The sequence below is a fragment of the Azomonas macrocytogenes genome (assembly GCF_014191985.1).
Classification (GTDB): Bacteria; Pseudomonadota; Gammaproteobacteria; order Pseudomonadales; family Pseudomonadaceae; genus Azomonas; species Azomonas macrocytogenes.
Window position 1 is genome coordinate 1 of record NZ_JACHXI010000015.1, and the last position, 103,606, is coordinate 103,606.

Annotated in this window: 92 protein-coding genes, 4 tRNA genes and 9 pseudogenes; 39 read left to right on the top strand and 66 right to left on the bottom strand. The window is 55.8% G+C overall.

Features of this window, described 5'->3' with window-relative positions:
* Window positions 1–227: 227 nt before the first annotated feature.
* A pseudogene (locus tag FHR87_RS19275) lies at window positions 228–470 on the bottom strand (hypothetical protein); the annotation flags it as partial.
* 626 nt (window positions 471–1,096) lie between these two features.
* On the opposite strand from FHR87_RS19275, the pseudogene FHR87_RS19660 reads away from it, so the two are divergent.
* Window positions 1,097–1,216, top strand: a pseudogene (locus FHR87_RS19660) (DUF2934 domain-containing protein); the annotation flags it as partial.
* A gap of 601 nt (window positions 1,217–1,817) precedes the next feature.
* Here the strand turns inward: FHR87_RS19660 and FHR87_RS13450 are convergent.
* From FHR87_RS13450 to FHR87_RS13485, 8 genes are all read right to left on the bottom strand, one after another.
* Entirely contained in the window at window positions 1,818–1,976 is a 159-nt protein-coding gene (locus FHR87_RS13450; protein WP_183167245.1) for a DUF2474 domain-containing protein, read from the bottom strand.
* Between the two features lie 9 nt (window positions 1,977–1,985).
* Window positions 1,986–2,996, bottom strand: a complete 1,011-nt coding sequence (gene cydB, locus FHR87_RS13455) for a cytochrome d ubiquinol oxidase subunit II (RefSeq protein WP_183167246.1) — start codon at window positions 2,994–2,996, stop codon at window positions 1,986–1,988.
* Window positions 2,997–2,999: 3 nt separating this feature from the next.
* A complete protein-coding gene (locus FHR87_RS13460; protein ID WP_183167247.1) occupies window positions 3,000–4,439 on the bottom strand; it encodes a cytochrome ubiquinol oxidase subunit I in 1,440 nt (479 codons plus the stop codon).
* A 486-nt stretch (window positions 4,440–4,925) separates the two neighbouring features.
* Window positions 4,926–5,351, bottom strand: coding sequence for a hypothetical protein (locus FHR87_RS13465; protein ID WP_183167248.1), 426 nt, complete (start codon window positions 5,349–5,351; stop codon window positions 4,926–4,928).
* Window positions 5,335–5,949, bottom strand: a complete 615-nt coding sequence (locus tag FHR87_RS13470; RefSeq protein WP_183167249.1) for a hypothetical protein — start codon at window positions 5,947–5,949, stop codon at window positions 5,335–5,337. Before FHR87_RS13470 ends, FHR87_RS13465 begins: the two co-directional genes overlap by 17 nt.
* Window positions 5,950–6,450: 501 nt before the next feature.
* Window positions 6,451–7,173, bottom strand: a complete 723-nt coding sequence (locus FHR87_RS13475; RefSeq protein ID WP_183167250.1) for an aspartate/glutamate racemase family protein — start codon at window positions 7,171–7,173, stop codon at window positions 6,451–6,453.
* Window positions 7,170–8,390 (bottom strand): DUF917 domain-containing protein, encoded by a 1,221-nt coding sequence (locus FHR87_RS13480; protein ID WP_183167251.1) that lies wholly within the window; start codon window positions 8,388–8,390, stop codon window positions 7,170–7,172. The genes FHR87_RS13475 and FHR87_RS13480 overlap by 4 nt, the downstream gene beginning before the upstream one ends.
* A 39-nt stretch (window positions 8,391–8,429) precedes the next feature.
* A complete protein-coding gene (locus tag FHR87_RS13485) occupies window positions 8,430–10,685 on the bottom strand; it encodes a sigma-54-dependent transcriptional regulator (protein ID WP_183167252.1) in 2,256 nt (751 codons plus the stop codon).
* Between the two features lie 406 nt (window positions 10,686–11,091).
* Between FHR87_RS13485 and FHR87_RS13490 the strand changes: the two genes are divergently transcribed.
* Window positions 11,092–11,319, top strand: coding sequence for a hypothetical protein (locus FHR87_RS13490; protein ID WP_183167253.1), 228 nt, complete (start codon window positions 11,092–11,094; stop codon window positions 11,317–11,319).
* 147 nt (window positions 11,320–11,466) lie between these two features.
* Here FHR87_RS13490 and acnB read toward each other — a convergent pair whose 3' ends face one another.
* Window positions 11,467–14,076, bottom strand: coding sequence for a bifunctional aconitate hydratase 2/2-methylisocitrate dehydratase (acnB, locus tag FHR87_RS13495; RefSeq protein ID WP_183167254.1), 2,610 nt, complete (start codon window positions 14,074–14,076; stop codon window positions 11,467–11,469).
* Between the two features lie 388 nt (window positions 14,077–14,464).
* On the bottom strand, window positions 14,465–15,676 hold the full coding sequence (locus FHR87_RS13500; RefSeq protein WP_183167255.1) for a pyridoxal phosphate-dependent aminotransferase: 1,212 nt from the start codon (window positions 15,674–15,676) through the stop codon (window positions 14,465–14,467).
* A gap of 177 nt (window positions 15,677–15,853) precedes the next feature.
* On the opposite strand from FHR87_RS13500, the gene msrB reads away from it, so the two are divergent.
* Window positions 15,854–16,246, top strand: coding sequence for a peptide-methionine (R)-S-oxide reductase MsrB (gene msrB, locus FHR87_RS13505; protein WP_183167321.1), 393 nt, complete (start codon window positions 15,854–15,856; stop codon window positions 16,244–16,246).
* Between the two features lie 371 nt (window positions 16,247–16,617).
* Here msrB and FHR87_RS13510 read toward each other — a convergent pair whose 3' ends face one another.
* The 11 genes and pseudogenes from FHR87_RS13510 to FHR87_RS13560 form a co-directional block, all read right to left on the bottom strand.
* Window positions 16,618–17,022 (bottom strand): PA2817 family protein, encoded by a 405-nt coding sequence (locus FHR87_RS13510; RefSeq protein WP_183167256.1) that lies wholly within the window; start codon window positions 17,020–17,022, stop codon window positions 16,618–16,620.
* Window positions 17,023–17,185: 163 nt separating this feature from the next.
* Window positions 17,186–18,001 carry a M23 family metallopeptidase gene (locus FHR87_RS13515; protein WP_246336040.1) on the bottom strand — a complete coding sequence of 272 codons (816 nt, stop codon included), beginning with the start codon at window positions 17,999–18,001 and terminating at the stop codon, window positions 17,186–17,188.
* A gap of 17 nt (window positions 18,002–18,018) precedes the next feature.
* On the bottom strand, window positions 18,019–20,178 hold the full coding sequence (gene glgX, locus FHR87_RS13520; RefSeq protein WP_246336041.1) for a glycogen debranching protein GlgX: 2,160 nt from the start codon (window positions 20,176–20,178) through the stop codon (window positions 18,019–18,021).
* A gap of 71 nt (window positions 20,179–20,249) precedes the next feature.
* Entirely contained in the window at window positions 20,250–20,570 is a 321-nt protein-coding gene (locus FHR87_RS13525) for a DUF2934 domain-containing protein (protein WP_183167258.1), read from the bottom strand.
* Between the two features lie 21 nt (window positions 20,571–20,591).
* A complete protein-coding gene (locus FHR87_RS13530) occupies window positions 20,592–23,381 on the bottom strand; it encodes a malto-oligosyltrehalose synthase (RefSeq protein ID WP_183167259.1) in 2,790 nt (929 codons plus the stop codon).
* A complete protein-coding gene (malQ, locus tag FHR87_RS13535; RefSeq protein WP_183167260.1) occupies window positions 23,378–25,456 on the bottom strand; it encodes a 4-alpha-glucanotransferase in 2,079 nt (692 codons plus the stop codon). The genes FHR87_RS13530 and malQ overlap by 4 nt, the downstream gene beginning before the upstream one ends.
* Window positions 25,446–27,221 carry a malto-oligosyltrehalose trehalohydrolase gene (gene treZ / locus FHR87_RS13540; RefSeq protein WP_183167323.1) on the bottom strand — a complete coding sequence of 592 codons (1,776 nt, stop codon included), beginning with the start codon at window positions 27,219–27,221 and terminating at the stop codon, window positions 25,446–25,448. The genes malQ and treZ overlap by 11 nt, the downstream gene beginning before the upstream one ends.
* An 18-nt stretch (window positions 27,222–27,239) precedes the next feature.
* A complete protein-coding gene (gene glgA / locus FHR87_RS13545) occupies window positions 27,240–28,787 on the bottom strand; it encodes a glycogen synthase GlgA (RefSeq protein ID WP_183167261.1) in 1,548 nt (515 codons plus the stop codon).
* Between the two features lie 529 nt (window positions 28,788–29,316).
* On the bottom strand, window positions 29,317–29,610 hold the full coding sequence (locus tag FHR87_RS13550) for a DUF1652 domain-containing protein (protein WP_183167262.1): 294 nt from the start codon (window positions 29,608–29,610) through the stop codon (window positions 29,317–29,319).
* A gap of 335 nt (window positions 29,611–29,945) precedes the next feature.
* Window positions 29,946–30,086 (bottom strand): annotated as a pseudogene (locus tag FHR87_RS13555) (con-10 family general stress protein); the annotation flags it as partial.
* Window positions 30,087–30,916: 830 nt separating this feature from the next.
* Complete coding sequence (locus tag FHR87_RS13560; protein ID WP_183167264.1) at window positions 30,917–31,819, bottom strand: LysR family transcriptional regulator; 903 nt, start codon at window positions 31,817–31,819, stop codon at window positions 30,917–30,919.
* 174 nt (window positions 31,820–31,993) lie between these two features.
* On the opposite strand from FHR87_RS13560, the gene FHR87_RS13565 reads away from it, so the two are divergent.
* The 4 genes from FHR87_RS13565 (at window position 31,994) to FHR87_RS13575 (ending at window position 35,965) form a co-directional block, all read left to right on the top strand.
* Window positions 31,994–32,701, top strand: a complete 708-nt coding sequence (locus FHR87_RS13565; protein WP_221189848.1) for an SDR family NAD(P)-dependent oxidoreductase — start codon at window positions 31,994–31,996, stop codon at window positions 32,699–32,701.
* Window positions 32,587–32,919 carry an SDR family NAD(P)-dependent oxidoreductase gene (locus tag FHR87_RS19495; protein ID WP_221189851.1) on the top strand — a complete coding sequence of 111 codons (333 nt, stop codon included), beginning with the start codon at window positions 32,587–32,589 and terminating at the stop codon, window positions 32,917–32,919. The genes FHR87_RS13565 and FHR87_RS19495 overlap by 115 nt, the downstream gene beginning before the upstream one ends.
* 3 nt (window positions 32,920–32,922) lie before the next feature.
* Window positions 32,923–34,533, top strand: a complete 1,611-nt coding sequence (locus FHR87_RS13570) for a carboxymuconolactone decarboxylase family protein (protein ID WP_183167265.1) — start codon at window positions 32,923–32,925, stop codon at window positions 34,531–34,533.
* 136 nt (window positions 34,534–34,669) lie between these two features.
* Window positions 34,670–35,965, top strand: a complete 1,296-nt coding sequence (locus tag FHR87_RS13575; protein ID WP_183167266.1) for a lactonase family protein — start codon at window positions 34,670–34,672, stop codon at window positions 35,963–35,965.
* 153 nt (window positions 35,966–36,118) lie between these two features.
* Here FHR87_RS13575 and FHR87_RS13580 read toward each other — a convergent pair.
* From FHR87_RS13580 to FHR87_RS19500, 9 genes are all read right to left on the bottom strand, one after another.
* A tRNA-Gly gene (locus FHR87_RS13580) sits at window positions 36,119–36,192 on the bottom strand.
* A 229-nt stretch (window positions 36,193–36,421) separates the two neighbouring features.
* Window positions 36,422–36,988 carry a recombinase family protein gene (locus tag FHR87_RS13585; RefSeq protein WP_183167267.1) on the bottom strand — a complete coding sequence of 189 codons (567 nt, stop codon included), beginning with the start codon at window positions 36,986–36,988 and terminating at the stop codon, window positions 36,422–36,424.
* A gap of 543 nt (window positions 36,989–37,531) precedes the next feature.
* Entirely contained in the window at window positions 37,532–37,960 is a 429-nt protein-coding gene (locus FHR87_RS13590) for a hypothetical protein (RefSeq protein WP_183167268.1), read from the bottom strand.
* Window positions 37,944–38,483, bottom strand: a complete 540-nt coding sequence (locus tag FHR87_RS13595; protein ID WP_183167269.1) for a hypothetical protein — start codon at window positions 38,481–38,483, stop codon at window positions 37,944–37,946. Before FHR87_RS13595 ends, FHR87_RS13590 begins: the two co-directional genes overlap by 17 nt.
* Before the next feature lie 386 nt (window positions 38,484–38,869).
* A complete protein-coding gene (locus tag FHR87_RS13600) occupies window positions 38,870–40,147 on the bottom strand; it encodes a primase-helicase family protein (protein ID WP_183167270.1) in 1,278 nt (425 codons plus the stop codon).
* A 219-nt stretch (window positions 40,148–40,366) separates the two neighbouring features.
* Window positions 40,367–40,714: a hypothetical protein gene (locus FHR87_RS13605; protein ID WP_183167271.1), complete on the bottom strand. Its 348-nt coding sequence runs from the start codon at window positions 40,712–40,714 to the stop codon at window positions 40,367–40,369.
* Entirely contained in the window at window positions 40,707–40,901 is a 195-nt protein-coding gene (locus FHR87_RS13610) for a hypothetical protein (RefSeq protein ID WP_183167272.1), read from the bottom strand. The genes FHR87_RS13605 and FHR87_RS13610 overlap by 8 nt, the downstream gene beginning before the upstream one ends.
* Before the next feature lie 1,189 nt (window positions 40,902–42,090).
* Window positions 42,091–43,521: a site-specific integrase gene (locus FHR87_RS13615; protein WP_183167273.1), complete on the bottom strand. Its 1,431-nt coding sequence runs from the start codon at window positions 43,519–43,521 to the stop codon at window positions 42,091–42,093.
* Between the two features lie 179 nt (window positions 43,522–43,700).
* Entirely contained in the window at window positions 43,701–43,910 is a 210-nt protein-coding gene (locus tag FHR87_RS19500; protein ID WP_183167274.1) for a cysteine-rich CWC family protein, read from the bottom strand.
* A gap of 127 nt (window positions 43,911–44,037) precedes the next feature.
* On the opposite strand from FHR87_RS19500, the gene FHR87_RS13625 reads away from it, so the two are divergent.
* Window positions 44,038–44,397, top strand: a complete 360-nt coding sequence (locus FHR87_RS13625) for a hypothetical protein (RefSeq protein ID WP_183167275.1) — start codon at window positions 44,038–44,040, stop codon at window positions 44,395–44,397.
* On the opposite strand, the gene FHR87_RS13630 is transcribed toward FHR87_RS13625, so the two are convergent.
* Window positions 44,398–45,513, bottom strand: a complete 1,116-nt coding sequence (locus tag FHR87_RS13630; RefSeq protein ID WP_183167276.1) for an enoyl-CoA hydratase/isomerase family protein — start codon at window positions 45,511–45,513, stop codon at window positions 44,398–44,400.
* A gap of 38 nt (window positions 45,514–45,551) precedes the next feature.
* On the bottom strand, window positions 45,552–46,361 hold the full coding sequence (locus FHR87_RS13635; protein WP_183167277.1) for an enoyl-CoA hydratase: 810 nt from the start codon (window positions 46,359–46,361) through the stop codon (window positions 45,552–45,554).
* A 475-nt stretch (window positions 46,362–46,836) separates the two neighbouring features.
* On the opposite strand from FHR87_RS13635, the gene FHR87_RS13640 reads away from it, so the two are divergent.
* From FHR87_RS13640 to ung, 6 genes and pseudogenes are all read left to right on the top strand, one after another.
* On the top strand, window positions 46,837–47,442 hold the full coding sequence (locus FHR87_RS13640; RefSeq protein WP_183167278.1) for a TetR/AcrR family transcriptional regulator: 606 nt from the start codon (window positions 46,837–46,839) through the stop codon (window positions 47,440–47,442).
* A 97-nt stretch (window positions 47,443–47,539) separates the two neighbouring features.
* On the top strand, window positions 47,540–48,226 hold the full coding sequence (locus FHR87_RS13645) for a type 1 glutamine amidotransferase domain-containing protein (RefSeq protein ID WP_183167279.1): 687 nt from the start codon (window positions 47,540–47,542) through the stop codon (window positions 48,224–48,226).
* Window positions 48,223–48,357, top strand: coding sequence for a hypothetical protein (locus tag FHR87_RS19505; RefSeq protein WP_275944082.1), 135 nt, complete (start codon window positions 48,223–48,225; stop codon window positions 48,355–48,357). Before FHR87_RS13645 ends, FHR87_RS19505 begins: the two co-directional genes overlap by 4 nt.
* Window positions 48,358–48,501: 144 nt before the next feature.
* Window positions 48,502–49,965 carry an aldehyde dehydrogenase family protein gene (locus tag FHR87_RS13650; protein ID WP_183167280.1) on the top strand — a complete coding sequence of 488 codons (1,464 nt, stop codon included), beginning with the start codon at window positions 48,502–48,504 and terminating at the stop codon, window positions 49,963–49,965.
* Between the two features lie 148 nt (window positions 49,966–50,113).
* A pseudogene (locus FHR87_RS13655) lies at window positions 50,114–50,338 on the top strand (oxidoreductase); the annotation flags it as partial.
* A gap of 576 nt (window positions 50,339–50,914) precedes the next feature.
* Window positions 50,915–51,610 carry a uracil-DNA glycosylase gene (gene ung, locus FHR87_RS13660; protein ID WP_183167324.1) on the top strand — a complete coding sequence of 232 codons (696 nt, stop codon included), beginning with the start codon at window positions 50,915–50,917 and terminating at the stop codon, window positions 51,608–51,610.
* A 101-nt stretch (window positions 51,611–51,711) separates the two neighbouring features.
* On the opposite strand, the gene FHR87_RS13665 is transcribed toward ung, so the two are convergent.
* Together FHR87_RS13665 and ygfZ are read right to left on the bottom strand one after the other, a co-directional pair.
* Window positions 51,712–52,554 (bottom strand): HDOD domain-containing protein, encoded by an 843-nt coding sequence (locus FHR87_RS13665; protein ID WP_183167281.1) that lies wholly within the window; start codon window positions 52,552–52,554, stop codon window positions 51,712–51,714.
* Window positions 52,555–52,595: 41 nt separating this feature from the next.
* Window positions 52,596–53,543 (bottom strand): CAF17-like 4Fe-4S cluster assembly/insertion protein YgfZ, encoded by a 948-nt coding sequence (ygfZ, locus tag FHR87_RS13670; RefSeq protein WP_183167282.1) that lies wholly within the window; start codon window positions 53,541–53,543, stop codon window positions 52,596–52,598.
* A 123-nt stretch (window positions 53,544–53,666) separates the two neighbouring features.
* Here ygfZ and FHR87_RS13675 point away from each other — a divergent pair, with 123 nt between their 5' ends.
* Window positions 53,667–53,921 carry an FAD assembly factor SdhE gene (locus FHR87_RS13675; protein ID WP_183167283.1) on the top strand — a complete coding sequence of 85 codons (255 nt, stop codon included), beginning with the start codon at window positions 53,667–53,669 and terminating at the stop codon, window positions 53,919–53,921.
* Window positions 53,905–54,357: a protein YgfX gene (locus FHR87_RS13680; RefSeq protein ID WP_183167284.1), complete on the top strand. Its 453-nt coding sequence runs from the start codon at window positions 53,905–53,907 to the stop codon at window positions 54,355–54,357. Before FHR87_RS13675 ends, FHR87_RS13680 begins: the two co-directional genes overlap by 17 nt.
* Here FHR87_RS13680 and nadB read toward each other — a convergent pair.
* Complete coding sequence (nadB, locus tag FHR87_RS13685) at window positions 54,326–55,939, bottom strand: L-aspartate oxidase (protein WP_183167285.1); 1,614 nt, start codon at window positions 55,937–55,939, stop codon at window positions 54,326–54,328. The genes FHR87_RS13680 and nadB overlap by 32 nt on opposite strands.
* Before the next feature lie 724 nt (window positions 55,940–56,663).
* Here nadB and rpoE point away from each other — a divergent pair.
* From rpoE to FHR87_RS13715, 6 genes are all read left to right on the top strand, one after another.
* A complete protein-coding gene (gene rpoE / locus FHR87_RS13690; protein WP_120993000.1) occupies window positions 56,664–57,245 on the top strand; it encodes an RNA polymerase sigma factor RpoE/AlgU in 582 nt (193 codons plus the stop codon).
* Window positions 57,246–57,283: 38 nt separating this feature from the next.
* A complete protein-coding gene (locus FHR87_RS13695; RefSeq protein WP_183167286.1) occupies window positions 57,284–57,847 on the top strand; it encodes a sigma-E factor negative regulatory protein in 564 nt (187 codons plus the stop codon).
* A gap of 15 nt (window positions 57,848–57,862) precedes the next feature.
* Window positions 57,863–58,825 (top strand): MucB/RseB C-terminal domain-containing protein, encoded by a 963-nt coding sequence (locus tag FHR87_RS13700; protein ID WP_183167287.1) that lies wholly within the window; start codon window positions 57,863–57,865, stop codon window positions 58,823–58,825.
* Between the two features lie 172 nt (window positions 58,826–58,997).
* The gene (locus FHR87_RS13705) at window positions 58,998–59,915 is read left to right on the top strand and encodes an AAA family ATPase (RefSeq protein ID WP_183167288.1); all 918 of its coding nucleotides are present in this window, start codon (window positions 58,998–59,000) and stop codon (window positions 59,913–59,915) included.
* Window positions 59,885–60,907 (top strand): DUF58 domain-containing protein, encoded by a 1,023-nt coding sequence (locus FHR87_RS13710; protein WP_420826741.1) that lies wholly within the window; start codon window positions 59,885–59,887, stop codon window positions 60,905–60,907. The genes FHR87_RS13705 and FHR87_RS13710 overlap by 31 nt, the downstream gene beginning before the upstream one ends.
* The gene (locus tag FHR87_RS13715) at window positions 60,904–62,907 is read left to right on the top strand and encodes a transglutaminase TgpA family protein (protein WP_183167290.1); all 2,004 of its coding nucleotides are present in this window, start codon (window positions 60,904–60,906) and stop codon (window positions 62,905–62,907) included. Before FHR87_RS13710 ends, FHR87_RS13715 begins: the two co-directional genes overlap by 4 nt.
* A gap of 44 nt (window positions 62,908–62,951) precedes the next feature.
* Here FHR87_RS13715 and FHR87_RS13720 read toward each other — a convergent pair whose 3' ends face one another.
* Window positions 62,952–63,758, bottom strand: a complete 807-nt coding sequence (locus FHR87_RS13720) for a TatD family hydrolase (RefSeq protein ID WP_183167325.1) — start codon at window positions 63,756–63,758, stop codon at window positions 62,952–62,954.
* Window positions 63,759–63,941: 183 nt separating this feature from the next.
* Here FHR87_RS13720 and FHR87_RS13725 point away from each other — a divergent pair, with 183 nt between their 5' ends.
* Window positions 63,942–65,357: an MltF family protein gene (locus FHR87_RS13725; RefSeq protein WP_183167291.1), complete on the top strand. Its 1,416-nt coding sequence runs from the start codon at window positions 63,942–63,944 to the stop codon at window positions 65,355–65,357.
* Window positions 65,358–65,417: 60 nt separating this feature from the next.
* Here the strand turns inward: FHR87_RS13725 and greB are convergent, their stop codons facing one another.
* The 3 genes from greB to FHR87_RS13740 are packed head-to-tail and all read right to left on the bottom strand — an operon-like array spanning window position 65,418 to window position 69,121.
* The gene (greB, locus tag FHR87_RS13730; protein WP_183167292.1) at window positions 65,418–65,915 is read right to left on the bottom strand and encodes a transcription elongation factor GreB; all 498 of its coding nucleotides are present in this window, start codon (window positions 65,913–65,915) and stop codon (window positions 65,418–65,420) included.
* An 18-nt stretch (window positions 65,916–65,933) separates the two neighbouring features.
* Window positions 65,934–68,429 carry an ABC transporter permease gene (locus FHR87_RS13735; protein WP_183167293.1) on the bottom strand — a complete coding sequence of 832 codons (2,496 nt, stop codon included), beginning with the start codon at window positions 68,427–68,429 and terminating at the stop codon, window positions 65,934–65,936.
* A 5-nt stretch (window positions 68,430–68,434) separates the two neighbouring features.
* On the bottom strand, window positions 68,435–69,121 hold the full coding sequence (locus FHR87_RS13740) for an ABC transporter ATP-binding protein (RefSeq protein ID WP_183167294.1): 687 nt from the start codon (window positions 69,119–69,121) through the stop codon (window positions 68,435–68,437).
* Window positions 69,122–69,131: 10 nt separating this feature from the next.
* Here FHR87_RS13740 and FHR87_RS13745 point away from each other — a divergent pair, with 10 nt between their 5' ends.
* The gene (locus FHR87_RS13745; RefSeq protein WP_183167295.1) at window positions 69,132–69,737 is read left to right on the top strand and encodes an arylesterase; all 606 of its coding nucleotides are present in this window, start codon (window positions 69,132–69,134) and stop codon (window positions 69,735–69,737) included.
* Between the two features lie 316 nt (window positions 69,738–70,053).
* On the top strand, window positions 70,054–70,818 hold the full coding sequence (locus tag FHR87_RS13750; RefSeq protein WP_183167296.1) for an aspartyl/asparaginyl beta-hydroxylase domain-containing protein: 765 nt from the start codon (window positions 70,054–70,056) through the stop codon (window positions 70,816–70,818).
* Between the two features lie 62 nt (window positions 70,819–70,880).
* On the opposite strand, the gene FHR87_RS13755 is transcribed toward FHR87_RS13750, so the two are convergent.
* The 6 genes from FHR87_RS13755 to lptF form a co-directional block, all read right to left on the bottom strand.
* Complete coding sequence (locus FHR87_RS13755) at window positions 70,881–71,651, bottom strand: aspartyl/asparaginyl beta-hydroxylase domain-containing protein (protein WP_338021255.1); 771 nt, start codon at window positions 71,649–71,651, stop codon at window positions 70,881–70,883.
* 55 nt (window positions 71,652–71,706) lie between these two features.
* Window positions 71,707–72,675, bottom strand: coding sequence for a hypothetical protein (locus tag FHR87_RS13760; RefSeq protein ID WP_183167297.1), 969 nt, complete (start codon window positions 72,673–72,675; stop codon window positions 71,707–71,709).
* Window positions 72,676–72,683: 8 nt separating this feature from the next.
* Window positions 72,684–73,646: a diacylglycerol/lipid kinase family protein gene (locus tag FHR87_RS13765; RefSeq protein ID WP_183167298.1), complete on the bottom strand. Its 963-nt coding sequence runs from the start codon at window positions 73,644–73,646 to the stop codon at window positions 72,684–72,686.
* Window positions 73,639–74,823 carry a CDP-alcohol phosphatidyltransferase family protein gene (locus FHR87_RS13770; protein WP_183167299.1) on the bottom strand — a complete coding sequence of 395 codons (1,185 nt, stop codon included), beginning with the start codon at window positions 74,821–74,823 and terminating at the stop codon, window positions 73,639–73,641. The genes FHR87_RS13765 and FHR87_RS13770 overlap by 8 nt, the downstream gene beginning before the upstream one ends.
* 218 nt (window positions 74,824–75,041) lie before the next feature.
* Window positions 75,042–76,124 (bottom strand): LPS export ABC transporter permease LptG, encoded by a 1,083-nt coding sequence (lptG, locus tag FHR87_RS13775; RefSeq protein WP_183167300.1) that lies wholly within the window; start codon window positions 76,122–76,124, stop codon window positions 75,042–75,044.
* Window positions 76,121–77,194, bottom strand: a complete 1,074-nt coding sequence (lptF, locus tag FHR87_RS13780; protein WP_183167301.1) for an LPS export ABC transporter permease LptF — start codon at window positions 77,192–77,194, stop codon at window positions 76,121–76,123. The genes lptG and lptF overlap by 4 nt, the downstream gene beginning before the upstream one ends.
* 287 nt (window positions 77,195–77,481) lie before the next feature.
* Here lptF and FHR87_RS13785 point away from each other — a divergent pair.
* Window positions 77,482–77,558: transfer RNA gene (locus FHR87_RS13785), tRNA-Met, on the top strand.
* On the opposite strand, the gene FHR87_RS13790 is transcribed toward FHR87_RS13785, so the two are convergent.
* From FHR87_RS13790 to FHR87_RS19665, 3 genes are all read right to left on the bottom strand, one after another.
* The gene (locus FHR87_RS13790) at window positions 77,537–77,740 is read right to left on the bottom strand and encodes a hypothetical protein (RefSeq protein ID WP_183167302.1); all 204 of its coding nucleotides are present in this window, start codon (window positions 77,738–77,740) and stop codon (window positions 77,537–77,539) included. The genes FHR87_RS13785 and FHR87_RS13790 overlap by 22 nt on opposite strands.
* Before the next feature lie 35 nt (window positions 77,741–77,775).
* Window positions 77,776–78,000, bottom strand: coding sequence for a hypothetical protein (locus FHR87_RS13795; protein ID WP_183167303.1), 225 nt, complete (start codon window positions 77,998–78,000; stop codon window positions 77,776–77,778).
* A 109-nt stretch (window positions 78,001–78,109) separates the two neighbouring features.
* Window positions 78,110–78,379 (bottom strand): hypothetical protein, encoded by a 270-nt coding sequence (locus tag FHR87_RS19665; protein ID WP_183167304.1) that lies wholly within the window; start codon window positions 78,377–78,379, stop codon window positions 78,110–78,112.
* Window positions 78,380–78,528: 149 nt separating this feature from the next.
* Between FHR87_RS19665 and FHR87_RS13805 the strand changes: the two genes are divergently transcribed.
* Both FHR87_RS13805 and FHR87_RS13810 read left to right on the top strand, forming a co-directional pair.
* Window positions 78,529–78,604: transfer RNA gene (locus tag FHR87_RS13805), tRNA-Glu, on the top strand.
* Window positions 78,605–78,606: 2 nt separating this feature from the next.
* Window positions 78,607–78,682 (top strand) — tRNA-Gly (locus FHR87_RS13810).
* A gap of 627 nt (window positions 78,683–79,309) precedes the next feature.
* Here the strand turns inward: FHR87_RS13810 and FHR87_RS13815 are convergent.
* Window positions 79,310–79,480 carry a hypothetical protein gene (locus FHR87_RS13815; RefSeq protein WP_183167305.1) on the bottom strand — a complete coding sequence of 57 codons (171 nt, stop codon included), beginning with the start codon at window positions 79,478–79,480 and terminating at the stop codon, window positions 79,310–79,312.
* A 768-nt stretch (window positions 79,481–80,248) separates the two neighbouring features.
* Between FHR87_RS13815 and FHR87_RS13820 the strand changes: the two genes are divergently transcribed.
* Both FHR87_RS13820 and FHR87_RS19670 read left to right on the top strand, forming a co-directional pair.
* Window positions 80,249–80,452, top strand: coding sequence for a hypothetical protein (locus tag FHR87_RS13820; protein WP_183167306.1), 204 nt, complete (start codon window positions 80,249–80,251; stop codon window positions 80,450–80,452).
* 253 nt (window positions 80,453–80,705) lie between these two features.
* A pseudogene (locus tag FHR87_RS19670) lies at window positions 80,706–80,873 on the top strand (transposase); the annotation flags it as partial.
* A 56-nt stretch (window positions 80,874–80,929) separates the two neighbouring features.
* On the opposite strand, the pseudogene FHR87_RS13830 reads toward FHR87_RS19670, so the two are convergent.
* The 7 genes and pseudogenes from FHR87_RS13830 to FHR87_RS13860 form a co-directional block, all read right to left on the bottom strand.
* Window positions 80,930–81,055 (bottom strand): annotated as a pseudogene (locus FHR87_RS13830) (integrase core domain-containing protein); the annotation flags it as partial.
* A complete protein-coding gene (locus FHR87_RS13835) occupies window positions 80,997–81,308 on the bottom strand; it encodes a hypothetical protein (protein WP_246336042.1) in 312 nt (103 codons plus the stop codon). The gene FHR87_RS13835 and the pseudogene FHR87_RS13830, both read right to left, overlap by 59 nt.
* Window positions 81,305–82,577: pseudogene (locus FHR87_RS13840) on the bottom strand (conjugative transfer ATPase); the annotation flags it as partial. The gene FHR87_RS13835 and the pseudogene FHR87_RS13840, both read right to left, overlap by 4 nt.
* Window positions 82,570–84,156 (bottom strand): annotated as a pseudogene (traD, locus tag FHR87_RS13845) (type IV conjugative transfer system coupling protein TraD); the annotation flags it as partial. The pseudogenes FHR87_RS13840 and traD, both read right to left, overlap by 8 nt.
* Window positions 84,157–84,158: 2 nt before the next feature.
* Entirely contained in the window at window positions 84,159–84,626 is a 468-nt protein-coding gene (locus FHR87_RS13850) for an integrating conjugative element protein (protein WP_221189850.1), read from the bottom strand.
* A 140-nt stretch (window positions 84,627–84,766) separates the two neighbouring features.
* Complete coding sequence (locus FHR87_RS13855; protein WP_183167308.1) at window positions 84,767–86,413, bottom strand: alpha-glucosidase; 1,647 nt, start codon at window positions 86,411–86,413, stop codon at window positions 84,767–84,769.
* A gap of 31 nt (window positions 86,414–86,444) precedes the next feature.
* Window positions 86,445–88,187 carry an alpha-amylase family glycosyl hydrolase gene (locus tag FHR87_RS13860; RefSeq protein ID WP_183167309.1) on the bottom strand — a complete coding sequence of 581 codons (1,743 nt, stop codon included), beginning with the start codon at window positions 88,185–88,187 and terminating at the stop codon, window positions 86,445–86,447.
* 186 nt (window positions 88,188–88,373) lie between these two features.
* Between FHR87_RS13860 and FHR87_RS13865 the strand changes: the two genes are divergently transcribed.
* From FHR87_RS13865 to FHR87_RS13875, 3 genes are all read left to right on the top strand, one after another.
* On the top strand, window positions 88,374–88,655 hold the full coding sequence (locus FHR87_RS13865) for a hypothetical protein (RefSeq protein ID WP_183167310.1): 282 nt from the start codon (window positions 88,374–88,376) through the stop codon (window positions 88,653–88,655).
* Between the two features lie 278 nt (window positions 88,656–88,933).
* Window positions 88,934–90,139, top strand: a complete 1,206-nt coding sequence (locus FHR87_RS13870; protein ID WP_183167311.1) for a tyrosine-type recombinase/integrase — start codon at window positions 88,934–88,936, stop codon at window positions 90,137–90,139.
* Window positions 90,136–91,299, top strand: a complete 1,164-nt coding sequence (locus FHR87_RS13875) for a PDDEXK nuclease domain-containing protein (protein ID WP_183167312.1) — start codon at window positions 90,136–90,138, stop codon at window positions 91,297–91,299. Before FHR87_RS13870 ends, FHR87_RS13875 begins: the two co-directional genes overlap by 4 nt.
* A 50-nt stretch (window positions 91,300–91,349) precedes the next feature.
* Here the strand turns inward: FHR87_RS13875 and arsN2 are convergent, their stop codons facing one another.
* The 7 genes and pseudogenes from arsN2 to FHR87_RS13905 form a co-directional block, all read right to left on the bottom strand.
* On the bottom strand, window positions 91,350–91,781 hold the full coding sequence (gene arsN2, locus FHR87_RS19290; RefSeq protein ID WP_235594419.1) for an arsenic resistance N-acetyltransferase ArsN2: 432 nt from the start codon (window positions 91,779–91,781) through the stop codon (window positions 91,350–91,352).
* Window positions 91,782–92,180 (bottom strand): annotated as a pseudogene (gene arsC / locus FHR87_RS19295) (arsenate reductase (glutaredoxin)); the annotation flags it as partial.
* A complete protein-coding gene (locus FHR87_RS13885; protein ID WP_183167313.1) occupies window positions 92,177–93,472 on the bottom strand; it encodes a hypothetical protein in 1,296 nt (431 codons plus the stop codon). The pseudogene arsC and the gene FHR87_RS13885, both read right to left, overlap by 4 nt.
* Before the next feature lie 8 nt (window positions 93,473–93,480).
* The gene (gene arsB / locus FHR87_RS13890) at window positions 93,481–94,515 is read right to left on the bottom strand and encodes an ACR3 family arsenite efflux transporter (RefSeq protein WP_476693171.1); all 1,035 of its coding nucleotides are present in this window, start codon (window positions 94,513–94,515) and stop codon (window positions 93,481–93,483) included.
* A 58-nt stretch (window positions 94,516–94,573) separates the two neighbouring features.
* On the bottom strand, window positions 94,574–95,071 hold the full coding sequence (locus FHR87_RS13895; protein ID WP_057386268.1) for an arsenate reductase ArsC: 498 nt from the start codon (window positions 95,069–95,071) through the stop codon (window positions 94,574–94,576).
* A gap of 12 nt (window positions 95,072–95,083) precedes the next feature.
* The gene (locus FHR87_RS13900) at window positions 95,084–95,536 is read right to left on the bottom strand and encodes an ArsI/CadI family heavy metal resistance metalloenzyme (protein ID WP_057380596.1); all 453 of its coding nucleotides are present in this window, start codon (window positions 95,534–95,536) and stop codon (window positions 95,084–95,086) included.
* A 12-nt stretch (window positions 95,537–95,548) separates the two neighbouring features.
* On the bottom strand, window positions 95,549–95,878 hold the full coding sequence (locus tag FHR87_RS13905) for an ArsR/SmtB family transcription factor (protein ID WP_057380616.1): 330 nt from the start codon (window positions 95,876–95,878) through the stop codon (window positions 95,549–95,551).
* A 391-nt stretch (window positions 95,879–96,269) separates the two neighbouring features.
* Here FHR87_RS13905 and radC point away from each other — a divergent pair, with 391 nt between their 5' ends.
* The 5 genes from radC (at window position 96,270) to FHR87_RS13930 (ending at window position 101,453) form a co-directional block, all read left to right on the top strand.
* On the top strand, window positions 96,270–96,776 hold the full coding sequence (gene radC / locus FHR87_RS13910; RefSeq protein WP_183167315.1) for a RadC family protein: 507 nt from the start codon (window positions 96,270–96,272) through the stop codon (window positions 96,774–96,776).
* 278 nt (window positions 96,777–97,054) lie between these two features.
* Complete coding sequence (locus FHR87_RS13915) at window positions 97,055–97,447, top strand: ATPase (protein WP_183167316.1); 393 nt, start codon at window positions 97,055–97,057, stop codon at window positions 97,445–97,447.
* Between the two features lie 778 nt (window positions 97,448–98,225).
* Complete coding sequence (locus FHR87_RS13920; RefSeq protein WP_130534004.1) at window positions 98,226–99,050, top strand: DUF932 domain-containing protein; 825 nt, start codon at window positions 98,226–98,228, stop codon at window positions 99,048–99,050.
* Window positions 99,051–99,130: 80 nt separating this feature from the next.
* Window positions 99,131–101,182: a ParB/RepB/Spo0J family partition protein gene (locus FHR87_RS13925; RefSeq protein ID WP_183167317.1), complete on the top strand. Its 2,052-nt coding sequence runs from the start codon at window positions 99,131–99,133 to the stop codon at window positions 101,180–101,182.
* Window positions 101,183–101,243: 61 nt separating this feature from the next.
* Entirely contained in the window at window positions 101,244–101,453 is a 210-nt protein-coding gene (locus tag FHR87_RS13930) for a hypothetical protein (RefSeq protein WP_057386262.1), read from the top strand.
* Between the two features lie 131 nt (window positions 101,454–101,584).
* Here the strand turns inward: FHR87_RS13930 and FHR87_RS13935 are convergent, their stop codons facing one another.
* A complete protein-coding gene (locus FHR87_RS13935) occupies window positions 101,585–102,103 on the bottom strand; it encodes a GNAT family N-acetyltransferase (protein ID WP_130561448.1) in 519 nt (172 codons plus the stop codon).
* A gap of 816 nt (window positions 102,104–102,919) precedes the next feature.
* Here FHR87_RS13935 and FHR87_RS13940 point away from each other — a divergent pair.
* Window positions 102,920–103,234 carry a DUF736 domain-containing protein gene (locus FHR87_RS13940; RefSeq protein ID WP_183167318.1) on the top strand — a complete coding sequence of 105 codons (315 nt, stop codon included), beginning with the start codon at window positions 102,920–102,922 and terminating at the stop codon, window positions 103,232–103,234.
* Window positions 103,235–103,297: 63 nt separating this feature from the next.
* On the opposite strand, the gene FHR87_RS13945 is transcribed toward FHR87_RS13940, so the two are convergent.
* Window positions 103,298–103,504 carry an XRE family transcriptional regulator gene (locus tag FHR87_RS13945; RefSeq protein ID WP_183167319.1) on the bottom strand — a complete coding sequence of 69 codons (207 nt, stop codon included), beginning with the start codon at window positions 103,502–103,504 and terminating at the stop codon, window positions 103,298–103,300.
* Between the last annotated feature and the right edge of the window lie 102 nt (window positions 103,505–103,606).

The window sequence follows — 103,606 nt, forward strand, 5'->3', positions numbered from 1 at the left end:
CGGTGTAGCGACGACGGGTAATACGTTGCATGGGAACCTCCAGGTTGCGATCAAAGTATCGCTTCCTGGCGTCCGCTCTGGTGGGGCAGGTTCAGCTGCGCGCTACATCTTGTGGGACCAAATTGGGACCATAAGCAGTCCCTTGCAGTCCTAGCAAGTCCGCCTAGGCTGTGAGCAGTGCTGGAATATGGCGCCCTGCGGCGGACTATGCAGACATGTTTGAAGGTTCAAATCCCTATCTCTCCGCCATAATGCATTCCTAAAGCCTTGAAATTTATAGATTTTAGGGTTTTTTCATTTCTAGGCGACCAAATGTCGAAGAAGTGTCGAAAATCCTTCACAGGGCTAAACGAAATAGCGTCTTGGAGATGCTCCGGCGACAGATGCGCATAACGTATTGTCATCGATAGCGACGAATGCCCAAGGATTCGCTGTAGCGTAACGACATTTCCCCCATTTATGACAATGTGTAGCGACTGCGCGAAATTTGGCGCAGTTTTGCGCGATAAATGACGAGTGCTAGATCTTTCAGTAGTGGCAATGGAATTTCATTTCTTCGGAGTCTTTCGAGAACTTGGGCCGTCCGTCTCTAAAATGTGCAATTGCGTCGCCGAGCGCTGATCATGCGATAGACTTCACCGCAACATCCTTGATACTGCCAGTGAATCCACTAGCGGCGGGCCTCAGCCTGACGGGGTCAAAGCCACTGCTTGCAATCACGACTAGGGTGGCGGTGCCGGCGACAGCCACATAATCGGTTGTAGCGACGACTACCGCACCGACGCTGTCGTAGAACTGGACGCCAACTGCGCCAGCACTTAAAACTGTCCGTGGAAATGGGGTAGAACTCCCACCCTAAAACAGGATGTAGAGCAAACAGGAAGTCAATAATCGCGCTTTTGATGTCGCCAACCCGTTAAAACGCTAGATTTTAAGAAAATCCATTCATCTAAAATCTTCCAAAAAAACGAACCTATTGTGTTTAAGGTAATTCTCATGATCACAGAGGTGACTTAAATAGTTTCCATCTTATTCTTTAGTTTTACTGCCAGAAATTTTTATTTTTAAAACAGTGATTTTTTGGAGGATTCCAAAAATGAATAAGAATGAGCAACGCATTAGAGAATTCGCCTATCAAATTTGGCAAATGGAAGGATGTCCAGATGGACAGGACATCTATCATTGGACGATGGCTTGCAAGCTCGCTGAGGCGGAAGGAAATAGTGATACCACTAATAATTCATTAGAAGATATGACTGATAAAAATAATTTCGAGAAGGATATGGTTGTAGCTGCTAATACTCCACCGCACCTTCGTGAAAATCGAAAACCTATAGTTCCCCCAAAATAAAAAAGGAAAACCTTAAGGCTTCCGAAGCCGGTCGCAAAGGCGGCCAACATAGTTATGGTAAAGATCGTAGCAAAGGTCTCTGTCTATCTGTAATGACCAACGGAAACCTGAGTAAGTCATTGCTCAGCGGTAGCTTAGTGTCCTATATCCTTTATTGGCTGTAACACTTGAGAAATCCGGGCATTGGAGCTCGATTCGGCATTATGGGCATGATTCCCCTCCATAAAGACTATTCGTACGTCCAGTATAGGCGTCGTCTAGTACCTGTAGGGTATGTGGCAGAGCTTTATTGCTAACCAAGATAGATAATGGATGCATGAACTATATTTAAAGATTGTGTAGATATTTAATAGAGGTATAACTATGAAAGTTATTTCAAAAATATGAGGCGACTTAAAATTTATCGCAGCTATATAATAATTAACTATAAATATTTCATAAGCTATTATATTAAATTAATTGCTATTCAAGAAGAGGCTAATCCAGCAAGGCTCATAAATAAACGTAATAGATAAGCCACTACCCCAAGCCCTGACACACTGATCAGCCAGATGCCCACTAACCATGCCAGCCGCCGCCATAAAGGTTTGCGGCTGACAGGAGAATATCGACGTTTCTCGTGCATTGGGTCGCTTCAATGATGGTAGCCATCGCCAGCCGTTACCTTGCCACGAAATACATAATAGCTCCAGGCGGTATAGGCCATGATGATAGGCACGATGAAAAGCGCTCCGACTAGAGCAAATCCCTGGCTTTGCGGTGGAGACGCAGCTTCCCAGATGGAAATATGTGGTGGAATGATATTAGGCCACAAGCTGATACCAAGACCGCTGTAACCGAGGAAAACGATTGCCAAGGTTAATAAAAATGGTGAATAGGTAGAGTACCTGTCAATAGCCTTCAGTAGTCTGTAACTGAAATACAGAACCAGAACCGGTACAGGCAAAAATAACAGCAGGTTGGGTAGCGAGAACCAACGCTCGGCAATATCGTCCTGAGCAAGGGGGGTCCACAAGCTAACGATGGCAATTACTAGCAACAAGACCCAGACCAATGGTCGCCCTAGACGATACATATGCCATTGCAGCTGCCCCTCAGTCTTCATCATCAACCACGTGCAGCCCAGCAGTAGATACGTCACGATCAAGGCAAGTCCGCAGAACAGGGCGAAAGGCGTCAACCAGTCCAGCGGACCTCCAGCATAAGCGCGATCGACGACGGGAATTCCTCGAATAAAGGCACCGAGTACTACGCCTTGGAAAAACGTAGCCACCAGCGATCCGCCTATGAAAGCCTTGTCCCAAACATGTTTCTTTTCCGCACTGGCCTTGAAACGGAATTCAAACGCTACCCCACGGAAAATCAGCCCCATGAGCATGAACATGATCGGCAGATAAAGCGCCGAAAGCACGACCGCATAAGCCAGAGGAAAAGCCGCAAAAAGTCCCGCTCCGCCAAGTATTAGCCAGGTTTCGTTACCGTCCCACACGGGAGCAACAGTATTCATCATCACATCGCGGTCGGTTTCACTTTTCATGAAAAAGAAAAGCAATCCTACACCCAGATCGAAACCGTCCATCACCACATACATCATAATGCCGAAGATGATAACGAGCGCCCAAAGAAAGGATGTATCGATACCCATGGTTCAATTCCTCTCACTCAGTTGATCTTTCTGCTCCGCCCGAATGTTTTCATCGGCAGCAGAGAGCGGTCTGGCGGGCGTGCGTAAGTGTCCTGGTCCACCAATACTGACCTCACGCCCCTCGCTGAGTACCGGGCCTTTACGTACAAGATGCAGCATATAAACCAGGCCGATACCGAATACCACAAAATAGATCAGCACAAACAGCACCAGCGTCAGACTCATCTGAGCCACTCCGTGCTTGGATACGGCTTCGCTGGTACGCATCACCCCGTAGACGACCCAGGGCTGCCGTCCGACTTCGGTCGTGAACCAGCCAGCCAGGATCGCCAATACACCGGATGGTCCCATCCACTGCAACACATGCAAGAAGGGGCGGGAACTGTACAGGGCACCTTTGCGCCGCAGCAAAGCGCTCCATACGCCGCAGGCGATCATCACCAGACCAAGCCCAACCATCAGTCGAAACGACCAGAATACGAGTGGCGAATAAGGGCGATCCTCAGGAGGAAAATCCTTCAATGCAGGAATGGGCTCGCTCAGGCTGTGACGCAGAATCAGGCTGCCGAGATAAGGAATTTCCACGGTATAGCGTGTCTGCTCACTCTGCATATCCGGCATGCCAAACAGAATCAAAGGCGTCGGACCGCCAGAAGAGTTATCCCAATGTCCTTCTATGGCCGCTATCTTGGCTGGCTGATACTTCAGCGTATTGAGTCCATGAAAATCTCCGATCAGCATCTGCACAGGAGCGACCAATAGCGCCATCCACATGGCCATCGACAACATTTTGCGGATCGCTGGATTGTCATTACCGCGCAGCAGATGCCAGGCAGCCGAGGCGCCGACGAAGAAAGCCGTGGCGAGAAAGGCTGCAGTCGCCATATGCAGCAACCGATAAGGGAAAGACGGATTGAAAATTACCGCTAACCAGTCGACTGGAATGATTCTGCCATCGACGATTTCATGACCTTGCGGTGTGTGCATCCAGCTATTGGAGGCAAGAATCCAAAAGGTCGAAATCAGGGTACCGATAGCAACCATCAGTGTGGCGAAAAAGTGCAGGCCTGGCCCAACCCGGTTCCAACCAAACAACATGACGCCGAGAAATCCCGCTTCGAGAAAGAACGCGGTCAGGACTTCATAAGCCAGCAAAGGGCCGGTAACGCTTCCGGCAAATTCGGAAAAGACGCTCCAGTTCGTACCGAACTGATAAGACATGACCAAGCCGGAAACGACGCCCATGCCGAAATTGACTGCAAAGATCTTCAACCAGAAATGATAGAGATCCCGATAGAGTTCCTTTCCTGTCTTGAGCCAAAGCCCTTCAAGTACGGCCAGGAAACTGGCCAAACCAATGGTGATAGCAGGAAAAATGATATGAAAGGAAACAGTAAAAGCGAACTGTACTCGCGCCAGATCGAGAGGCTCCAATCCAGACATCAACGATTCCTCATCAGTGATAACTAAAGACGGGCGCTGTTTTCGAGTATGTTCACGGAGTCATCCTGATCGAGGCGCCATCAGAACAATGACCGCATCAGGGTGAAATGATCCTGAATAATTTTCAGGTGGTACGGCTGGCTGGTTGAGAGGAAGAAGAGGTTGCCTCAGCTTGAGGCTGCATAGGCACAATGTTTTTGCTGGCATCCGCTATAGTGGAGCTGTGACTGCTTGTCGGTTTCGGAATGCCGAAAGAATGTTGCGCTCGACTAATGTTTTTACGCATTGCTCGGGAGCTGTCAGCCAGCGGGTGTCATGCCGCCGAAGTTCTCTTAGCTGCCGTCAATCGGTACTTCTCCCACTGCTTCTCATGCGCGAGGGGTTTGTCCTAGGCGATAGTGTGCAGACACGGAATGTTACGAAGCATTGCGAATTGATGCCAAACAGAATAATCCAGTTCATATCATTCTCATGTTTCGTCGAAGTTTATCCAGCCGAGCTCGATAAAGGCTTTGCAGCCAAGCTATCTAACATCGCTTTCTGATGCTGTTCTGGAATGCGAAGCAGCTTGGCAAAGCTTTCGCTCGGTTTGATTTCGCTAACGAACTTTGCGGCTTGGGTTGGCAACGCCTGCAGTAACTGTTCGAAATACCCCGTATTGCCTACTGGACCCAAGGTCTCAAAAACCGTATTGCAGGCTTTAAAGCCTCGTTGGGTTTGCCCTTCAATAATCAGCAGACAACCCAGCGAAAAGAGATCGCGCATTGCTGCGCCCATGTCAGGGTTGGGTAAGCGCTTGATAAGGCCAAGCAGAGGGATAACGCTAACGCAACTGTGCGTATCGACATCCATTTTGAAATCAATGGCCTTCGTGCTCTGCACCATGAACAGTCCATTAACAAAGAAGGGCATGGTTATTTCCCCGAACCATCAGTTCGTTGATTGAGACGATCTCTTCTGCCAGCACGATGTACTCGCCGATCAGGCTAGTAACGGTATTGAACTGGGTGGTAATCGTCGTGGATGGTGGATTGAAGTCATAGGGATTGCCATTGTTGGCATGCCACAGAGCGGTGGCCACCGAAACCGGATTGTCGGTTTTCTGCATCAGCGCATTGACTACTCTCCATTTGCGCATCGGGGTCTGCTGGAGGGCCAGCAATTTCTCCGAGGTGCTGAAATCCAGTTCGCAGGCGTTACCATTACTCGCCTGATAGCTCTGCCAACTCGAGGCATATTGAGTACCAAGGGCATTGGAGACATAGGATGGCGTGACCAGGCCATTGATGATATTGGCGTAATTGCTCTGGAAGATATTGACTGGATTTCCATTGAACGAACTGTTCCCATTAAAAATGGGAACGCTAGCTGTAATAAGGTTTATCGTCGTCTGATTTTGTACTTGGGTGCTTCCCGTCGCTACCTGGAAGTCATCAGGATTGCGCAGTTGATTGCTCCGTTGCCGGTAGTACAACAGGCTTGTCAGATTCGCCAAAAAATTCTGGGTCATGATTGTTCCGTTTTCCTTGGAAAAACTCATTGGCGATAGATTAATGCTGTTGGGCTAATGCTATAGAACTGTGATAATTCCTTACTCATCCTGCCCATCGTTCAGATCATCACTACACCGCTATCGCAAAGATCGGCGCACACCAGATGCGTTGTCGACGTAGTGGGCGGTAATGATCTTGCTATGGTCTAGTCGGTGATGAACGGCTTCATAGACAGACATCTCCATCTAAGGGCAAATCCTGTTCCAAAATTTTAATATATTGATTTATAAGCGTTTATCTATATTTTGTGTTTTTCTTGAGGAAAGGGTGGATGATTTCGTCCAGATTTGGTTTGGGAGCATGGACGAAAGCATCCACTCCTATGCCAGACCGTTCAATGGCGAGGTTGGTTTGGGTTGGTAAGTGCATGGCGCTGGGACAGAAGGAAGAACGCCCCCAAAGGGGGCGCAACAAGCTAGTACTGGAGGGATAGAGTGGCCGCCTGTTCTCCGGGCAGGCTACAAAGTCGTGATCTTGCTATATGTGAGCCGGCTGGGACGCAGCTTCATGCGCACCAGGGAGACCAGGAAGCCAAAGCCAGCTTGGTTCGGGTCGATGATCGGGACATAGGTGCCCAGGGTTTCCTCCAGCAGGGTGGCGACCCGGTCGGCCACGTTGACGAAGCCGGTGCAGCCCAGCAGCAGCGACTGCGCGCCGTCCTCGCGGACTGCCTTGAGGGCCTGTTCGAAGGTCCTGGCGACCACCACGTCGAGGTTGTCGAGGTCGGCCACGTTGCAGTCGACTGCGCGGATAGAGGCGAACGAATCCGCCAAGCCATAGGTCAGGACGTGGCCGCGCTGCATGGCCAACGTACTTTCTAGCACTGTGATAATGGAGAAGCGCTGACTCAGGGCCAAGGCGGTGAAGGCCGAGGTTGGAAAGCCGCCGACGATGGGAATATCGATGACCTCGCGAGCCGCCTCTACGCCGCACATGTCAAAGTCGGTCAGCCAGATACCGTCGAAACCCTCCTGCTCAATGCTGCGAGCCAGTTCCACCACCGGCATGCCGTTCTGCAGCCAGTTGGTACGATTTTCGATACAGGGATGGCCCTCGGTGATGTTGCGGATTTCTACCTGCACATCAGCGGGGATGACCGGGGCGATGGCTTGCATGATGTGCTCGTTGTAAGCGTCGGTCGCCGCCGGGGCCAGCACGCAGATGCGCAGAGAAGTGCTCATGCGACCACCTCCGTGGTGCCTTGCTGCAACTGGCTGACCGGGACGTAAGGCCCCAGATAGCCCATGCTGGCCAGCAATTGCTGGAAGGAGTCGAGGATCAGCCCGCCCGGTATGCGCAGCGCAGGGTCGGCCTGCCAGGCGAGCAGGGTGACGGTGCGCTGCTTGACTTCGGGGGCAAGCTCGCCGTTGGCTAGCACCAGGTCGCCGTTGGAATATACCGCTTGGCCCGGCCCCTCGACGAAATATGCAAGACTGTCGGGGGCTAGCAAGATGGGCTGGGGACGCGTGCTGTCCCAGGCCAGCAGCGACTCATTCTGGTAGACCACCGTGTAGCGGCGCCCTCCGGCCTGCAGGTAGACCTTGCCCAAATCGAAGCCGCCAGCGGTATCCAACTCAGCCGAAACCAGTTCGCCGGGCTGGGAGATCGCCCGGGCGACGATGCCGAACTGCCGGTCCAGGTAGTCGATCATGGCCGTTGCGCTGCCGATCTGCCCGGCCTGCAGAGCGCGACCAAGTTGCAGCGCGCGTGACAGGGTGGCGCGGATGGGCAGAGCGGTGGGCAATTGCGCCGGGGTCATGATCCACATGGCCAGGCCGCCAAACTCGCCAAACTGCGCAGCGGCGACAATCGGCCGGGTCATTTGCTCAACGATCACCGATACGTCCTGCTGGTGCGTCAGATCGCCGTTGGTGCTGCCGCGCGGCGTCACGTCCAGCTCTACGCACAGCTCGCCTTGGCTAACGAGGAAGGTCGGCCGCGGGCTGATCTCGGCAGCGGCATAAGTCAGCATCGGCAGCGACGGCACAGCGCGTCCGGCGCCATCGGCGTCAACCACCGCGAGCCCCAGCTTGGCCGCTACCAGACAAGCGACGACGAAGCCGAGGGCGCCGCTTTCCGGGGAGACCACATAGGCTAGCCGGCGGCCCTGGGTCGCCAGGCGCTCCTGCACTTGTCTGACCGCGGCTACGGGACCGATGGGATAGGAGGTGCTATTGATCGCTTCGGGGGCGCCCATGTAGGCGACCATCACGGTGTCTCCGTCACTGGCTTCCTCCACCGACACCACCCGCACGCGTTCGCTGGGGTAGTAATCGCCCTCGTGGAAGTTCGCCGCCAGGTGGCGGGCGGAGGTGATAGTGCCGCCGCCACCACTACCGAAGAAGGCCCCGCCCAGCAGCAGGGATTCCAGATCCTGGGGACCGAGTTCATACGCCATGTGTCACTCCTTGTCTTGCATAGTTGTGGTGATGTGTGGTCAATGCTCGGCGCCTAGTTCCGCGAGCAACTGCAGTGCCCGGATCAGGCTTGGCGGCGGCACCTCTAGGGCAACGCCGCGCAACGCCCGGGCGAGCACCTCGGCGGCCTGTCCGCAGCGGTGAGTCTGGCGTAGCAATTGGGCGAGCTGGGTGGCGGCGGCGATGCGCGCAGACACTGAATCCAACGCCATGGCGGTGGACAGGGCGCTGCGCAGCTCCTGTTCGGCACCGTCCGGGTCACCTTGCGCCCAGCGGGCCCGTGCCTTGACGGTCTGTAGCTCACTCAGATAGGTCCGCTCCTGATGCTCCAAGGCCAGGTCCAGCGCATGGGTCAGCAGGCTCTCGCAGTCGGCGGGACGATCGGCTTGCAGCAGCAGTTCGCCGCGCTGCCAGGCCTGGAAAGAATGGAACAAGCGGCCGCCGTGATTCAGCATATGGCTTTGGTAGCCCTCCAGCATGAAACGCTCGGCCTCGGCGAAAGCGCCAAGCGAGCCAATATGGCAGCCGCGGAAGACTTGGCCGATGCCCCGGTAGAAGGTGAAGCCGTGGGTCTCGGAGAGGGATTCCAGATCCGCCCCCAGGGGGCCTAATCGCTCCCTATCCTCGAACAGGCAGGCCAGCCAGGCAGCACCCTGCAAAGCCAGGGCGCGGTTGAATGGATGTGGGTTGTCTTTGCCACAGCGTAGCAGCAGACGCTGCATGGCCTGCCGTGCTTGGCTAAAGGCACCCAGCTGAAAAGCCGCCAGGCCCTCGAAGGTCAGCGCCAGGGCGTTCAGGTCGAAGCCCTGCAGGCCGCTGCGTTCGTCATTCTCGCCACCTTGTAGCAGTCCGCCGCGGGCCAGACAGGCGATGGCTTCTTCGCAGTCGCCCAGCCAGAACAGGGTATTGGCCATAGCCACATGGGCCTCGTCCAGAGCGGCCGGGCTACCAAGATCGTGGGCGCGCTGCAGCATGTTCTGCGCCGTGGCGCGAGCTTTACTCAGCTCCAGGGTCATCAGTTGGGTGGCCCAGATACCGAACTGCATGGAGGCCAGCTCGACACCGTCGCCCAGACCTTCTCCCGCCTGTAGAGCGGCCTCGTAGCAGGCGCAGGCCTCGGTGCACAGCCAGCCATTCACACTGCGCAGACTGACCCCAAGTAGTCGATAAGCCTCGAACTGCAGAATGCGGACATCATCTCGCTTGGGTAGCCTTTCCAGGCAGCGGCGCAGAAGGGGAATCGCCTGGCGGAATTCTGCCGCCTCGACACACTGACGGCCCTGCTCCAACAACGTTTCGGCTTCGCGGCTGTGGGCCTCGCGGGACTTCAAGCGGCGCTCAACGACCTTGCGATTCACGCCCAATAGCAGGGCGGCCGCGCTCTTGTTGCCGCCGCTGCGTTGCAGTGCCCGGTCGATCAGCAGGTTTTCAGCCGCCTGTAGTTTGTTGTCGCTCTCCAGTGCCAGCAAGGCGTCGGCTAGGCTATCTTGCCCGTCGTGACTGACCTCACTCGGTGCAAGGAACGGCTCCAACTGCTTGGCATCGATTTGCGTGGAGATGGCCAGCACCCCCAGCCGGTCAATCAGGTTGCGCAACTGGCGCACATGGCCCGGCCAGTCGGCCAGACTCAATCGCTTAAGCGATTCTGGCGAGAATGACAGCTGCCGCGACTGACGGGCGGCGAAATGCTTCACTAAGGCCGGGATGTCCTCCCGACGCTGCTCGAGGCCTGGCACTTCGAGCACGAATACCGCGAGGCGGTAGTACAGGTCCTCGCGGAAGCGGCCTTCCTGCACCATGGCGAGCAGGTCTCGATGGGTAGCCGCGACGACTCGACCTTCGAAACGTAGCGCTTCGTTCGAACCGATCGGGCGAAAGTTACGGGTCTCCAGCACCCGCAGCAGGCGGGTCTGCAGCGATAGCGGCAACTCGCCAATCTCGTCGAGAAACAACGTGCCCCTACCTACCTGTTGGAAGTAGCCGGGCCGCTGGCTGATGGCACCGGTGAAGGCCCCTCGAGCATGGCCGAACAATTCGGACTCAATGAGGTTTTCCGGGATTGCTCCGCAATTAACATCCACGAAAGGCTGTTCGGGGGATAGGCTGCAGGCATGTACTTGCCGCGCTACCACCTCCTTGCCCGAGCCGGTCGGGCCGCAGACAAGTAGGGTGTGATCGGTGGGCGCGACGCGCTCGATCAAGCTCTGTAGGGATCGAAAGGCGGGAGATTCGCCCACAATTTCCGTCAGCGCGCCGAATGAAGGGAAGTCGAGCATTAGTGCCTGTTCCTAGAGGAAGCAGTGCCGGAATAAAGCAAGAGCGGACGCAGCTTGAAGCGATGTTGGGCACAAGTTTAGTAGGTGATGTCATAAATCCGCAAGCTGTTTACAACACGTAAGCTCACGTTTTTCCTGAATAATTTCGCAAAGAATTAGCGATTCACGCTGCAAGGACCTGCTGCCCGGTCGTATGGGCCATATAGGAGTGACAGTCCGGGACCAAATCCCTAGTCAATCGTTTTGAATGATTGAACTATTCGTAGCATCTATTTTCAGTACAATAGTCGAAGTTGACAATATAACAGCCAGTTGTTTCGAAGCAGGGCTGATTAAGTTGTATAAGAGCTGATTGAGCCGCGTCCGGTTCTTCCGGACAAATACGTGCCCATAAAGGGGGTTACCCATGAGTACCTGGATCATCGCTTTTAATAAAGATGGCAACACATCTAGCATCAAGGTTGACTCCGGTCGCCAGCCAGATTTAGATGATGCTGTCGAATTGGTGACTCGAAAAGCAGAGCAGGATTATGAAGTCCTAAATTTCGAGCCTGATCTGAATGAAGAGCAAACTCCAGCCCTAAAACTAGCTGAACGGTATGGCATAACTATTACAGGCATTGCCCAGATCTGATTCTAAGTGAGGCAGCTTGTATATATAATAAATAGCCCGAAGAAAAGAGAGGGTATGTTTAAAGCGGAAGTCTTTTTATAGGGTAGACGTTCCGCCATATATCAAAATAAAAAACCCCGCATAGGCGGGGTTTTTTATTCAGCCAAATTAGGCTTCTACGACCGGAATTTTCGCATTTGCCGCAGTTTCACGGAATTGAGCGATTTGGTCGAAGCTCAGATAGCGATAGATATCGGCAGACATGCTGTCGATATTTTGCGCGTACTGCATGTACTCTTCTGTCGTTGGTAGCTTGCCAAGGATCGAGGCGACTGCTGCCAATTCAGCGGAAGCCAGGTACACGTTGGTAGCATCACCCAAGCGGTTCGGGAAGTTACGAGTGGAAGTGGAAACTACAGTAGAGCCTGTTTGCACCCGAGCTTGGTTGCCCATGCAAAGTGAGCACCCTGGCATTTCCATGCGTGCACCTGCTTTCCCGTAGATGCCGTAGTAGCCTTCTTCGGTAAGCTGATGCTGATCCATCTTGGTTGGTGGGGAGAGCCACAGTCGGGTAGGAATACCCCCTTTGACTTTCTCTAGTAGTTTACCTGCAGCGCGGAAGTGACCGATATTGGTCATACAAGAGCCAATAAACACTTCGTCGATTTTCTGGCCAGCTACGCTAGAGAGAAGGCGAGCATCATCTGGATCGTTGGGTGCGCAAAGAACTGGCTCCTTGACATCTGCCAGATCGATTTCGATAACGGCTGCGTATTCGGCATCTTTATCGGCTACGAGTAATTCTGGCTTGGCCAGCCACGCTTCCATTGCTTTGGCACGACGTTCCAGTGTACGCGGATCACCATAACCTTCGCCAATCATCCAGCGCAGTAGAGTGATGTTGGATTTCAGGTAGTCGGCAATCGGTTTTTCCGGAAGCTTGATGGTGCAACCAGCTGCAGAACGTTCGGCCGAAGCGTCGGAGAGTTCGAAAGCTTGTTCGACGGTCAGTTCGTTCAGGCCTTCGATTTCGAGGATACGGCCGGAGAAAATGTTCTTCTTGCCTTTCTTCTCGACAGTCAGCAGGCCTTGCTGAATAGCATAGTAAGGAATCGAATGAACTAGGTCGCGAAGGGTGATACCAGGTTGCATTTTGCCTTTAAAACGCACCAAGACCGATTCTGGCATGTCTAGTGGCATGACGCCTGTTGCTGCGGCGAACGCTACCAAGCCAGAGCCAGCCGGGAACGAGATGCCGATTGGGAAGCGGGTATGCGAGTCACCACCAGTACCTACGGTATCTGGCAGCAGCATACGGTTCAACCAGCTATGGATGATACCGTCGCCAGGACGCAGAGAGACACCACCGCGGGTCATGATGAAATCGGGCAGCGTATGGTGAGTTTTGACGTCGATAGGCTTCGGATAGGCAGCGGTGTGGCAGAAGGACTGCATGACCAGATCAGCAGAGAAGCCAAGGCACGCGAGGTCTTTAAGCTCGTCGCGGGTCATCGGGCCAGTAGTGTCCTGAGAGCCGACAGTGGTCATCTTCGGTTCGCAGTAGGTTCCCGGACGAACGCCTTTACCTTCTGGCAGACCGCAAGCACGACCAACCATTTTTTGAGCAAGGGTATAACCTTTGTCGGAATCCTGGGGCTGATCGGGTTGCTTGAATAGATCTGATGGACCCATTCCTAATTCGGCGCGGGCTTTTTCGGTTAGGCCACGTCCGATGATCAGCGGAATACGACCGCCAGCACGAACTTCGTCCAGCAAAACCGGAGTTTTCAACTCGAAAGTGGTAATAGCGTCATCGCTACCATGCTTGCAGACTTTGCCAGCATATGGATAAACGTCGATTACATCGCCCATGGCGAGGTTGGTGCAATCGAATTCGATTGGCAGAGCGCCAGCATCTTCCATGGTGTTGTAGAAGATGGGGGCGATCTTTGTACCGAAGCAGAAACCGCCAGCGCGCTTGTTGGGTACGTAAGGAATGTCGTCGCCAAAGAACCATAGTACGGAGTTAGTAGCGGACTTACGCGAAGAACCAGTACCGACAACGTCGCCCACGTAGGCAACCGGGAAGCCTTTGGCACGAACTTCTTCAATTTGCTTCAGCGGACCAACAGAACCTGGCTGCACTGGCTCGATGCCATCGCGAGCCATTTTCAGCATAGCCAGAGCATGCAGTGGAATGTCCGGGCGCGACCAGGCATCCGGAGCGGGCGACAAGTCGTCGGTATTGGTTTCGCCAGGAACCTTGAAGACAGTCAACGACAGTTTTTCAGGAACGGCAGGGTGGGCCTTGAACCATTCGCCTTCGGCCCAGGATTGCAGAACAGCTTTGGCATTGGCGTTGCCGGCCTTGCCTTTTTCTGCCACATCATGGAAAGCGTCGAACATCAGCAGGGTGTGTTTCAGTTGCTCGGCTGCAATGGTGGCCAAATCCGGGCTATCCAATAGCTCGACCAGAGTAGCGATGTTGTAGCCACCTTGCATGGTGCCGAGCAATTCGACTGCACGCTGCTTGGTGAGCAGTGGGGAAGCGATTTCGCCTTTGGCAATGGCAGAAAGGAAACCAGCTTTTACATAAGCAGCTTCATCTACACCCGGAGGAATACGATTGGTGATCAGATCAACGAGGAACTCTTCTTCGCCGGCCGGTGGATTCTTCAACAGTTCAACCAGAGCGGCTGCTTGCTCGGCATTCAACGGTTGGGGCACAACGCCCTGGGCGGCACGCTCTTCTACGTGTTTGCGATAGGCTTCAAGCACAGTTTTTCCCTCATCATTGTTCCCATGGAGTCATGGGATGCGCGTCCAGAAGCTGTTTTCAAAGTTTTACGATGAAAGACCCTGACCGGGGGGGCACCGGTACTGGGTCTATTAAGTCATCAACTGTGCTCGTGACGCTTTGAAAACAGCTTCATTACGGACATTAGCGCCTCAAAGGCAGTAGCGAGTGTACTGGAACAAAGCACCAAAGTTAAGCTGGGTAGTACTTTGGCATATATCTACTTTGGATCTCGTTGGTATTGTTGATTTTATGGGAGCCCAGTAACTGCGGGCTTTCCTGGGGTTTGCTGTTTTGAATGGATAAGCGTTTTGGACAAAAGTCTTATAACAATCGCCATGAGATCGGTTTGGGTGGCCGGATTGCTTCTTATTGGCGATAGGTTTGTAGAAAATTACCTATTCGGCGAATGGCCATTTCTAGATCGTCTATCCAGGGTAGGGTAACAACGCGGAAATGATCCGGCCATGGCCAATTGAATGCAGTTCCTTGAACAATAAGGAGTTTTTCTGAAAGTAACAGGTCAAGTGCAAACTTTTCGTCGTTGTGGATCGGGCAGGATTTTGGATCAATTCTGGGGAAAGCATAAAGTGCTCCCATAGGTTTGACGCAACTGATACCAGGAATATCGTTAAGCAGTTCCCAAGCGCGATTGCGCTGTTCCAACAGGCGCCCGCCCGGCAGAATGAGATCATTGACGCTCTGATAGCCACCCAGAGCAGTCTGGATTGCATGCTGAGAGGGTACGTTTGCACAGAGCCGCATTGAAGCAAGAATGTCCAAGCCTTCGATGTAGCTGTGAGCCTTGTGCTTTGGCCCTGAAATGGCTATCCAGCCGGAGCGAAAGCCTGCTACGCGATAGGATTTTGATAAGCCATTGAACGTAAGGCAGAGTACATCCGGAGCTAGAGATGCCGTAGAGATATGCTTGGCATCCTCGTAAAGAATTTTATCGTAGATCTCATCTGAAAAAAGCACCAGGTTATGTTGCCTGGCCAGTTCGATCATGCCTTCGAGTATTTCTTTTGGATAAACCGCCCCAGTAGGATTGTTTGGATTGATAAGCACTAATGCTTTGGTGTTTGAGCTGATTTTGCTCTTGATATCGTCAAGGTCGGGCCACCAATTGGCTTGCTCATCACATAGGTAATGCACCGGTTTACCGCCGGAGAGGCTTACAGATGCTGTCCAAAGTGGATAGTCAGGCGCTGGAATGAGTACTTCATCGTTGTTGTTGAGCAGCGCTTGAAGGGCCATGACAATCAATTCCGATACGCCGTTGCCCAAATAGATATCTTCGACACCGATACCCTCTACCTGCTTTTGCTGGTAGTACTGCATCACTGCCTTACGTGCGCTGAAAAGCCCTTTGGAATCACTATAGCCTTGTGCTGTAGGTAAATTACGAATGACGTCTTGCAGAATTTCATCCGGTGCTTCGAAACCGAACGGCGCTGGATTGCCGATATTCAGCTTGAGGATGCGGTGGCCTTCCTCTTCCAAGCGTTTGGCGTGCTTTAGCACTGGCCCACGAATGTCGTAACAAACATTGGCGAGCTTGTTCGATTTGCTTACCTGCATGATGGCAAATGTCTCAAATAGAAAAACATCGGGCTGGAAACAATGACGTGTAGCAAGTCAGCCTGGGATAAGCCACTGTCATAATTGGTCTTAACTTCAAAGGAATGCATCATAATACGCTTGGCTCCAAGCCATGGAAAAGGTTGCGGTAAGCCTTTTTTCCTCGTGAGGTCAATGATGAGCAAATTAGATAAATCCCTCGATTCCTGGCGTAATGAGCTTTCCAGCGAGCAGTTTCATGTTTGCCGGTTGGGAGGGACGGAACCTGCCTTTACCGGTAAGTATTATGCGACGAAGACTCCCGGGACCTATCACTGCACTTGTTGTGATGCACCCTTGTTCGATTCCAATGCCAAGTATGAATCAGGTAGTGGCTGGCCTAGCTATTTCCAGCCTATCGACGACTCGGCAGTATCTAGCAAGGACGATTACAGCTATGGAATGCATCGTATCGAAGTGAAGTGTGCCCGCTGCGATGCTCACCTTGGTCATGTATTTCCCGATGGTCCCAAGCCCACGGGTATGCGTTTCTGCATCAATTCGGCAGCTTTGCAGCTGAAGCCGCGGTAGAGATGGGGCTTCGATCATCGAAAGATAAAGGCGATGAAGCGAACTCCATCGTCTTGGATGGTATGTGCTCGGCAGTTGCCAGCATGTCAGTCCGGACGGCTGGCGATAGTCCGAAAGCCAGTGCTTCCCAGATAAAAAACATTGCTACCATCGGCACAGGGTAGGGCAGCACCAGTGCCACCACAGGCCAGCGACAACAGCATGCCGCGCAATGCGCGTTACCAGCCTGTCGACCAAGGGAGTCGACTGCCCTCGACTTCGCCTTCGGCGGGATGGGCCTGCCAGACCATCGCCAAGAGGCGTTTTTGCTTTTCAAGCCACTATGAAGTCCTGAATTAGTTTTTCCAGTAAACAGGGCAGGCTTCGATCAATCAATGAGTTGTGCCAGCATTCAACGAAAGCAGCTGTAGTTCCTGGCTCCAGTTAAAAGGCTCGCCATTGTTCTCCGCTTCGTAGCGGCGATCCTCCAGATTCTGGAACATGGCTATTTCTTCGTCAGGCATGAAGTGCAGGCAGTTGCCGCCAAAGAACCAAAGCAAGTCGCGTGGTACCAGATGTGCAATCTGTGGGTATCGTTGGAATACTTGGCAGATGAGATCCTGTCCCGAATGCCGTTCTTCCGGGAAGGCTGGCAGTTTCGCCAGCAGCTCATCGAAGCGTTCGAGAAAAAGCTGATGGCTTTCTTCGGAGATCTGCTCCGATTCGCCTATGGCGAGCAGTATGCTGCGTAGGTGAGTCAATAAAGCCAGGTTATGCTCGAAATAGGGGGTAGCCATGTTCAGCCTATATCTTCAGGTAACGTAAGAAGCCGTGAATTCTCGCACGAAGCGGGGTTATCCGGTCGCAGCAGTTTCCCGATTGTTTGAAGTACCCAGGAGGAGGTTTCTTCTCGCTGCGTTCGTTACCTTGGAGAGTGCTGTACGTCCATTGCAAGCCGACTCAATCGTTCCTGGCAAAATTCGGCAGGCTGCCTACGGGGCGACTGAAGCGGAATGGAACCGATATCATGCTTCCGGCGATTTCCTTCTGTACGACAAAATGTAGGTGTGGCCCAGTGCTGCGACCAGTATTTCCGGAGTTTCCCAGTAATGTACCGACCTTGACTCGTTGCCCTTCCTTGACTCTGAGTGAGCCACGACTGAGGTGCAGGTAAGCGGTATGGCTGCCATCGTCATGCTGGATACGCACGAAGTTACCTGCCGGATTGGGGCTTGGCCCGGGTTGCCCATCCTGGACTTCCAATATTACGCCGGCCCGGGCAGCAATGATCGGGGTCCCCACTGGCATGGCCACATCCACGGCATAGCGGCCCTTGGGAGTATCGTGGCTGAAGTCACCGCCGGCCCCTTGGGATACACGGAATGGCCCACCCACCCAGGGTAGTTCGTAGACTGAGCCGGTCATTTCCTTCAGGCTCTCGTTGGGTTTGTATGGTTGTGTTTTGTAGTTCACGGCATAGCTGAAGCTATGTTTGAACATCAGAGGATAGCGGTTATCCCGCTTGCGAATGGTCGCCAGGCGGACCGTACTGCCTGGGGGGATGCTTTTCTGGATGATGGTCTGGCCCATGCCTGATGCATTGACCATGCGTGACAGGCCGAGCACGGCATTGACTGGAACATTCAGGTTGTTGCGTACCTCGAAGGCTTGACCGGCGGAGGTACGTTGCACCAATAGCTGCACGCCCTTGGTGGTCGCTCCGGCCTTGCCGGTAAACCCGCCCAAGGCGAACGCCAGAGCGAGAGTGTAGAGCATCCCGATTCTTCTCATTATCAATCTTCGTCCTTAACCAGTTCGAAAAGCAGCAATGAACGAGCGTTGACAACAAATTCACTATTGAATTCATAGCGCTCCGGACGAGCGGTCGGGTTGCAGGTATCGATCAGGCGATTCCAGTGCATGCCTTGGGGGACTTCGGGAAGCACGAATATCAGTTCCTCGTGGTGTGCATTGACTATGAGCAGCAGGGTGGCATCCGAACCGGTACGGCGAATTCCGGTAGGTTGGGCGCGGCCATCGAGCAGCATGCCGAGACAGCGATTGTTGCCATCTTGCCACTGTTCGACAGTCATTTCCTCGGCGCTCGGGGCGAGCCAGGTAACGTCCTTGACGCCCAGTTCCTCATTATAGGCACCCACCAGGAAGCGGCCACGGCGCAGCATGGGGAAACGTTGGCGCAGGCGAATCAGCTTGCGCACGAACATCATCAGGAATTCGCCATTGTGGCCGAATTCCCAATTCACCCAGCCGATATCGCTGTCCTGACAATAGGCATTATTGTTGCCACGTTGGGTCCGGGCAAACTCATCGCCGGCCACGATCATCGGGGTACCCTGGGAGAACAGCAGAGTAGCAAAGAAATTGCGCATCTGGCGCAGGCGCAGGGCGAGGATTTCCGGGTCATCGGTCGGACCTTCCTCGCCATGGTTCCAGGACAGGTTGTTATCTGTGCCGTCCCGGTTGGCTTCATCGTTGGCTTCATTGTGCTTGTGGTCGTAGGAGACCAGGTCGTTCATGGTGAAGCCATCGTGTGCCGTGATGAAGTTGACTGAGCTGAAGGGCTTGCGGCCGCGCTCGTCGAAGAGGTCGGCGGAACCTGTCAAACGGCGGCCAAAGTCGGCCAGCTTGTCGCTGTCGCCTTTCCAGAATGCACGGATAGTATCGCGATACTGGTCGTTCCACTCTGCCCAGCCTGGTGGAAAACGTCCCACCTGATAACCGCCGGGACCGCAGTCCCAGGGTTCGGCGATCAGTTTGATCTTGGCCAGGACCGGGTCCTGCTGGCAGGCGACGAGAAAACCGTGGCGTTCGTCGAAGCCATCGTATTCGCGGCCGAGGATCGTCGCCAGATCGAAGCGAAAGCCATCCACATGCATTTCTTCGGCCCAGTAGCGCAAGGAGTCAGTAACCATCTGGACCACACGTGGATGGGTCATGTCCAGGGTGTTGCCGGTACCCGTGTCGTTGACGTAATAGCGATGATTGTCCTGCATCAGCCGGTAATAGGACGCGTTGTCGATACCGCGCATGGATAGCGTCGGGCCCATTTCATTGCCTTCGGCGGTGTGGTTGTAGACCACATCCAGCAGTACTTCAAGATTGGCATTGTGCAGGTATGCGACCATCTCCTTGAATTCAGCGATCCGTCCACTGGCCAGGTAGAGTGGGTTCGGTGCAAAAAAGGCGATGCTGTTGTAGCCCCAATAATTGCTCATGCCTTTTTCCAGCAGATGCTGATCCTGTACGAAGGCATGAATAGGCAAGAATTCGATGGAGGAAATACCCAGCTTGCGCAAATAATCGATGACTTCCGGCGTTTTCATGCCGGCGAAGGTGCCACGTACCTCTTTTGCCACTGCTGGATGCAGCATGGTGTAGCCGCGCACATGAGTCTCGTAAATGATGGTGTGATCCCAGGGAATCTGTACAGGGTGATCTCGGCCCCAGGTGAAGGCCGGGTCGATCACCTTGCATTTGGGTACGTAAGGAGAGCTGTCGCGTTCATCGAAACTGAGATCGGCATCACGATGACCAATGGTGTAGCCGAACAGTGCTTCCGACCAGCGCAGTTCACCGACCAGTTGCTTGGCGTAAGGGTCGATCAGCAGCTTGTTGTGGTTGAAACGATGCCCTGCTTCAGGATCATAAAGTCCGTAAACCCGATAAGCGTAAACCTGGCCTGGATGGGCATCGGGTAGATAGCCATGCCAGATTTCGTTGGTATATTCCGGTAATTCGATGCGCTCCAGTTCAGTCTTGCCATTGGTGTCGAACAAGCACAGTTCTACTTTGGCCGCATTGGCCGAGAAGATGGCGAAGTTGACGCCCAATCCATCCCAGGTGGCACCCAGTGGAAAGGGCAAGCCCTCGCGTATGCGAGACGGCGTCATCACGTAAGGAGCCTGGACAGCTTTGGCGGCTTTTTTAGGCATGAACGATTCCTTGGAGATCGATGACGAATAAGGTCGGTACGGCTTTGTCCTGCGTCAGCCCATGGACGGATTCATTTGTCTTCTTTACGTACTGTCCTGGGCGTGCGTGGCTTACGAATGGTTTGTACTGTTTCGCTTCCTGTTTCGGAAGGGCCGGCCTTGGCAGCGGCGCTGCGTGTGCGCGTTGCTTTTGATTCGCTCGGCGTGGCGTCAGTCGGTTTGGTTGTTGTCTTGCGAGTACGTCCGGTCGGTTTGATTGAGGCACCGTTTTCTTCGGCGTGGGCCAGTTTGCAAGCCATTTCCCAATGGCGGCCTTCTTCCCCATGTGGGCAGCCTTCCGACTGCCAGATCTGATAGGCCAGTTCCCGTATGCGTTGCTCGGTTGCAGTCATTATCTTGATTCTCCCGATTAGTCAGGCTTTTTTATAAAGAATAGCCAATGGCAGGCTTTTCAGAGCCAGTGCAGCGCCAAGGCTGGCCTGTTCGATGACCAGAGAAATATCTGCGAACAGTGAGTACAACGAAACACCGATCAGTTCTGCAGGTACATGGATGCGTGTATCGCTCCAGCGAGCCGCAGGTATCTGCAGGCTTGAACCGTCACCAAGCAGCGATGAGGTGAATCTCGGGGCCACGATCAGCGCCCAGTTGCCCCGGTGTTCGCGAGCAAAAGCCAGCAATTGGTCACGGTGCTCACCCTCTACAGCCAATGGTAGATAACGGCCTGCGGTGAATAAAAGGGGATAGGCTTGGCGAAGCTCCAGCGTACGAGCGATCAACCATTGTTTGATGTGTCCATCCTGCCAGCGTTCGATGAGTTCGAGTGGCTCGGATGACTCGGCCAGGGCGTGGCGGCGCGCGGCGAAATCCACGGGGCGGCGATTGTCTGGATCGACCAGGCTGAAATCCCAGAATTCGGCACCCTGGTACAAATCCGGCACACCCGGAGTCGTCATGCGCAACAAGGTTTGAACCAGACCATTGAGCGCACCGGCGGTAGCAAGCGTACCGGCCGCTGCAGCTATTTCGGTACGCAGGGTGTGGCCTTGCTCGCCCAAGAGTAGGCCTTCGGTATAAGCGCGGCAGGCACTTTCGTAGGCAGTATTCTGGGTGCTCCAGGACGTACGCAATTTGGCTTCGCGGATGGCTTTTTCCTGCCACTTGAGGGTGCGCTCGCAGTAAGCCTGCATCCCTGAAGCGTCATCTGCGGCAAGTTCCAATGGCCAACTGCCGAGCAGTGTCTGCACAAGCAACAGTTCATCGGCTGGGGAGGGTGCAGGGCCTTCTGGCTGATCCTGGCGCAATGCTGCCGCCAGCTCACGCCAGCGCTGGACCTTTTCCACGAACCAGGTGGCTCTTTCGCTGATCACAGCCAGACGCGCACGGGTATCTTCACCGCGTTTGTGGTCGTGGGTTGCAGTGGTCAGCAGATTGCGCGGAAAGCGTTCAGCCCGTTCCTGGCAGGCCTTGTGAAAGGCCTCGATCGGAGCACTGAATACTTGCGGATCGAATCCTACATCGTTGCGTGAGAGCAAGACCGCCGAGCGGTAACAGGCAGTGTCTTCGACGGCTTTGGCAGCCGCCGGCGAGGTGAGCTGCTGAAAGCGTGTGCAAGCGTAACGGCGGGCCTTGCGGGCTATACCCTTGGGCACTGAGCGCAGGTTTTCACCACCCAGCCAGCGCTGTAAGTGACTGAGCAGCGGCCAATCGGCTTCGCTCAAGGTACTGCGTGCACCTTCTATCGCTTGTTGCAGGAAAGGTTCATCTTCTTTCGCACGCCCGGCCGTACCGATGTAAGTGCGATAGATGGGGAAATGCACGATCAGCTCCAACAGGGCCCGCCGAATTGCGCCGAGAGTGATGTCGCGAGTCATCAGATCGCTGCGGGCTACTTGCAAAAGTGCTTGGGCTACGGTTTCGAAGTCGCCGGCGAGTGGGCCGGTCAAGATCAGTTGCCGGGCCTGGCGAGCTTCTTCGAGAAAATCCGGAGTACGGCCGGTGACTTCGCTCCAGAGCGAACGGAGTATTGGTTCGCCCGCCGGGTCGTGTTGCAGCAACGACACCTGGTTCATGAATTCGTAGCCGGTGGTACCGTCCACTCCCCAATCGCCATGTAGCTGTTCGCCCTGGCCGAGGATTTTCTCGACGTAGATCGGAAAATGTTCCAATACCGTGGAAGCAGGACGGATAGGGTTCAAGCGGTCGACACGCCGGCGCAGACGGCGGCAATAAGTCCGGGGATTAGCCAGACCGTCAACATGATCGATGCGCAGACCATCGACCAGCCCTTTGCCGATCAGCTCAAAGATTTTCGTATGGGTTTCTTCGAACACCAGCGGGCGCTCGACACGCAACCCGCCCAATTCGTTTATATCGAAAAAGCGCCGCCAGTTGATGTCGTCCGCTGCCGTGCGCCAACTGGCCAGGCGATAGTGCTGACGCTCGAGCAGGCTGTGCAGGCGCTTGAAACCTTCGGTTGTAGTGGAGTCGTAGCATTGCAGGCCGGATTCCAGTGCTTGGCGGGTTTGCGGATCTTCCAGCAGCCGGGCCAGTTCGGCACGCAGCTCCTGGGCGGCAGAATAGGGCGCTGGTGCGGTTTTCAACGCATCGAAGCGTTGCGCCAGGGATTTCAGCTGGGCGTCGTCGGCCGCACGCAGGATTTCCCCATAGCTTGGCGGTGTTATCGGGAAATGATGCTCGTAGTGCTCGGCATAAAGCTTGCCGGTGTCTGCGTCCAGGCGCAGGGTGATCTGGCCTTGCTGTAATACGTCACCATAATCGTTGCCTAGGAAGGGGACGAGCAATAATCCATCAAGCAACGGGTCGGGTGAATTCCATTCGATATCGAAAAATTGCGCATAAGGGCTGTTGCGTCCCCATTCCAGTACGTCCAGCCACCAGGCATTGCCGGTACCGCCGACTGCCATGTGGTTGGAAACAATATCAAGGATCAGGCCCATCTCGCGTTCGCGTAATGCATCGACCAGACGCTGCAAGGCCGATTCGCCGCCGAGCTCCGGATTGATATGGGTCGGATCGATCACATCATAGCCATGCAGCGAGCCGGGCCGGGCCGTCAGCAGGGGCGATGCATAGATATGGCTGATGCCCAGCCTCGCGAAATAATCGATGAGGCTGAGGGCATCATCCAGCGTGAAGTCGCGGTGAAATTGCAGGCGCAACGTGGAGGTCAGGGCCTTCATTGCGGTTTTCTCCGGCTGGCCTGGCGCCTGGCGTCGGCCAGCAAGGCCAGACGCTTGGCAGGGACCAATCCGTCGAGCAGAGTAGCGCTGTCGCCAGGGTAGCGGCGCCGCCAGTTAGGATGAGGAGCGGTATTGCCCGGCATGTTGGCTTGTTCGATCAAGCCCAGCGTATCTTCCAGTGGGAACAGCACCAGTGGAGCGGCAGTGCGGCCGAGGAAGGTTGCGCTGGCATCCAGTGCTTGTTCCGGGGTGAGCAACAGGCTTTCGTCCTGTTGCAGTTCACGGCGTAGCGAGGTGTTGATTGCCATGCGTTCCTGTTCGCGCCGAGCCACTGCCTCTTCGCGCTGTGCTGCTGGTTCCTGGCCGACGCGGATGCGCCAGTCGATGTCATAGCCTTGCCACCAGCCGGCGATGGTCGGGATGTCATGTGTCGCTGTGGTGGCCAGGGCTCCTGGCGACCAGTTGTCGGGGGGCGGCAGATGCCCCTCGGAATCGCCTTCGAATAGCATCACGCGCATGCCGAAGATGTTACGCGCCGCCAGCTTGTCACGCAGGCCATCGGGGATGGTGCCGAGGTCTTCGCCCAGGATGATCGCGGCGTGCCGCCAGGCTTCCAGGTTCAGCAGGCGCAGCATGTCTTCGAAGGGATAGTTCAAATAAGCACCATGGTTCGGATCGGCACCTTGCGGCATGACCCAGAGACGCTTGAGCCCCATGATATGGTCGATGCGAATGCCGCCGGCATGCGCAAGATTGGCGCGCAGCATCTCGATGAAGGCGCGAAAACCATTGTCGCGCAGCCCGTTCGGCGAGAAGGCGGAAATACCCCAGTTTTGCCCATGTTGGTTGAGAATATCGGGTGGTGCGCCGACGCTCAAAGACGCCAGCAGTTCGGCTTGGCGGCTCCAGGCCTGGCTGCCGCCACCGTCGGCACCGACCGCCAGGTCGGCGATCAGCCCAATGGTCATGCCGGCGCTGCGAGCAGTGATCTGGGCGCGCTCCAGTCCGCGGGCAATCAGCCACTGGCAAAACGCATAAAAACCGATTTCTTCAGTATGTTCCGCTGCAAATGTTTGTACGGCTGCACTATGGGGATCTTGATATTGCTCGGGCCATTCGCGCCAGTGGCAGGCATGCCCTTGCGGTCCTGCCAGGGCGGCATGCAGGGCTTCGAAGCGGCAATGATGCTCCAGGGCCTGCCCACCCGCTTCGCGGAAACTATCGAAATCCTGCTGTTGCGGGTTACCGCCCGTACGAAACTCATTGAACAGCTCGCGCAGCAGGTGTTGGCGGGCCTTGGTCACTGCGGGCCAGTCGAGCAACTCAAGCTGCTCCAGACGGTCAAGTTCTTCTGCCAGCCCCGTGCTTTCTATCGCTTGGCGCAGTGCCCGTTCACCCAGGATACTGCCCGGTGCGCTATGCAGAATATTGAAAAACAGACGGCTGGACGGCGAATACGGGCTGTATTGTTGGGGATAGGCATTGAACATGGCATGTACCGGGCTGATGCTCACCGCATCGGCACCGTGTGCAGCTGCATGCCGGATCAGCTCTTCCAGCGCCTGGGTATCGCCCAGGCCGCCATCGTCGGGACGACGCAGACCGTACAACTGGACGGTTAGTCCCCAGGCGGCACCGTTTCTGCCAGTCACTTCCGGACAGGCAGGCGGCGCTACCGCCAGGGTGACTTCGTGCGTGTCAATATGAAGCCTGTAATAGCCAGGTATATCGATGGCCGGCAGCTGAGCCTGAGCATCCAGATGACCTTCTGTGCGCTGGCCACTCTCTTGCGGTTCGAGCGAAAAGGGCTGGCCAGCTTTGAAGTAGGCCGATAATGCCAGGCGCGATCCCTGGTCCAGAGTCAGTAGCGGTGGAAGGCTTTCCTGACCCTTGTTCAGGTTGAGTTTTTCCAGACTGGCATCGATATCGCCAGCCGTTTGCGCGGGTAGCCCGAGCCCGGCAAGTACGGAGCGCAACACGTCTGGTGTCACCCGTTGCGGTCGTTCGTTGGCATCTACCCAATCGATGGAGAGGCCGGCGGCCTCTGCCAGGTGCAGCAGACGCTCATCGGACATTTGTATCCTCCAGGTAAACGAGTGCGGTGCGGGCTGGCAGTCGGTTGTGGCGGCGTTCCTGTTGTACGGCACTGCTGGCGAACAGCAATTTCGCCTCGGGCTCCTGTCCGATGCAAACCTCGTGATCGCCAAGGTTCAGTTCGAGGCGCAGTACGCTACCATCGCCCAGTTTCCAGCAGGCCAAGGCAGCGGCTTCACCCAGGGCACTGGCACCGAGAAAGCTGGATCCAGGCAGGCGTGGCACAATTTCGTTGTGTCGGATACTTAATAACTGGCGATGCAGGGCCAGCCATTCGCCATGGCGGGGTTCGTCTTTGCTGGTCGTATCCGGGCAGGAGGCTTCAAAGGTCGAAGCCGCATTCGGATCTGGAATACGCTGGCGAATCTTGGGATCGGCAAATTCGCTGAACTCGGCGAATTCGTTACGGCGTCCTTCGCGCACGGCATCGGCCAGTTCGCCATGGTGATCGGTGAAGAAGAAGAACGGCTTGCGCGAGCCCCATTCCTCACCCATGAATAGCATGGGGATCATCGGCGAAAGCAGCAGCAAGGCCATGGCGGCACGCAGTGTGTCCGGTTTTGCCAAACTTATCAGGCGCTCGCCAAATGCACGGTTACCGATCTGGTCGTGATTCTGCAGAAATAGCACGAAGGCAGTCGGTGGCAGGCCCTTGGTCGATTCGCCCCGGGATTCGCCGCGGCGGTTTTGCTGGCCCTGGTAGATGAATCCTTCACCGAGGAAACGCACCAGTTTCTGGGTAGTGTCCTGGCAGTAATCGGCGTAGTAGCCCTGGCATTCGCCTGTCATCAAGACATGCAGAATGTTGTGACCATCGTCGTTCCACTGTGCAACATAATCCTGTTGCAACAGGCTCGCTTGGTTGTGCTCGTTCTCCAACACCAAATGCACATGGCGGCCTGGTTCCACGGCAGCGCGTACCCGTTTGGAAAGCTCGGGCAGGAAGCTGCGGTCGGTAATGGCATGGACCGCATCCAGGCGCAGGCCGTCGAAGCGGTATTCCATCAACCACATCAGGGCATTATCGATAAAGAAATCGCGCACCTCCTGGCGGCGGAAATCAATGGCACCGCCCCAGGGAGTCTGTTGGTCTTCGCGGAAGAAATGCTTGGCGTAACGTCCCAGGTAATTGCCATCGGGGCCGAAGTGGTTGTAGACCACATCGAGAAATACCATCAGACCATGCCCGTGGGCAGTGTCGATCAGCTGTTTGAGAGCGTCCGGCGAGCCATAGCTGGCATCCGGGGCATAGGGCAAAACGCCGTCATAACCCCAGTTACAGGCACCGGGAAACTCGGCCAAGGGCATCAGCTCGATGGCGGTTATCCCGAGCTCTGCCAGGTCGCCAAGGCTGCTTTCGATGCCTCGATAGCCACCATATGCACCTACATGCAGCTCGTAAAGAACCGTTTCGTGCCATGGACGTCCATGCCAGTCGGTATTGCGCCACGTATAGGAATTAGGATCAACCACAAGACTGGCGCTGTGTACATCGCCGTCCTGCGCGCGTGACGCAGGATCGGGAACTACCAGTTCGTTGTCGATCAGAAAGCTATAACGGGTGCCGGCACCGCAGGCGGCTCGAAGGCTGTACCAGCCCTTGTCATCCACCTGCATCGGTATCGTTTCACCGCCTTCGAGTTGAAGTGCAACGATACGTGCATCCGGTGCCCAGAGGTTGAAGCGGGTTTCTTTGCTATTTAGCAGTGTCGCGCCGTGTTGCGTTGTCGTCGGGACGGGCTGCATACGCATGAAAAGTCCTCATCAGAAAGTGGCTTGCATTGCTTGTGCACCCAATAGCTGCTGAAAAAGCTGGTTGTATGGCTTAACCGATTGATGCCAGAAGAATTCGGTAGTCATGGCCTGGCTGCGCATGGCGTTGAGCAGCTCCGGATGGCGATAAGTGCCAAAGGCGCGCTGGATGGCTTGGTCGTAGCTGGCAGCATCTGGTTTGTCGAACAAAAAGCCACTGAGTCCATCTTCGATGGTGTCGGCCAGGCCTCCTGTGCGTCGAGCAATCGGTAAGGAGGCGAAACGCTGGGCATACATCTGGCTGAGTCCGCAGGGTTCGTAACGCGATGGCATCAACAAGAAGTCGCTGGCAGCGTATATGCGACGTGCCACGGTATCGTCGAAGCCGATTCGAATGCCGATATGTCCAGGGTAGCGTTCGGCAAGTTGGCATAGTTGCGCCTCGATCTGTGGCTCTCCCGAGCCAATGATCACAATCTGACCGCCACGGGCAATGATGTTGTCCGCTATTTCCAGGGTCAGATCCATCCCCTTCTGGTAAACCAGGCGCGAGACTACGGCGAACAGCGGGCCACTGGATTTGACCAGGCCGAACAGGCGCCGAACGTCCACAGCGTTGGCCGCCTTGCCGGCCCAGTTACGAACACCGAAGCCCTTGACTAGATGCGGATCAATGGTCGGCTCCCAGCTATCGTCGATGCCATTGCGTATACCTGTCAGCAGGCCCTGTGCGGCTTTCTTGCGCAAAAAGCCTTCCAGACCATAGCCGAATTCGGGAGTGGTGATTTCCTCGGCATAGGTGGCGCTGACTGTGGTCACATGGGTCGCATAGGCGATTCCGGCCTTGAGTGTGGAAAGCCGGCCATAGAATTCCATTTCTTCCATATGGCAGGCCGACTCGGGAATACCCAGACGCCGCCGCTGGCTCATCTCAATGGTGCCTTGGTAACCAAGGTTATGGATGGTAAAGATGCAAGGTGTGGCTATGTTGCGCCAACGTAGATAGGCCGGTACGAGACCGGTCGGCCAGTCGTGGGCATGCAATAGATCAGGCACCCAGCGGATACAAGCATTACCGGCAGCAATCTCGGCAGCGGCCAGGGACAGGCGGGCGAAGCGTATATCGTTATCTGACCAGCCATTGCCATGGGTATCGCAATAAGGGGTGCCTTCTCGTTCGTAGAGCTCGGGGCAGATCAGCACGTAAACGATAAGGCCGTCCGGCAAGTCCAGGCGACCGATGCGACAGGCAGGAATACCAGCGTGAGCCTCCAGGGTACCGACAGTGCGAATCGGCAGGTTCTGGTTCATGACCTGGGCATAGCCCGGAATCAGTACTCGCACATCGTGCTGCTCGCTCAGTGCACGAGGCAGTGCGCCGGAGTATTCGCCGAGCCCTCCTGTTTTGATCAGGTCAGACAGTTCGGGAGTAATGAATAAAATCTTTTTCTTATGTTCTTGTGTACTGCTGATATGCAGGCGTGGTTTGGTATCGAAGGCTATGTTCGCTGACTGTTGAGGCAGGTTCAGCGCCTTGGCGCTTTCGGCAACATTACTCATTATTAGAATTCCCCTAGCATTTCGGCTGTCAGGTGCTGGTGCCGAGATTGATTCCAAGCAGACATCCTCGCTGTTTTAGGCGAGTGCAAAAAACAAAAACCAAGAAAGACTATTTACGCTTCAAGCCCCATAGGCCGGGCGACTAAAGATGACCTCGACCTTAAGAAAATCGACCGGAGGCTCAGGGAAAGGTTCTAGCTTGACGGGCTAAAATCAGAGGATCGGTTGCACTTGCTGACAGCCGGTTAAACGGTGTGGAGAAACGAGATTTTCGGGTTGCTCAAGGACATGCGAACACTTGAAAAAGTCCCCACGAACCGACGAGTGAAGCGGGGTTGAGATAGCCGTACTCGATGTTGCACCGAGGCGATTCCGCAGAAACCTGGCGAATTCGAAGTCTGGTGTGCCTATCGGCCTGTCGGCGATACCGATAGCAACCATGCCAGGGTAGTTCACTGCTCTATCCTGACTTGTCAGGCAACAGACCGGGTAGCTGGTTCCGAATGGCGGATCCGTTAGGCAGGCTGAATCAGAGCGCCTGCTGTTCCTGCTCTATCGCGCTGCATTGCTCGTCTGTTTCAAACGAGCTTCGTGTGGCATCGAGTTCGATACGCAGTTCCTGGGCTAAGCGGATCAGGTTGGCGGCATCGCGGCACTGTTCAGCACTGATGCCTAGTGCGGTCATTTCATCAAGGCCATAGGTTTCCCGGTAGAGACGTACACTGAGTGAGTTGTCGCCTGCTGTCCTGCATTCGCAATGGTAGGGATGCAGGTGGTCGCGCAATATGGCTTCGATCTTGGCGGAAGTGAGACGCGTGCCCATGATGTCCTCCAGCATGTGAAGTGGATGAACTGTGTAGGTATTCGGTGTCAGACCCCCCGTTTGGCGCATTCGCCTTGATTGGAGTCGGTCTTGCGTGATTGGGAAATTTATGATCCGCGCTTTACGTTCGAACAGAGTAGCAGGCAGCGGCATGATTGTCGCGGAGGGGGGGCTGACAACATCGAAAACAGTCTGTCCTGTTGATAACGATCACGAATTGCAGTGTCTGCTGGGATAACCCGCACATTGATGTCTTTTTCGAAAGCGACCGGCATGCTCGCCCGTCGCTTCCGGATTCACGGGCGCATCGATTATTCAGAGCGATTACCTCGGCGGCTGTTGGCTCCTCCCTTGCGTCCGGCTTCCGCTGCTTTCTTCGGATCGTTCTTGAAGTTTCCACCACTCATTTGCCCACCTTTGCGTCCGGCTTCTGCTGCGCGTTGTGGGTCTTCTGCAAAATTGCCGCTACCACCGCGTCGAGTCGTCATTTCCGTTCTCCTGCAAACAATGAAGGGGGTCGCTTGTGTCCAGGACACCTTCGATAGAGGCCGGGTTTATGGGCCAAGTTCTGGATCTGGAATGACCTTCCATCGGTTGGCTTTTTTAGGAATATTTTGTAGAAAATGGCTGAAAGGTTATCGAGTGACCGGATTGGCCTGGCTTGGTGAGAAAGTTGGTTGTTTCCAGACGAGAAACGATGCTTGTCCAGCCAGGCTGTTTTTCAAAAGAGTCACGGCTTTTATTCTGTCTCCAGCGCGAATGATGGCACTTCTCTCTATTAGCGATCACGAGAGTTGCATTGCGCTCTTTGGAAATCCTCCGGCTGTCAGTGCTTCATAGGCATTGGCAGCTTTTTTTCGTCTCTCGTTCGCGAGAAGAGTTGCACCGAATGAAACGGGTGATGGGAATCGAATAAAACCCCTAACTGGTTGAGTTAGGAAGATTTTCCCGAGTGCCACACGCGACGTGGACTACTCGCTGGCCTAGTTTGAACCTCTTGTCAAAAATCCGCCGCTGAAAGCTGGGGCTTCAAAGCGCCTTACATCCATGTGTCTGTGGTCAACCATCGCCCCCCCTGTTAAACAGGAAGTGGGTTGCCTTCGAACCGGCGTTGACGCTCTTGCATCGCTCTCAGAATCTGTTCACGATCTGCTGCGCGTCGGCCAAACGGCATTGGAACCAGCCTGGATCGCCAGCCCGGTCGAAATGCTCATTTACCACTTGTAAACTCGCGCGCGAGCCCGGTCCGCTTCTCAGCCGTTTTCGCCACCGTTTAGCTCTAGCTCGCGAGATCGTGAACAGGCTCTCAGGGATCGCCCGCGAATAGCTGGGACAAGAACTCGATCACTGCGTGCACTTTTCTCGGAACATGAGGCGCGTTCGGATAGACGATCGAGACCACGCTCTCGGCCGGATGATAGGGTTCGAGGATCGGAACGAGCCTGCCGCTTTCCAGATCGGCTTCGGCAATGAACGTGCCCAGGATCGCGATGCCTTCGCCGGCTAGGGCCGCATGAAGCAACGCGACGATGTTGTCGGTTGCGAGGATCGGGTTGACATGCACGTCGATCTCGCCCCCCGATCCCTTCAATCGCCAGCTCGTGCCGCTCAGAAGCGGGGTGAAGTGCAAGGTCCGATGGTGTTGCAGATCCGAAGGGTGCGTCGGAGTGCCGTACCGGGCCAGGTAGGAAGGAGACGCACAAATGACCCGCCGGTTTTCCGCAAGCCGTCGAACGCGCAGATCATTCCCGTCTTCCAATGCGCCGATCCGCACAGCGGCGTCGAAACGATGGACGATCAGGTCCACAAAACCGTCCTGGAAGCTGATTTCCAGCCGAAGCTTGGGATAGCGGCGCATGAACTCCGGCAAGTGCGGCGCGATCCGGATCTGACCGAACAAGTTCGGTACGCTCAGCCGTAGTGTCCCTTCCGGCTCCGATGCGAAGCGCGAAACCTCTGCTTCGGCATCGTTGATGCGATCGAGAACATCCAGGGCGCGGGCCAGCAATGCCGATCCGGCTTCGGTGAGCGCGACGCTGCGCGTGTCGCGATCGAGCAGGCGGACGCCAAGCCGATCTTCTAGCCGGCGTATCCGCCGGCTGAGAACAGACGGGTGGAGCCGAAGATCGCCGGCGGCCCGCGCAAAATTCAGGTGGCGTGCGACCGTGACGAACTCGACAAGTGCCTCGGTCGAGAGCTGCCGGGCCAAGTGCTCCTCCATTATTGCTGATAAGGCAATAGTAGTTGCGATATTGCCATATTGTAAATCGTAGGAGCATCTATATCCTCTGAATTTTCTGGATGCCGGGCTGGGACTTTACGGGCGTCCTGGAACGCACGGCCGGCCCGAACCAAGAAAGCCAATGAACAAGCGAGGTAATTCATGACCGATCTCTCGCGCAGACATGCGCTCGGCGCCGGCTTTGCCGCGATCGCTGGCATAGCCGCCTCGATCACGCCCGCGACAGCGCAATCTTTCGATGACTCAGCGCGCCGCCGTTTTGCCGGAAAAGCCGTGGTCATCACTGGCGCCACCTCGGGAATCGGACGCGCGGCGGCTGAAGCCTTTGCCCGAGAAGGGGCAAGCATTGCCTTCTGTGGCCGTCGCGAGGTGCTCGGCCGCGAGGCGGAAGCGGGTCTGCGGTCGCTCGGAGCCCGGGACGCTTTCTATGTGCGAGCCGACGTGCGAAATCCTGACCAGCTCCGTCGCTTCATCGATGGGGCAGCAGAGCACTTTGGCGGCCTCGATATCGCGCTCAACAATGCCGGCGCGAACTGGTTCAAGCCGCTCCATGAAACCTCCCTTGATGAATGGGAGGAGATGACGCAGACGAACACGCGCGGCGTATTCTTGGCGATGAAGTACAAGGTCCCGCATATGATCCGTCGCGGCGGTGGCAAGATCGTCGTCACAGCGTCACAGCGTCACAGCGTCACAGCGTCACAGCGTCACAGCGTCACAGCGTCACAGCGTCGCTGCATGAGCATGCCACCCGCCCGGGCGGCGCGGCCTATGCCAGTTCCAAACGCGCCGTCATCGGCCTCGTCCAGGCCGCCGCCCTGGATTATGGTCAGCAGAACATCCGTGTAAACGCGATTAGCCCTGGGATCATCAGCACGCGGATGTTCACCGACCGGCTCCCGACCGAAGCCCAGCAACGTGAGGCGGCCGCAACGGTCGGTGGCTTGAAGCGTGTCGGCCAGCCTGACGAGATGGCCGGCGCCATCCTATTCCTGGCGTCGGATGAGTGTACCTACCTGACCGGCGCGAGCTTGCTCGCCGATGGCGGCCTGTTGGCGGGGATCTAAGCCATGACAGATCCTGCCAACCCACAGCGCCGCAGCCTGATCCTGGCCAGCGCCGTCGCGGTGACGGTTCCGGCGATGGCGAAAGCCCAGATCGCCATGTCATCGCCATCGAGCGCTCCCACCACGCCGCCCCTTCTGGATCAGCGCGCCCGCAGACTGCTCACGCGTCTCGATCCCTCGCTTCCGGATCGTCTGGCGCAATCGGCCGGCGCACTGAGCGGGGCGCTCGACCCGCGCGCACGCGCGCTGGTTGGCCTCGCCACCTTCGCGGCCATGGCGGACGCAGCAGAGCCGTATCAGACGCAGGTCCGTGCGGCGCTCGCCGCGGGCGTCCAGCCTGGCGAGGTCGTTGAGGTTGGTCTCCATGTTCTCGTCTATGCCGGTTTCCCCGCCGCGCAGGCCGCGATCCAACGCACCCAGGCCGTCTTCCAAGAGGACCGCGTGCCGTACCGCGCTGCATCGGGCCGCCCTCAAGGTAACGATCGCGCCCTCGGGCTCGCCAATCTTCGGCAGGCTGGCGGCGACGCCGCAGCTCGCACCTGGGCGATGAGCCCTTCCGAAGTCGCGCCGCTTACCGTCGGTTTCGCCCACGGAGAAATCTGGAACAGACCGGGTCTCTCCGTCCGTGACCGCGAGATCATCACCCTTGCGATGCTGATGGTTTCCGGCGACGAAGATGGCGGCTTGACCTTCCATGCGACCACTTGCCGTCGGCTCGGTTGGTCGCGCGAGGCGATCGTGGAGACACTGATCCAGACGGCGGGCGATGCGGGCCTAGCCCGGCTCCTGGCGGCGATCGAGCCCGTGTTGGACGGCCTCGACCGACCGATTGAAGCGGCGCCGGCCGTCGCCCAGCCGCGCCCCGAAGAAGCGGATCAGGCGCTCAGCGACGAGGCGCGCCAGCAACGCGGACAGGATGCACTCAACCGGATCAGCCAAGCTTCCGGCCAGTCGGTCGTCTCCAGCTTCGACGCCATCGCGCCTGATCTCGGCCGCTACATCCTCGAATTCTCCTATGGCGACATTTTCGCCCGGCCGGGCTTGGACCTGAAGGCGCGTGAGCTGGCGACCGTTGCGGCTCTGACCGCGACAGGCCGCACCGTGGACGAGATCCCGATTTCGGTTCACATCAACGCCGCCCTCAATGTCGGTGCCTCGCCGCGCGAGGTGACCGAAGCCATCTTGCACATGCTGCCCTATGTGGGCTTCCCGCGCGTGCAAAAGGCGATGACAGCCGCAAGCGATGTCTTCGCCGAACGCCGGCTCACGCTGGTGCCGATCGCGCCGGGCGGTCAGGCGCCCAACCTGACCATCATCGGCCGCCTGCGGGCCAAGCCTGGTCGCGGGGCCGAACTGCAGGAAGCGCTTCTGCCTGTCGTGGCCGCAAGCCGACAGGAAGCGGGCTGCATCAACTACGATTTGCATGTCGACGAGGCGAACCCGGATAGTTTCGTCCTCTACGAGAACTGGACGAACCAGGCGGCGCTCGACGCCCACTTCCAGCAGCCCCACTCGACGGCGCTGGCGGCGCGGTTGCCCGAGCTGCTTGAAATCCCGCTGACCATGGAGCGGCTGACCGAAGTGTCCGCCTGGATCGGCAGGAAGTCACCATGAGCGTCCGGGGCGAATCGCAGCGTCCTTGTGTCAGGCCGGCAGCCTCGTGGCGGCCCAACACTTCGCGGTGGATTGCCACCAAGCTCCGGCTCAAAGAAGATCTCTGATGCTAGCTCAGACTTCACGCCTCGCCCTAATGACTGTCGCCCTCACCGGGGCGGCCTGTGCCCAGGAAGCTTTTCGCGACTCGCCCTTCGCCGGCCTCGACGGCGACATTGTCGTCGCGATCGCCGATGGCGATTTCCGGGCCTCGACCTATGGCGATCAACTTCTCGCTTCGCCCGACCCAGCTCTGCAGGACCGCCTGCTCGTCTGGCGTCTGGGCACGGCCGATCCGACGCACATCCCAGTCACCAATTCAGTGACCAGCCCGCCGGAAATCCTCGCCGTGTCGCCCGATCGACGTTTCGCCTATGTGGTCGAGCGGCTCGGCCAACGCGGACCTGGCATCCTGCGTACCCCCGATCTGTCGCCGGGAGGACAGCTCAGCGCAGTGCCGTTGACCGGCGATCCCTCGCAGGGCAGGTCGACGGTCAGCCTCGGACCCAATCCCGAGGCGATCGATCTGAGAGCGGACGGGCGCATGCTCGCGTCGGTGTCCAATACCCCCGATCGCAGCCTCGTCCACCTCATCCCGGTAAACGGCGGGACGCTCAGTCCGCCGATCACCTTCGACCTCGCCGACCTTGGGATCACCGGCCAGTCTTCCGGTCCACGCGGAAGTGTCACCGCAACGTCCGTCTTCTGGCAACCCGGTGCCCAGGTGCTGGCGGTGACTATCAACACCCAGAACCGCGTCGCCTTCTTTCGTGTCGAAGGCGCCGGCGACGCTCTCCGCCTCACGCCGTGGGGGGCATCGATCGAGACCGGCCGCGATCCCTTCACCGGGCGATTCACGCCGGACGGACGTCACTTCCTCACGCTCGACTGGGGGCGCGATTTCGCGGCGACCAGCCTCGAAGGGCGTTTGCCCACCATGCTCTCGCGCATCAGCGTGATCCGCGTCGCCCACGCCGGCGACATAGCGGGCTCGCATCGGCGCATCGGCGATGCGGCAACCGATCTGTCGTCGGAGGGAATCGCCGTCAGTCCCGACGGGACGCTCGTCGCAGCCATCAACATGCGCCAGACGGCCCTTCCACGACAGGCGGCTCGCTACACGCCCAACGCCAGTGTCGTCCTGCTGCACTTTAACGATATGACCGGCGTGCTCACTCCGATCGATCGCGCTGAGTTCCCCGGCGTCCTGCCGGAGGGGGCCGCCTTCGACCGCAGCGGCCGCAAGCTGGTGGTGACAGCGTTCGAACGCCGCGATGCCTCCGGCGGCGCCTTGCATGTCTTTGGCATTGAGGGTTCCGGCACTGCAGCGCGTCTTGTCGATCAAGGCTTCGTAGAGACGCCGCACGGCGTCCATCACGTCGTCATTCGCTGAGCCTTACGCTAACGCGCCCATCGCGTGGCGATGGGTGCCGAGAATTGGAAAGACATGCCATCTGTAGGTGGATTCCGGTGGCCTTCACTGGACGACCGTCCGACGAAAAAGCCTTTGCTGATAGTGCCTTATGGAACCCCACGGAAGCTGAAGTGGAGCGGGTGATGGGAATCGAACCCACGCTATCTGCTTGGGAAGCAGAAGTTCTGCCATTGAACTACACCCGCAAGATAAATCCTGATATTTCAGTGGTTTATCTAAAATATCAGTGGTTAAATTGACCACTCAATTAGACCACTGATTGCCGGACCAGATTATCACTAATCACTAATCAAATATCCAGCGAGATAAGAGGTGTGTTAAGTACGCCGTAAGATCACAATAATATCGCTATCTTATTTATTTAAAATATCGTGCCAACCCGTTAGGATCAGCACATTGTATTTATTTATTGATTCACTTGTTCCAATAGCGCTTGACTGTAGTTAGTGACACATCGAGATTCTTTGATACCGCTGATTGACTCAGGCCGATGGCCTTAAGTTGTTGCAATTTGGCAAGGTCTATCACTGTCTTACGCCCCAGTGTTTTACCTTCTGATTTAGCACGTTCAAGACCAGCCATCGTTCTCTCTTTGATCCGGCTCTTCTCGAACTCAGCAAAGGCACTGAATATTTGTAGCATCAGTTTGCCTTCACTGCTTGAGAGATCGTGCTTACCAAGATCAAGACTAATGACGCCAATACCCTTACTTATAAGACTCTGTATCGTCTGCTGCACATCGATATTATCCCTACCCAAACGATCCAGCTTCAGCACTACCAGCACGTCTCCAGCTTCCAGTTTGTGCTGGACCATAGCTTTGAACGCCGGTCGTTCCATAGCCATAACTCCGCCACTAATGGTTTCTGTTATCACGCGGGCCTTAGGAACATCATAGCCAGCCTGTCTAATCGCAATGATTTGGTTCTCGGTAGTTTGATCAGAGGTGCTCACTCGGCAATAAGCAAATACACGGCTCATTTTAATATCCCGCTGGTGTCAAAAAGGTGTACCCATAATACAGATGGTACCAAAACTATGCAACCCTAATATTTGGCACCAGTACAGTCCAGCAAATACGTTGCGCTGAATTGGTGTCAAAATCGGTCGTTTATGGCACTGGGTGGGTATACAGGGTTCCCAGCGCAACGTAATTGCTGGACTCCATAATCTTATGGAAGCGAGCAGGGGGACAGGATGATTATCGACTGGCTATCCTCAAAAATGAGGACGGTTGCAAGACTGGTGTAAGGATGGATGGCTAATCACCTTCTCGTTCTAAGTTTTTAAAAATTTGAATGATAAAAGAGAGATTGGTGTTTAGTTCAAATAGAGGAATAAAGGGGAGATAGCACCAAATAACGATAAATAGCACCATTTTCGACGAAGATAGATGTAGCTTGAATAGTGAAAGTATTGCTGTAGTTGACGCTGGCTGACATGAACAGCGTCATCTAATATTATAGTGCTATTACTTGGTGTTATAATATAACAATATAAATGGGTATATTGGTTATTTTTTGATCAATTTAATGGATGCTTACGCTGATTAGCCAATACTTTCGCAAGAACGGCTTTCTCGTTTTCATCCAAATGGTCTGTATCAGCAGGGTCTAAAGTTGAACTCTCTAATTCTGGATATAATTTAGCCAGTTCCCGATCTACTGCCGCTTGAATACCAGTCTGCTTGGTCTGCTTGGTCTGCTTGGTCTGCGAAAATTTCGCACTCTGAATAAGAGCAAGAGCATCATCAATGATGCCTTGTTGTTCTTCTGAACGAACAGGCGGAATTTCGCCAGTATCCGGCGACCTTGGTTTGGCATTCTTTAGAGCTGCTCTAAATTCGTTAATCGGTGTTGCTGTCTCGAATGTAGCTGAGTTTTCAGCCGTGGTCTCGACCCGTTGTTTCTTACGTTTTAGTGCTTGTTCAAATCCATCAATATTGGCTGTCATTATTTATTCCCCTTACTTTCAAATTCTTAATTGCTTCTTGGCGGATACTCTCTTCAATAGCTGCTTCAGCTTCATGATGTTGTCGTTCGTATCCAGATTTGATTCGAGCTATCTCTAATTCAAGTTCACTTTCCTTCTGAGCCCGTAGATTGGCCGCTACAGCGTCTTTGTAGATAGTGGCCACCTTGGTATTGATTAATTGTTTCTCGCTCTCCTGTAGGCTCTGAGGCTTGTTTAAGAAGCCGCCGTAGGTAAAACCTACCTTAGACCGTGGTGAATGTTCAATTGTGTAGCCAAGAGCAAGATGCTTTTCCAATTCCATTAATAGCAATTGGCAAGAGACAGCTTGAACGACGATATGATAATGAATTAAGTCATAGACGGTATTAAACCGTCGCTGCAGCTCTTCTAATTCTTGAGCTGATTCTTCGGTTGAAGCGGTATTTATGACAATACTAAATTTATTAATATCGAAAGCTTGGTTTTGGTAAACGTAATTTTGGCTTGTTTCTTGATTAATCATTTCTATTTTTCCTTTAAATTTAATGTTTGAATAGTTTGAGTAAGTTGTGGCTACAATCCGTAGGGCTGGTTCATTCAGCGCAAGCGCTTCATTCCCCCCTTACCCCCCTATATACAGCCGCTCGGCTGCGAGCTATCGCTCTATTCTCGCTTCGCTCGAACCTGGGGTATATATAAGGTAAGTGCGACAAACCCGTCAGAGTGTCAGAGTTCTCATTGAAAACCCAGTAAATACGCGGGTTATAACCTGTTTTTATTGTTTTAACTCGTCAGAGAAGCGTCAGAGTTTTGATTATGTATAAAATTACTGAGAGCCTCGCGGCACTAGGGCTGGAGCTGTTTTTCAGAAATTCTGACGAGTTCGTGTCAGAGTGTCTGACTCTTGGATTAAAACGGTGGTTCAGCGGCCAATTCAGCATCTTTAACCCGTGTTTTTAGCTCTTTTGGGTTGATTTTATCAGCACCATTAGCAAGACCAAGTGGTGTTATATAAACTCTAACAGTATCTAATTTTCTCCTTTTACACCCCACCTTTACCAAGACATCTGCCACTGACACATCTGAAATATCTTTATGCACCATATTCCCGAATCTATCCTTAATAAGGCCGATGGTTATAACTTCCTTGTCTTTTAGATAATCGGGTAAAAGGTCTTCAAGCGTTTCAGAGGATGAAAAACCCATTAACTCGTACTTGCTATCGGTCATTGGTGGTAATGATGGATCAAAAGCGTCTAAGTCTACCGTCTCCAAGTAATCTCTAACCTTTTGAAAACCCTCGTCATTTTCCAACCACGGCTTCAATTGTTTATTGATGAACCTAGATGTGTCTGTCTGACTCACTTTATGTTTGATGAACTGTGGCACCCAGAACCTGCGATCTTGCTTTTCTAATGTGATCGGAACGTGGTCATTGCTACTCATAATAAAGTTGATATAGTTCTTAATGTTAATTTGCGGACGAAATTTGGGATTCACCGGAATGGTATAGTTGCCTTGAAACGACTTTAGAGCGTCAACCGTCTTCTTCTTCTGTTGGTAAATTTCATCAATTAAAACAACGACTTTACCTAATAGTTGTTCGTTATGATGCCCCAGTAGTCGCTGGATATCGCAGACTGACACAGCCTCTTCTCCTAATAAAGCAGGTAAAAGTGTCTCAGCAAGAAAGCCTTTTCCGACCCCATGGTCACTTCTGAGTAGGAGGGTTGTTACCAATCGTCGATTTGTTTTTCTTACAACGTGCGCAATCCACCAAACGAAATAATCTCGTTCAGCTTCAATCGGAAGCCATCGTTCAAGAAATTCAATGAACAGGGGAACATCTTCTGCGATTACCAAATTTCCACTTGGCTTGATAGTTGGTTGAATCCACAAATTGACCTTCTTCACACCATCAGCATCAGTAATAATACGGGGTGCTAAAGGAATAAATGTTTCACCGTCCACATAATTAAGAATTGCTAATACAGATTCAGGCTTCGTTTTACTATCACCACCATAGCCAAGCCAATGGTGATAAAGATGATCGACACTCGAGTGAGTGGTATCAGCGTATAGATCCCTGATTGCAGGGAATCCGTTCATTGATGGAACACGAACAAAACGATCTCTAATCTTGTTTCGAGCAACTTTAGTATCAGTCATGTTAATGATATCTGTCATATTTTCTCCTTATTTATCAATGTCTTAAATCGTTAGGTTCCTATTGGTTGATTCCAAAAGGGCGAATATTTTACAGATTCTGTAGGCATCTGCAATAGGGATTTTATAAATAAATTATAATGACCAGTGCCAGAGCCAGAGCCAGCAGGATGAAAGGCAACACCGACATAGCTGGTGCTGAGCACAGGGATAGCTGGCTCACATACATCAAGCAGCCATTCATGGTGCCAGTGCCCACTGATGCAGCAAGTCATTGATGATGTAATCAGGCACTAGCAGGCTACCGTCATCCCCAACTTGGTATTCATAGTTCCACATCAGCAGCACTGTCTTGAGCAGCGATGGTTTGATATGGATTATGTGCCTCTCTGTTCCACCCAGATTAACGATTGAACGTGAGGGTCGTGATAGGTTGGCAGTGACTATAACGCCGGTCAGAATTGATTCTAAGACGCCTGAAACATTTTGCTCGGGAGTAGATAGGAGATTGTTCCTTACCAAGTCCATCGTCGTTGCAGATAGATACACTCGGTACGGCATTCGATCCTTGATGGTGAGCTCATTCATTTTGAGAGCCTAGGGGTATTTGGCTTGAACGAGTATGGGGTAGGTCGAGCTCCTGCCGCCGTTCATATTCATTGATCAAGAGTTGATTAACGAGTTGGCTCATATTCAAAAACTGAGCTTCATCATCATCTTCAAAGACTGCTTTAACGAGGTTCGAGTTTAGAACTAGGTTGTATTTTGCGATCATTGTTTGGTTTCCTTTTGAAATAGGCTGGGGTCTGGCAAAAAAGAGGTGTTTTTAAGGGTAAACATGCCCGTGAAGGCACCAACGAGCTCGCTGGTGAAACGCTATTTTGGTAGCAGTAGGTTTGCTTGTCCGCAAAAGTGCGTTGCAGGAAGAGGTATTGTATAGCCTTACAGAGGCATATTCGAATATTTAACTAAATATGCTTTTGCTACAACTATACCCAAATTGAACTGTTCTGATAAACTCCAGTAATCAGTGCAAGGATGGTGCTCTATCCAATCAAAGATATCTAACTCATTTCGAGATATAGATAGATGTTTTCTGTGATCCTGGACATCTTCAAAAATCAAACTAACCAAACCATAATCATCAGAATAATCTTGCTGTTTCATCCAATTTTCAATTAAATTAGATCTAAGGTTAAGGACAAGATAGTTCTTTGTTTTTATTCTCTTTATTGTTGAATGGAATATAATCCATCTCTCTGATGAAATTAACGGTCTGTTCTAAATTGAAATTCAAACTCTTCTTTAATCTAAGCAATCTCATCCTGCACGTATTGCCACAACATAATTTATCGTGATGACTCGCTTCCATATCAGATCCACACATAATGCATGTTTTGATTGTTTTCATTTGGTATAGCTCTCTGTATTTAAAGAATAATTTGGGCAAAAAGAAACCGATGGCGTATAACCGCCAACGGCTATTGAATATAGCCACCATTAAGTTGATGGTGGTAAACAGGCTAATGCGAGACCTGTTTGGTATTAGCTGTTATCGGTCAACCTGGGTTAAAGAAACAAATAGCAGCTAATAGGGGTGGCAGAGCCAGTTAATAACTCAAATATGAGAAAAAGCTAATAACCAGCGAGCAATGGTGCCGTTCTGACAACCACCATTTTTATTACTCATATTAGGAAAGGAGATAGAACCTAATATCTGCCGAAACTGGGAGGGTAAGGGAATAAAAAACTTCTACTCTATAAGGAAATTATATCATTAATCTACGATTTTGTCAACAATTACTATTGACTGATGATTGCTGATTGTGTTAATGGCTGGTGCTACCGGAATTTTCGTAGATCGCCTACAAGCTCCTGTAAGCTGTTCTGGGAGATGTAAGAGTGTGATGGATACCAGTGTATTGGTAGGGTGGTGATCGTCGCTTGTACGAGTTTATAGGAGCCTAGAATTGATAATCTAACTTTTCTATAGCTTCCTTCATCTTTACCAGGGGCTCCGATTTAGCATATTTTTTGAATGTAAAACTGGTCCGTTCATGCCCGACTATGTGCTGAATGATCCGCTCGGGAATATCGAGATTAGCCAGAGCAGTGGCGAAGGTATGTCTAAATGAATGAAAACTCACTCTCTTATCAAAGCCTAAATCAATTTTCAGATCGCTAAAGCGCTTGCCATATAGTTTTGATCTTTCGCCTTTATTCGTTGATAAATTATTAAACAGGTATTCATTCTTTGACGCTGAGATTAGTTCATCAATCACTTGTTCTAATTGAGAGTGAATAGGGATGCATCTAATTCCTGCTACGGTTTTGGAATCTTTGATATCAATAACCCTAATACCATTTGTTATTTTGATGTTCTCTATCTTTAAATCGCATAATTCAGCAATACGTGCACCAGTGTAGAGAGCACATAGCATCAATGGCCGTAGTGAGATTGCTGCCGGTTTAGTAGAACTGAATAGAATCTGGAGCTGTTCGAGGGTGAACGATTCTTTACCCCTTGCTGCCATTTCCTTCTTTGATTCAGTCTTGATTTTAATATCAGCAAATACACTGGATGCTGCTGGTAGCCATAGAGCATATGTATTGAACGTTCTTAAATACTTATCCATCGATGCGGCAGTGCATTCAAGATTATCAAACCATTGTTGGACTTGTTGTTGGGTTGGATTAGAACCTAATTCCTTGAATAGTCTTATTAATCGTCGCTTGTCATTATCAGCAACGCCGCTGGTTATTCCAGTCTTCAACCGGTAGTCAGTGTATTTTCCAATCTGAGATGTTGATAGTAAGGTAGGGGTTGCTGGTGCTTTTGATAATTCAATATCCTTACTTAACCCGTTATCAAACAAGATTGTTGATATTCTGTCATTTTGAAGAGTGAAATAGAATTCAAACACTTCTTGGTATAAATCAATTAACTTGCCTTTTGATGGATACTCAGAATTATGCTTTTTGAATATGGCTGCAAGTTCGAGCAATCTATCTTCTTTTATGGCAGTTTCGGCGATCATCTTGAGAAATGTAGGAATGTTAGGTGGTCGACTTGGTGTTTCACCAGGAAAGGGATTGGGAAGTGATAGAATTTTATTAACTGTTATTTCATCGGCTTGTTTTATGGTCTCTGCTAATTCAGAACGGGTATAACGGATATCACTGATTAAATTAGCACCAGCATTCCTTGCTTTTTCAATTTCTTCTTTCCATCCAGCCACAATGGATAGGGCTCTATCACCTGCAATTCGGCTATCACTGGTGCCAGTGGTTTGCTTGAACACTGATTTACCTATGATGTGACGAACATCGATAGGCACAGTCAATTTAGCGTAGTAGGTAGATTCACCCTTTTTTCTGAAACAAAACCTAGGCATGAGAAGGCTCTTAAAGTGGTACTTTGACCACTTAATTAGACCACTCAATCATGCTGAGAGCCACAAGATCCGTGGCTTATGGGAGGAGATGATAGTTATTCTTGTTCTGCCATTGAACTACACCCGCGCTCAGTGCGCTTGTTAAGAATTGGGGGATTGACTGGAAGAGTCAATAGCTTTTATTCATTCGAAGCAGGATCTGCTTGGGCACAGCAGCGACACAGACAAGCTTTGCCTCGTACACTTTCCGGTATTTTGCGCAGAGATTCTGCTTTGATGGTTACCGAAAAGCACCAGCACATTCGATTGCTTCCTGCGTCCTGATAAGCGCAATCGTTGGGTTTCCCGCAAACCGGACAAAGCGATGAGGTGGCGTTGCTATCGATCATGGGCGATCAGCTCCGATCCGGTCGTGTAATACTCTGTAATGGAGGGAAAACCTGCAAACAGTGTGAAAGGCTTTGTGGTGTGGTCTGATAAACCAGATAACAGGCGATTCATGCTGTGGAGGTACAGATGAAAATTCGCTTCATTGCTGTAGTGCTAGGCATATTGCTTTCGGGTCATGGGGTAGCTGACGGGCGCACCCATCATCATATTTCCAGCGATCATTCTGCCAATGGCCGGAATGATCTGGTTCGCTCATATCAGTACGACCCCAGAAGTCCGTACTCACAACATCAGGGCAGCCTCAACCGCCTACCACCGAGACAGCTGCAGCAGCATCACTATGATTCGCGCCGGGATGGGCATGTGCAGCGGTGGAACAAGCAAGGATACTATCGTGATGCACCACCGCCATCATTTCAGCAAAGGGGAAAGGGCTCTGAGTTTCGTTCACAGCCGGGTCATTACTATCGCTCCTATCAGCGCTGATTAGGCCAAGTCCGCCAGTGGATGCGTACCCGTCCAGGTCGGAAGGAAATGAGCTTGGATTATGGTCTGTGGCACTGTGTCGATATCCGGCCAGTGCCAATGGGGGCGATTATCTTTGTCTACCAGGCGGGCCCTTACTCCCTCGGAAAATTCCGGATATCGGCAGCAATTGAGTGTCATGGCGTATTCCATGCGCAAAGCTTGCGCCAGAGACATGAAGCGAGCACGCAGTAATTGTTCCCACAGCAAATGAACGGTCAATGGGCAGCCCTCTGTCATGGTTCGTGCTGCCTGTGCAAACAATGGATCGGCATCTTCTATCAGTGCGTTTAGTGCGTGCCAGGCCTGATTTGGCTCAACCATATCCAATAACTCATCGATGCGATTGCGGCGTGGCAGAATCTGCGCTTCAGGCAGGGATTCCCGGGATTCCCGGGCTTGCTGGCTCATGGCGTGCAGCAGACTGTGAAGTTGCACTGTGGCCTGGTGATCCCAATTGATCTGCATAAGCCCTTCGATCAACTCTTCTTGTTGATCGTCGTTCAGGCAGCGATCGGCAAGATCGAGATCCAAAGCGTCACGGGCGTTGATTTGCGTACCGGTAAGGCCAAGAAATAAACCGAGTTTTCCCGGAAGACGGGACAGAAACCAACTGGCACCGACATCCGGATATAGACCAATACTGACTTCTGGCATTGCCAGACGACTGTTAGGGGTGACGATGCGGATCGAGGCTCCTTGCAGCAGCCCCAAGCCGCCGCCCAGAACAAGGCCGTGCCCCCAGGTTATGACAGGTTTCGCAAAGGTATGCAGCAAGTGATCCAGACGGTATTCATCGGCGAAGAAGCGAGCTGCAAGATGCGGTACTTCACCTGGCTGCTCACGGCATGCTTGAGTCAGGCGCCGAACGTCTGCGCCAGCACAAAATGCCCGATTGCCATTACCTCGTAGCAAGACGCAGACGATGGCCGGGTCGGTTGCCCATTGCTTGAGATGATCGAGCATAGCCTCAACCATCGGTAACGTAAGGGCATTGAGCGTTTTTTCCGAATCCAGTGTGACGATCCCGATGCGAATACCGTGAGGGGCTGGTCGTTCTTCGAATATTACATTCATTGGGCTATCTCGATTTGTATTCGATAAGGCGGGACGTGCTAGAGATTTCTCCAGTTCGGCTCGCGTTGTTCCAGAAAAGCATTGATTCCTTCACGGGCATCTTCGGTATCGAAGAGGGCAACAAAGGCTTCGCGTTCGGCTGGTCCAGGATTTTCCCGGGCATTTGCATTGAGCAGCAGCTTGATGGCTTGTGTGGCCATGGGGCTTTGCCGAGCGATCCTGCCGGCCATGAGCAGTGCATGCCTGCGGGATTCACCGGGATCGACCTGTTGCTCGATCAACCCGATACGTACCGCCGTTTCAGCATCGATACGTTCACCACACAGCAGCATCCGCTTGGCCCAGCCTATGCCTACCAGTTGTGGCAATAAACGAATGCCGCCAGCGCAAGGCATCAAGCCATGCGCTGCTTCAGGAAATCCCAACTGGACCTGGCGTTCGGCTATTCGCACATCGCAAGCAAGCGCGCACTCGAGTCCTGCTCCTAGCGCAAAGCCGTTTATTGCTGCAATGGATATCCCACGAAAATCGCGAAGGGCCTCGAAAGCCTTGCCAAGCCGCTGCGCGATTTCCCAGGCATAGACACGATCTCCGTTTGCGAACAGCTTGGGGTCGATTCCCGCACTGAAGAATTTTTCGCCATGGCCCGAAATAACTAAGGCATAAACACCATCGTCACGATTCAAATGTTCGAGTACCTGCCTGAGGCCGATCAGAGAATCGTGATCCCAATTATTGGCAGGAGGCTGGTTGATGGTGATAAGTGCTGTATGGCCATGGGTCTCGACTGTCAATTTGTGAGGCAGGTCGAAGACACCAGCTTTATAGGGTTCGATCGCATGAGCCATGGCGAGCCGCCTCTATCTGGTAGGTGCTATGCGCATGATTGGTAGTTCTTTCTCAGAATGCTGCAAAGCGATAAGGTTGCAAGGCAGATTTCACCAGACACTATCCTGTGTCGATGATTTTTTGTTTCACGATGACTTCAGTACCGCAGTTCGTTGGTACGCGCCTTGATCATATATATTGGTTTTATCAATAATTTAGGATCGCCCATCATATGCCGGTGCTTTCCAAGCTTGACTCGGTTTTCCTCCGCTTGATTCCCATGCGACGCTTGGAAAACCGGGTTTTCCGAGGAGCACCGTAGTGCCTGGCTTCCTGGGCAAGATCACATTCGGTCAGCTTCGTGAACCGACCGGCCTCGACTCTGTTCGGCCTCGTGGGTTCCTAGCGAGGGCAAGTCATCGCACAATTCCTTAGCGTGATCGGCTAGTACATGTAGATATAGACGACCGGTCTAGTTGGTGCTACATTGGCCCCATGAACATTTTACGCACCCTTGAAACCAACGACGTCCGCGAGAGCATCCTTGCCAACGGCCAACGCATCATGGCCGGCAAGGGCTTCTCCGCCGTGGGCATCAACGAGGTCCTGACCGCTGCGGGCGTGCCGAAGGGTTCGTTCTACCACTACTTCGGCTCAAAGGACGCTTTCGGCGAAGCCCTGCTCGAAAGTTACTTCGAGGACTACCTGGCCGAGCTCGACGCCACCTTGGGCGCACCGGGTCTGAACATGGCGCAGCGCCTGATGAACTACTGGAAGTACTGGCAGGACAACCAACTGTTCTATGAATGCCAAGGCAAGTGCCTGGCGGTGAAGCTGGGCGCGGAGGTGGCCGACCTGTCCGAAGCCATGCGCCTTGCGCTCAGGCGCGGGACCGCCGGCATCATCGACCGCCTGGCAGGTGCCATCGAGGCCGGCGTGGCGGAAGGTTCGCTGTCCGTAGAGGGTACGCCGCACGAGGTCGCCCAAAGCCTCTACCAACTATGGTTGGGCGCCAGCCTGATGGTGAAGATCGTCCGCACCCCACAGCCTTTTGAGACGGCCATGATGGCCACTCGCAAGATTCTGCATCTTTCCTCCTGACCGAGGGCGGATGCAGCCGCGCTTCTGCGGGAGTGTTTTTTTACATCTCTCATCAAGACGACCGGTCTAATAATTCACTGTCAACGTGGAGAACGACATGAAAGTTCTGATGGTTCTGACTTCGCACGACCAACTCGGCAACACCGGCCGCAAGACCGGTTTCTGGCTCGAGGAGCTCGCCGCTCCCTACTACGTGTTCAAGGAGGTCGGCTACGAGATCACGCTCGCCTCGCCGAACGGCGGCCAGCCGCCGCTCGACCCGAAGAGCGCCGAGCCCGACTTCCAGACCAATGCGACCCGCCGCTTTGAAGCCGACGCCGAAGCGAGCAAGGCACTGGCGAGCACAGTGAAGCTCGCCGACGTCTTCGCGGCCGACTTCGACACGGTGTTCTATCCGGGCGGCCACGGCCCGCTGTGGGATCTGGCCGAGGACAAGCATTCGATCGCGCTGATCGAATCCTTCCTCGCTGCGCGCAAGCCGGTTGCGCTAGTCTGCCACGCGCCAGGTGTACTGCGTCACGTCGAGACGATCGACGGCCGTCCGCTGGTCGAAGGCAAGAAAGTCACCGGCTTCACCAACACCGAGGAAGCCGGCGTCGGCCTGACCGAGGTGGTGCCGTTCCTCGTCGAGGACGAGCTGAAGGCCGGGGGCGGCCTCTACTCGAGCGGCCCGGACTGGGGCGCCTATGTCGTGCAGGACGGTTTGCTGATCACCGGCCAGAACCCGGCCTCGTCGACGGCCGCCGCTCAGCGCCTGGTCGAAGCGCTCGAGGCGTCGGTATGACCGCCTATGTCGTCTTCGTCCGCGAAACGGTGACCGATTGCCAGGCCGCACGTCTCCATCGCCTGCAGGGCAGCACCGGCAGGGTGTACTTCGTCGAGGGAATCGACGCTCAGCCCGAGAGCAGGGGATAGCGTTACCGAAAGTGCGAGCCGTCGACCGCGCCAACGGCGACGGCTCGCCGAGCAGAGGCCGCACGTCGCGACCTCAACCCCTCGGGCCGGCGGAAAGGATTTTTCGACCCACCGCCGGCCCGAGATACCACAGGAGCCATAGTAATGAATGCGATTACCCCAGTCGATAAGACGGCAGCCACTGCCGATTTCTTCACCGGCCCTTTCCACCTCACCATCGCCGGCAAGCTGGTCGAAGCGAAAGACGGCTTCGACGTGATCAACCCGGCCACCGGCAAGGTCCTCGCGCAGGCGCCGTCCGCCAGCGCCGAGCAGCTCGATGAGGCGATCACCGTTGCCAAAGCCGCCTTCAAGAGCTGGTCGGCCCTCAGCTATGACCAACGTCAGGTCTATCTGGATCGCTATGCCGACGCGCTTCAGGAGAATCGCGACGATCTGGTCCGCCTGCTGACACTGGAGCAGGGCAAGCCGCTCGAGACGATGGCGGCTCCCGAGGTTGATCAGGCGATCTCGTATATCCGCCAGATCGCCGCGCGCCGCATTGCGGTCGAGATCGTCGAGGAAACCAACTCGCATATCGTCGAGCTTCACCATGTGCCCCTTGGCGTCGTCGGTGGCATCACGCCGTGGAACTTCCCGGTGCTGCTCTCGTTGTGGAAGGTGGCACCTGCTCTGATTACCGGCAATACCTTCGTGCTGAAGCCGACGCCGTTCACCCCGCTGACCGCGCTGCGCTTCGGCGAGATCGCTCAGCGCGTGCTGCCGGCAGGCGTGCTGTCGGTCGTGTCGGGTGGCGACGACCTCGGGCCGCAGCTCACCAACCATCCCGACATCGCCAAGATCAGCTTCACCGGATCGACCGAGACCGGCAAGCACGTCCTGCGTGCGGCGGCGGGAACGGTCAAGCGCGTGACGCTGGAACTGGGTGGCAACGATGCGGCGATCGTGCTGCCCGATGCCGACTACAAAGCGATCATCCCGCAGCTCTTCTGGGGTGCGTTCGGCCATCAGGGCCAGTGGTGCGTGGGCATCAAGCGCCTCTACGTCCACCGCTCGTTCCATGCCGACTTCGTGAAGGCGTTCGTCGATTATGCGAAGACGGTGAAGGTGGGCGACGGTCTTGATCCCGACGTCGGCGTCGGACCGGTCCAGAACAAGATGCAGTTCGACAAACTCAAGACCTTCCTCGACGACATCAAGGCCAATGGCCAGAAAATCGTCCTCGGCGGCGAGATCGACGAGAGCCAGTCGGGCTATTTCTTCCCGATCACCGTCGTCAACAACCCGCCCGAGGACAGCAAGATCGTCCAGGAGGAGCAGTTCGGCCCGATCGTCCCGATCCTCGCCTATGACGATGTGGACGATGCGGTGGACCGCGCGAACGCTTCGATCTACGGCCTGGGCGCGTCGGTCTGGGGGCGCGACACCAACGCCGCGGTCGCCGTCGCCAATCGGCTCGAAGCCGGCATGGTCTGGGTCAACGAGATCCACACCCAGGGCGTCGACATTCCCTTCGGCGGTGTCAAGCAGTCGGGTCTTGGAACGGAGCACGGCCGCGAAGGTCGCGAGCTCTTCACCAATGCGAAGACGGTGCTGATCCACAAGTAAGCTAAGCGTCGGCCCGGGACGGCTCCACGTCGGAGCCGTCCCGGCGGGGCGAACAGCCCGCAACCTGCAGCCATTAGAAATCAACTGCTTCCGTGCCCTCCATGGCCGGAACCTGGGACGCCGCATGCCGTGCGTCCGGAGAAACGAGATGACAAGCAACCAGATCTACTTCAACCCGCTGCGGCTCGGCCGCCATACGCTGCGCAACCGCATCGTGCTGCCACCACTGACCCGTCAGCGCGCCGCCCAGCCAGGCGATATCGCGACGAACCTCATGGCCGAATACTACCGTCAGCGTGCAAGCGCCGGCTTCATGGTGACGGAGGGTACGCAGATCGAGCCGCGTGGCCAGGGCTATGCCTGGACGCCGGGCTGGCGGACATAATCGCGTTCGAGCGCACTTTTATCGCCAATCCGGATCTGCCCGCGCGCATCGCCAACGGTTGGCCGCTGAATCCGCTCGACGCATCCACGCTCTACGGTGGCGCCGAGAAGGGCTTCACCGATTATCCGGCCTACGAGGCCCGGGCGCTGGAAGTCGTCGCCGAGTAGCTCGGCGGATCCGTGGCGGCTACCGCCCCAAAGCTCTCAAAGGCTGATGCTGGATCGGAAGGGACGCCTCCGGCTTCTTCCGGGCCCTCCATGCCACAGCCCCGCAAAACGGCCAAAAGTAGAGCTAACCCCATGTTCCGTATAAGATTTGAGCCACTGGTGATTTTCACTAGGGGCTTGACACTGGCCCTTTTTTGAACGCATACCCTGCGGTTTGTTTGGCTCAGGCAATAAGGGCATTGTCTGGCTTGTCGAAACGTATTGTTGATTCATGTTGGCGGAATGCAGGGTGAGTAGTAATTTCCGCGTTGCTTTCTTGGCCGCATGCAGGCTTTTCAATTTTTGCCGATTGACACGAGTCACTTTCTTTAACTTGGCATCGTTATTCGAGGTACCCATGATTCAAGAGGATCGCATCAAGCTTGAGCCCGGCTGGAAGGCCGTTTTGCTGAAAGAATTTCAGCAACCTTACATGCAAGCGCTGAGCGATTTTCTAAGACAGGAAAAAGCTGCAGGAAAAGTGATCTATCCGCCGGGCCCGCTGATTTTCAATGCTCTGGACTCTACACCTCTAGACAAGGTGAAAGTCGTCATCCTTGGGCAAGACCCTTACCATGGGCCAGGCCAGGCGCATGGGCTGTGCTTTTCTGTCCAGCCGGGCGTGCCGGCACCGCCATCGCTCCAGAATATTTACAAGGAGCTCAAGCGTGATCTGAATATAGATATACCACGGCATGGTTATCTGCAACATTGGGCCGAACAAGGTGTGTTGTTGTTGAACACCTCGCTGACAGTAGAGCAGGGGCGGCCTGGTTCGCATGCGCAAGCCGGCTGGCAACGTTTTACCGATCGCATTATTGAAATTGTCTCGAATGAGCGGCCACACCTGGTTTTCATGCTCTGGGGCGCGCATGCTCAAGGTAAAGCAAGACTGATTGATCCGACCAGGCATCTGCTGCTTAAATCAGCCCATCCTTCACCGCTATCGGCCCATCGAGGGTTCCTGGGAAATGGCCACTTCGGACGAGCCAACCAGTTTCTGGAACAGCATGGCATGCAGCCGATCGATTGGTCCTTGCCAGAACAGGTTTGATGCGTTTCAAGAAAGCAAGAAGTTGGATGTGGCGGACAGGACATGCGTGGACCCTGTCTCGGCGAAGCAAGTCGCTGGTGACGAGATTTGCTGTTTTTATATCACTGAAACATGCTCATGGCTGCTTCCATGGTTGCCGATAACTCTTCATCCGGTTCTCTCAAGGTTTCGCAAGCAATTCCAAGTTTGGCAAACGCTGGTATTTGCTTCCAGTCGAGCAGGGCATAAGGATGGGTACTGCCGAGATAGCTATACAGCGTAGCAATCTGAACGATATCGGCATAATCCGCCTTGGTATTGGCGGAGTTTCGTGAAAAGTCGGTATGAAGTGCCGGTATTGACGCAATTGGTTCAGAAAATTGCCACGTGTGCAGAATTTTCTCGCCGATACGAGGATGTATTGCGTTGATGATCCGTTCCAGGCCGAAAGGGTCTGCCATCAGCTCACTGTATTCCTCCGCATAGGTCAGAATAGGGAGCACTCCTATCAGATGTACCAGCCCGGCAAGCGTGGCTTGATCCGGCATCAGGCGTGTGTAATGGCGGCATAGCACGTGGCTGATTGCAGCAATTTTCGTGCTTCTACTCCAGATTTCGCGCATTTTTTGGTCAACGGTATCCGATGTCGCCTGAAACATCTGTTCCATGGCCAGGCCGGTTGCCAGAGTACAGGTACTGTTCATTCCCAGTCGGCTGATAGCTGCCTGCAGATCGTTGATATCCTTATTGCTCCTCATCAACGGGCTGTTCACGATCTTGATGATTCGCGCAGCCAAGGCTGCGTCCTCGCCGATGACTTTGCTCAACATTGAAATACTGATATTTGGATCTTCAGCTGTTTCCCTTACCCGCAGGGCAACTTCGGGTAGGGTCGGCAAGATCAGCTCATCGTTCTCGATGGCTTGGATCAATTCTTGTTGGAGTCTTTCGACGAGGGCACTCATTGTCGTTTTGTCGTTCCTGGCCAGTTGAACGCTCTGCTTTATTAGCGTTGGAGATCGCGTTGGCTATCCAGCTCGTAAGGAAGGTCGAGCAAAGTCAGGGCAGGTCCATCAAGCGAGGTCAGATTCAGTCTGCCATCAGCGATGGCATCCTCTTGTACTACGGCAAGCAACTCCGTATTTCGATCTGTACTGGCTGCAAGAACCACTTCACCCACACTGCTTGAATGCACGGGGGAAAAGAGTTCGACTCCTGGAGCAGGCAAATTGTCAGTTAATTCTTGCGTGTTCAAACGGTAGAGGCGTCGTTTGAGTTTGCCCTGATATTGCATACGGGCAACGATTTCCTGACCGGTGTAACAGCCTTTTTTGAAACTCACGCCACCAAGTGCCTGCAGATTGAGCATTTGTGGAATGAATAATTCGCGAGTTGTACCAAATACTTGACCTACTCCGGCCCTGATCTGAGCCAGAAGCCAGGCATTGAGCGATGCTTTGTCGAGCTGCCCGGCCAGTTCGCTTTCCACTTGCTCGGCCTTTTCGGCTTTTACCCACAATTCAGCCCGGTCGCCTGGCAAGCGGATGGCAATCAGATTGTCAGTGCGGACGAATTGATCGGTATCGTTGGGGAGTGTCAGGCCCAGGGAGAGTATGGCGTCATCGCCCTTATACAAGCCAAAGCGCAGCCAATGGGTGCTTTCATCGTTCAAGGCAGACTTGGAAAACGCTGCATATTTTTTCAGATCGGTTATCTGTGGTTCCAGCAAGTCACCAGCCATGGCCAGTAGATAACCGTCGCCATCGGCAAGAATTCTGAAGCTGGATTGCATGCGTCCTTTCGGCGTGCAGCGAGCGCCAAGGCTGGAGCGTTCGCTGGTCAGATATTTCATGTTGCACGTCAGCTGCCCTTGCAGAAAGTTGCTGGCATCCAGGCCGCGGACAGCAAGGATTCCTTCATGCGATAGAATGCAGAAAAAGGCTTTTTCGGTCATGGTCGACTGCCTTGTGGATTTTTGAAAAAATCATCATAGCAGGCTGCCGAATAAACGAGTCGATCGATACCGGTTCGTCGAGGCATCGCTATACTATGCGCCTTGTGAATAGGGAGTTGCCGCATGACTGATCAAACCGAACTCAATCGTCTGTTCTGGCATAGCCGTCGCGGCATGCTTGAACTGGATGTCCTGCTGGTACCTTTCGTTCAGGAAGTCTATGCGACTCTTGATCCTGAAGATCAACGTCGCTATTGCAAGCTCCTTGAATGCGAAGATCAAGATCTGTTCGGTTGGTTCATGGAGCGTGAAATCCCAGAAGATGCAGATATTTACCGTATGGTTCGCATGATCCTGGATCGTGTCCAGCCGAAGTGAGCCTCTCGAATGCCGCTGGCAGGTATCGCACCTGCTACTGGTCTTCTATCTCGTTGCTCAATTTCTGGCATTGCTGGCAATCACTGTTTCGGCTGCTCCGGGATACTTGAAGGCTGGGGTGTTGCTTTTCTGTGTTCTTCACGCTGTCTGGGTTTTGCCCGGAAATATCTTGCTGACCACTAAGCAGGCCGTTCGGGGGCTGCGTCACGATGACTGTGGTTGGTGGCTTTGGAGCGAGGCACATGGCTGGCAAGCGATACAGCTACGCCCGGATAGCATGGCCTGGCCAGCACTGATCATCCTGCGCTACCGTCTACCCGGACAATGGCGGTCTCGCGGAGTCTGTATTCCACGAGATGCCTTGCCAAGACATATGCATCGCCGTTTGAGAGTGCGCCTGAAGTTCAGTCGTCGGCGCTGGGTGGCACCAGAATAGTGTCAAATGCCACTGGTAACTGGCGAGGATGATCGAGTGTGTAGTGCAGGGCGCGGCTTTCCTTGCGTTGCATGGCTGATTGGATCATCAGTTCAGCTACCTGAGCCAGGTTGCGTAGTTCTATAAGGTCTCTACTAACTTTATAGTTGCTATAGAACTCGTCAATTTCGGCGAATAGCAAGCGTACTCGGTGTTTTGCCCGCATAAGACGTTTGGTTGTGCGTACGATACCCACGTAGTCCCACATGAAGCGCCTCAACTCGTCCCAGTTATGAGCAATGATCACATCTTCATCGGAATTGGTAACCTGACTGGCATCCCAGCTCGGTAGATCGTCCGGCATTGCAACCAACGGTAGTTGCTCGACGATGTCTCGCGCAGCCGAGCGCCCGTAGACGAAGCATTCGAGAAGCGAATTGCTGGCCATGCGATTCGCACCATGCAACCCTGTGAAGCTGGTTTCGCCGATTGCATAAAGCCCAGGTAAATCTGTGCGTCCGGCTTTATCGACGACTATGCCGCCGCAGGTGTAATGCGCTGCAGGAACCACAGGAATCGGTTCTTTGGTGATGTCGATGCCATACTCAAGGCAGCGCTCGTAGACGGTGGGGAAGTGCGAACGAATAAAGTCGGCTGGTTTGTGGCTGATGTCCAAATAGACACAGTCGATACCCAGTCGCTTCATTTCATAGTCTATGGCCCGGGCAACAATATCCCGTGGTGCTAATTCTTCACGCTCGTCGAAGCGAGGCATGAAGCGTTCACCGTTGGGCAGGGTCAGGATAGCGCCTTCTCCGCGCAAGGCTTCGGTGAGCAAAAAACTCTTGGCTTGCGGGTGATAGAGGCAGGTGGGGTGGAATTGATTGAATTCGAGGTTGCCGACTCGGCAGCCTGCTCGCCAGGCCATGGCTATACCGTCGCCGCAGGTACCATCCGGATTGCTGGTGTATAGATAGACCTTGGCTGCTCCACCGGTAGCCAGCACGATAAAGCGGGCTCTAAAGGTATCCACTTCGCCTGTGCAACGATCCAGAACATAGGCACCAAGACAGCGATCGCCGGACCTGCCGAGTTTTTGTTCAGTAATAAGATCGATTGCAACACGCTGTGCCAATAGCTCGATGTTGTTCCTCTTTTGAGCGCAGGCGAGCAAGGTATTGAAGATGGCAGCGCCGGTCGAATCGGCTGCATGAATGATGCGTCGGCGGCTATGCCCACCTTCTCGAGTCAGATGGAATTCGAAGCCGCTACCTTCAGAAGCACTATCATCCCGGGTAAAGGGGACTCCTTCGTCGATCAGCCACTGAATGGCTTCGCGGCTACGTTCGACCGTAAAGCGGACAGCATCTTCACGGCATAATCCACCACCTGCAACCAGCGTATCCGCGACATGTGATTCCACTGTATCTGTATTGTCCAGAACCGCCGCCACGCCTCCCTGAGCCCAGAAAGTCGAACAGTTGGATAGCTTGTCCTTGCTGATGACTGCGATACGTAGGCTGTCAGGAAGATTGAGGGCAAGGGTCAAGCCAGCGGCTCCGCTGCCTATGATCAGGACGTCATGCGAGTAGTATTGGCTCATATCGAATCCGCTGTAGATCTGAAAAGTTCTTTTTATTGGTGGCTTTTGCCATGTTTTACATCGATTAAGATAGGTGCTGCCTCTTTATGTTACAGCTGGCTTTGTCATTCGAGCCGCTCGGCTAAATGCTGCCGCATTGTGTTGTTCCTCGTATCATCACGCAAGACTGTGGCTTGCTTGGCCAAACATTTGCCTCGTTTTACACAATAAACTTGGCTGAGAATGATTGAAATTTATATTGCACTAGTTAATGCGTTTGCTTATCACAAGCAATATGTGAGTTTTCAAATCAGGTAGATAATAAAAATACACTTGTGAAAGTACTTGCATCACCGTGTAATTTGCTTGCTGGCAATTTACTGAGGTGTAGCTTGGCAGGATCCACCAAGGCGAAAGCACTAGAGATGGCCGCTGATTTACTAGAGCCGATATCCATTGGCGTTGGTGGAGAGTAGCTGACTCCCGGGTAGGGAACTATCCAGTGCCTCTGGCATCAACACAAGGCTGTAGTGCTAAAAGCTTCACTCTTCCGTATAGGCGTATTTTTGTAATGTAGCCATACAAGTGATAGCGTTTGGGTTCGTGAGGATAGGTCAAGTTTTGTGACCGGTTTCCCAAAAGCTTGTAATGGGGGAGAACTTTTGAGCGCGGCTTGTGTCTTTTTAAATGCAAGTTGGCTCGCTGGAAAAGGCAGTATCCCCTTGGGGTTTAACGAGGAGTGTTCATGCTAACCCAGGAGCAAGACCAGCAGTTGGTCGAACGAGTACAGCGTGGCGATAAGCGGGCTTTCGATCTGCTGGTCATGAAATACCAGCACAAGATCCTTGGATTGATTGTGCGCTTTGTCCATGATTCTCATGAGGCCCAGGATGTTGCTCAGGAAGCCTTCATAAAAGCCTATCGAGCACTTAGTAATTTTCGTGGTGATAGCGCTTTTTACACTTGGTTGTATCGCATTGCGATCAACACAGCGAAAAACCATCTGGTAGCGCGTGGAAGACGGCCACCAGATAACGATGTAAGTTCTGAAGATGCCGAATTCTACGAAGGCGATCACGCGCTCAAGGATATCGAATCTCCAGAGAGGTCGTTGCTTAGGGATGAGATCGAAGGAACTGTTCATAGAACCATTCAGCAGTTGCCTGAAGATTTGCGTACGGCCCTGACTTTGCGTGAGTTCGACGGTCTGAGTTACGAGGACATTGCCAATGTCATGCAATGCCCGGTTGGTACGGTGCGATCCCGAATCTTTCGGGCGCGTGAAGCAATTGATAAAGCGCTGCAACCCTTGTTGCATGAGTCCTGAGACAGCGGCCTATCCGTTATAGAGAGAGAGGAATTAGCATGAGTTGTGAAACCCTGCATGAATCGCTGTCCGCAGTGATGGATAACGAAGCGGACGAACTGGAGTTGCGTCGCGTACTTGCCACAACCAGTGAATCTGAAACACGATCGACTTGGCTACGCTATCAAATTGCGCGCGCAGCTATGCACAAGGAGTTGGAACCAGTTGATTTTCATCTGGACATTTCTTCTGCTGTTGCTGCTGCTATCGCAGCAGAAGATGCCCTGCAAGCCCCTATGGTAGCCCCTGCGAAGAAAGGTTTCTCGTTGCGAGGCTTTGGGCGGGTCGCTATAGCTGCCTCGGTTACGCTAGCGGTATTGGCCGGTGTTCGTTTGTATAATCAAAACGATACTGCTGACATGATGGCTGCACAACAGACCATGCAACCTTCTTTGAATGTCTCGCAGCAACAGGTTCAGGCTCCGGCTGTAACGGTTGGCTATAGTGAACCATATGATAAGGCTCAGGTAGCAGGTGAAGCAGGCAAAGATGAGTGGCATGAGCAAAGATTGCCGTCCTATATTCGTCAGCATGCGCAACAGGCTACCGGTATGGAAAAATGATCAATAAGGGAAAGCATGCGTGTCATTTTGCTGTACGTAGTATTTTTCGGAGGCTGGCTGTCAGCGTCAGCCTTTGCTTCTTCTGATGCAAATGCTTGGTTGAATCGACTCGTTGTAGCAGCACAACAAAAAAGCTTTCAGGGTAATTTCGTTTTCGAACGAGCCGGAGTTTTTTCCAGTTATACGGTATGGCATGAAGCCAGCGGTAATTCCGTTCGGGAACGTTATCTTCGCTTGGATGGCCCTGCCGCAGAAATTTTGAAAATCGCTGATCGCCTGCAATGTGCAACGGATGACTTCATGCTTCAGGTTGCAGGTAACAAAAGCTGGAAAAATCCGGATCTTGATATTCAAGCCATTGAAAAGCTGTATGAATTACACTTGATTGGTGATTCTCGAATTGCCGGGTATCCGGCTACGGCTTTTGCCATGATGCCTCGTGATCAACACCGATACGGTTTCGAATTCCACGTCGATAAGAATACTGCCTTACCACTCAAGGTCTTGATGCTCAGTGAAAAAGGGCAGTTACTTGAGCGTTTCCAATTTATCTCTCTTAATGTGGGGCCTGTCACTTCCACTGATTTGAAGCCTACAGTGGATTGCCCAGTGACAACTCAGTCGTCATCCAGTACAGCTGATGTTTCCTCCCATAAATCAGAAGAAACCACTTGGCATTCCGATTGGTTGCCTACAGGTTTTCGCCTGATTGATTCTGGTGTTCGTAAAAGTCCTGTTTCGACTGAGTCAGTGACTTGGCTGGTATACAGCGATGGAATTGCTAATTTTTCTGTTTTTCTTGAGCCGTTGGATAACCCAACAGCTAAAGATGAGCGAAATCAGATGGGACCTACCGCTGCTATTTCCAAGCGCATAACGGTGGCTGGTGGTCGCGATGTGATGATTACTGTGGTTGGCGAGATCCCTATCGGAACGGCTGAGCGAATTGGGCTTTCGATGCGAAACAGCGCTAACTAAATAGCTGAATAAAGGATGTCTTGACGCGACGAAGTTCATCAACTGTAGGAATCGTTTGCCAATCGATATAGAAGGTAAAAACGTGTACTGCTTGTCAGTATAGATTGCGTGTGCTTGGCGAGTCAGCCACACAGCTTTAGCATCGTAGGCCGATTGAGTGAGGAGCCGAACGATGCGCGCAAAACTTGAGGCTTGTCTGTCCACTGCTAATCAGGTGTTTCTAGGTAAGGAAAAGCAAGTGCGATTGGCTGTCGCTTGTCTTCTGGCTCGTGGACATTTGCTACTGGAAGATTTGCCCGGAATGGGCAAAACGACGCTGAGCCATACCTTGGCCAAGGTCATGGGGCTTGATTTTCAGCGTATCCAATTCACCTCCGACCTGTTGCCCGGCGATATTCTTGGTACTTCGATATTTGACAAGGATGTTGGCCGGTTCGTTTTCCATTCTGGGCCGATTTTCGCCGAACTGATCCTGGCCGATGAAATCAATCGGGCAACACCCAAGACCCAGAGCGCCTTGCTTGAAGCGATGGAAGAAGGGCAGGTGACTATTGAAGGTGCGACCCGGGCATTACCTGAGCCGTTTTTCGTGATTGCTACACAAAACCCGGCTAGTCAGAGTGGTACGTTTGTTCTCCCGGAATCCCAGTTGGATCGTTTTCTGATGCGGCTTTCGCTTGGATATCCGGCACGTGCTGCCGAGAAAGCCCTGTTGCTGGGAGAGTCGCGCCGCGATTTGCTGCCTTGTCTGGAGCCGGTTTTTGATCACGCTGGACTCGCAGCGATCCAGGAGGAGGTAGCGGCGGTCAACGTTAGCGACGCCTTGGCTGATTATCTATTGCGACTGGTTGAAGCCACACGTACCCACCCACAGTTCGCTTGGGGTATTTCGCCGCGAGGCAGTCTTGCCTTGATAGCCGCAACTCGTTCCTGGGCTTATATGGCCGGGCGGGATTATGCCATTCCTGAAGATGTACAAGTTGTTCTGCCGGCAGTGGCAGGACATCGTTTGCGTGAGCGCGCGGATTATTCCGGTAGCGGTGATAGCTCCCTGGTGCAGTGGTTGCTGCGCGAAGTTCCAGTACTTTGAGCATGATCGGTTTTCTGCAAGGGTTGGGAGAGCGTCACAGGTATCTTGGCTACTGGCTTGCTCGACGTACACCGCGTGCATCCAGAATCCGCTTGGATCGGCGTCTCATCTTCATTATGCCAACCAGGGTGGGACTGTTTTTTTTCATGGCTCAACTGCTGATGTTGCTGGCAGCCATTAACTATCAGAATAGCCTGGCCTATGCGGTAACCTTTTTGCTGTTATCTCTATCAATCGTCACGATTTTGCATACTTGGCGCAATCTGGTCGGATTGGAGCTGCAAGCGGCCAACGTAGCGCCGGTTTTCGTGGGTGGGCAAGCAATGCTTGGCTTGCGACTGGAAAGCACAAAATATGCGCATCGGGCGATTGCACTGGGTTGGTCGGGCAGCGAGATGCAACTGCAAGAGGTGGCGGCTTGCTCGATAAGCAATGCCGAGTTACAGCTACCGGCACTTGCTCGGGGTTGGCTGCAACCAGGCCGGTTGCGTGTGGAAAGTCGCTTCCCGCTGGGGATCTTTATGGCTTGGAGCTGGGTTGACCTCGAGATATCGGCACTGGTTTATCCGCGTCCGTTATCAGGTGAGCTACCTTGTTTATCCGGAAAGGATCATGAAGATGAAACTGATGGGTCCCGTGCCGAGCAAGCGGGTGTCGATGATTATCGTGGTCTGCGGCCCTGGCAGCCAGGCGATGCAATCCGGCGCCTGGACTGGAAAGCTTACTCTCGTGGGAGAGGATTGCTGGTCAAAGACTTTGTTGCCTTGACTGGTACCGAATTGGTATTGGATTTCGGCAAACTAAGCGGCGATATAGAAGCGCGCCTGTCCCTGCTTTGCCACTGGGTTCTGGAGCTGGATTCCGTTGGCCAAATCTTCACGCTAGTTCTTCCAGGCCAAACCATAGGCCCGAATGCCGGTCAGTTGCATCGTGAAGTTTGTTTGCGTGCCTTGGCGTTATTTGGTTCGGGCAAGAAGGAGGGGCAGGCTTGAAAGCTGCCGAAGTCATTCCGCGCAACAGTCTTTTCTGGCTGTTGATCGTTCAGTTCCTGGTTATCCTGCCTCATCTGCAATATTTACCGCCATGGATCATCGTGCTTTGGCTAGGTTGTACCTGGTGGCGGTTACGGATCTTTCGTATGTGTGCCGCTTATCCTAATGGCTGGGTCAAGGCACTGCTAATGTTGTCGACCGGCCTTGCCATATATGTGTCGCATGGCACGCTGATCGGGCTCGATGCCGGTGCAGTCTTGCTGATGACGGCTTTCATCCTGAAAACCTTGGAAATGCGCAATCGTCGCGACGCGTTGATCGTTATTTTCCTGGGTTTCTTTGCCGTAGTGACCGGTTATCTTTTCGACAGTGGTGTACTGGCTGCGGTTTATAGCCTGTTACCGATCACTGCATTACTGGCTGGAATGATTGGGCTTTATCAGAACGATTCGGCTGGCTACCGAGCACCTCTACGCCTGGCTGGCAGTCTACTGCTGCAAGCATTACCACTGATGTTAGTACTGTTCGTATTCTTTCCCCGCCTGGCACCGTTATGGGGGATGCCGCAGCCGGCCGAGCAAGCCGTTAGTGGATTGGCAGAAAGCATGTCGCCTGGCGAAATGGTGGAGCTCAGTCAATCCTCGGAGCTGGCTTTCCGGGTCACTTTCGACGGACAGCTTCCTGCGCACGAAAACCTGTATTGGCGGGCTATTACTTTCGAGCGTTTCGATGGACAGCGTTGGGCACGTTCATCCAATTCCTATCTGGCACAAGAACCCAAGTGGGAACCACAAGGTGAGCCTTTATCTTATAACATCATAATTCAACCCAATGGCCGCTCTTGGCTATTTTCCTTGGATGTACCCAAGATTCAGGCAGACGATGCTCGAATGATGGCCGATTTCCATCTCGAGCGGCGGCGACCTGTCGATAGAGCACTGATGTACCGTACCGTCTCCTGGCCGGATTCCCGGCGAGAGCCCTCAGCTACTTCAGCTTCTCTGGCAGCTTCCTTGCAATTGCCGCGACAGGGCAATCCACGCACTCGTATCTGGGCTGAAGAGCTGCGCCGCAGTGAACCCGATCCGGAGCGTCTTGTGCAGGTATTGCTTCGGCATTTCAACCAGCAGCCCTACGTCTATACGCTTAAACCACTACCGGTTGGCGAAAATATTGTCGATGACTTTTTATTCCAGACTCGCAGTGGGTTTTGTATCCATTATGCAGGGGCCATGACTTTTATTTTGCGCGCTGCTGGTATACCGGCTCGAGTCGTAGGTGGCTATCAAGGTGGTGAGCTGAACCCGGCCGGTAATTACCTCTCGATTCACCAGTTCGATGCCCATGCCTGGGTGGAATACTGGTTACCGGAGCGGGGTTGGATAAGTATCGACCCCACGTTCCAGGTCGCACCCGAGCGTATTCGAACTGGTCTTCAGCAAGCTATGGTGCAGGAGCAGAGCTTTCTTGAAGGCGATCCTCTGGCACTGCACCGCTACAGTGGTATCAACTGGCTGAACGAGCTGCGTATGGCTTGGGATAATGTAAATTATGGCTGGCAGCGCTGGGTTTTGAATTATCAAGGTGACGAGCAGAAACAGATCCTGCAAAAGTGGTTGGGTAGTTTCGAGTTGCGTTGGGATTGGCTGGGAATTGGGCTGGTGTTAGTTCTGGCTGTGCTGTCGGGAAGTCTGGCACTGCTGTTGTTCAAGCCCTGGCGCAGCACTCCTGACCTCGTTCAACGTCTTTTTTTGCGATACGAAAAGCTGCTGGCTGGGCAAGGTATTGTGCGGCAGAAACACGAAGGTGCCCGCGCTTTTGCCGAACGCGCTGCACAGGTGCTGCCGGATCAGGCACAGGCTATCCGGCAATTTACAGGTATCTATGAGTGTACGCGCTACTCGGGTGAACCTGCTTCGCCAAGAGAAATGCAGCAGGCATTCAAGGCCTTACGCGATGCATTATTCTCGCGCAATCATGCCAAAGATCGAATTCATTGAAAGCTACACTTTCAACTGACGAATCGCTTTCGGGCAGGTGTGCTTCAGTCAAGTGTAGGAAGGATGAAAAAAGCGCGAGCACATTCAGTGGTGTGGTGTGCCAGGTCTGCAATGCTTTCTCCACGATGACGAGCAACTTCGGCCAGTATATGAACCAGATAGGAGGGCTCGTTACGATTGTTCTTGGGGCGGGGCTGCAAGTTGCGTGGCAACAGGTAAGGAGCATCGCTTTCAAGCATCAGCCGGCCACATGGAATATTCCGCACCAGTGGGTGCAAGTGAGCTCCACGCCGCTCGTCGCAAATCCATCCAGTTATGCCGATATGCAAATCCAAGTCGAGATAGGCGTATAAAGCCTGCTTTTCACCAGTGAAGCAATGCACCACAGCTGCGCGTAGACGATCTCGAAACGGCTTCACTATATCCAATAGTCTGCCGGATGCATCACGTTCATGCAGAAACACTGGCAGGCCGGTTTCCACTGCCAGCTCCAGTTGTTCTTCCAGTACGCGTTCTTGCTGTATCCGAGGAGAAAAATCGCGATTGAAATCCAGTCCGCATTCACCGACTGCCCGTACTTCCGGTTGTCGCAGAAGTTCAAGTAATTCAATCCGAGTCGTACTTTGCCAGTGGCTAGCATTGTGTGGATGAATTCCTGCGGTACAGAACAAATGGCGTCGTTTTTCATCCATTTTCTGGCAGAGAAGTACGGCATTGATGCTCTTTTGCAGACTGGTACCAGTCACCAACATCTGGGTTACACCGGCAGCATAAGCACTTTCGAGAATAGCGCGACAATCCACGGCAAAAGAGGGATGCGTCATGTTGACGCCAATATCGACGAGTTCCATATAAATTGATCTGCTAAAATTTGAGTTTTTAAGAATCGGCAAGTTGTAACGCAGAATGCGCTAATCGGGTCCGCTCACTTTGTTCGCTCTAGGATCAGGGTATTCGCATCTTTAAATTGTGGTCTGGTTGCGCTCGGGCTATTTCGTCTGCAAGCAGGCTGGAATCATGCAGATGGTATCTACATGTTGCGATTATCGATCATGCTTGTCTGCCTATTGGCACTTTTTCCTGAACTGGCAACTGCACGTTTTGCCGGACCGCCAGAAACGTGGCAGAAGCTTGCTACAGTACGCGATCTGGCTGATATACGTCAGAGTGGCGAGTTGCGTGTGCTGATCAACCAGAGTCGGAACAGCTCTGGTGCTGTAAAGGGGCAGGCCATCGGTAGTGAATATGTTCGTCTGCATGCCTTTATCGACTATCTCAATCGTGAACCCCGCAAGGGCCAGGCGATTACACTGAAGCTGATACCGAAAGCAAAGGATCAACTGCTGGGGGCACTTGAGCGTGGCGAGGGCGATATGGTAGCGCCTGGTGAACTGCTCGATAATGGCAATGCATCGCATATCGTTGCCAGCCGCCCGGTCCTTGTCAGTGTTCCTATGGTGCTGGTCACTCGCAAAGGCAGCCGGACTTATCGAAACCCTGCGCAGCTTTCCGGACATACCTTGGTTTTGCCGCCGGGAAGCGTGGCAGGCGCAGAATTGGCTCAACTGAATCGGCAACTGGAACAGAAGAAACGCTCACCTGTTTCCATCGAATGGGTCGACCCATCCCTCGCAGTGGAAGATGTACTGGACATGGTACAGGCTGGTATCTATCCGGCAACCGTAGTCGAAAAACACATTGCGGAACGCTGGGCCATGGTCATGCCAAAATTGCAGTTGGAGCCTGATGTACATTTGGGTGAGCCAGGCGATATGCACTGGTTTTTCCTGAGCGATGCCGACAAGTTGCAAGCAAGTGCCAACAGCTTCCTCACAAGCTATCGTGCTCCGGCAGATCTGGATGCTGCCTTTGGGCGGGTCTACCGCAATTTGTACAAGGTTCATTATCCGCTGGATTCCACGGGACGTCAGCGTTTGGAAAAGGTACGTCCAACGCTGCAGCGTTATGCTAATAAACATGCAATGGACTGGTTGGGGTTGGCAGCTTTGGCGTTCAAGGAGTCTACGTTGAATCCCGAGGCCCGTGGATCATCCGGAGGTGTCGGTTTGATGCAGGTGACACCCAATACGGCGGACAGCGTAGGGGTGAAAAATATTTCCCGCCTGGATAACAATGTACAAGCGAGTGCTCGCTACCTTGACCAGATCCAGCATAAGTTCTTCGCCAGCCCGCGGCTCAATGAGCGTGAGCGCATGGCTTTTACGCTGGCGGCCTATAATCTGGGGCCACAGCGAGTCCAGGCATTACGAAGCGAAGCCCGCCGGCGTGGCCTTAATCCGGATCAATGGTTTTTTCAGGTAGAGCGGATCGCCATGGAACGTGTGGGTATGGGCGTCGTCAGCTATGTCAACAGCGTCAACAAGTATTTCCTGGCCTATGCCAGAGAGCGCTATCGTTTGGAGTTCAATCAGGTTAGTGCCAAGTACTGAGCGACTTTTCGACGATTGAAATATCTGAGCTGGTCGATATCACGAAAACGACAATGGAGCTCACGGATAGTCGATGGCCACGATGTATCTGGTCTGTATGCCGGCAGGAGTTTGCACATTGATTTCCGTATCGAGTGTTTTGCCTATCAGTTCTCTTGCCAGTGGTGAGTCAATGCTGATCAGACCTTGCTTCAGGTCTAGTTCATCGGGGCCGACTATGCGATAACGGGTTTCGGTCCCATTCTCATCTTCCAGAGTGACCCAGGCGCCAAAGTACACTTTATTCGGGTCTGTGGGGCGTTCTTCAATAATCTTCAGTTTTTCCAAGCGCTTGCTCAAAAAGCGGACGCGGCTATCGATTTCGCGCAACATCTTTTTCCCGTAGGTGTACTCGGCATTTTCCGAGCGGTCGCCTTGAGCTGCTGCTTCGCTCACTGCCTGTGTCACCTGTGGGCGCTTGACATGCCAAAGTTCATGAAGCTCCGCCCGCAAGCGTGCTTCACCTTCTGGGGTAATCAATGGTGTTCCGACAGGTCGGGGTGGGCGATAACGGCTCATGATGATTTCGACACGTATTCAGTTTTCGCGTAACACGATCAATGGGCTGACTTTTAATGCTTTATTCGTCCCCAATATTCCCGCGCTGCCTACCAGCAAGGCACCGATCACAGGCATCGCCAGTAGCCATGGGTGAGGATGCCAGTGAATATCGAAGATGAAGCGATAGAGCAAGGCGCTGATCAATTCGCACCCCAAGGCGGCAAGTATGCCACTGGAGGCTCCCAACAAGGCGAACTCGATACCTCTGGCCCGTTGCAATATCTGGCGCCGGGCTCCCAAGGCTCGCAACAGAGCACCTTGGCGAATGCGTTCATCCAAGGTTGCTTGCAGGCCGGCAAACAGCACGGCAAATCCTGCAGCCAATACGAATAACAAAACATATTCCACTGCCAGCGAAACCTGCGCCAGGATATCGCGTAGTTGAGCCAGCAACGCGTCGATTTGCAGCAAGGTTACGGCAGGGAAGTCACGGGCCAATTGAATCAGATCATGCTCCTTGCCAGGAGCGAGATGGAAGCTGGTCAGGAAGGTGGTAGGCATGCCTGTGAGGGCACCAGGTTCGAAAATCATAAAAAAGTTGGGCTGAAAGCTATTCCAGTTGACCTGCCGAAAACTGCTGACCCGAGCATCAAGATTGGTACCACCGATGTTGAACGTTAGTTTATCGCCAAGTTTGAGTCCGAAGTTTTCTGCCAGTTCCGCTTCGATCGAAACTCCAGGCAAGTCGCTTTGTTCTTTCTCATTCCACCATTGGCCTACGACCAGATGGTTATCACTAGGTAGTTCGGTAGCCCAGGTCAAATTGAGGTCCCGGCGTGTCGCCCTGTCGCCTTGCGTACCTTGGGCGACTAGATCATGGGCTGGTGTCTCGTTGATGGTTATCAGTCGCCCTGGAATGACAGGGTAGAGCGGGGCTGAAAAATCAGTGATTCCGGCGACACGGGTCTTGAAGGCATCCAGCTCGGCAGGGAGCACGTTGAGTGCAAAATAATTCGGCGCGTTCTTGGGGAGCTGGTCTCGCCAAGTGTCCAGCAATTCGGTGCGCAAGAGCGCAACCAGTGCCATCGCCAGCAGAATCAGGCCGAATGCGAGCGATTGGCCGGCTGCCGATAGTGGATGCCGTAGTAGCTGGCCAAGACCAAGGCGCCAAGGCAACGAAGTATTTGTCAGTAATTTGCGTAATTTCTGCAGGCCAAGCAGTAATGCGCTGCCTAGAGCCAGCGATACGAGCAAACCGCCGCCCAGCAAGGCCAGGGTGATAGTCAGATCCAGCGTCAGGCGCCACATGATTGTCGCCAACGCGGCGATCGCAGCGCCATAGACCAGCCAACTGCTGAGAGGCACAGGAAGGATGTCCCGACGCAATACCCGTAATGGAGGGACACGCCCCAGGGCTGCCAGCGGCGGCAGGGCAAATCCGGCCAAGGCAACCATACCGGTAGCAATGCCGGTAAGCATGGGCCAAAGATTCGTCTCGGACACCTGGCTGGACAGCAGATTGCGCAGTAAAAAGAATAGCCCTTGTTGCGCGAGCCAGCCCAATAAGGCACCAGCGAAGCTAGCCAGCAGGCCGAGTATGCCTAATTGAAGGGTGTAAAGTTGCAGCGTTTCGCGTTGAGAAAGGCCAAGGCAGCGTAGCAGTGCGCTGTTGTCGAGGCGCCGGTTGGCAAAACGGGTTGCCGATAGTGCCACGGCAACACCGGCCAACAGAATTGCCGCAAGACTGGCCAGATTCAGATAGCGTTCGGCGCGTTCCAGCGCGCCGCCTATCTGACGATTTTCATCCTTGACTGTCTCGATACTCTGGTTTGCTGCCAATCCGGGTTCAATGGCTTTTTGATAGCTTTCCAGGCTTTCGCCTGGGCCACTCCAAAGCTCCCGATAGCGAACCCGGCTGCCTGGCTGAATCACTCCGGTCGCTGTCAGATCGTCCATATGAATCAGGACTCTTGGAGTCAAACTATAGAGATCGCCGGCCCGATCCGGTTCATAGGTGAGCACACGGCTCAAGCGAAGCGGCTGGCGACCGACTTCGATGGTATCGCCAATCTTGAGGTCCAGAGCCGCGAGCAAACGAGCTTCTGCCCACGCTTCACCAGGTTGTGGACCTGAGCCTGGTTGTTCGGGGCCATAAAGTGCCTCCGAGCTACGGAGCTCGCCGCGAAGTGGATAGGCGCTATCGACAGCCTTGATACTGGAAAGCTGGATCTGCTCATCGGTAGCAATAACACTGGAAAATTCCACTACCTGGGCGTGGGCCAGGCCGAGATCAAGACCAGTGTTGGTCTGGGTTTGCGTGGCAGGCGCGGAGCCATTGAGTACCAGGTCAGCGCCAAGAAATTCACTGGCATGAGATTGCATGGTCAGATTCAGACGATGACCGAAATAACCGATTGCGGTGCTCGCCGCCACAGCGATGAGCAGGGCGCAAAACAGTACTTTCAGCTCGCCAGTGCGCGCTTCGCGCAACAGTTGGCGAATAGCGAGAGAAACAAGACGGGGAAAAGGCATGCTGATTATCCGGCCGCTCTGTATTCGATTTGTCGACCACCTTCGAGTCTGAGCAATTTCTGGCAGCGGCCGGCCAGACGCTCATCGTGGGTAACAAGGATCAATGTGGTACCGCGCTCGCGGTTGAGCTCGAACAGTAATTCGGTAATGTGAGCACCGGTATTGCTATCGAGGTTACCAGTAGGTTCGTCGGCGAAAAGAATTTTTGGTTCGGCGGCAAAGGCCCGGGCTAGAGCTACGCGCTGTTGCTCGCCCCCCGACAGTTGGCGAGGGTAATGATGCAGGCGAGCAGCCAGACCGACACGCTCCAGAAGCGCTTGAGCCTTTGCGGATGCATCCTGGCGTCCTTCGAGTTCGAGGGGAAGCATGACATTTTCCAGCGCGTTGAGAGTATCCAGCAGCTGGAAGGACTGAAAGACGAAACCGACATGCTCGGCTCTAACCCTGGCGCGGCGATCTTCGTCGAGTCGATTGAGAACGTGTCCGGCCAGTTCGACCTCTCCCGAGGTGGGTAGATCAAGGCCGGCAAGCAGGCCGAGCAATGTCGACTTTCCCGAGCCAGATGTACCGACGATCGCTAGTACATCACCTTTATGCAGTTCCAGCGACAGGTCATCGAGGATGCGGAGCGAGCCTTCCGCGCTGGATACCACTTTGCTAAGGTGCCGGGCAGTGAGAATGCTGGCGTTCATGGGGGATCCGATGCGTAGATGGTTGATAGGAGGAGTCCTGGCTTCGCTGCTTTGGGCTCAGCAAGCCCTGGCCGGGACAGTACTGATCGTTGGGGATAGTATCAGCGCTGCTTTCGGACTGGAAACCAGTCAGGGCTGGGTTCATTTGTTACAGAACCGACTAGCCGAACGAGGAGAGGGTCATCAAGTCGTGAATGCCTCGGTCAGTGGCGATACGACTGCCGGAGGACTTGCCCGCCTGCCAGCGCTACTCGACGAGCATCGTCCCAATGTCGTCATTCTGGAGCTTGGTGGCAACGATGGCCTACGCGGCCAGCAGCCTGCACAAATGAAACAGAATCTTTCTGCAATGATCGATCAATCCCGTGCAGCGGGGGCGGAAGTCCTGTTGCTTGGCATGCGTATGCCACCCAACTTGGGGCAGCGATATACCACTGCATATGCCGAGGCTTTCGATTCGCTTGCTGAAGAAAAGAAAGTGGCTTATGTACCCTTTTTTCTTGAAGGGATCGGTGGTGTGACAGACATGATGCAAGCCGACCGTGTACATCCGGCAGCCCAGGCCCAGGAGCGGCTACTGGATAATGCCTGGCAGAAGCTGGAATCCCTTCTTTAAGAACCTGTTCACGATCTGCTGCGCGTCGGCCAAACGGTGTTGAAACCGGCTTCGAAATGCTCATTTACCACTCGTAAACTCGCGCGCGAGCCTGGTCCGCTTCCTCAGCCGTTTTCGCTACCGTTTAGCTCTAGCTCGCGAGATCGTGAACAGGCTTTAAGAAGATCCTAAAGGATCTTCGTCAAGCTGAGTCGTTTTGATTCGCTTTATAATTCCTGGCAACCACTCCTTCATCTGTAATCAAAGGTTACGCCAGTGTGTTGGAGGCCCAGGCAGTGGTTATCAAAAAAATTGAGAATCTTTCAGGAGAAAGCTGATGAACGATGCGGTTTCGACTTACGCAGAGCCGAAGCTCAAACGCAGTGCTTTGTATCGGATGGGCAAAAAGCTGCGTCCCTGGTTTAACAGGTTTCTATCCAAGAATTCTTTGGTAGGTGACCCTGCGTTTTTCGATAAGCAGCTTTTTCCCTGGACTGCAGAGCTGGAACGTAACTGGGAAACCATTCGTGGCGAGGTCCAGCAATTATTGGATGATGGCGTTTCCATTCCTGCCCTCAGGGAAATTTCTCCTGATCATCGGCGTATTGCTATAGATAACGGCTGGCGCTCTTTCTTCCTGCATGGTTATGGGTACAAGATCGAAGAAAACTGTAAGCTTTGCCCGCGTACTGCAGAGATTCTTTCGGTGGTGCCAAATCTTAATAGCGCCTTTTTCTCGATTCTACGACCGGGTGGCCATATCCCCTTGCATACGGGAGTGACCAAACGAATCATTACTTGCCACCTGGCTTTGATGAGTCCGACGCCGAATGAAAAATGCCGTATCCAGGTAGCCGATCAGACCGAAGCGTGGTACGACGGCAACTGCATGGTGTTCGATGATACCTATCCACATGAAGTCTGGAACGATACGGATCAGACTCGCGTGGTTTTGCTGATTCAATTCAAGCGTCCGTTGCGTCTGCCGGGCCGTTTGCTCGGTGATCTGTTTCTCGCTGCCATCCGGCGTAGCCCTTTCGTACAGGAAGCCAGAACCAATCTCGATGCGTGGGAAGAAGCTCACAAGCAACTGGATCAGTGATCTGTTCTGACAAAAAACCGTGACTCCCTGGCGTTGTGCAAGTCCAGGGAGTTATCGTTTTACTACTCCAGACCGCGTTCCCAGGCCTTGTGATTTTTTCGGGCATCCTGAATGTATGGTGACCAGCAGATCAGCTTGAGGATCAGCTGATTGAACCATGATCCCGGCCAGGCAAGCGGTCGGCGGATGTCCAGGAACAGGACGACTCGAACGCCATCAGTATCATTCCAGACCTGATGCTTATAGGTATCGTCAAAAACCATGCATTGACCGGCTTCCCAATGGTGCGTTTCGTTACTGACCTGGATGCGGCACTGTTCTTTGGGTTCAGGCACGATCAGGGGAAGGTGGGCACGCAGCAGGCCGTTGTAGGGACCTCTGTGTATGGGAATATGCTTGCCTGGTTCAAGAATCGAGAAGAAAGCGGTGAACATTCCCGGAATGGATTCAGCAATTTTGGTGGTTTCCGGGCATTGCGCGCAGTTGCCATCCATCTTGTAGCCATAGCCATATAGAAAAAAGGTTTTCCAGCGATCATCCTGGGTCAGGTTGGTCTGATCCTTGGAAATATCCTGGAAATTGGGAATGCGCTCTTTATTGCGCAGCACCTGTTCCAGTTCCTTGCGGATCACTTCGTAGTTGGCTTGCAGTAATGGAGTCCAGGAAAACTGCGCAGGATCGAGAAATGGCGTGGTTGGCACTGTCGAATAATGTCGGATTACCTTTTCCACTCGTTTGATGATCCACAAACCGATTGCGACGCTGGGGCGATGTTTCTTGCGCTTGGGTTTTTGGGCGAGATTGGTATCGACGTCTTTAGTCAGGTTTTCCACCGTTTGCCTCTTGCTGGATATGATGTGAAGGTTGAAGAGATTTCATCTATCCGGATTATCGCAGATGACGCTCTTTTAATAATCGCCACAGTATCGGCCAACAGAAAATCAATGGGTAACGGCGTAAACGTGGAGTGATCTCCAGCACCTGACCGGTGTGTCGCTCCAGCTTCCATGCGACGTAATCCACACCATTGTCGAAAGTGAAAACCGATTTCACCAGGCGCAACACATTCAGAAGTCGTCCCTGAGTGCGCCGTAGCTTCCACTCTCGCTGGCTTTTCAGGTAGTCGGGGTTTGCTGAAAGGTTACGATAACCATCTATCTTGTCAGCATTGCGCTTTACTCCATCTAACATCGGCAGCGCAGCCAGGAACAAATGGTGATAGTAATTTCTGTCGTATTCGAGTAGCTCAGTTGGTCGTCTCGCTGCTTCGGGGCGCAATTCGGTGCCATAGCTGAGGCTTAGCGCCCGATGCCAGAGAGTATCGGCGGTGAAGTATTCAGGTAGGCAGGGAATGGTTCGGGACAGCAAAGTCAGGACCGCTCGTGCGAGGGCTGCATGAATTCGCTGCGCAACGAATGCATCCTTGCTTCGCACAAGCCGGGATGGTTGGGCGAAGCGCCCCCATAAGTAGCTTTGGAACCAGCAAGCAGTGCCACGTTCGAAATCTTCCAACGTCAGCAGGGCGCACTTTGCCTGTAAGATTTTCCCGTCATCGGTATGTGCCTGCAGCAGATAAACATTGGGTGGCAGGCAGATATTGGCCCAACGCAATAGAAGGTTGGGGTGAGCGCGGGCATAGTCATCGACGATCAAATAGAGATCTACCAGACCTTCGCTTGGATTGCCGCTACGCAGGCAGGAACCGTAGAAAAGAACCGCTATGACTGCTTCACCGAAGCGGGCACTTGCCTGGTCGGCGAGTGCGTTCAGTTCCGGTAATACGGGACGGCCGACTTGCATTGCCACTTCGGCAAGTAGCGCAGCAGGTGGTTGGACAAGGGAAACAGCCTTTTTCATCGATCTGCTCAATAAATCAGAAAGCGGAGCGGGGCCGTTGCCGAAATCCGGATAGCACCGCTGGCCTGATATTGCTCGCCGTCCAGGATATAGTCACCCATTGTGTCAAGGATCAGGTTGTCGAGATTGTGACTGATATAGCCGTCCTGTTCTTGAACAACCTTGGCGCCTTTGCCGCATAACAGAAAAGGCAATACCCGGGCGAAACGACGAGGTGAGTGGGTAATGGCTGTGAAATGCACCGGAGCCGGTTCACTCCCCCAGTAAGGGCGACAGCCGACAAGTAGCTTATCCAGTGTGGAAGCCAGGGTGAATAACCAATTACCTTCCCAAACCATGCCATTCCCACTCAACCTTGTAGAGGTAATGGGCAGCAATGAGCTGCTCTTGCCCGTGAGCGATGAGAGCAGTAGTCGACCGAAGGCCAGTGCTGGCCCTAAGGCTCCACGGATTCCGTTTGGCTTTATCTGGCTATGAAAGTAGCGGACGCCACTGGCTATGGCTCCAGTGCCGAAGAACATGCCAAAGTGTGGGCCAGAGGAAATGCCATCTTCGATGCGCAGAACGGCTTTTTCCACTTGTCTGGGAGGCTTTCCTTCCGCTTGCAACCATGCTGACAAGGCGCGTAGTGCAGCTTCGGGGTTCAAACGAGTCCCGAGAGCGCCAGCACTCATGTTGGTAGTACCGCCCGGCACTATCAGCAAGGCGGGAATTTTATCGGTGCTTCGCAATAGTTCCGTCAGTGTGGCTTGTAGAGTTCCGTCACCACCAATTATGACCAACACATCGGAAGGATCAGCCGGTAATAGCTTCAGCGCGTGTGCGATTTCTCCTGGTGAGGCTACTTCCAGAACGGTTGCATCCGGTACCGAAACCAGGATTTCGCGCAACTGCTGAAGCCGGCGGCGGGTTCGTCCGCTGTGCGGATTCAGAAGGATTCCTACCCGGCAGGGTGAGCACGCTTCAGGCATCTGCCAACCCGGAGCGGGGAGCGAACAGCCGGACGACCGGGCGATGACCGTCGGCTTGCGGGTCGATCTGGCTTAGCCATGATTGCAACTGGGTACCACGCTGTTTCAGCACCAGCGCCCAGCCAAGACGCACTGCCAGCACCAGTGTGGAAATGACTGTCCATGCCGCAACCAGCACCAGTCCAATATCCTCGCGACTAGCGAAACAGGCCAGTGTCAGCAGTAGAAGATTTGGATTACGCCGCGCTGTAATCAGGCGATTGAGCGAATCGAAGGGTTGCCAGAGAAACATCGAGAAGGGTGCGGCGAACTTGAATGCGCCTTCGCAGAGGCGTCCGGCCAGATAGCCAATGAAAATCACCCAGATAACGGCAGTCAGCGATATATCGAATGGCCAGGTTGCTGCGAGCCCCATGCCCCAGGCCAGATACCAGATCGGCGGATGTACGATATCCAGAGCATGGTCGAAGATATTGCCGAAGCGGGTAGACGTGACGGTGACTCGAGCCAGTTTGCCATCCACTGTATCGAGGAAGGTCATGATCCAGCCCGCTATCAAGCCCAGACCATAGTTTCCTTCCCAGAAAAGCCAACTGGCCAGAATGGCGAGTACGTAGCTGGCTGTGGTGACATGGTTCGGACTCAGTCCCAGCTTGACGCACTTGTGCGTGACCCAGCGTGCAGGTACTGGCCAGACACCCCGGGTAATGAAATCCGTGACACCTTTATAAGCGCCATTGAATAGCGATTTTTCCAGATGCTGGCGATTGGTTTGCGAAACACGCGCAACCCAGGGCTGGTCGAATTTGCGCAGTTGCGTTATCAAACCCGAGGCAATGGTATCCGGCTGTACCAGACGCAGATTCTCAATGGCTTGGCTTTCCAGCTGAGCCATGCCACCAAGCAGCTCGGTTGAAACATGGGCAGCAATAACGGTTCCGTCGCGTGGATCCTGCAACGCAACATCTGCGGTTTTCAGCAATCCATTCAATACTCGGTCATCGTATAGATAATCTTCTCGCAACAGCAGGATCTTCCCAGCGGTTGGCAAATGAGCATCGGCTGCGGCCAACTGTGCCTCGGGATACTTCTTAAGGGTTCGCTTGAGTCTTTCCCGGGACGTTATTCCCCAGAGAGGAATAGTGCAGTTACCTACGAGATAGATCTGGATTGTCATGTCTCATGCCTTGAATTCGGTATAAAGGCAATGAAAACGCATCTTTTTCATTGCCGTCTGCGCGTATGAAATATTTTAAGGAAGCCGTTACTCAAACTTGGTAAACAGAGAGTGCAGCGCCGGCTTGATTACGGTGCTGCAGTCTTTAAGGAAAAAATTAAGTATTGCTTAATAAGCTAATGAATTTTCAGAATTTACTGCTGATTATCGGGAGTTCATCAATATTTTCCAGTATCGAAGCGGGTAACCGCTAGCATCGCTATACCAAACATGATAATGGCTGGCAGTGTACCTACCAGAACTGGATTGATTTTGAACAGGATACCGAGACTGGCAATGATATTGTTAGTCATGTAGACCAGCAGGCCAAGCATGGCGCCAAGCGAAAGTTTAGCACCGAGTCCTGTGGATCTTACTTGGCTGAAAGCGAAAGGCACTGCGAAAAGAATCATCGCAAGCGCCAGGATCGGGGTACCTACCTTTTGCCATAGAGCTACTGAATATTGAGCCGATGGCTGGCCCGTTTCGTGAAGAAATTTTATATAGCGATAAAGTTGCTGCGATGAAAAGCTCTCCGGGGGGAAATTCACTTCGTTCAGGCGTGTTTCCGGAAAGATCGATTGCCATGGCAGCTCATCGAAATGTTCAGAGGTTTCTTCGGAGCCGTTTTGCTTCTTCACTCGTACATCATGTAATAACCAGGATTTGCCGGATTGAATATCCGCATATTCGGCGTAGATGTATTCCTTGAGCTGTTTGTTTTCGTCGAAGCCGAATATTTCCAGGTGAGTGGGGATATGGTTGGCGCTCAATCTATCAATCCGGGCATAGTAATTGCTTTTGCGGGCCCAGATACTATCGTCCTTAGGACTGTCCTTGTCTGTTAGGGCTATGGCCTGGGTGCGTATCTGCAGGGCTTTTTGCTGCAATGGCGAAGCAGCGAACTCATCGATCATACCGATCAGGCCAGCCAGGATCAGGCCAGCCAGCAGGGTCGTCATACTGATCCGTGTTGCGGAAATACCGGCTGCTCGCAGAACGCTCAATTCCTGAGTCTGGGCGAGTTGGCCCAGTGCTGCGATTCCTCCCAGCAGAGCGATGAATGGCCCCAGTTCAACGATTCGGCGGGGAAGCGTCATCATGACGACTTCCACTGCTTGTATCAGGCGATATCCGCCTTGCTTGACGTCGTCGAGCTCATTAACCAAATCCAGCGCGCTGAATAGCGGGAGCAGCAGGGCGGCGGCTGCGACAAAGCCGAGAAACATGTTTCGCAGCAGGTATCTATCGACGATTTTCATGCGAGACGAATCCGTGAACTTCCGATGTCGCGTTTCAACAGAATGAGTATGGCAAGTCCCATGATGAGCGGAATAATCCACATTCCGGGCATGAGCGGCAGCGCATTGTTGCCAACCATGTCCTTGCAGATACTGCCTGCATAAAAGATGACGGCATAAACGAGAGTGACTGGCAGCATCTTGGCAAAACGGCCGCGCCGGGGAGCCGTCTTGCTGAGCGGGACAGCAAGCAGCGCCAGCAGCAGGGTACTTATGCCGCGTGACTGGCGCCACTGTAATTCCGCCAGATCGGAAAGTTTACCAGTTGCTTTTAGTTCGGCATTGGAAGCAGCCTTGCGCTTGTAATTGTCTTTCAGTTCGATAGGCGAAAAATGCATTTTCATTTCACTGAAGCGAGTCGTTTGATCCTCTGTTTCATGGTAATGAAGCGCATAGGCGTCGCCTGCCCTCATCTCCAGAATGGGGTCACTGGGTGTAGGGTCGGCAATCCAGGCTTCTTCGGAACGCAGCAAGTGACTCTTGCGATTGCCCACATCGTAAATGAGTACGTCATGAAGATGGCCATTGCTGTAATCGATGTGCTGAGCCAGGATCATCCGGCCGTTTTCCTGGTTGATATTGAAGCGTTCAGGTTGCAGATGCGTCACGTCCAACTCGGTTTTTGCCATCCGTTCCAGTTGATAGGCACTGTCATACGCCCAGGGGCGCCCATACATGGATAACAGGCTTACAGCTATGGAAATTGGAATCGCCAGAATGGCGACTGCCAGGTAAATTCGTGCAGGACTGATCCCGGAGGCGGAGATCGCCGTCATTTCGCTATCGTTGTACAGACGCCCCAGACTGAGCACGGCTGAGACATAAAGTGCAACGGGAATCAGCATCTCCAAAGCGACCAGGACCCTGTAATACACAAGATCCATTACGACACCTAGCGCCATGGTGCCGTTGGTAGACTCTGCCAAGTAGCGCTTGGATGAGTACATGGCAAAGATGAAAGCAAGTACTCCTACCATGGTCAGAAAAGGGCGGCGAACCTCGGAAATGATATATCGCTCTATTAAAAACATGAGGTTGAAAACCCTTCTCTAAAATCTCGCCGATCAATTCAGCATGCGAGTGTATGTCCGCCCGGCCTGCGGATTGGCCCGTGCAATATTCGCTATCGGGCAAGAGGCCATCTCAGGGCTGGCACTATAGCGAAACTGCCTGAATAAATGTGCTCGGCCGGCTGGGATACCGGCCAAAGGCGATATCGCTTGATTCGACAATAAGGGTTCGGCTCAGGCAAATATTTGATTTTCTTTAGATCGTGTTTGACAAGCCGTGCTTACCCTGTAGAATGCCGCCTCACAGACGCGGGATGGAGCAGTCTGGTAGCTCGTCGGGCTCATAACCCGAAGGTCGTCGGTTCAAATCCGGCTCCCGCAACCAGTGTTATCATCATAGGCCCCGACTGCCATGCGCAGTTCGGGGCTTGTGTGTATCTGGGCCCATACTTCCGGGCCGCGCAGTTCTATGTTCACTTCCTCAAAGATATCCTTCAGTACCGCACGGCTTTGGGTGGTATTGCGGCTGAGTGCTTCGGTCAAATTAATCAGCAGGCGGCTGAACATACCTCAAATATCGAGTGATGCGTTCTCCGCTGCAGCTATTCGTGGATCTGCCTGGCGATGCTATCGCGCTCGCGTTCAGCTCTTTTCAGGCGTTCAGCGAGTGAGGCTGATATACCGACCGTGGCAATGCCCTCGATTAGATTCTTGATCTGCTGATCCAGCTCATCCGCACGCTGTAATAGGGCCGCATGGCGATTTTCTGCCCCGACCTTACCGCGTAACTGCAGGTGGAAAGCCCGCTCGAATTCAGTTGCGGCCATTGATGGTCGCGCCCTCGGTGGCGACGCGGAAGAACTTGAAGTGGAATTTCTTCATGGGGGATGTCCTCAATTCGGATGAGTGCGACTGCAGGTAGCGATGAGGGTATGGTCAGGAACGGAAGCGGCGCGAACAACGAGCCGGAGATGTAGGGAGCGTTCTTACAAATCGAACTGCTATGGCGAATGAGATCGGGCGGATAACGTCGAGCGCATCGGCGGCGCCCTGGAGGCCCGGCTGGTTCAGTTGATGCTGAAAGAGCAAAAGACCGACGGCGACTTCAAGGAAATCGATCTGCAGCACCGCCAACTCGAACGCCAGGTGCGCATTCAGCGTTTCCAGAGCGGCGGCAGCGATGCACTGACGATCGGGTGCAATCATAGCAATATTGTTTTTTCACTAAATTCTTGAATAACAGGTTGACGGGTTATTTAAGTGCCAATAAAATGCGCGCCACTTCCGATGCGGAACTCAAAAGGTAAAGTAAACGGAAGGCGGAAAAACAGCAAAGCTGCTAAGTTCCGGGCTACGTCCCCTTCGTCTAGTGGCCTAGGACACCGCCCTTTCACGGCGGTAACAGGGGTTCGAGTCCCCTAGGGGACGCCAATGCGGGAATAGCTCAGTTGGTAGAGCACGACCTTGCCAAGGTCGGGGTCGCGAGTTCGAGTCTCGTTTCCCGCTCCAATACATGATTTACAGAGTTCTGTGTGGTTCTGTAAATCTTTGAAAACAGGGACTAAAGTCCCTGTTTTTATTTCAGTGAGCATCATTGGAATATCCCGCATCCAGGACTTTTCAGTCCATAGATTCAGGTGCACGCGCTTCCCTATTCTTGCTGGGAGCGAGCGGTAGGCGGAACCGGCATCTAGCTCAAACTCTAACGTCAGTTAAGATCTTGAACGATGACATTCTCTAAGATGGCGGTTCGCTAGGCTAAAGCAACTGACCGGCACAGTATCGAAGCTGGACTGCACATTGGCCATGGTGTCCTCGTCCGTGCCTTACCCTGTTTCGCTCGCCTTCACTATTCATGATCCTTGGTTGCGGCACCGCTGTTGGCAGGACTGACTGGTGAGCCGTAAAGCTACTCAAGCCGGCGTCAGTCGGCTGCTGGAGCCGATGCACATTCAGTGTCGCGCTCAGATCAAGCAACGTGGCAATCAAAAAATAGCGCTCCTCGCTCTAAATGCCAACAATCCCTAAATTGTGTTTTTGGTTGCTTTGCGGCGGAAACGAAAAAGCCCTGCGCTTGGCAGGGCTTCGGGAAGCTTTGGTAGTGGGGTATTTGGTGTGCCTAACCCACTAATGGCACTACTTTTTACTCTTGATTACGGTCTCTTTAGGTACACCACTTGTGTCGCAAGGCGTTCCTTCTTTATCAAGTATCACATTTGTGTCTTGCTTGACTGATTTCTGCTTCTTTTCTGAAACAGTATTCTGGCGAAGAATCTCTTTTGACGGTATGCCGCTGTGATCGATCATTTCATGTCCCTCCTTTTGTTTTTATAAGTGAGATGTACTTATTTTGTTTGGTGAAGCCAACTGGCCGGAGTTCACAAAATGTGAAGGCATCAGATCGACGGAGATGCAACGTGAATATTGCCTTAATTAAAATTTTACAAGCGCCTGAATAACCATCGAAGCCGCCTAAGCTCCACATCCGGTGAACGAGCCCCCTAAACACTGGACACCGTTTCCCCTTGGATCATGTGCCGGCTCCTGGCTGAGCGGCAGACAACGACAGGGGTGCCAATTGCCCGCCTAGGCCAAGTTCCTTCAGTATGTCATGAGAGGCAGTTGTACGGCTGTTTTGCAACTCGACGGGCTCAAGCTTGGAATATTTCGTCAGTGCGACTAAAGTCCAGTCCGCGCTCATCCAGAGTCTTGGCCGCTTTGACAGAGTTGAATTCGATTTCCATAACTACTTCTGTAACTACAGAAATAGTTATGATGATATTGTTTGCCTGATTCAATGTATCTAAATACTACAGTTGTATTTTCGCCTTTACTTTATATGAGCATACCTTGCTCTGACCTAATGCCTTCTGCGCACGTGACCAGGTCATTCGTGTCGGAGTAGGGCGGTTATGCAGGATTGATAGGGAGAGATTTGGGTGCCCGGATCGACCGGATTGCCGTTGAGGGTGTAAAAAAACTTCGTCCATGGCCTACTTCTAACGGTAAATTCGACAGTTCGAGACAACCGAGATTGCCCATGTCTTACTACAAGCCCCAAGAGCGCAACGGCCTGTGCTGTCCGAGCAGATCGTGCCGGGCAGCTTCGCCTTCGCACGGGACTATCTGGTCGATCACGAACTCGATCTGAGCGAACTGGACGCGCGAGGCATTCCCGCGCTGATCGCCGAAAAGCCGATGCGCAAGCGTGACGAGCGCCTTCGAGTTCCGCGAGGACGGCACCTGCCTCTGTCCGGCGGGCAAGACACTGGTGAGTAATGGCAGCACCTACATTGGTGGATAAGGGGAGGGGCTGCATCGCCAGGACTACAAGGCCAGTCCGGACGACTGTGGCCCTTGTGAACTTCGAGCGAAGTGCCTGCGCTATCCGGATCGAACACCGGCGCGCAAGGCCTATCTGTTCGGCGAGCGCAGTCCTGACTGGATGGAACCCAAAGTAGTTGTCAAACGCGACGATGCGATCACGCACATGCACACTGCCATCGACTCGCCATAAGGTCGCAGGTGCTACGGCCGGCGCATCGGCACGGTCGAACCGGTGTTCGGCAACCTGCGCCATAACAAGCGACTGGCGCGCTTCAACCTACACGGGCACGGCAAAGTCAACACACAATGGCACCTGTTGTACTGCATGATGCACAACATCGAGAAGCTGGCGGACAGTGAATGGCGGGTGTGAGAAGCAGGAGCCGCAGCAAGCCCATTGCATGCGCCTTGCGCTCACGTTGGCACGCGTTAGCTGTGTAAACCCAGTAGGTTGTTCAGTGAAGCAAGCCGGCTGATTGGAGGCAGGTAATCGAGGCTAGCGTGTGGCCGATGCCAGTTGTACTGATGCAGCCACGCGGGTAAATGCTCGATGCGGCCCCTTAAAGCTCACCTCCACGGGTAACTGCAACAGCGCGTCCTTCGCCTCATCTGCCTGCGGAAAATGAAGCTGCAACAGGGCATTGATTTCACGTCGATCCACTGCCCGCAACTTGATCTGTTCCAGTGAATCGATCAGGGCCGGTGCGCCCACCTGCAGCGATTGCAGCGCCGCCGCCGGATGGCTCCGCAACAGTTCGGTCAGCGTCTCAATCAGTTGCTGGGTCAGCGTATCCATCGCTCGGCTCATGGGGCTCCTCCTATCCACCCCATCTCATCCTGCTTTAGAACCTCCAGGCCTCGGGCCTGATCGATACGCTCGGCCATGATGATGGCCGCTCCCAGCTCGTCACAGTTGAATTCGTTCATCAGGCGGTAACGCTCGTTCTTCTCTTCAGGTTCGGTCATCGCCAGGGCGAGATACAGGCTCGGCGGAACGGTGCGGAACAGAATTTCCATCGACTTGGAGAGGATGATGCCCTCGGCAAATTTGTGTTTCTCCTTGCGTGCCGAGAGCATCAGTGTGCGCTGCGAGTCGTTCAGTTCGCGGAATTTGGCGATCTTGGCCACTTCATCCGGCGGCATGGACAAGCAGATCCACCACTCGATCATGTTGAGCATGGGCGCGGCTTCAGGCGGTAAGTCATCGACGTTCTGCGTCGCCAGCCAGAATCACGCGCCCAATTTACGCCACATCTTGGTGATCTTGACCACATAGGGCGAGAGCAGGGGGTTCTTGGTGATGATGTGACCCTCATCGGTGATGTTGATGATGGGCCGGCCCAGGTACTGATCGCGCTCGGCGATGTTGTTGACGGTGTTGATCAAGGAGATATAGGCAATCGAGAGCTGGGCGTTGTAGCCCTCGCGGGCATAGGTGGCCAAGTCGACGATGGTGATATCGGCTTCCGGCCAGGGGGTGCCGTCACGGTTGAAGACATCGCCATCGGCGCCTTGGCAGAACATATCCATGGCATCGGCCATTTCCAGCAGGCGGTTACGCCGGGATTCAGGCAGGCTGTCATCCCCCCCCGGCCGCACGCAGGGCATCCCGAACATGCCCGCTCAGCACGGTACAGTTCTGGGCTTCGCACGCCAGTGCGGCGTTGATGATGCACTGGCGGATCATGCTGCGATCGGCGCGGGTCATGCGGTTTTCTTCTTTCACCTCGCCCCCGGTGATCATCAGGCGCGCCGTGATCTCCAGCGCGCCGAGGATGTCGCGCTCGTCATCCTCGGCGGCCGCCGCTTGCGGCGCGTCGTCATCGAGCTACTCGATCTTCAGTGTCTTGAATTTGTCAGGAGCCACCAGCCGCCGCGCATCGGCAAAGGGGGCCAGGCTGACCCCGGAGCCCGGGGCCAGGCGCACCCGGTTGACTGTCAAGCCCAGCCGCCGGGCAAATTCACTGAGCAGGCCAAAGGAGTTACCAGCCTCCACGATAAACAGGCGAGGGCGGTACATCGCAATGGCCTGGCTGATCAGGTAATTCAACGTGGCCGACTTACCCGAACCCGGCCCCGCCGCCCTTGTTGATCATCGGGATGAATTCATCGCCCATCAGTTCGTTAAATTCATCGGCATGCACGTTGATCGGGATCTTGTTGCCGGCTTCGCCTCCCGGCAGGCCATCGTCAACGCCATGCTTGTAGATATGCCCCGCGACCGAGACCAGGTCGGAGAACATCGAGTTGCCGACCGCTCCCGCGACCTCCGGATCTGACAGCGCATCCAGCCCCACATAGACGATGCCGCGCTTACGAATGATCTGCATCCAGTCAAAGATCGGACGCGGGTCGTTGAGGTCGTTGTAATCGGGCGAAATCAGCTCGGCCATGCGCCCGGTGGTGAGCTTTTCCAGCAGCGGCAGCAGCGAGGCCACGATCTTGTCGAAATAGGTCTTGTCGTAGCGTACGGCACTGCGCAGCCCGTCCATCACCGGATCATCGACCCGAATCTGCGACAGGTATTGATCAATTGCCACAATCCGCACGGGCCGGCCTCGCATGTTGAAGGGAATGTTCTTGTCGTTCAGCTTGCCCTCGATCTCGACGATCTTCTCCCAGGCCCGTGGATCGTATTGACTGAAGAAATACTGGCTGTACTCCAGAAACAGCCCTTCGATATTGATGACGTGCCGCTGGATCTTCAGATAATCCGGGCGCTGACCCAGCTCATTCAAGGCACGGGCAATGATGTTGACGAAACGCCAGGCAAACTCGCGAAACGCCGCGCTGTTGCCTTCCCCGGAGAGCTGCCCGGCAATCCGACTGGCCACCTCGCTGATCCGTCCAAAGCGCCCCACCGCGTTGTAACGGGCGGAGTGATCCGGCCAGCCCAGATGGAAGATATAGAACTCGCCCTCTCGCCCGGCGCGCTTGGCTTCCACGTACATGCGCTTCAAGAGATCCGCATCGCCCTTGGGGTCGAAGACAATGGTGACTTCGCCCCGGCGAATATCCTGGGTCACGAACAGCTCGGCCAGCCGGGTCTTGCCGACCCGCGTCGTGCCCAGCACGATGGAATGCCCAACCCGCTCTCCCAAGGGCAGGGAGACCGGTACCTCGTCCGGCTCGATACCATGCAGCCGTGGCGTACCGCCTACTGGCGGCAACGGTCGTACCGGGTTGAGCCAGGTATCCAAGCTCGTCAGGCGTGGAATCAAGCCCAGCGGGAAGGAAGCCTGCTCCAGGCGTTCTTCGAGCCGCCGGGCATAGACGTAGGAGGCCTTGGGTTCCACGTAGGCGCGATACTCGGCCCGGTAGGTCTGCAAGAGCCGCTGGGTATGCTTTTGCCCCCACTTGAAGCCCAGCCCGATAAAAAGCCGCTGATGGCTGACCGGCACCTGGCGACTGGTCATGACATAGCGCGGCAGACGGCGCAAATTACGCTGATAGCGCAGCACCGTCATGCCCTGGCGGAACCGCAACCCTCCAAAGAACAGAAAAAACCCCGCCGAGGCATAGCCAAATTCGGGAGACAGGGCGATGGACCAGGGAGCGACGAGGCTCAGAAACGCCCCGCAGAGACAGACGAAGACCGTATAGAGCTCGACCGGAGGCCGCAGCAAGGCCTCGATTGCATGATGTTTGACCGTCATGGTTATTGCTCGATGCTGGTTGCAGTAATCAACACGGGGTAGTGCTCAAGCGCGAGGCGAGCCGCCACATCGTCACCGGCAATGGGCAGCAGGTTGAGCGTGGGTACCAGACGGCGCAGGTCCGCCAGCTGCTCGGCCGACGCCACCTGAACCACCATGCCCATCGCGCCCATGGCCTCCAGCGCCGCGGCGCGCTCGACCAGCCACTGCTGCGACATATCATCGGCGCCGACCATAAAGAAGGGCCGCAGGCCGGGGGCCTGGATTGCTCGGCGGGCTACCCGACCTGGGGTCAGGTTCTGCGTCTGGACCGGCAGCATGTCGGCATCGGTGACGCGCCGTGAGGGGGGCGGGATGACGGGGGAGGCGTCTGCCTCGGGCTGGATGCTCAGCGCCTGGTAGTAGGGTTCAGTACCCGACGAAGGCAACGCGCTTTGAATGGGCTGACACCCTTGGAAAGGCTCCAACAACGGTTGGGTTCTGATCTTGGATTAACCAAGCTGAAGCCGCTCATGAATCATGTCGATGATGACGTCTCGCAACCTCACAACTAAGACAAACCGTGGCCTTACTGCGGCAGATCCACAATAGAACCACTTCTGTTTTGCTTCTATGCAAATAGGAAAGACACACCAAATGCAGGTAGCTGGAGTGCCTGCGCGTTTAGCCTGGCTTCAGGCGAAACCTCTTCGCAGAGTTTGTAGCAACTGTTGGCGTCAGGCAGCGTGCTTAGATCCAGAGTTGCAGGTTCGGGAGCGAAATTGTAGATGCATAGAATGCGGTTCTCGCCATCACCGCGTTCGAAAATAAGCACGTTGCCCTGAGGTGAAAACAGCTTGGTTTCGCCGCCACGCAGAGCTGGCATATGGCGACGCCAGAGGAGCATACGTCGATAGGTATTAAGCAGCGAGCCGGCTTCGCCTTGCTGACGGTCAACGGCTAGCGGCAGGTGTTCGGCTGGCATCGGCAGCCAACTGCTGCGGGCTTGGCTGAAACCGCCATGCGGTAATGTTGCTTGCCAGGGCATCGGTGTGCGGCAACCATCGCGACCATGGAGGTTCGGCCAATTGGCGATACCGTAAGGATCGCGTAAATCCTCGAAAGTAAGTTGCGCTTGAGTCAGACCGAGTTCGTCGCCTTGGTAGATGCAACAGGCTCCGGGAAGGCCGACCAAGAGCGAGATAAGCAATACGTCGAGGCGTTGTTCGAGAATCGCCTCATGCTGACTGGATCTTATCCAGCGGCCTTTAAGTCGCGGAAAGTCGTGAGTGCCGAAAGTCCAGCACAGCTGATGATGTGGGAACAGTTCGAGCGTACGGGTCAACAAGTTGTGCAAGCCGATAGCGGTGAATGGCTCGTCACTGATCAGCGACGCATTATAAGCCAGGTGCAGGCGGCCATCACGAACGTAATCGGCAGCATCGGCCAGGCTGTCTTCAGCCGAAGAGATTTCGCCCAATAGCACAGTACCGGGATAGTCGTCCGCCATCTGGCGGATGTCACCGAGCATCTCTAACGTTTCCGGACGGCACACGGTGCCTCGGTTGATCCGTTCGAAATAAGGGTCAGTGTGCCCGGCTCCGGCAGGCCGCGGCACATCGGGTGGGCGCTCGGGATTGTCAGCGAGCGAACGGTCATAGGCAAGAAAGTTGATGACGTCGAGGCGGAAACCATCCACGCCACGATCCAGCCAGAAGCGTCCAACTTGCAGAATGGCCTGGCGTACTTGCGGGTTATACCAATTCAGGTCCGGCTGTGAATCGAGAAAGTTGTGCAGATAGTACTGACGTCGAATGTCATCGAATTGCCAAGCGCTACCACCGAAAGTAGCCCGCCAATTGTTCGGTGGCCCACCGTCAAGTGCAGGGTCTTGCCAGACGTACCAGTCGGCCTTGGGATTGTCACGGTTTTCCCGACTTTCACGAAACCAGGGATGCTGATCGGAAGTATGGTTCCAGACCTGATCCATCAGTACTTTGAGGCCGAGTTCATGGGCATCGGCCAGCAGCGCATCGAAAACGGTGAGATCACCGAACATTGGCTCGATGGCACAGTAATCCTCCACGTCATAACCAAAGTCTTTCATCGGTGAACGAACAAAAGGGCTGATCCAGATTGCATCGACACCCAGCGAGGCGACATAGGGCAACCGCTCGCGAATACCTTGCAGGTCGCCAATGCCATCGCCGTTGGAATCCTGAAAGCTGCGTGGATAGATCTGGTAAATGGCGGCATCGCGTCGCCAATCCTGAGTCATGGTGAATCCTCACGTTGTAGAGTGGGACCGATCAGCGTTTTTCGGACGGAACTGGCATATCGGCCAGCACAACATCCCAGGGTGCCAGTTCGGCAATTGAGTCGAGCTGCTTGCGGTAGCCGATACCCTGCACGGGGAGCAGCGGGCCGAATTCGCGCAGGTCTACGCTGACGGTTTGATCGGAAAGGTTGAAGATGCATAGCAGGCGCTGCTCGCTTTCCTCGCGCAGCAAAGCGAAGACGTGTTCGTTCAGATCCAGCAGTCGGGCGCTACCGCTCTGCAGCGCTGGCTGGGTCATGCGCCAGTGCAGCAGGCTGCGCCAGTGGTTGAGCAGCGAATCCGGAGTGGATTGCTGAGCCGCAACGGAACACTCGAAATGCGTCCTGGAAATTGGTAACCAGGGCGTGCCCGTGGTGAATCCGGCGTTCGGCTCTTCGCTGGTCCAAGACATTGGCGTGCGCGAACCATCCCGGCCTTTAAGTTTGGGGTACATCAGCCGGCCGAACGGATCACGCAGTTGTTCGGGTGAGATATCCTCGGGAATCCGTGCCTCATTGAAGCCCAGTTCATCACCCTGCCAGAGGCAAAAAGCGCCGGGTAGCACTAGCAGCAGCACGGCCATCATCAGATAAAATTCGCGCGGATATGGCTCATTGGCTGCATTCCACTGCGAATGCAGACGACCAAAATCATGGTTGCCGACGATCCAGCAGGCACCACCGTTGGCGAATTCTTCCAGCGCCTGCCCGACTACTTCGCGCAATCGTCTGGCACTCATCCGCTCTTTAAACAATAGGCCGCCATGATAGGCTAAATGCAGACGTTGATCGCCAGCAGTATATTGCGCGGCGAGACGGATCGAGTCATCTGCCTCTATCACTTCACCCAATAACATCACGCCGGGATACTGATTCACCAATCGACGCAACGGCGCTAGCATGTCGAGAGTTTCCGGACGGCAGAAGCTGTTGCAGAAGCGCTGTTTGGCCAGAGGATTGTCAGGGTCTATGCCGTGCGGCAGCGGATCGTTCTGACCACGGATGGGATTGTCATTCAGTTGTGGATCATGGCAGAAAAAATTCACAGCATCCAAGCGCATGCCGTCGATGCCCAGATCCAGCCAGAAGCGTGCACAGTTCAGCACTTGGGCGCGAACCTCAGCGTTGAACCAGTTGAGGTCCGGCTGACTAGCCAGAAAATTGGCCAAGTAATACTGTTGGCGTATTTCGTCAAAGTGCCAGGCGCTGTCACCGGAAAACGATGACAGCCAATTATTGGGCGGCCCACCGTTCTTACCCGGATCGGCCCAGACATACCAGTCAGCCTTGGGGTTATTACGGTCCTGACGGCTTTGCTGGAACCACTCGTGCTGGTTCGACGTATGGTTCCAGACCATATCCAGCACCACGCGTAGACCACGCTTGTGAGCCAACTCCAGCAAGCATTTGAAGTCGTCCATGCTGCCGAACAAGGGCGAAACCTGATGGTGGTCGGTAATATCGTAGCCCAGATCGTCCATCGGTGAGACGAAGATCGGGGTCAACCAGATGGCATCGACACCCAGTGAACCGATGTAGTCCAACCGTTCAATGATGCCCTGCAGGTCTCCGATGCCATCACCATCGCTGTCTTTGTAACTCCATGGCAAAACTTGGTAGATCACCGCGTTTTCCCACCATTCTTCCTTCCAGCGGGTTTCGCCGGGCGGAGCCATGATCGAGGCGCGGCGGTTGATTTGTGCATCGCGCCACCAGGGTCTCGCTGTCACTAGCATCGTAAAACCTGCTCTGTTTACGAGATCGTACTGGCGCATCATGTCGCTATTGATTGCGGTTCCAGTGAGTAAGCGAGCTGCTTCGCCCGAACCAATCTCTTTATTCAAGGTGTAAGACGTTGGTCTGACTGTTCACTGGCAAGTTCAATGTTGTCTTTACGCAGCTAAAACAGGTGGCGTTTCGCCATGAAAGCATGGAAGTTAGATATTCAGCCCTGGCCTTCCACCAGTCGAGCGCTGGATACCATGCGGGCTTCAATAGATCACCAGAACGAAGAAGCAGCGCGCAAGCTCAAAGCGTTGACCGCGCCTTGCAGATGCCTTGAGGGAAGTGGAGCAACTCAGCGCTGCTTACAATTCGTGTCGGAGCAGGGTGGTTATGCAGGATTGATAGTGAGGGATTTGGTTGCCCAGGACGGGCGAGGTTTATTAATTGCGGAAAAGAATAAATATTGCGGAAAAATCTGACGGTATTATTTTAATTTACCGTCAGACATAACCTGCTGATTTACAAGTGGTGCCCGGAGCCGGGATCGAACCGGCACGATGTTGCCATCGAGGGATTTTAAGCCAGAGCATGGCATCCGCACCGGGCTAACGCTGGACTTGGATGTGGCTTGCTGTAGCAGGTTTTCCGCCAGACCAATGCCTTCGATCATATCCCGGTGCGCGATGCAAACCGCCCCGGTTCTCCTCCGCCTGGCTCCTAGCCGGCCCCTGGAATCGGGGCCTTTCAGGAGCACCTCATGGCAAAGATCAAACTCACCAAGTCCGTCGTTGACACGGCGCAGGCGCAGACCTGCGACGTGGAACTCCGGGATACGCTCGTTCCGGGCTTCTTGTGCAAGGTTACACCAACCGGCCGCAAGGTATTCATGGTTCAGTACCGCACGAACTCCGGCGTGCGGCGCAAGCCGGCAATCGGCCAGATCGGCGAGCTGACGGTCGAACAGGCCCGATCGCTGGCACAAGACTGGCTGGCCGAAGTCCGGCGCGGAGGCGATCCCGGACTCGACAAGGCCGAAGCCCGCAAGGCGCCGACGGTCAAGGAGCTGTGCGGCCGGTTCATGGACGACCACTCCAAGCCGCACAACAAGCCCAGCACGCAGGCCGGCTACCAGTACCAGATTGACAGCTTCGTCATCCCGGCCTTCGGCAGCAAGAAGGTTCATGAGGTCACGCGCAACGACATCACCGCGCTGATGAAGCGCATGGAGAAGTCGCCCACCCAGGCCAACCGCGTGCTGTCGCTCGTCCGCAAGATGTTCAACCTGGCCGAGCTGTGGGGCTACCGGCCCGATGGCTCCAATCCCTGCCGCCACGTTCCCAAGTACCCGGAGAAGGGTTCGACCCGGCTCATTACCGACGACCAGATGACCAAGCTGTTCGCCTATCTGGAGAAGGCCGAGGCCGAGGGCTTGGAACATCCCATCCACCTGCTGGCCGTCCGGCTGCAATTCGAGTTCGCGGCGCGCATGTCGGAAATCCTGCTGTTGCAATGGGATTGGCTCGACCTGCCCAACGGCCGGGTGGTCTGGCCGGACAGCAAGACCGGCGATATGTCCAAGCCCCTAAGCGCCGAGGCTCGCCGCCTGTTGGAGAGTGCCCCCCACTATGGCGATTCGCCCTACGTTTGCCCCGCGATCCTCGATCACAAGAAGCCGCTAAGCCCCCACTCCTACTATCAGGCGTGGCGGCGCATCCTTGACCGTGCCGGTGTGCCGAAGGTCGGCACCCACGGCATCCGCCACCGCTCGGCGACGGACATTGCCAATTCGGGCGTACCGCTCAAGGTCGGCATGGCGCTGACAGCGCACAAGACCGTGGCGATGTTCATGCGCTATGTCCACACCGAGGACGATCCTGTGCGCCAGGCGGCCGAGCTGGTGGCGACCCGGCGCCAGACCATCACGAAGGCGCGGCAACGCCAGCCCCAGGAGGCCACGGCATGAGCGCCCGGACGCCCAAAGCAGTAAAAGGCGCTGCCGTGCCTGCCGGCTACGCCGGCATCCACGGCGGCATCGTGGAACTGCTCGATGCCGCCCGCCAAGCGGCGGCGCGCAGCGTCAATGCGCTGATGACGGCCAGCTATTGGGAGATTGGCCGCCGCATCGTGGAGGCCGAGCAACAGGGCAAGCGGCGCGCAGGGTACGGCGAACAGTTGATTGCCCGGCTGTCCGCCGACCTGACTGCGCGCTTCGGGCGCGGGTTCAGCCCGGACAACCTGGAGAACATGCGGCGGTTCTTCGCCGCCTATCCCCGGCCGGTGATTTCCGAGGCACTGTCTCGGAAATCGGGGGACGGACTGCCTGCCGAGAAATCCGAGACAGTGTCTCGGAAATTGGCCTTGGGCGAGCTGGCGCAGGTGCTCACGCTGCCGTGGTCGGCCTACGTGCGGCTGCTGTCGGTCAAGGACGAGAACGCCCGCCGGTTCTACGAGGCGGAGGCGCTGCGCGGCGGCTGGAGCGTGCGTCAGCTTGACCGGCAGATCGGCAGCCAGTTCTACGAGCGCACCGCCTTGTCGAAGGACAAGGCGGCGATGCTGGTCAAGGGCGCTGCGCCCAGGCCGGAGGATGCCGTCAGGCCGGACGATGCGATCAAAGACCCGTATGTGCTGGAGTTCCTGAACCTCAAGGATGAGTATTCGGAATCCGACCTCGAAGCGGCCCTGATCCAGCGGCTGGAGGATTTTCTGCTGGAGCTGGGCGAAGGGTTCACCTTCGTCGGGCGGCAGCGGCGCTTGCGCATCGACCAGACGTGGTATCGGGTGGATCTGCTGTTCTTCCACCGGCGGCTGCGCTGCCTGGTCATCATCGACTTGAAGCTGGGTAGCCTGACCCATGCGGACGTGGGCCAGATGCATATGTATTGCAACTATGCCAAGGAGCATTGGGCCTATCCCGATGAAAACCCGCCCGTAGGCTTGATCTTGTGCGCCGACAAGGGCCATGCCCTGGCGCGGTATGCCTTGGAGGGCTTGCCGACGAAGGTGATGGCGGCGAACTACCGCACCGTCCTGCCGGATGCCGAGCTGTTGCAGAAGGAGCTGGAAACCACACGGCGCCTGCTGGAGTCGCGCGCAGCGAAGCAGCCCAGGAAGCTCCCGCAATAGCAGGCGTCCCGGCGTGCCGGCGTCGGGTTCGCGGGCTGCGCCAGCCTGCGCTACAGATAAATCGGCCGCCTAAGCAACGCTGCGCTGGCAGGACACAAGCTCGCAGCCTGCCGCGTCGCCAGCACCGAAGCAGGTGCGCTTGTGCGCTCCACCGGCTTGAAGCCCGCGCGCTCGAAGAACGGCGCTGCCGTCGTGGTCAGCAGCCAGGCGTCGCGCCCGCCTTCGTCGAAGGCACGGCGTAGCAGCAGCGCGACGATGCCGCCTCCAATGCCGCGCTGGCGTGCGTTCGGTAGCACGACCAAGGAGCGCACCAGCACATCCCGGCCCATGCGCTCGAAGCCGCCATAGCCCACGCGCTCGCCTGTCACCGTGGAATAGGCGAAGAAGCTGCGCCCCGGCTCGGTCAGATCGTCCGAGGGCAGTCCGGCCTCCTGCAAAGCCGTGATGAGGCCCGTGTCACTGCCCGCGATCGGCGTATCCACCAGCAGCGGCGTACCGTCTTCCTTGCGAATCTCGCCCGCCGGCCGCTGTGGCAGCAGTTCGATCACCATGTCCGAGGGGCGGCACAGGCGCACGCCCAGGGGCGAAACCACGATGGGTCGATTGATGAGGATCGGGTGCGCCAGCATCTGGTCGATCAATTCGTCGTCGCTCCAATGGACGGCATCCAGCCCGAGTTCCTTGTAAGGCGTGCCCTTGACGCGCAGCACGTCCCGCACGTGCATGCCCATCCGTGCGATCAGCGCCTTTAGGGTTTCGCGGTCGGGCGGCGTCTTCAGATACTCGATGACCGTGGGCGCGATGCCGCTGGCGCGGATCAGCGCCAGCGTATTGCGCGACGTGCCGCAATCCGGGTTGTGGTAGATCGTGATGTCACTCATGCCAGCATCTTCTGAACCGTGATGGAAGAATCGTTCGCTTGCGCCGCATCACCAAATGGCAAAACCAGCACGGGCGCGAACCCGCCGCCGGGCGTCCGCAAGTTGGTGGTCTGGCCGGCATAGGTGCGTGCCGCCAGCAGCAGGACACGTCCCCGATAGGCATAGGCCCGCATGTCCACTTTGAGCCGCATCGGCACATCATCGACTGTGACCATGCGCTCGCTGGGCGGCACCAGCGCCTGGGCGACGAAGCCGCCGGCAGTGATGTGCTCCCATGTCTTGCGCGTCAGCTTGTCGCCCCGATAGGCGGCCTTGCCCCCGTAGCCCGCCATCGGCTTGAAGAACCATTGACGCCGCTCGCGCCAGAGGACTTCCGCATTGGCCGGCAGGACAGCTTGGGCGGCGGGAACCACCGCGCGCAGCACGGCACGGTCGGCCTCGCCGGCACCCCAGCGGGCCATCTGTACGTCATCCCCCAGCCAGATCAGATTGCGCTTGTCTGCGTGCATAGCGTGCGCTCGTGGGTGCGGCGTCAGCACCACCGCGCCCACCTGATAGGCGCTGCGCAGCGCCGCATGCGAAGACTCCGACAAGTCGAAGTCGGTGAGCCGGTTGTAAACCATGTCGATTGGCAAATCGGCGGGAAGCGCCGGGTGCCACAAGGCACCGTCGCGCCATTGGAGTTCGCGCGGGTCGGCCACGATAGCCCGGACGCCATGATGCTCGAACAGCCGCCGGACAAGCTCGAACTCGGGGGCGAGGTACTGCTGCTGCGGATCGTCATCGACCACGACCGCCGTGCGCCAGGACTGCACACCCCGCTGTGCCCGCCATTCGGCGCGGAACATGTCGATGAAGGCTTGCGTGAGGTTGGCACGGCCCAGCCACTGCTCCATCGCCGCGCAGCAGGTGTTCTGCGCCCCGGCCAGCGCGGCACTAAGCAGCGCGCCGCCCGCATTGGTGTTGATCTCGATGAGACGCGGGCCGTCCGCTCCCAGGTGGAAGTCGTACCCCATGAACACGCCAGATGGGCCGAAGTCCGGCGCCAGCGTGTCCGTGCCGTGCGCGCGTTCCACCACCGCCTGCCGATAGCCCGGCAGGCAGGTGACACGCTCCAGCGTCGCCACGGCCTGGGCGATGGCGTTGCGGGTTGGCATGTCGATGAACACCGCCGTTTCCGAAAACAAGTGGGGATGGCTGTCGGCCAGCGACGTGGGCAGGCTTTGGTGCAGCCGTGTTGCATCGAGCGTGCGACATGCACAGGAAAGATTGAGCTGTTCGGCGAGGTTCATGGCCGCTTTCATCGTGCCGCGGACTGCTCGCGTTCATACCAACCGCGCGATCGGTTGACCACGCGCACGACCAGCAGCATCACCGGCACCTCGATCAGCACTCCGACCACGGTGGCCAGCGCCGCGCCGGAATGGAAGCCGAACAGGCTGATAGCCGCCGCCACGGCCAGCTCGAAGAAGTTGCTCGCGCCGATCAGCGCCGAAGGACAGGCGATGTTGTGCTTCTCGCCCACCTTGCGGTTGAGCCAGTAAGCCAGGCCAGAATTGAAGAACACTTGGATCAGAATGGGCACCGCCAACATGGCGATGACCAGCGGCTGTTGCAGGATGGCCTGGCCCTGGAAAGCGAACAGCAATACCAGCGTCAGCAGCAGCGCCGCAATGGACAGCGGGCCGATGCGCTCCAAGGCCCGATCGAACGCGGCCTGGCCCCGGCGCAGAAGCGCGCGGCGCCAGAGCTGCGCGATGATGACCGGGATGACGATGTAGAGCACCACCGACACCAGCAGCGTGTCCCACGGCACCGTGATGGCCGACAGGCCCAGCAGCAGGCCGACGATGGGCGCGAAGGCGAAAACCATGATGGTGTCGTTCAAGGCCACTTGCGACAGCGTGAACACCGGATCGCCGCCAGTCAGCCGGCTCCAGACGAACACCATCGCCGTGCAGGGCGCGGCGGCCAGCAGGATCAGGCCGGCCACGTAGCTGTCGAGCTGGTCGGCCGGCAGCCATTCGGCGAAGAGCTGACGGATGAATATCCACGCCAGCAGCGCCATCGAGAACGGCTTGACCGCCCAATTGACGAACAGCGTGACGCCGATGCCGCGCCAATGCTGCCTGACCTGGCCCAGCGCGCCGAAGTCCACCTTGAGCAGCATCGGAATCACCATGATCCAGATCAGCAGGCCCACCGGCAGATTGACCTGGGCCACTTCCATGCGGCCGATGGCCTGGAACACGCCGGGCGCAAGCTGGCCCAGGGCGATGCCGGCGACGATGCATAGCAGCACCCACACGGTCAGGTAACGCTCGAAGACGCTCATGGCGGGCGCCACCGGCGCGCGGCCGGCGGTATCGGTTCCTGCGGTCATCGCGCGGGCCTCACTGGTGGCCAATGTCGCGCAGCTCGCGCTGCAAGGACATGGCATCAAGGCTTTTCAGGGGCAGCGACAGGAACAGCTCGATGCGCCGGCGCAGGGTGATCGCGGCGTCCGTGAACGCCTTGCGCTGCTGTTCCTCCGTGCCGTCGACGGCCGCCGGGTCGGGCACGCCCCAATGGGCCGATACCGGCTTACCCGGCCACAGCGGGCAAGCCTCGCCGGCGGCGTTGTCGCAGACGGTGAAGATGAAGTCGAACACCGGCGCGTCGGGCTTCACGAACTCGTCCCAGCTCTTGCTGCGGTAGCCGGTCGCCGGCAGGTGCAGGCGCTCCAGCGTGGCGAGCGCCAAGGGATGCACTTCGCCTTTCGGATGACTGCCCGCCGAATAGGCGCGAAAGCGCCCTTGGCCCAAGGCGTTGAGGATGCCTTCGGCGAGGATCGACCGGGCCGAATTGCCCGTGCAGAGGAACAAGGCGTTGTAGGTAGGTTCTGTCGTCATATGCGCCTCGCGTCAGCAGCAGGAAGTAGTCGATTTCGCAGCGCGTGGCGCGCAGCACGCCGCAGCGGCACCGGGTACGGGCTGGGGTGCTTCGTTGAAGACGGGGATGTTGCCCAGCGTGTGGAAGTGTTCCCAAGCCACGCCCTGCGGGTCGGTGATCCAGTGCTTCTCGCTGCGCGCGTAGCAGCAAGTCGTAGTGCCTTCGTCCAGCAGCGTCATGTCGGCGGCCTGCGCACGGGCCTTCAGCGCAGCCAGTTCCTCGGCATCGTCGGTCTGGATGCCCAAGTGGTCGATGCCTGGCTTGCTGCCGCGCGTGGAGACAGCGAAGTTGACTGGCGGGTCTTCAAGCATCCACTTCGCGTAGTCGTCTTCGATGCGCGTGGGTTGTGCAGCGAACAGTTGGGAGTAGAAGCCGATGCTGCGGTTCAGGTCATCGACGTGGAGGTGGACGTGAAAGCGTTTCATGGGGATTTCCTTTCAGCAGGACTTGCAGGCGGAGGAGGACTCGGTGACTTCGCAGGCGCTGCCCTGGCAGCAGTGCTCGGTCATATAGCCGAGCAGGCTGTTCATCTGCGCGAAGTCGGCGCGGTAGATCAGGTTGCGGCCCTGTTGCTCGATGGTGACGAGGCCGGCATGGGCCAGCTCCTTCAAGTGGAAGGACAAGGAGTTGCGGGCCACGTCGAGCTGGTCGGCGAGGACGCTGGGCGTCAGCCCTTCGGGGCCGGCGACGACCAGGGCGCGGAACACGCGCAGCCGCTGGGTGTGGGCCAAGGCGCCAAGGGCGGAAACGGCTTGATCTTCGTTCATTGTTCGATAATACAACATTTATTGAATCATTGTGCAAGGAGCCAGCAAACAGAACCTCATGGCGTCCCGGCGTCCCGGCGTGCCGCCGTCGGGTTCGCGGGCTGCGCCCCGCGCTTCGTGCCGAATCGCGGCCATTCGGCTTTGACCCCTGACGCCTCCGGCCCTCTCGGGCCTGCGCGCTCCGCTTGCCCCCAAAGCCGACTGTGTGCAGTGGGCGGGTGTGGGCGGTCTTGCTGTTCCCTTCACCGTATCACGGCGTTCTCGCCGTCAAGGGCGGCGCGCGCCATGCGCGCTTGCGTCCTCGCGGCCGTCTAGCGACCCCTGACTGCTTGCGCTGCGCCGTGCTGGCGCCGGTTCCGGGCAATTCCGCCCGAGCAACCGGAGCACGATCATGTCGCAACTGACCCTCTCTCTCGATACACCGCTGATGGTGCGCGATGGCCGTGGGCGCTATCGGCCGGCAGACGCCGACCAGATTCTGGAAGCCGCGCGCCAGGTCATCGAACAGAAGATGCAGCGTGGTGCCGAGTTCACTTCGCCGGTGGTGGTCAAGGACTACCTGCGCGCCAAGCTGGCCGGCTTCGAGCACGAAGTCTTCGCGGTGCTGTTCCTCGACACGCGCCATCGGCTGATCGACTACGTGGAGATGTTCCACGGCACGATCGACGCCGCCGAGGTACATCCGCGCGAGGTGGTCAAGCTGGCGCTGCGGCTCAATGCAGCGGCGGTCATCGTGTCGCACAACCATCCGAGCGGGAATCCCGAGCCGAGCGCGGCCGACAAGGCGATGACCGCGCAGCTTCGGCAGGCGCTGGCGCTGGTGGACGTTCGCACGCTGGATCACATCATCGTCGCCGGGAGCCGTACCACATCATTCGCCGAACACGGCCTGATTTGACCCTTGGGGGCTTCGGCCCCCTTTTTTGCTGCGCCTGGCTGCGCAACTCCGGCCCTCGCGGGCCTGCGCGTGCTGCGCACTTGCCCAAAACAGGTGTGGTGGTGTCGGGTTGGGGGCGGTCTTGCTGTGTCCCTTCACCGTATCACGGCGTTCTCGCCGTCAAGGGCGGCGCGTGCCAGCACGCTTGCGGCCCGTGGCCGTCTGCGACCCCTGACTGCTGCGCTGCGCCGTGCTGGCGGCGGTTCCGGGCAATTCCGCCCGTGCAACCGGAGATCGTCATGAACGACAAATCACACGTTTCCCTCGAACAGCATGTTTGCCTTGTTTGCGGCACTGCGTTCGACACCGGCGCGATCCTACTGGACAAGCGCCTGCGCGCGAGCATGGAGCGCCATACGGCGACCGACTGGGGCCTGTGCCCCGAGCATCAGAAGCTGTCCGACGATGGTTTCGTCGCGCTGGTCGAATGCGATCCGCAGCGCAGCGGCTCGCAGGCTGGCGGGCGCATGAAGCCCGAACAGGCATACCGGACGGGCCGGCTGGCCCATCTGCGGCGCACGGTGTTCGCGCAGATGTTCAACGTGCCGATCGCGGACGAGCAGGCTTGCGTGTTCGTTGAGCCTGGTGTGATCGAGCAGTTGCAGTCGATGACGGCACCAGCGGCGAGCTGATCGCGCCGCGCTGTCTTCAGTGCGTCGTTCCTTTGGGAGCGGCGCACCTTTCTTTTTGCTGCGCCCGGTGCCGGTATCTCCGCGCCTACGGCGCTGCGCGCTTCGCTTGCCTCCAGGGGAAAGCCCTGCGGGCTATCCCCGCCCCGCGATGCTTGGCGCCCCTCAAAGACCGCCGAACCGGCTGCGCCGGATCGGCCAGACCACGGCAGTCGCTGTCGAACCTGTTTCCCGATGACCGGCGCATGAGCTTGTGCATCGAGCATTGAAGGCTGTGCGTCCCCGGCCAAGAAACATGGCCGGTCGCGCTGTCGTGCGCGTAGCGCATCGAGCCGCCTGCGGCGTCTCGCCCCTGACGGGCTTCCATCGTTCCCTCGCTCCGCTCGGCTGACGCCTCCGGCCCGGATTCCTAGATCCGGGCCTGCGCGCTTCGCTTGCCGTGCGGTCGGCGTGTTGAGGGGCCGTTGCCATGTCCAGCCGTCTTCCCTGACTTCATCACCTTGTCCGCGACTGTAGCCCGCGCCCGTGTGCCGTCAAGGCGCGCAGGGCCGTGTCCTCGCTTCGCTGCGGGCCGCACCAACCCTGCGCTTGTCTCCTTGACGGCACCCGTTCGCGCGCTCCTGACCGTCGCGGGCGATGAACTCAGGAAAGACGGTGGCAACAGGGCCAACCGGGTTCCTCGTGCCGGCCGCACCGAACAGCCGAAAGGCTGGGCTTCCGAATCTAGGAATCCGGTGTGCGGTGAACAGCAAACCCTTTTTTCATTGTCAGGAGAAATGCCATGCAACTCGCATCCCGCTTCGCTTCCCGTTCCCCGGTGCTGCGTTCGGAACGTCCCTTGTCCGACGACCAAATCCGGGCCGTGGCCCCGTCCATCTTCGCCGAGGCCCCGCACGAAAGCCGCTCCGAGCGGTACAGCTACATCCCCACCGCGACCGTGCTGCAAGAACTGCGCGAGGAAGGCTTCGAGCCTTTCATGGTGACGCAAACCCGCGTGCGCCACGACGACCGCCGCGACTACACCAAGCACATGATCCGGCTGCGCCACGCCAGCCAGATCAACGGCCGCGAGGCCAACGAAATCATCCTGCTGAACTCCCATGACGGCACCAGCAGCTATCAGATGCTGGCCGGAATGTTCCGCTTCGTTTGCAGCAATGGCCTTGTCTGCGGCGACACCGTGGCCGATGTGCGCGTGCCGCACAAAGGCGACGTAGCCGGGCACGTCATCGAAGGCGCTTACGAAGTCCTGCACGGCTTCAAACGGGCGCAGGAATCCCGCGATGCCATGCGCGCCATCACGCTCGACGCCGGGGAATCGGAAGTGTTCGCCCGCGCTGCGCTGGCGTTGAAGTACGACGAGGACAAGCCCGCGCCCATCACGGAATCGCAAATCCTGATGCCGCGCCGCCATGACGACGACCGCCGCGACCTGTGGAGCGTGTTCAACCGCACGCAGGAGAACTTGACCATGGGCGGGCTGTCCGGGCGAAGCGCCAACGGACGCCGCCAGCAAACCCGCCCCGTTCAAGGCATTGACCAAAACGTGCGCCTGAACCGCTCCCTGTGGCTGCTGGCCGATGGCCTGCGCCAGTTGAAAGCCTGAATCCCCACGCGGCAGGGGCAGGCAGCAGCCCTTGCCGCTTCTCTCGCCGCTGCATCCTTGAACCGATAGGAGTTATCACCATGAACGCCGTCCTGAAAACCGAGATCGCCGCCATCGAAACCGCCGCACCGCTGGAAATGGCCGACCCGTCCAAGAACCTGATTCTGGTTCCGCTCTCGCAGTTGCTGCCGCGCCGCTCCAAGCGCAACGCCCGCAAGATGCCGCGCCTGTCCATCCCCGAACTGGCCGCGAGCATTGCCCGCATCGGCCTGCTGCAAAACCTGATCGTCATCCTTTGCGCCGATGGCGAGGCTTACGAGGTGGTGGCCGGTGATCGCCGCTTGACCGCCTTGAAGCTGCTGGCGAAGAAGAACCGCATCCCCGCCGACTACGAAGTGCCGTGCCTGCTGGTGCCCGATGCTTCGGCCCGCACTGTCAGCCTCGCGGAAAACCTGATGCGCGAGCAGATGCACCCCGCCGACCAGTTCGAGGCGTTCGCCGCGCTGGTCAAGGAAGGCCGGCCCATCGAGGACATTGCCGCCGACTTCGGCGTGTCCCCGCTGGTGGTGCAGCGCCGCTTGAAGCTCGCCCACATCGCGCCGCGCCTGATGACCGATTACCGCGCCGGAACCGTCACGCTGGAACAGTTGATGGCCTTGACCATCACTGACGACCACGCCGCGCAGGAAGCCGCGTTCTACGCTGCGCCGGACTGGCAGCGCAGCCCGTCCAAGTTGCGCGAGCGCCTGACCGAGCGCGAAATCGACGCCACGCACGCGCTGGTGCGCTTTGTCGGGCTGGACACCTACCGGCAGGCAGGCGGCGGCATCCGCCGCGACCTGTTCGCCGAAGGCGATGCCGGAACCTACCTCACCGATACCGCAGTGCTGGAAACGCTGGTGCGCGACAAGCTGGCAACGCTGGCCGAGGACGTGCGCGCCGAAGGATGGGCATGGGTGGAGGCCGTGCCGCATCTGGCCTACGAGGAACGGCAGGCGTTCCAGAACGCCCCGCGCCACCGCCGCGAGCCGACCACCCGCGAGGCACGCCGCATCGCCTCGCTGGAAACCCGCCTCGAAAAGATCGACGCCGAACTGGAAGAAGCCTGCGACGCCGAGGACGAGGCCAAGGCCGAGAAACTGGAACAGCGGCGCGATCAGGTGGTCGGCGAACTGCAAGACGCGGAGGACGTCTTACAAGGCTATGCCCCCGAGGTGCGCGAGGTGGCCGGTGCCATCGTCACCATCGACCGCAACGGCGAGGCCGTCATTCATCGCGGCCTGCTGCAGGAAGCCGAGGCCAAGGCGCTGCGCACGCTGGAAAAGCTGCGGCGCGGTTTCGGCAGCACCGAAGTCGAAGCCACCAACGACGAGCACGAGGACGCCGACGACGCGCCCAAGGCCGCGAGCGTGTCCGACCGGCTGGCACAGCGATTGAGCGCCCACCGCACCGCCGCGCTGCAAATCGAAGTGGCCCGGCATCCACACGTCGCGCTGGCCGCGCTGGTGCATGGCATGGTGCAGACCGTCTTGCAGGAAAGCCACTACGGCCACGACCTGCCGCTGGGCGTGAGCTTGAAACTGCAAGACCGGCTGGAAGGCATGGCCTCGGACTGGCCGGAATCGCCCGCCGCCGTGGCGCTGCGCGAGCTGCAACAGGTGGCGGGCGAAGCCTTGCCGGAGGACAGCGCCGAACTGTTCGCCGCACTGCTGGCGAAGTCGCAAGACGAACTGGTGCGCCTGCTGGCCGTGTGCGTGGCTTCCACGGTGGACGTGGTGACGCCTCGCGCCACGGTGCAGCAACCCGGCGAGGAACTGGCGCAGGCCGTCGGCCTCGACATGGCCGCATGGTGGAAGCCAACCGCAGAAGGCTACTTCAAGCACGTTTCCAAGGCCGTGATTCTGGATGCCGTGGGCGCGTTTGCACCGGAATCCGTCACCCGACTGGCGAAGCTCAAGAAGGCCGATATTGCCAGCGAAGCCGAGCGGCTGGCCGATGGCAAGGGCTGGATGCCCGCCATCTTCAAGGTTGAAGGCCCGCAGGATGCCGCGCAGGAGGCAGGCCCGGAGCAGGAAACCCCGGACGATACCGAAGCAATGGCGGATGAACCTGCCGAGGCACTGGCCGCTTGACCCGCGCCGAAGGCAAGCGCCCGGCCTCGACCGGGGCGCTTCGCTGCAAGGAGAAGCCCCCATGACCCGCACCACCACCAGCCGCCCACGCATGGCGGCGATCTACGCCCCCGGCACGGTACGCGCCCGTCGCTGGCACGGCGAAGGCGACGTGCGCGGCTACCGCCCGCCCTCGGGCTGGTCGGCCCGCGCAGACCTCACCGACATTCACCCCATCACGGGCCGCGCCTTGCCGCGTGCCGTGTGGTGGCTCATCGAGACGAAGGATTAACCGCGTTCAGTACCGCGCCCAGGCCGTTCCGTCCTGGGCGCGGTGAAACGCAAAAATCCGGGCGCGGCAGTGGCCGCGCCCGGTGTTCAAGGCCAACAGTCGAATCAGAACGCCGCCGCCTTCGCGGTGGCTCAGGCGGCGGCGTTGAAGGCATCGCTGTAGCGCGCGATGCCTTCCGGCGCTGGCCCATGCAGGGCCAGCGCAATAAAGTAGCCGGGCGGCACGCCCGGCAGTTGCAGGCCCGCATGGGCCTGAAAACCAAAGCGCCCGTAGTACGCGGGATCGCCCAGCAGCACACAACCAGCGGCCCGCATCGCCCGCAGTTCAGACAGCGCCTGTTCCATCAGGCGCGAGCCGATGCCGTGCCCTTGCCTTTGCGGCAAGACGGAGATCGGCCCCAACTCGTACCAGCCATCCGCCTTTCGCCCTTGGTCGTCGGTGATCGTGACGAGGGACAATGCGACGTGGCCGACGATCTGCCCATGTTCCTCGGCCACGATGGAAAGCGTCAGTTCATTGGCTGCACGCAAGGCACGCACGATGAATTGCTCGGTGTGGCTGGTGTGAGGCGCATCGGCGAAAGCGGCCGTCGTGACGGCTTCGATGGCAGCGATGTCGTCCGGGGCTTCGTGTCGTAGCTGGAGGGTCATGGGCTTGTCTTGGATTCCTTCCTGAAAATATAGAACGGCTTGGGCGTGTCGGCGCGCAGCGCCGCCGGGCTTTCGGGCTGCGCCCCGTGCTTCGTGCCGAATCACGGCCATTCGGCTTCAATCCCTTACGCCTTCGCGCCTGCGGCGCTGCGCGCTTCGCTTGCCTCCAAGGGAAAGCCCTGCGGGCTATCCCCGCCGCGCGCAGCTTGGCGCCCCTCGATGCGGCCGAACCGGCTGCGCCGGATCGGCCCGACCAGCGCCCCGCCGCGATGGGCGGGGCACTGGCGAACACGCTGGCGCTTGCTGCGACAGGTTGTGCAGGTGCGTGCCGTCCTCAACGCTGGCGGCTCCTGCCCATCACGTCACGAAGGACGGTTCACGGACAACCCGCCCGGCATCGCTATGGAGCTTCCACGCCACGCCTCAAGACCGGCACCGCAAGGTGCGGCAGGGGCGTTCTCGCCTGTCGTCGGGTGGTTGACCTGTCCCGCGTCAGGAAGCGCACCGGGGAAGCCTTCGGGCGGGGATGCCGAGTCGGCCCCATCTCCTTTCGGAGCGGTTCGGCCCAAGGCGTCCTTGTCTCGTTGTGAATCCTGGCGGGGGCGCGGCTGCGCCTCGGGCTTCATGGCTGCAACCGTCCGGCGAAAACAATTTCCCCGCCGCTGCGCGGCTTCCTCGCGCAGCAAATTCTTTTCGCCTTCCGGTTCTCCACTGCGTTGCGACCGCAAGCGGTGCAGCCCGCCCGTCCCTCGCCGGCCGGATCACAACAAGGACGCGATGGGCGCGAACCTTGTTCAACCGAAAGGAGAAAGCATCATGGCCAACATCGGCACCTTCACCACCGACAAAGAGGGCTTCACCGGCACGCTTCGCACCCTGACGCTCAACGTCAAGGTCAAGCTGGTTCCCAACGACAAGGGCAGCAGCGAGAACGCCCCCGACTTCCGCCTCCAGGCCGCCGGCCACGACATCGGCGCGGCGTGGAACAAGACCAGCGAGGCCGGGCGGGAATACAAGTCCGTGACCCTCGACGATCCTTCGTTCCCGGCTCCGGTCTATGCCCGCCTGATCGAAGGCGAGGACGGCACGCACGACCTGGTCTGGTCGCGCAGCAAGCCCCAGGCGGCGTAACCGCCGCAGCGCCCCGCCCATCGCGGCGGGGCACTGTGCTGCTGTTCGCAGCACATCACCACGTCACGCGCGCGGCTTCGCCGCGTCGCGTTCCTTCAACACCGCCTCCAGCTCCTGGCGCACCTGCGCCAGCAGCTCGTCGGCCTTGTGCGGGCTGTCGCCCGCGTAGGCGAGCGTCAGCAGCGTGAGCGGGTGAATCTCCATCACCTCGCACAGCTCGGCCAGCTTGTGCAGGGTCGGGCTTTTGAGGTCGCGTTCGAGGGTGCTCATATAGGTGCGGCTGTTCACGTAAGAGAAGGCATACTGGCTCCAGCAACGCGCCTATCTAAGTATCTACATCGCCTTAGCCAAGGACATCCAAGCCGACACCGA

Bases quoted from the DNA above. Each gene is read 5' to 3' on its own strand.
- FHR87_RS13450 (WP_183167245.1), bottom strand. From the start codon at position 1,976: ATGCACGAGAAACGTCGATATTCTCCTGTCAGCCGCAAACCTTTATGG.
- cydB (WP_183167246.1), bottom strand. From the start codon at position 2,996: ATGGGTATCGATACATCCTTTCTTTGGGCGCTCGTTATCATCTTCGGC.
- FHR87_RS13460 (WP_183167247.1), bottom strand. From the start codon at position 4,439: ATGTCTGGATTGGAGCCTCTCGATCTGGCGCGAGTACAGTTCGCTTTT.
- FHR87_RS13465 (WP_183167248.1), bottom strand. From the start codon at position 5,351: ATGCCCTTCTTTGTTAATGGACTGTTCATGGTGCAGAGCACGAAGGCC.
- FHR87_RS13470 (WP_183167249.1), bottom strand. From the start codon at position 5,949: ATGACCCAGAATTTTTTGGCGAATCTGACAAGCCTGTTGTACTACCGG.
- FHR87_RS13475 (WP_183167250.1), bottom strand. From the start codon at position 7,173: ATGAGCACTTCTCTGCGCATCTGCGTGCTGGCCCCGGCGGCGACCGAC.
- FHR87_RS13480 (WP_183167251.1), bottom strand. From the start codon at position 8,390: ATGGCGTATGAACTCGGTCCCCAGGATCTGGAATCCCTGCTGCTGGGC.
- FHR87_RS13485 (WP_183167252.1), bottom strand. From the start codon at position 10,685: ATGCTCGACTTCCCTTCATTCGGCGCGCTGACGGAAATTGTGGGCGAA.
- FHR87_RS13490 (WP_183167253.1), top strand. From the start codon at position 11,092: ATGAGTACCTGGATCATCGCTTTTAATAAAGATGGCAACACATCTAGC.
- FHR87_RS13500 (WP_183167255.1), bottom strand. From the start codon at position 15,676: ATGCAGGTAAGCAAATCGAACAAGCTCGCCAATGTTTGTTACGACATT.
- msrB (WP_183167321.1), top strand. From the start codon at position 15,854: ATGAGCAAATTAGATAAATCCCTCGATTCCTGGCGTAATGAGCTTTCC.
- FHR87_RS13510 (WP_183167256.1), bottom strand. From the start codon at position 17,022: ATGGCTACCCCCTATTTCGAGCATAACCTGGCTTTATTGACTCACCTA.
- FHR87_RS13515 (WP_246336040.1), bottom strand. From the start codon at position 18,001: ATGCTCTACACTCTCGCTCTGGCGTTCGCCTTGGGCGGGTTTACCGGC.
- glgX (WP_246336041.1), bottom strand. From the start codon at position 20,178: ATGCCTAAAAAAGCCGCCAAAGCTGTCCAGGCTCCTTACGTGATGACG.
- FHR87_RS13525 (WP_183167258.1), bottom strand. From the start codon at position 20,570: ATGACTGCAACCGAGCAACGCATACGGGAACTGGCCTATCAGATCTGG.
- FHR87_RS13530 (WP_183167259.1), bottom strand. From the start codon at position 23,381: ATGAAGGCCCTGACCTCCACGTTGCGCCTGCAATTTCACCGCGACTTC.
- malQ (WP_183167260.1), bottom strand. From the start codon at position 25,456: ATGTCCGATGAGCGTCTGCTGCACCTGGCAGAGGCCGCCGGCCTCTCC.
- treZ (WP_183167323.1), bottom strand. From the start codon at position 27,221: ATGCAGCCCGTCCCGACGACAACGCAACACGGCGCGACACTGCTAAAT.
- glgA (WP_183167261.1), bottom strand. From the start codon at position 28,787: ATGAGTAATGTTGCCGAAAGCGCCAAGGCGCTGAACCTGCCTCAACAG.
- FHR87_RS13550 (WP_183167262.1), bottom strand. From the start codon at position 29,610: ATGGGCACGCGTCTCACTTCCGCCAAGATCGAAGCCATATTGCGCGAC.
- FHR87_RS13565 (WP_221189848.1), top strand. From the start codon at position 31,994: ATGACCGATCTCTCGCGCAGACATGCGCTCGGCGCCGGCTTTGCCGCG.
- FHR87_RS13570 (WP_183167265.1), top strand. From the start codon at position 32,923: ATGACAGATCCTGCCAACCCACAGCGCCGCAGCCTGATCCTGGCCAGC.
- FHR87_RS13575 (WP_183167266.1), top strand. From the start codon at position 34,670: ATGACTGTCGCCCTCACCGGGGCGGCCTGTGCCCAGGAAGCTTTTCGC.
- FHR87_RS13585 (WP_183167267.1), bottom strand. From the start codon at position 36,988: ATGAGCCGTGTATTTGCTTATTGCCGAGTGAGCACCTCTGATCAAACT.
- FHR87_RS13590 (WP_183167268.1), bottom strand. From the start codon at position 37,960: ATGACAGCCAATATTGATGGATTTGAACAAGCACTAAAACGTAAGAAA.
- FHR87_RS13595 (WP_183167269.1), bottom strand. From the start codon at position 38,483: ATGATTAATCAAGAAACAAGCCAAAATTACGTTTACCAAAACCAAGCT.
- FHR87_RS13600 (WP_183167270.1), bottom strand. From the start codon at position 40,147: ATGACAGATATCATTAACATGACTGATACTAAAGTTGCTCGAAACAAG.
- FHR87_RS13605 (WP_183167271.1), bottom strand. From the start codon at position 40,714: ATGAATGAGCTCACCATCAAGGATCGAATGCCGTACCGAGTGTATCTA.
- FHR87_RS13610 (WP_183167272.1), bottom strand. From the start codon at position 40,901: ATGATCGCAAAATACAACCTAGTTCTAAACTCGAACCTCGTTAAAGCA.
- FHR87_RS13615 (WP_183167273.1), bottom strand. From the start codon at position 43,521: ATGCCTAGGTTTTGTTTCAGAAAAAAGGGTGAATCTACCTACTACGCT.
- FHR87_RS19500 (WP_183167274.1), bottom strand. From the start codon at position 43,910: ATGATCGATAGCAACGCCACCTCATCGCTTTGTCCGGTTTGCGGGAAA.
- FHR87_RS13625 (WP_183167275.1), top strand. From the start codon at position 44,038: ATGAAAATTCGCTTCATTGCTGTAGTGCTAGGCATATTGCTTTCGGGT.
- FHR87_RS13630 (WP_183167276.1), bottom strand. From the start codon at position 45,513: ATGAATGTAATATTCGAAGAACGACCAGCCCCTCACGGTATTCGCATC.
- FHR87_RS13635 (WP_183167277.1), bottom strand. From the start codon at position 46,361: ATGGCTCATGCGATCGAACCCTATAAAGCTGGTGTCTTCGACCTGCCT.
- FHR87_RS13640 (WP_183167278.1), top strand. From the start codon at position 46,837: ATGAACATTTTACGCACCCTTGAAACCAACGACGTCCGCGAGAGCATC.
- FHR87_RS13645 (WP_183167279.1), top strand. From the start codon at position 47,540: ATGAAAGTTCTGATGGTTCTGACTTCGCACGACCAACTCGGCAACACC.
- FHR87_RS19505 (WP_275944082.1), top strand. From the start codon at position 48,223: ATGACCGCCTATGTCGTCTTCGTCCGCGAAACGGTGACCGATTGCCAG.
- FHR87_RS13650 (WP_183167280.1), top strand. From the start codon at position 48,502: ATGAATGCGATTACCCCAGTCGATAAGACGGCAGCCACTGCCGATTTC.
- ung (WP_183167324.1), top strand. From the start codon at position 50,915: ATGATTCAAGAGGATCGCATCAAGCTTGAGCCCGGCTGGAAGGCCGTT.
- FHR87_RS13665 (WP_183167281.1), bottom strand. From the start codon at position 52,554: ATGAGTGCCCTCGTCGAAAGACTCCAACAAGAATTGATCCAAGCCATC.
- ygfZ (WP_183167282.1), bottom strand. From the start codon at position 53,543: ATGACCGAAAAAGCCTTTTTCTGCATTCTATCGCATGAAGGAATCCTT.
- FHR87_RS13675 (WP_183167283.1), top strand. From the start codon at position 53,667: ATGACTGATCAAACCGAACTCAATCGTCTGTTCTGGCATAGCCGTCGC.
- nadB (WP_183167285.1), bottom strand. From the start codon at position 55,939: ATGAGCCAATACTACTCGCATGACGTCCTGATCATAGGCAGCGGAGCC.
- rpoE (WP_120993000.1), top strand. From the start codon at position 56,664: ATGCTAACCCAGGAGCAAGACCAGCAGTTGGTCGAACGAGTACAGCGT.
- FHR87_RS13695 (WP_183167286.1), top strand. From the start codon at position 57,284: ATGAGTTGTGAAACCCTGCATGAATCGCTGTCCGCAGTGATGGATAAC.
- FHR87_RS13700 (WP_183167287.1), top strand. From the start codon at position 57,863: ATGCGTGTCATTTTGCTGTACGTAGTATTTTTCGGAGGCTGGCTGTCA.
- FHR87_RS13705 (WP_183167288.1), top strand. From the start codon at position 58,998: ATGCGCGCAAAACTTGAGGCTTGTCTGTCCACTGCTAATCAGGTGTTT.
- FHR87_RS13720 (WP_183167325.1), bottom strand. From the start codon at position 63,758: ATGGAACTCGTCGATATTGGCGTCAACATGACGCATCCCTCTTTTGCC.
- FHR87_RS13725 (WP_183167291.1), top strand. From the start codon at position 63,942: ATGTTGCGATTATCGATCATGCTTGTCTGCCTATTGGCACTTTTTCCT.
- greB (WP_183167292.1), bottom strand. From the start codon at position 65,915: ATGAGCCGTTATCGCCCACCCCGACCTGTCGGAACACCATTGATTACC.
- FHR87_RS13735 (WP_183167293.1), bottom strand. From the start codon at position 68,429: ATGCCTTTTCCCCGTCTTGTTTCTCTCGCTATTCGCCAACTGTTGCGC.
- FHR87_RS13740 (WP_183167294.1), bottom strand. From the start codon at position 69,121: ATGAACGCCAGCATTCTCACTGCCCGGCACCTTAGCAAAGTGGTATCC.
- FHR87_RS13745 (WP_183167295.1), top strand. From the start codon at position 69,132: ATGCGTAGATGGTTGATAGGAGGAGTCCTGGCTTCGCTGCTTTGGGCT.
- FHR87_RS13750 (WP_183167296.1), top strand. From the start codon at position 70,054: ATGAACGATGCGGTTTCGACTTACGCAGAGCCGAAGCTCAAACGCAGT.
- FHR87_RS13760 (WP_183167297.1), bottom strand. From the start codon at position 72,675: ATGAAAAAGGCTGTTTCCCTTGTCCAACCACCTGCTGCGCTACTTGCC.
- FHR87_RS13765 (WP_183167298.1), bottom strand. From the start codon at position 73,646: ATGCCTGAAGCGTGCTCACCCTGCCGGGTAGGAATCCTTCTGAATCCG.
- FHR87_RS13770 (WP_183167299.1), bottom strand. From the start codon at position 74,823: ATGACAATCCAGATCTATCTCGTAGGTAACTGCACTATTCCTCTCTGG.
- lptG (WP_183167300.1), bottom strand. From the start codon at position 76,124: ATGAAAATCGTCGATAGATACCTGCTGCGAAACATGTTTCTCGGCTTT.
- lptF (WP_183167301.1), bottom strand. From the start codon at position 77,194: ATGTTTTTAATAGAGCGATATATCATTTCCGAGGTTCGCCGCCCTTTT.
- FHR87_RS13790 (WP_183167302.1), bottom strand. From the start codon at position 77,740: ATGTTCAGCCGCCTGCTGATTAATTTGACCGAAGCACTCAGCCGCAAT.
- FHR87_RS13795 (WP_183167303.1), bottom strand. From the start codon at position 78,000: ATGGCCGCAACTGAATTCGAGCGGGCTTTCCACCTGCAGTTACGCGGT.
- FHR87_RS19665 (WP_183167304.1), bottom strand. From the start codon at position 78,379: ATGATTGCACCCGATCGTCAGTGCATCGCTGCCGCCGCTCTGGAAACG.
- FHR87_RS13815 (WP_183167305.1), bottom strand. From the start codon at position 79,480: ATGATCGATCACAGCGGCATACCGTCAAAAGAGATTCTTCGCCAGAAT.
- FHR87_RS13835 (WP_246336042.1), bottom strand. From the start codon at position 81,308: ATGAGCCGAGCGATGGATACGCTGACCCAGCAACTGATTGAGACGCTG.
- FHR87_RS13855 (WP_183167308.1), bottom strand. From the start codon at position 86,413: ATGACTCAGGATTGGCGACGCGATGCCGCCATTTACCAGATCTATCCA.
- FHR87_RS13860 (WP_183167309.1), bottom strand. From the start codon at position 88,187: ATGCTAGTGACAGCGAGACCCTGGTGGCGCGATGCACAAATCAACCGC.
- FHR87_RS13865 (WP_183167310.1), top strand. From the start codon at position 88,374: ATGAAAGCATGGAAGTTAGATATTCAGCCCTGGCCTTCCACCAGTCGA.
- FHR87_RS13870 (WP_183167311.1), top strand. From the start codon at position 88,934: ATGGCAAAGATCAAACTCACCAAGTCCGTCGTTGACACGGCGCAGGCG.
- FHR87_RS13875 (WP_183167312.1), top strand. From the start codon at position 90,136: ATGAGCGCCCGGACGCCCAAAGCAGTAAAAGGCGCTGCCGTGCCTGCC.
- FHR87_RS13885 (WP_183167313.1), bottom strand. From the start codon at position 93,472: ATGAACCTCGCCGAACAGCTCAATCTTTCCTGTGCATGTCGCACGCTC.
- arsB (WP_476693171.1), bottom strand. From the start codon at position 94,515: ATGAGCGTCTTCGAGCGTTACCTGACCGTGTGGGTGCTGCTATGCATC.
- FHR87_RS13895 (WP_057386268.1), bottom strand. From the start codon at position 95,071: ATGACGACAGAACCTACCTACAACGCCTTGTTCCTCTGCACGGGCAAT.
- FHR87_RS13900 (WP_057380596.1), bottom strand. From the start codon at position 95,536: ATGAAACGCTTTCACGTCCACCTCCACGTCGATGACCTGAACCGCAGC.
- FHR87_RS13905 (WP_057380616.1), bottom strand. From the start codon at position 95,878: ATGAACGAAGATCAAGCCGTTTCCGCCCTTGGCGCCTTGGCCCACACC.
- radC (WP_183167315.1), top strand. From the start codon at position 96,270: ATGTCGCAACTGACCCTCTCTCTCGATACACCGCTGATGGTGCGCGAT.
- FHR87_RS13915 (WP_183167316.1), top strand. From the start codon at position 97,055: ATGAACGACAAATCACACGTTTCCCTCGAACAGCATGTTTGCCTTGTT.
- FHR87_RS13920 (WP_130534004.1), top strand. From the start codon at position 98,226: ATGCAACTCGCATCCCGCTTCGCTTCCCGTTCCCCGGTGCTGCGTTCG.
- FHR87_RS13925 (WP_183167317.1), top strand. From the start codon at position 99,131: ATGAACGCCGTCCTGAAAACCGAGATCGCCGCCATCGAAACCGCCGCA.
- FHR87_RS13930 (WP_057386262.1), top strand. From the start codon at position 101,244: ATGACCCGCACCACCACCAGCCGCCCACGCATGGCGGCGATCTACGCC.
- FHR87_RS13935 (WP_130561448.1), bottom strand. From the start codon at position 102,103: ATGACCCTCCAGCTACGACACGAAGCCCCGGACGACATCGCTGCCATC.
- FHR87_RS13940 (WP_183167318.1), top strand. From the start codon at position 102,920: ATGGCCAACATCGGCACCTTCACCACCGACAAAGAGGGCTTCACCGGC.
- FHR87_RS13945 (WP_183167319.1), bottom strand. From the start codon at position 103,504: ATGAGCACCCTCGAACGCGACCTCAAAAGCCCGACCCTGCACAAGCTG.